General features: G+C 69.0%; 108 protein-coding genes, 3 pseudogenes and 2 riboswitches (1 of these 113 cut by a window edge). Of the genes and pseudogenes, 58 read left to right on the top strand and 53 right to left on the bottom strand.

The annotated features are described in order from the left end of the window. The 9 genes from rpsA to ABT061_RS26440 form a co-directional block, all read left to right on the top strand. Positions 1–937 carry the 3' portion of a 30S ribosomal protein S1 gene (gene rpsA / locus ABT061_RS26480; protein WP_350922732.1) on the top strand. 560 nt of this gene lie to the left of the window's left edge, so the window shows 937 of its 1,497 coding nt (coding positions 561–1,497); its start codon lies beyond the left edge, outside the window; the stop codon is at positions 935–937. 91 nt (positions 938–1,028) lie between these two features. Further along, positions 1,029–1,484, top strand: a complete 456-nt coding sequence (locus ABT061_RS26475) for a GNAT family N-acetyltransferase (protein ID WP_350922730.1) — start codon at positions 1,029–1,031, stop codon at positions 1,482–1,484. A 411-nt stretch (positions 1,485–1,895) separates the two neighbouring features. After that, the gene (gene coaE, locus ABT061_RS26470) at positions 1,896–2,495 is read left to right on the top strand and encodes a dephospho-CoA kinase (protein ID WP_350922728.1); all 600 of its coding nucleotides are present in this window, start codon (positions 1,896–1,898) and stop codon (positions 2,493–2,495) included. A gap of 264 nt (positions 2,496–2,759) precedes the next feature. After that, on the top strand, positions 2,760–4,334 hold the full coding sequence (locus ABT061_RS26465) for a metallopeptidase domain-containing protein (protein WP_350922725.1): 1,575 nt from the start codon (positions 2,760–2,762) through the stop codon (positions 4,332–4,334). Between the two features lie 831 nt (positions 4,335–5,165). Continuing rightward, positions 5,166–8,195 carry an AfsR/SARP family transcriptional regulator gene (locus ABT061_RS26460; RefSeq protein WP_350922723.1) on the top strand — a complete coding sequence of 1,010 codons (3,030 nt, stop codon included), beginning with the start codon at positions 5,166–5,168 and terminating at the stop codon, positions 8,193–8,195. Positions 8,196–8,475: 280 nt separating this feature from the next. Next, on the top strand, positions 8,476–13,212 hold the full coding sequence (locus tag ABT061_RS26455; RefSeq protein WP_350922721.1) for a LamG-like jellyroll fold domain-containing protein: 4,737 nt from the start codon (positions 8,476–8,478) through the stop codon (positions 13,210–13,212). 53 nt (positions 13,213–13,265) lie between these two features. Further along, positions 13,266–13,736, top strand: coding sequence for a hypothetical protein (locus ABT061_RS26450; RefSeq protein WP_350922718.1), 471 nt, complete (start codon positions 13,266–13,268; stop codon positions 13,734–13,736). 314 nt (positions 13,737–14,050) lie between these two features. After that, a complete protein-coding gene (locus tag ABT061_RS26445) occupies positions 14,051–14,617 on the top strand; it encodes a class I SAM-dependent methyltransferase (RefSeq protein WP_350922716.1) in 567 nt (188 codons plus the stop codon). Between the two features lie 511 nt (positions 14,618–15,128). Further along, complete coding sequence (locus tag ABT061_RS26440) at positions 15,129–15,842, top strand: hypothetical protein (RefSeq protein ID WP_350922714.1); 714 nt, start codon at positions 15,129–15,131, stop codon at positions 15,840–15,842. Here ABT061_RS26440 and ABT061_RS26435 read toward each other — a convergent pair. Then, the gene (locus ABT061_RS26435) at positions 15,807–16,064 is read right to left on the bottom strand and encodes a DUF6461 domain-containing protein (RefSeq protein WP_350922711.1); all 258 of its coding nucleotides are present in this window, start codon (positions 16,062–16,064) and stop codon (positions 15,807–15,809) included. The two genes, ABT061_RS26440 and ABT061_RS26435, sit on opposite strands and share 36 nt — an antisense overlap. A 116-nt stretch (positions 16,065–16,180) precedes the next feature. On the opposite strand from ABT061_RS26435, the gene ABT061_RS26430 reads away from it, so the two are divergent. Beyond that, complete coding sequence (locus ABT061_RS26430; RefSeq protein ID WP_350922709.1) at positions 16,181–16,753, top strand: hypothetical protein; 573 nt, start codon at positions 16,181–16,183, stop codon at positions 16,751–16,753. Positions 16,754–16,932: 179 nt separating this feature from the next. Here the strand turns inward: ABT061_RS26430 and ABT061_RS26425 are convergent, their stop codons facing one another. Beyond that, positions 16,933–17,235: a hypothetical protein gene (locus ABT061_RS26425; RefSeq protein ID WP_350922706.1), complete on the bottom strand. Its 303-nt coding sequence runs from the start codon at positions 17,233–17,235 to the stop codon at positions 16,933–16,935. A gap of 298 nt (positions 17,236–17,533) precedes the next feature. Next, positions 17,534–17,755 carry a DUF397 domain-containing protein gene (locus ABT061_RS26420; RefSeq protein WP_350922704.1) on the bottom strand — a complete coding sequence of 74 codons (222 nt, stop codon included), beginning with the start codon at positions 17,753–17,755 and terminating at the stop codon, positions 17,534–17,536. 63 nt (positions 17,756–17,818) lie between these two features. On the opposite strand from ABT061_RS26420, the gene ABT061_RS26415 reads away from it, so the two are divergent. Both ABT061_RS26415 and ABT061_RS26410 read left to right on the top strand, forming a co-directional pair. Next, positions 17,819–18,361 (top strand): hypothetical protein, encoded by a 543-nt coding sequence (locus tag ABT061_RS26415; RefSeq protein ID WP_350922702.1) that lies wholly within the window; start codon positions 17,819–17,821, stop codon positions 18,359–18,361. A 350-nt stretch (positions 18,362–18,711) separates the two neighbouring features. Beyond that, positions 18,712–19,371, top strand: coding sequence for a hypothetical protein (locus ABT061_RS26410; protein WP_350922699.1), 660 nt, complete (start codon positions 18,712–18,714; stop codon positions 19,369–19,371). 232 nt (positions 19,372–19,603) lie between these two features. On the opposite strand, the gene ABT061_RS26405 is transcribed toward ABT061_RS26410, so the two are convergent. Next, positions 19,604–19,825 carry a DUF397 domain-containing protein gene (locus ABT061_RS26405; protein ID WP_350922697.1) on the bottom strand — a complete coding sequence of 74 codons (222 nt, stop codon included), beginning with the start codon at positions 19,823–19,825 and terminating at the stop codon, positions 19,604–19,606. Next, positions 19,807–20,634, bottom strand: a complete 828-nt coding sequence (locus ABT061_RS26400) for a helix-turn-helix domain-containing protein (RefSeq protein ID WP_350922695.1) — start codon at positions 20,632–20,634, stop codon at positions 19,807–19,809. The genes ABT061_RS26405 and ABT061_RS26400 overlap by 19 nt, the downstream gene beginning before the upstream one ends. A gap of 252 nt (positions 20,635–20,886) precedes the next feature. Here ABT061_RS26400 and ABT061_RS26395 point away from each other — a divergent pair, with 252 nt between their 5' ends. Continuing rightward, positions 20,887–21,306, top strand: a complete 420-nt coding sequence (locus ABT061_RS26395) for an ATP-binding protein (RefSeq protein ID WP_350922692.1) — start codon at positions 20,887–20,889, stop codon at positions 21,304–21,306. Beyond that, positions 21,303–21,542 carry a hypothetical protein gene (locus tag ABT061_RS26390; RefSeq protein WP_350922690.1) on the top strand — a complete coding sequence of 80 codons (240 nt, stop codon included), beginning with the start codon at positions 21,303–21,305 and terminating at the stop codon, positions 21,540–21,542. Before ABT061_RS26395 ends, ABT061_RS26390 begins: the two co-directional genes overlap by 4 nt. Before the next feature lie 305 nt (positions 21,543–21,847). On the opposite strand, the gene ABT061_RS26385 is transcribed toward ABT061_RS26390, so the two are convergent. Beyond that, on the bottom strand, positions 21,848–22,075 hold the full coding sequence (locus ABT061_RS26385) for a dihydrofolate reductase family protein (protein ID WP_350922688.1): 228 nt from the start codon (positions 22,073–22,075) through the stop codon (positions 21,848–21,850). Continuing rightward, on the bottom strand, positions 22,072–23,121 hold the full coding sequence (locus ABT061_RS26380; protein WP_350922685.1) for a sigma-70 family RNA polymerase sigma factor: 1,050 nt from the start codon (positions 23,119–23,121) through the stop codon (positions 22,072–22,074). Before ABT061_RS26380 ends, ABT061_RS26385 begins: the two co-directional genes overlap by 4 nt. Positions 23,122–23,547: 426 nt before the next feature. Between ABT061_RS26380 and ABT061_RS26375 the strand changes: the two genes are divergently transcribed. Further along, the gene (locus ABT061_RS26375; RefSeq protein ID WP_350922683.1) at positions 23,548–24,285 is read left to right on the top strand and encodes a hypothetical protein; all 738 of its coding nucleotides are present in this window, start codon (positions 23,548–23,550) and stop codon (positions 24,283–24,285) included. 196 nt (positions 24,286–24,481) lie between these two features. On the opposite strand, the gene ABT061_RS26370 is transcribed toward ABT061_RS26375, so the two are convergent. The 13 genes and pseudogenes from ABT061_RS26370 to ABT061_RS26310 all read right to left on the bottom strand — a co-directional run bounded on the left by ABT061_RS26370 (position 24,482) and on the right by ABT061_RS26310 (position 34,830). Beyond that, positions 24,482–25,255 (bottom strand): sporulation protein, encoded by a 774-nt coding sequence (locus ABT061_RS26370; RefSeq protein WP_350922681.1) that lies wholly within the window; start codon positions 25,253–25,255, stop codon positions 24,482–24,484. A 17-nt stretch (positions 25,256–25,272) separates the two neighbouring features. Further along, positions 25,273–26,523, bottom strand: coding sequence for an SPFH domain-containing protein (locus ABT061_RS26365; protein WP_350922678.1), 1,251 nt, complete (start codon positions 26,521–26,523; stop codon positions 25,273–25,275). 48 nt (positions 26,524–26,571) lie between these two features. Next, positions 26,572–28,128, bottom strand: coding sequence for an SPFH domain-containing protein (locus tag ABT061_RS26360; protein WP_350922676.1), 1,557 nt, complete (start codon positions 28,126–28,128; stop codon positions 26,572–26,574). Between the two features lie 394 nt (positions 28,129–28,522). Further along, complete coding sequence (locus ABT061_RS26355; protein WP_350922673.1) at positions 28,523–29,293, bottom strand: hypothetical protein; 771 nt, start codon at positions 29,291–29,293, stop codon at positions 28,523–28,525. A 457-nt stretch (positions 29,294–29,750) separates the two neighbouring features. Then, positions 29,751–30,296 (bottom strand): GtrA family protein, encoded by a 546-nt coding sequence (locus ABT061_RS26350; protein ID WP_350922671.1) that lies wholly within the window; start codon positions 30,294–30,296, stop codon positions 29,751–29,753. 40 nt (positions 30,297–30,336) lie between these two features. Further along, a pseudogene (locus tag ABT061_RS26345) lies at positions 30,337–30,693 on the bottom strand (NUDIX hydrolase); the annotation flags it as partial. 144 nt (positions 30,694–30,837) lie between these two features. Beyond that, entirely contained in the window at positions 30,838–31,029 is a 192-nt protein-coding gene (locus ABT061_RS26340) for a helix-turn-helix domain-containing protein (RefSeq protein WP_350922895.1), read from the bottom strand. 81 nt (positions 31,030–31,110) lie between these two features. Further along, positions 31,111–31,182, bottom strand: a pseudogene (locus ABT061_RS26335) (recombinase family protein); the annotation flags it as partial. Between the two features lie 183 nt (positions 31,183–31,365). Then, entirely contained in the window at positions 31,366–31,938 is a 573-nt protein-coding gene (locus tag ABT061_RS26330; protein WP_350922669.1) for a dihydrofolate reductase family protein, read from the bottom strand. A 306-nt stretch (positions 31,939–32,244) separates the two neighbouring features. Beyond that, a complete protein-coding gene (locus tag ABT061_RS26325) occupies positions 32,245–32,478 on the bottom strand; it encodes a hypothetical protein (RefSeq protein ID WP_350922666.1) in 234 nt (77 codons plus the stop codon). A gap of 28 nt (positions 32,479–32,506) precedes the next feature. After that, positions 32,507–32,929, bottom strand: a complete 423-nt coding sequence (locus ABT061_RS26320; protein WP_350922663.1) for a DUF6069 family protein — start codon at positions 32,927–32,929, stop codon at positions 32,507–32,509. 655 nt (positions 32,930–33,584) lie between these two features. Further along, positions 33,585–34,145, bottom strand: coding sequence for an acyl-homoserine-lactone synthase (locus ABT061_RS26315; protein WP_350922660.1), 561 nt, complete (start codon positions 34,143–34,145; stop codon positions 33,585–33,587). Positions 34,146–34,515: 370 nt separating this feature from the next. After that, positions 34,516–34,830 (bottom strand): hypothetical protein, encoded by a 315-nt coding sequence (locus ABT061_RS26310; RefSeq protein WP_350922657.1) that lies wholly within the window; start codon positions 34,828–34,830, stop codon positions 34,516–34,518. 85 nt (positions 34,831–34,915) lie between these two features. Between ABT061_RS26310 and uvrB the strand changes: the two genes are divergently transcribed. The 3 genes from uvrB (at position 34,916) to ABT061_RS26295 (ending at position 37,758) form a co-directional block, all read left to right on the top strand. Beyond that, complete coding sequence (gene uvrB / locus ABT061_RS26305; protein WP_350922654.1) at positions 34,916–37,027, top strand: excinuclease ABC subunit UvrB; 2,112 nt, start codon at positions 34,916–34,918, stop codon at positions 37,025–37,027. A gap of 159 nt (positions 37,028–37,186) precedes the next feature. Then, the gene (locus tag ABT061_RS26300; RefSeq protein WP_350922652.1) at positions 37,187–37,570 is read left to right on the top strand and encodes a hypothetical protein; all 384 of its coding nucleotides are present in this window, start codon (positions 37,187–37,189) and stop codon (positions 37,568–37,570) included. Further along, on the top strand, positions 37,567–37,758 hold the full coding sequence (locus ABT061_RS26295; RefSeq protein ID WP_350922650.1) for a hypothetical protein: 192 nt from the start codon (positions 37,567–37,569) through the stop codon (positions 37,756–37,758). Before ABT061_RS26300 ends, ABT061_RS26295 begins: the two co-directional genes overlap by 4 nt. On the opposite strand, the gene ABT061_RS26290 is transcribed toward ABT061_RS26295, so the two are convergent. The 5 genes from ABT061_RS26290 to ABT061_RS26270 form a co-directional block, all read right to left on the bottom strand. Next, positions 37,736–38,326, bottom strand: a complete 591-nt coding sequence (locus ABT061_RS26290; protein WP_350922647.1) for a Uma2 family endonuclease — start codon at positions 38,324–38,326, stop codon at positions 37,736–37,738. The genes ABT061_RS26295 and ABT061_RS26290 overlap by 23 nt on opposite strands. Before the next feature lie 174 nt (positions 38,327–38,500). Continuing rightward, positions 38,501–39,115 carry a hypothetical protein gene (locus tag ABT061_RS26285; protein WP_350922645.1) on the bottom strand — a complete coding sequence of 205 codons (615 nt, stop codon included), beginning with the start codon at positions 39,113–39,115 and terminating at the stop codon, positions 38,501–38,503. Between the two features lie 220 nt (positions 39,116–39,335). Then, positions 39,336–39,935, bottom strand: coding sequence for a DUF4126 domain-containing protein (locus tag ABT061_RS26280; RefSeq protein ID WP_350922643.1), 600 nt, complete (start codon positions 39,933–39,935; stop codon positions 39,336–39,338). 261 nt (positions 39,936–40,196) lie between these two features. Further along, complete coding sequence (locus tag ABT061_RS26275; RefSeq protein WP_350922640.1) at positions 40,197–41,330, bottom strand: NAD(P)H-dependent flavin oxidoreductase; 1,134 nt, start codon at positions 41,328–41,330, stop codon at positions 40,197–40,199. A 92-nt stretch (positions 41,331–41,422) separates the two neighbouring features. Then, positions 41,423–42,202: an acyltransferase gene (locus ABT061_RS26270; RefSeq protein ID WP_350922638.1), complete on the bottom strand. Its 780-nt coding sequence runs from the start codon at positions 42,200–42,202 to the stop codon at positions 41,423–41,425. 156 nt (positions 42,203–42,358) lie between these two features. On the opposite strand from ABT061_RS26270, the gene pyrG reads away from it, so the two are divergent. The 15 genes from pyrG (at position 42,359) to ABT061_RS26195 (ending at position 56,751) form a co-directional block, all read left to right on the top strand. After that, positions 42,359–44,029 carry a CTP synthase gene (pyrG, locus tag ABT061_RS26265; RefSeq protein ID WP_350922636.1) on the top strand — a complete coding sequence of 557 codons (1,671 nt, stop codon included), beginning with the start codon at positions 42,359–42,361 and terminating at the stop codon, positions 44,027–44,029. Further along, entirely contained in the window at positions 44,026–44,673 is a 648-nt protein-coding gene (locus tag ABT061_RS26260) for an NUDIX domain-containing protein (protein ID WP_350922633.1), read from the top strand. The genes pyrG and ABT061_RS26260 overlap by 4 nt, the downstream gene beginning before the upstream one ends. A 12-nt stretch (positions 44,674–44,685) precedes the next feature. Next, positions 44,686–45,612, top strand: coding sequence for a tyrosine recombinase (locus ABT061_RS26255; protein WP_350922892.1), 927 nt, complete (start codon positions 44,686–44,688; stop codon positions 45,610–45,612). A 99-nt stretch (positions 45,613–45,711) separates the two neighbouring features. Beyond that, the gene (locus ABT061_RS26250) at positions 45,712–46,659 is read left to right on the top strand and encodes a ParA family protein (protein WP_326638505.1); all 948 of its coding nucleotides are present in this window, start codon (positions 45,712–45,714) and stop codon (positions 46,657–46,659) included. A gap of 30 nt (positions 46,660–46,689) precedes the next feature. Beyond that, positions 46,690–47,514, top strand: coding sequence for a segregation and condensation protein A (locus ABT061_RS26245; RefSeq protein ID WP_350922631.1), 825 nt, complete (start codon positions 46,690–46,692; stop codon positions 47,512–47,514). Further along, positions 47,507–48,067 (top strand): SMC-Scp complex subunit ScpB, encoded by a 561-nt coding sequence (gene scpB / locus ABT061_RS26240; RefSeq protein ID WP_350922628.1) that lies wholly within the window; start codon positions 47,507–47,509, stop codon positions 48,065–48,067. Before ABT061_RS26245 ends, scpB begins: the two co-directional genes overlap by 8 nt. Continuing rightward, the gene (locus ABT061_RS26235; RefSeq protein WP_350922626.1) at positions 48,064–50,034 is read left to right on the top strand and encodes a pseudouridine synthase; all 1,971 of its coding nucleotides are present in this window, start codon (positions 48,064–48,066) and stop codon (positions 50,032–50,034) included. The genes scpB and ABT061_RS26235 overlap by 4 nt, the downstream gene beginning before the upstream one ends. An 82-nt stretch (positions 50,035–50,116) precedes the next feature. Next, on the top strand, positions 50,117–50,476 hold the full coding sequence (aroH, locus tag ABT061_RS26230) for a chorismate mutase (protein ID WP_030919183.1): 360 nt from the start codon (positions 50,117–50,119) through the stop codon (positions 50,474–50,476). A gap of 34 nt (positions 50,477–50,510) precedes the next feature. Then, on the top strand, positions 50,511–51,584 hold the full coding sequence (locus ABT061_RS26225) for a prephenate dehydrogenase (RefSeq protein ID WP_350922624.1): 1,074 nt from the start codon (positions 50,511–50,513) through the stop codon (positions 51,582–51,584). 160 nt (positions 51,585–51,744) lie between these two features. Beyond that, on the top strand, positions 51,745–52,401 hold the full coding sequence (gene cmk, locus ABT061_RS26220; protein ID WP_350922621.1) for a (d)CMP kinase: 657 nt from the start codon (positions 51,745–51,747) through the stop codon (positions 52,399–52,401). Then, complete coding sequence (gene der, locus ABT061_RS26215) at positions 52,398–53,828, top strand: ribosome biogenesis GTPase Der (RefSeq protein WP_350922619.1); 1,431 nt, start codon at positions 52,398–52,400, stop codon at positions 53,826–53,828. Before cmk ends, der begins: the two co-directional genes overlap by 4 nt. A 326-nt stretch (positions 53,829–54,154) precedes the next feature. Then, positions 54,155–54,697, top strand: a complete 543-nt coding sequence (locus ABT061_RS26210; protein WP_350922617.1) for an RICIN domain-containing protein — start codon at positions 54,155–54,157, stop codon at positions 54,695–54,697. 140 nt (positions 54,698–54,837) lie between these two features. Beyond that, complete coding sequence (locus ABT061_RS26205; RefSeq protein WP_350922614.1) at positions 54,838–55,380, top strand: RICIN domain-containing protein; 543 nt, start codon at positions 54,838–54,840, stop codon at positions 55,378–55,380. Positions 55,381–55,521: 141 nt separating this feature from the next. Next, the gene (locus tag ABT061_RS26200) at positions 55,522–56,061 is read left to right on the top strand and encodes an RICIN domain-containing protein (RefSeq protein ID WP_350922612.1); all 540 of its coding nucleotides are present in this window, start codon (positions 55,522–55,524) and stop codon (positions 56,059–56,061) included. 141 nt (positions 56,062–56,202) lie between these two features. Then, positions 56,203–56,751, top strand: coding sequence for an RICIN domain-containing protein (locus ABT061_RS26195; RefSeq protein ID WP_350922610.1), 549 nt, complete (start codon positions 56,203–56,205; stop codon positions 56,749–56,751). Here the strand turns inward: ABT061_RS26195 and ABT061_RS26190 are convergent. Together ABT061_RS26190 and ABT061_RS26185 are read right to left on the bottom strand one after the other, a co-directional pair. Continuing rightward, positions 56,714–57,106: a DUF397 domain-containing protein gene (locus ABT061_RS26190; protein WP_350922890.1), complete on the bottom strand. Its 393-nt coding sequence runs from the start codon at positions 57,104–57,106 to the stop codon at positions 56,714–56,716. The genes ABT061_RS26195 and ABT061_RS26190 overlap by 38 nt on opposite strands. Positions 57,107–57,157: 51 nt before the next feature. Beyond that, positions 57,158–57,517: a DUF5753 domain-containing protein gene (locus ABT061_RS26185; protein WP_350922607.1), complete on the bottom strand. Its 360-nt coding sequence runs from the start codon at positions 57,515–57,517 to the stop codon at positions 57,158–57,160. Between the two features lie 205 nt (positions 57,518–57,722). Here ABT061_RS26185 and chrA point away from each other — a divergent pair, with 205 nt between their 5' ends. The 7 genes from chrA to ABT061_RS26150 all read left to right on the top strand — a co-directional run bounded on the left by chrA (position 57,723) and on the right by ABT061_RS26150 (position 65,119). Continuing rightward, entirely contained in the window at positions 57,723–58,904 is a 1,182-nt protein-coding gene (gene chrA / locus ABT061_RS26180) for a chromate efflux transporter (RefSeq protein WP_350922605.1), read from the top strand. Between the two features lie 66 nt (positions 58,905–58,970). Beyond that, on the top strand, positions 58,971–59,735 hold the full coding sequence (gene cobF, locus ABT061_RS26175; protein WP_350922603.1) for a precorrin-6A synthase (deacetylating): 765 nt from the start codon (positions 58,971–58,973) through the stop codon (positions 59,733–59,735). Positions 59,736–59,963: 228 nt separating this feature from the next. Continuing rightward, a riboswitch (adenosylcobalamin (AdoCbl) riboswitch) is annotated at positions 59,964–60,110 on the top strand. Positions 60,111–60,113: 3 nt separating this feature from the next. Then, the gene (locus ABT061_RS26170; RefSeq protein WP_326830249.1) at positions 60,114–60,302 is read left to right on the top strand and encodes a CbtB domain-containing protein; all 189 of its coding nucleotides are present in this window, start codon (positions 60,114–60,116) and stop codon (positions 60,300–60,302) included. 10 nt (positions 60,303–60,312) lie between these two features. Next, positions 60,313–61,038: a CbtA family protein gene (locus ABT061_RS26165; protein ID WP_350922600.1), complete on the top strand. Its 726-nt coding sequence runs from the start codon at positions 60,313–60,315 to the stop codon at positions 61,036–61,038. 49 nt (positions 61,039–61,087) lie between these two features. Next, the gene (locus ABT061_RS26160) at positions 61,088–63,181 is read left to right on the top strand and encodes a magnesium chelatase subunit D family protein (RefSeq protein ID WP_350922598.1); all 2,094 of its coding nucleotides are present in this window, start codon (positions 61,088–61,090) and stop codon (positions 63,179–63,181) included. A 1-nt stretch (position 63,182) separates the two neighbouring features. Next, positions 63,183–63,785, top strand: coding sequence for a cob(I)yrinic acid a,c-diamide adenosyltransferase (cobO, locus tag ABT061_RS26155; protein ID WP_350922595.1), 603 nt, complete (start codon positions 63,183–63,185; stop codon positions 63,783–63,785). Continuing rightward, positions 63,779–65,119 carry a cobyrinic acid a,c-diamide synthase CobB gene (locus ABT061_RS26150; protein ID WP_350922593.1) on the top strand — a complete coding sequence of 447 codons (1,341 nt, stop codon included), beginning with the start codon at positions 63,779–63,781 and terminating at the stop codon, positions 65,117–65,119. Before cobO ends, ABT061_RS26150 begins: the two co-directional genes overlap by 7 nt. Positions 65,120–65,279: 160 nt before the next feature. On the opposite strand, the gene cobN is transcribed toward ABT061_RS26150, so the two are convergent. Beyond that, entirely contained in the window at positions 65,280–68,936 is a 3,657-nt protein-coding gene (gene cobN / locus ABT061_RS26145) for a cobaltochelatase subunit CobN (RefSeq protein WP_350922591.1), read from the bottom strand. A 35-nt stretch (positions 68,937–68,971) separates the two neighbouring features. Further along, positions 68,972–69,173, bottom strand: a riboswitch (cobalamin riboswitch). A 14-nt stretch (positions 69,174–69,187) separates the two neighbouring features. Here cobN and ABT061_RS26140 point away from each other — a divergent pair. The 3 genes from ABT061_RS26140 (at position 69,188) to ABT061_RS26130 (ending at position 72,850) form a co-directional block, all read left to right on the top strand. Continuing rightward, positions 69,188–70,606: a ferredoxin-like domain-containing protein gene (locus ABT061_RS26140; protein WP_350922588.1), complete on the top strand. Its 1,419-nt coding sequence runs from the start codon at positions 69,188–69,190 to the stop codon at positions 70,604–70,606. Further along, positions 70,603–71,229, top strand: coding sequence for a precorrin-8X methylmutase (locus tag ABT061_RS26135; protein WP_350922586.1), 627 nt, complete (start codon positions 70,603–70,605; stop codon positions 71,227–71,229). The genes ABT061_RS26140 and ABT061_RS26135 overlap by 4 nt, the downstream gene beginning before the upstream one ends. 97 nt (positions 71,230–71,326) lie before the next feature. Next, the gene (locus ABT061_RS26130) at positions 71,327–72,850 is read left to right on the top strand and encodes a precorrin-2 C(20)-methyltransferase (protein ID WP_350922584.1); all 1,524 of its coding nucleotides are present in this window, start codon (positions 71,327–71,329) and stop codon (positions 72,848–72,850) included. Here the strand turns inward: ABT061_RS26130 and ABT061_RS26125 are convergent. The 22 genes and pseudogenes from ABT061_RS26125 to ABT061_RS26020 form a co-directional block, all read right to left on the bottom strand. Next, complete coding sequence (locus tag ABT061_RS26125; RefSeq protein ID WP_350922581.1) at positions 72,838–73,578, bottom strand: cobalt-precorrin-6A reductase; 741 nt, start codon at positions 73,576–73,578, stop codon at positions 72,838–72,840. The genes ABT061_RS26130 and ABT061_RS26125 overlap by 13 nt on opposite strands. After that, positions 73,575–74,342 carry a precorrin-4 C(11)-methyltransferase gene (cobM, locus tag ABT061_RS26120; RefSeq protein WP_350922579.1) on the bottom strand — a complete coding sequence of 256 codons (768 nt, stop codon included), beginning with the start codon at positions 74,340–74,342 and terminating at the stop codon, positions 73,575–73,577. Before cobM ends, ABT061_RS26125 begins: the two co-directional genes overlap by 4 nt. Next, a pseudogene (cbiT, locus tag ABT061_RS26115) lies at positions 74,339–74,929 on the bottom strand (precorrin-6Y C5,15-methyltransferase (decarboxylating) subunit CbiT); the annotation flags it as partial. The pseudogene cbiT and the gene cobM, both read right to left, overlap by 4 nt. After that, on the bottom strand, positions 74,928–75,344 hold the full coding sequence (locus ABT061_RS26110; protein ID WP_350922577.1) for a pyridoxamine 5'-phosphate oxidase family protein: 417 nt from the start codon (positions 75,342–75,344) through the stop codon (positions 74,928–74,930). The gene ABT061_RS26110 and the pseudogene cbiT, both read right to left, overlap by 2 nt. Before the next feature lie 210 nt (positions 75,345–75,554). Continuing rightward, positions 75,555–77,111: an MFS transporter gene (locus ABT061_RS26105; RefSeq protein WP_350922574.1), complete on the bottom strand. Its 1,557-nt coding sequence runs from the start codon at positions 77,109–77,111 to the stop codon at positions 75,555–75,557. After that, positions 77,111–77,791 carry an LppX_LprAFG lipoprotein gene (locus ABT061_RS26100; protein ID WP_350922572.1) on the bottom strand — a complete coding sequence of 227 codons (681 nt, stop codon included), beginning with the start codon at positions 77,789–77,791 and terminating at the stop codon, positions 77,111–77,113. Before ABT061_RS26100 ends, ABT061_RS26105 begins: the two co-directional genes overlap by 1 nt. A 59-nt stretch (positions 77,792–77,850) precedes the next feature. After that, positions 77,851–78,423 (bottom strand): MarR family winged helix-turn-helix transcriptional regulator, encoded by a 573-nt coding sequence (locus ABT061_RS26095; RefSeq protein WP_502991479.1) that lies wholly within the window; start codon positions 78,421–78,423, stop codon positions 77,851–77,853. Positions 78,424–78,504: 81 nt separating this feature from the next. Further along, positions 78,505–79,266 (bottom strand): hypothetical protein, encoded by a 762-nt coding sequence (locus ABT061_RS26090; RefSeq protein ID WP_350922570.1) that lies wholly within the window; start codon positions 79,264–79,266, stop codon positions 78,505–78,507. 4 nt (positions 79,267–79,270) lie between these two features. Further along, positions 79,271–80,614: an MCE family protein gene (locus tag ABT061_RS26085; protein WP_350922567.1), complete on the bottom strand. Its 1,344-nt coding sequence runs from the start codon at positions 80,612–80,614 to the stop codon at positions 79,271–79,273. Further along, positions 80,611–81,714 (bottom strand): MCE family protein, encoded by a 1,104-nt coding sequence (locus tag ABT061_RS26080; protein WP_350922565.1) that lies wholly within the window; start codon positions 81,712–81,714, stop codon positions 80,611–80,613. The genes ABT061_RS26085 and ABT061_RS26080 overlap by 4 nt, the downstream gene beginning before the upstream one ends. After that, positions 81,714–82,817: an MCE family protein gene (locus tag ABT061_RS26075; protein ID WP_350922563.1), complete on the bottom strand. Its 1,104-nt coding sequence runs from the start codon at positions 82,815–82,817 to the stop codon at positions 81,714–81,716. Before ABT061_RS26075 ends, ABT061_RS26080 begins: the two co-directional genes overlap by 1 nt. Further along, positions 82,814–83,839 (bottom strand): MlaD family protein, encoded by a 1,026-nt coding sequence (locus tag ABT061_RS26070; RefSeq protein ID WP_350922560.1) that lies wholly within the window; start codon positions 83,837–83,839, stop codon positions 82,814–82,816. Before ABT061_RS26070 ends, ABT061_RS26075 begins: the two co-directional genes overlap by 4 nt. After that, positions 83,839–84,897 carry an MCE family protein gene (locus tag ABT061_RS26065; RefSeq protein ID WP_350922558.1) on the bottom strand — a complete coding sequence of 353 codons (1,059 nt, stop codon included), beginning with the start codon at positions 84,895–84,897 and terminating at the stop codon, positions 83,839–83,841. Before ABT061_RS26065 ends, ABT061_RS26070 begins: the two co-directional genes overlap by 1 nt. A gap of 4 nt (positions 84,898–84,901) precedes the next feature. Then, positions 84,902–85,921: an MCE family protein gene (locus tag ABT061_RS26060; RefSeq protein WP_350922885.1), complete on the bottom strand. Its 1,020-nt coding sequence runs from the start codon at positions 85,919–85,921 to the stop codon at positions 84,902–84,904. A gap of 5 nt (positions 85,922–85,926) precedes the next feature. Beyond that, positions 85,927–86,793 carry an ABC transporter permease gene (locus ABT061_RS26055; protein ID WP_350922556.1) on the bottom strand — a complete coding sequence of 289 codons (867 nt, stop codon included), beginning with the start codon at positions 86,791–86,793 and terminating at the stop codon, positions 85,927–85,929. Next, positions 86,793–87,602, bottom strand: a complete 810-nt coding sequence (locus tag ABT061_RS26050) for an MlaE family ABC transporter permease (protein WP_350922553.1) — start codon at positions 87,600–87,602, stop codon at positions 86,793–86,795. Before ABT061_RS26050 ends, ABT061_RS26055 begins: the two co-directional genes overlap by 1 nt. 444 nt (positions 87,603–88,046) lie before the next feature. Next, positions 88,047–89,456 carry an aminopeptidase P family protein gene (locus tag ABT061_RS26045; protein WP_350922551.1) on the bottom strand — a complete coding sequence of 470 codons (1,410 nt, stop codon included), beginning with the start codon at positions 89,454–89,456 and terminating at the stop codon, positions 88,047–88,049. 105 nt (positions 89,457–89,561) lie between these two features. Then, positions 89,562–90,836 (bottom strand): ABC transporter substrate-binding protein, encoded by a 1,275-nt coding sequence (locus ABT061_RS26040; protein WP_350922549.1) that lies wholly within the window; start codon positions 90,834–90,836, stop codon positions 89,562–89,564. Between the two features lies 1 nt (position 90,837). Beyond that, a complete protein-coding gene (locus ABT061_RS26035) occupies positions 90,838–91,965 on the bottom strand; it encodes a branched-chain amino acid ABC transporter permease (protein ID WP_350922546.1) in 1,128 nt (375 codons plus the stop codon). Beyond that, positions 91,958–92,848, bottom strand: a complete 891-nt coding sequence (locus ABT061_RS26030; RefSeq protein WP_350922544.1) for a branched-chain amino acid ABC transporter permease — start codon at positions 92,846–92,848, stop codon at positions 91,958–91,960. The genes ABT061_RS26035 and ABT061_RS26030 overlap by 8 nt, the downstream gene beginning before the upstream one ends. Further along, a complete protein-coding gene (locus ABT061_RS26025) occupies positions 92,845–93,669 on the bottom strand; it encodes an ABC transporter ATP-binding protein (RefSeq protein ID WP_350922541.1) in 825 nt (274 codons plus the stop codon). The genes ABT061_RS26030 and ABT061_RS26025 overlap by 4 nt, the downstream gene beginning before the upstream one ends. Next, complete coding sequence (locus tag ABT061_RS26020; RefSeq protein WP_350922538.1) at positions 93,666–94,490, bottom strand: ABC transporter ATP-binding protein; 825 nt, start codon at positions 94,488–94,490, stop codon at positions 93,666–93,668. The genes ABT061_RS26025 and ABT061_RS26020 overlap by 4 nt, the downstream gene beginning before the upstream one ends. A gap of 184 nt (positions 94,491–94,674) precedes the next feature. On the opposite strand from ABT061_RS26020, the gene ABT061_RS26015 reads away from it, so the two are divergent. Together ABT061_RS26015 and ABT061_RS26010 are read left to right on the top strand one after the other, a co-directional pair. Continuing rightward, complete coding sequence (locus ABT061_RS26015; RefSeq protein WP_350922536.1) at positions 94,675–95,874, top strand: PucR family transcriptional regulator; 1,200 nt, start codon at positions 94,675–94,677, stop codon at positions 95,872–95,874. 94 nt (positions 95,875–95,968) lie between these two features. Beyond that, positions 95,969–96,397: a CBS domain-containing protein gene (locus ABT061_RS26010; protein ID WP_350922535.1), complete on the top strand. Its 429-nt coding sequence runs from the start codon at positions 95,969–95,971 to the stop codon at positions 96,395–96,397. A gap of 83 nt (positions 96,398–96,480) precedes the next feature. Here ABT061_RS26010 and ABT061_RS26005 read toward each other — a convergent pair whose 3' ends face one another. Further along, the gene (locus ABT061_RS26005; RefSeq protein ID WP_350922533.1) at positions 96,481–99,789 is read right to left on the bottom strand and encodes a S8 family serine peptidase; all 3,309 of its coding nucleotides are present in this window, start codon (positions 99,787–99,789) and stop codon (positions 96,481–96,483) included. Between the two features lie 404 nt (positions 99,790–100,193). Here ABT061_RS26005 and ABT061_RS26000 point away from each other — a divergent pair, with 404 nt between their 5' ends. The 12 genes from ABT061_RS26000 to ABT061_RS25945 all read left to right on the top strand — a co-directional run bounded on the left by ABT061_RS26000 (position 100,194) and on the right by ABT061_RS25945 (position 111,952). Further along, the gene (locus ABT061_RS26000; protein ID WP_030919034.1) at positions 100,194–100,448 is read left to right on the top strand and encodes a Smr/MutS family protein; all 255 of its coding nucleotides are present in this window, start codon (positions 100,194–100,196) and stop codon (positions 100,446–100,448) included. Positions 100,449–100,720: 272 nt separating this feature from the next. Next, positions 100,721–101,596 (top strand): LysR family transcriptional regulator, encoded by an 876-nt coding sequence (locus tag ABT061_RS25995; protein ID WP_350922530.1) that lies wholly within the window; start codon positions 100,721–100,723, stop codon positions 101,594–101,596. A 97-nt stretch (positions 101,597–101,693) separates the two neighbouring features. After that, positions 101,694–102,104, top strand: a complete 411-nt coding sequence (locus tag ABT061_RS25990) for a cupin domain-containing protein (RefSeq protein ID WP_350922528.1) — start codon at positions 101,694–101,696, stop codon at positions 102,102–102,104. A gap of 96 nt (positions 102,105–102,200) precedes the next feature. Next, positions 102,201–103,571: an MFS transporter gene (locus tag ABT061_RS25985; protein ID WP_350922526.1), complete on the top strand. Its 1,371-nt coding sequence runs from the start codon at positions 102,201–102,203 to the stop codon at positions 103,569–103,571. Positions 103,572–103,596: 25 nt separating this feature from the next. Further along, complete coding sequence (locus tag ABT061_RS25980) at positions 103,597–104,628, top strand: zinc-dependent alcohol dehydrogenase (RefSeq protein ID WP_350922523.1); 1,032 nt, start codon at positions 103,597–103,599, stop codon at positions 104,626–104,628. Beyond that, complete coding sequence (locus ABT061_RS25975) at positions 104,625–105,644, top strand: aspartate/glutamate racemase family protein (protein ID WP_350922521.1); 1,020 nt, start codon at positions 104,625–104,627, stop codon at positions 105,642–105,644. The genes ABT061_RS25980 and ABT061_RS25975 overlap by 4 nt, the downstream gene beginning before the upstream one ends. A 200-nt stretch (positions 105,645–105,844) precedes the next feature. After that, positions 105,845–107,173 carry a hypothetical protein gene (locus ABT061_RS25970; RefSeq protein WP_350922519.1) on the top strand — a complete coding sequence of 443 codons (1,329 nt, stop codon included), beginning with the start codon at positions 105,845–105,847 and terminating at the stop codon, positions 107,171–107,173. A 259-nt stretch (positions 107,174–107,432) separates the two neighbouring features. Continuing rightward, positions 107,433–107,795, top strand: a complete 363-nt coding sequence (locus ABT061_RS25965; protein WP_350922516.1) for a hypothetical protein — start codon at positions 107,433–107,435, stop codon at positions 107,793–107,795. Positions 107,796–108,014: 219 nt separating this feature from the next. Beyond that, positions 108,015–108,788 (top strand): cyclase family protein, encoded by a 774-nt coding sequence (locus ABT061_RS25960; protein WP_350922514.1) that lies wholly within the window; start codon positions 108,015–108,017, stop codon positions 108,786–108,788. Further along, entirely contained in the window at positions 108,785–110,443 is a 1,659-nt protein-coding gene (locus ABT061_RS25955) for a thiamine pyrophosphate-binding protein (RefSeq protein ID WP_350922511.1), read from the top strand. The genes ABT061_RS25960 and ABT061_RS25955 overlap by 4 nt, the downstream gene beginning before the upstream one ends. A gap of 48 nt (positions 110,444–110,491) precedes the next feature. After that, positions 110,492–111,244: a lysophospholipid acyltransferase family protein gene (locus ABT061_RS25950; RefSeq protein ID WP_350922509.1), complete on the top strand. Its 753-nt coding sequence runs from the start codon at positions 110,492–110,494 to the stop codon at positions 111,242–111,244. A 156-nt stretch (positions 111,245–111,400) separates the two neighbouring features. After that, complete coding sequence (locus tag ABT061_RS25945) at positions 111,401–111,952, top strand: hypothetical protein (RefSeq protein ID WP_350922507.1); 552 nt, start codon at positions 111,401–111,403, stop codon at positions 111,950–111,952. A gap of 37 nt (positions 111,953–111,989) precedes the next feature. Here the strand turns inward: ABT061_RS25945 and ABT061_RS25940 are convergent, their stop codons facing one another. Next, entirely contained in the window at positions 111,990–112,694 is a 705-nt protein-coding gene (locus ABT061_RS25940) for an SdpI family protein (RefSeq protein ID WP_350922505.1), read from the bottom strand. Then, on the bottom strand, positions 112,691–113,023 hold the full coding sequence (locus ABT061_RS25935; RefSeq protein WP_350922502.1) for an autorepressor SdpR family transcription factor: 333 nt from the start codon (positions 113,021–113,023) through the stop codon (positions 112,691–112,693). Before ABT061_RS25935 ends, ABT061_RS25940 begins: the two co-directional genes overlap by 4 nt. Before the next feature lie 396 nt (positions 113,024–113,419). Here ABT061_RS25935 and ABT061_RS25930 point away from each other — a divergent pair, with 396 nt between their 5' ends. Beyond that, positions 113,420–114,304 carry a S1 domain-containing protein gene (locus tag ABT061_RS25930; RefSeq protein WP_350922499.1) on the top strand — a complete coding sequence of 295 codons (885 nt, stop codon included), beginning with the start codon at positions 113,420–113,422 and terminating at the stop codon, positions 114,302–114,304. Positions 114,305–114,460 lie beyond the last annotated feature (156 nt).

Raw genomic sequence — 114,460 nt, 5'->3', positions numbered from 1 at the left:
TCTGTCCCGCCGTGCCTGGCTTGAGCAGACCCAGTCCGAGGTTCGCCAGACGTTCCTCAACACCCTGCAGAAGGGTCAGGTCCGCAAGGGCGTCGTCTCCTCGATCGTCAACTTCGGTGCGTTCGTCGATCTCGGCGGCGTCGACGGTCTGGTCCACGTCTCCGAGCTCTCCTGGAAGCACATCGACCACCCCTCCGAGGTCGTCGAGGTCGGCCAGGAGGTCACCGTCGAGGTGCTCGACGTCGACATGGAGCGCGAGCGCGTCTCCCTGTCGCTCAAGGCGACGCAGGAAGACCCCTGGCAGCAGTTCGCCCGTACCCACCAGATCGGTCAGGTCGTCCCGGGTCGCGTCACCAAGCTGGTGCCGTTCGGTGCGTTCGTCCGCGTCGAGGAGGGCATCGAGGGCCTGGTCCACATCTCCGAGCTGGCCGAGCGCCACGTCGAGATCCCCGAGCAGGTCGTCCAGGTCGGCGACGAGATCTTCGTGAAGATCATCGACATCGACCTGGAGCGCCGCCGGATCTCGCTCTCGCTCAAGCAGGCGAACGAGGGTGCGATCGGCGCCGACGTCGAGTTCGACCCCACGCTGTACGGCATGGCGGCGACCTACGACGAGTCGGGCAACTACATCTACCCCGAGGGTTTCGACTCCGAGACCGGCGAGTGGCTCGAGGGCTTCGACAAGCAGCGCGAGGAGTGGGAGCGGCAGTACGCCGAGGCTCAGACCCGCTTCGAGGCTCACAAGAAGCAGGTCGAGGAGGCCCGCAAGGCCGAGGCCGAGGCGGGCGAGGCTGCCCCCACGTCCTACTCCGGTGAGACCCCGTCCACTGGTGCCAGCAGCTCCAGCAGCGGCTCCTCCGCTCCGGCGGCGGGTGCCCTCGCCTCCGACGAGGCTCTCGCGGCCCTGCGCGAGAAGCTCGCGGGCGGCCAGAGCTGACCTGTGCGGTAGAAGTTCCAACGGAAGGGCCCCGCTCCGGCGGGGCCCTTCCCGCGTTTCCTGCCCCCTGCCCGCCCGCTAGGGTGGCGCCGTGGCCGTGATCGAGTGGGCGGAGCCCGAGGACGCGGGCGAGATCCTGACCGTGCAGCGCGCCGCCTACGTGGGCGAGGCCCAGCTCTACGGCGACCCGTTCATCGCGCCGCTGGTGGAGTCGGCCGGCCAGGTCCGCAGGGCGGTCGAGACGGCCATCGTGCTCGTCGCCCGCGACCGGGCGCGGATCGTGGGCGCGGTCCGGGGCCGGATGTCCGGCACGACCTGCCTGGTCGGCCGCCTGGTGGTCGCCCCCGACAGGCAGGGCGCGGGCATCGGTGGCGCGCTGCTGGCGGCACTGCACGACGAGGCCGCCGCGGCGCTGGCCTTCGACCTGTTCACCGGGCACCTGTCGGAGGGCAACCTGCGGCTCTACCGCCGCCACGGCTACCGCGAGACCCGCAGAGAGCGGATGAGCGACCACCTGACGCTGGTGCACATGCGCAGGGAGCTGTAGGGCACTCAGACGCCCTCCGGTGCGGCAGACGGCAATAAGGGCCGTACCCGCACGAAAGGGTGGCAGGCGCCACCTCCAGCGCCGCGAAGAGCGGCTCTGGTCCGTCTGTCGACGGGCTGGCAGGGATGTGCGAGACGGGGGAGACGCCGACCGCCCTGTTCCGGTGCGGCAGATGGTCTCCTGAGGCCGTACCCGTACGAAAGGGTGGCAGGCGCCACCTCCAGCGCCGCGAAGAGCGGCTCCGGTCTGTCCGTCGACGGGTTGGCAGGGATGTGCGAGACGGGGGAGACGCCGACCGCCTTGTGCGGCGGCGGAGGGCGAGGTGGCCTTCCGGGGCGGTCTCGGCCCGGCCCGCCATGATGCGAGGACCGCGCTGCCGGCGGGCGGCCCGTACCGCGTATGCTGCGGATCATGTTGAAGGTGGGTCTTACCGGCGGTATCGGGTCGGGCAAGAGTGAGGTCTCCCGGCGGCTGGCCTGCCGAGGCGCCGTGGTCATCGATGCCGACAAGATCGCCCGTGAGGTGGTCGAGCCGGGGACGCCGGGCCTGGCGCGCGTGGCCGGGGTCTTCGGCACCGAGATCCTGCGCGAGGACGGCTCGCTGAACCGGGAGAAGCTCGGCTCGATCGTCTTCGCCGACTCCGAGAAGCTGGCCGCGCTCAACGCCATCGTGCACCCGCTGGTCGGCGCGAGGGTCGCCGAGCTGCAGGACCAGGCGGCCCCCGGCAGCATCGTGATCTACGACGTCCCGCTGCTGGCGGAGAACCGGCTCGCCCCCATGTACGAGGTGGTGATCGTCGTGGACGCCGCCGACGAGGTGCGCGTGGCCCGGCTGGTCGAGCTGCGCGGCATGAGCGAGCAGGACGCCAGGGCCAGGCTCGCCGCCCAGGCGACCCGCGAGGAGCGCCTGGAGATCGCCGACATCGTGGTGCCGAACGAGGGCACCCTGGAGGAACTGGAGGCCAGGATGGACGGCCTCTGGAAGGACCTCACCACCCGCGCCGCCGCCTGAACGAGGTTCGGCCGGGCAGCGGCCCCCGTTGTCGCACGCTCGCCCCACGATGCCGGGTGGGCTTGTGAACCACTGGGAAGGAGACGGCTCGAGACGCGCGCTTCGGGGCACTCCAACGCCGTCCGAGACTGTGATTTGACGGTCGTTTCGTGGGCGACGGCAGGAGCCGGGAAGCAGTCGGCGGGGCTGCCATTCACGCGCAACTGAGCAACAAGCGGCGGTTGGGAGCCTGGCCTGGTTTCAGGCGTTTCCCAAGGAGGATCCGTGCGCTTACGAAGATCGTTCCTGACCGCCGCGATCGCGCTGCTCGCTCTGATCTGCGTGCCCGCCCTACCGGCCCAGGCGTACCCGGTACAGGGCGACCTGCCCTGGTCGGTGCTGCTGTGCAAGTTCGCCGACCGTCCGGAGGAGCCCAAACCTCCGCAGTTCTTCCGGGAGCTGTTCACCGACGCGGGCAAGGGCCTCGGCGGGTTCGCCGACTACCTGGCCGACCAGTCGGGCGGCCGGACGAGCGTGGCGGGATCGGTGGTGAAGGGCTGGTACACGATGCCCTTCACGCTGGAGCAGGCCAGGACCAAGGGCCGGTGGCAGAGAATCGAGGACTGCGTGCAGACGGCCGCCGCCGCCGGATACACCGTTCCGTCCAACCACTGGACCGCCGTCATGATCAACGCCCCGGTGGACTCCGGCAGCTGGGGAAAGCGGGTACTGCTGGACCCGCTCGCCTGGAACCTCGGCTTCACCACCCACGAGATGCTGCACGGCTACGACAGGGACCACTCCTTCTCCGACGACCCCACTTTCCGCCTGGTCGACTGGGCACAGATCGGCGAGTACGACGACCAGTGGGACATCATGAGCGCCATGCACATCCACAGGTACGAGACGGAGAGGTTTGGCACCAGCGCGGTCGGCCTCAACGGTCCCACCCGTGACGAGATGGGCTGGCTGGAGCCACACCGGATCGTCACGCTCGGCGCGGACGGTGTGGCGAGCCGGACCGTGCGCCTCGTACCGCTGGACCAACCCAGCAAGATCGGCACGCAGATGGTACGCGTCCCGTTCGACGTCGCCGACCCGTTCCACTACTACACGGTGGAGTTCCGCAAGAAGACCGGCCAGAGCGCCGGCATCCCCGCCGACATCGTGCTCCTGCACGAGGTCAAGAACGGCGTGTCGTACCTGCTGAAGGACCGGATAACGCGCAATCCCGTGACCTCGCTGAACACCAATGGGGTCAGCATCTCGATCGACTCCGTGGGGCAGGACGAGGCGGTCGTCACGGCGAGCACCGGCATCACGCAGAAGTGCCTGGATGGCTACGTCTACCGCAAGGCGACCTACGACGACCTGGTGTGCGTGACACCGGCCGTCTATGAGCAGACCCAGGCCGACACCGCGGACGCCTCCAATTGGGAGGAGAACGGCAAGTGCATCCCCTCGTACACGCGGCGACTGGCCACGCCGTCTGACAAGGTGTGCGTGCCCTCCAGCACGCGCCGTCAGGTGGTCTCCGACAACGCCACCGCCGCCTCGCGGATCAACCCGGCCAGGCTCGTCCTGGGGCCCAACGCCTGCAAACCGGGCTACGTCTGGCGGGGAGCCGACAGCTTCGACCAGGTCTGCGTCACCCAGGAGATCCGCGACCAGGTGATCGCCGACAACATGATGGGGGCCGGTCGCTGGACGGACCCGTACGGGTCGCGCACCTGCATCCAGGGCTACGTCTGGCGTGAGGCCTTCGCCGGCGACAACATCTGCGTGACACCCGACCGGCGCGAACGCGCCCTGCGTGACACGCACACCTCCTGGGAGCGGGTCCTGCGCCCAGCGGGTTAGCACGGCAAGCCGACCAGTCCGGCATCCAGCGGGTGGCCACAGGATGCCGCCGTCGTGAAGATGGGACGAGAGCGGCTCTCCGCTCCCGGCGGTGCTCTCTGTGTCAATCTCAAATGGGGCACCTGGGAATGAAGTTCTTAGAGGGCGTCCGATGCCCGGGCTCCTGCTGCGTTCGGCGCGTCAGGCGGTCGCACGGGTTCGATGAGCGGACGGGTCGCCGGGGTACGGCCGCTGCTCGGGCTTCGGCGTACCGCCCGGTGTGTCGGCCGCCCAGACCCGTTGGGGCATCCGGTGCCGAGGTCGGCGCGGAGGTACGGGTGCCGATGCTTACCTTCATGTTGACCGGCACCGTACTGGTCGTGGTGCGTGTGCCTGCCACCGGGGCGGCACTGCTACCCACCGCCTGAACCGTCAGGGCGGTCGATCGCCCACCCGGCTTTACTGAACCTGAAAGTTTGACGTGACACACGATCATGCCTCTGAACTGCAGCGACAGGAAGTCTCCAGGTAGCGCCCGCCTTTGATCGTGTCAGTACAGCGGCATCGGCGACTGGCTCATGTGATGGGACCCTGCTCGTGTACCGCATTCAGCGGTGTTCACCCGAATACCTTCCGATCCGTATAAAGCAGCGAAAACGATCCTCGTGAGGATCTGGAAGAGGTTTCGCCACCTCGTTTTTCGTAAATATCTTGATCTTGTATGGTTTGACGCGCCACATCAGCGTATTACGGCGACACGAAGACGGTGTGACTGTATGCGCATGCGTCGGAACAGTACGCCAAGATTGCCCTGCCTTTTGAGAGGCGTAGAGGGAATTCGGAAAGGGAGACATGGAGTTTCGCGTACTCGGACCGGTGGGGATCTGGCGTGACGAGCGATTCGTATCAATCGTCGGGCAGAAACAGCGGACCCTGCTGGCAGTCCTGGTGCTGAACGCGAACCGCGTGGTCTCACATGACCGACTGCTGGTCGCGCTGTGGGGAAGTGCCGTCCCCGCCTCCGGACGGCGGCTGCTCCACAACCATCTGTGGTCCCTGCGCCGTCTACTGGGTGATATCGCCGCTCTCGCGAGCTCACCCGCGGGGTACGCGTTACAGATCCCCGCCGGTTCCTCAGACCTTGACGTCTTCGACACCAAAGTGGAACAGGCTCGGACAGCCTTGTCCGCAGGTGATGCCGTACAGGCGGCGGAGCGGTTCCGCGAGGCCCTGTCGCTCTGGCGTGGTCCTGCGCTCGCCGGTACTCACCCCGAGTTCCAGCTGACCGAAGGTCCCGGATTGGAAGAACGGCGGATCGTCACTCTCACCGAGCGAATCGACGTCGATCTCGCCCTGGGCGGGAACTCGGAACTCATCGCCGAGCTAAGGCGATTCGTTGCCGAGAATCCACTGCATGAAAAATTTCGCGGCCAGTTGATGCTCGCCCTCTACCGTGCGGGGCGGGCAGCGGAAGCGTTGAAGGAATACAGGCTCGCGCACCGGTACTTCCGGAACGAGTTGGGGTTGGAGCCGGGAGAGGACTTGGCCGGCCTTCATCAGGCGATTCTCTCGGCTGATCCGTCACTCGATCCGGAGCCAAGGCATCTCGAAACGTCTGCCGCTCCACGCTTGCTGTCGATTCCCCGCCAGTTGCCCTCCGACATTGCCCGCTTCACCGGTAGGAAGGACGATCTGCGGCAACTGGACCTGATGCTGTCCACGGGTGAAGGCGGTATCCCGGCGATGGTGATCACCTCCATCGCCGGTACGGCGGGAATCGGGAAGACCGCGCTCGCGACACACTGGGGACACCGGGTGGCCGGACTGTTTCCCGATGGGCAGTTGTACGTGAATCTTCATGGCTATTCACAGGGGCAGCCCGTAGAGGCGGCACAGGCACTGCATCGCCTCCTGCGCGGACTGGGTGTGGCCGTGGAGGAAATTCCGAAGGAGGCAGATGAACGGGAGACCCTCTATCGGTCGCTCCTGGCCGACAGGCGGGTTCTCGTCGTGCTCGACAACGCGGCGAGTCCCGATCAGGTCCGCCCGCTGCTCCCCGGCTCGCCTTCGTGCAAGGTGGTCATCACCAGCCGGGATTCCTTGCGAGGGCTCTGGGTCACTCACGATGTTCGCGGTATGACTCTCGATGTCCTCTCGGCCGACGAGGCGCGGGATCTGCTCGTGGCCATCCTGGGAACCGAGCGGACCCGCGGAGAAGCCGAGGCGCTGTCCCAGCTGGCCGGTCTCTGTGGTCACCTGCCTCTGGCGCTGCGCCTGGCCGCGGCTCACCTCGCAGGCCAGCCGAGCCTGTCCATTGACGACATGGTGGCGAGGCTCCGGAATGAGAACCCGCTGGTCGCCCTGGAGATCGGAGAGGATCCGCATACCGGGGTTCGCGCCGCTTTCGAGCTTTCCTATCGAGCGTTACCCGAAACCGCTCGGCGGGTCTTTCGGCTGATGGGCTTCCATCCCGGACCCGACATCGGCGTCGACGCCGTTCTGGTCCTGGTGGGTCTGCCTTCCGGCGAGGGGCGATCGGCGATCGACAGGCTTGTCGCAGCCCACCTGATCCAGCGGGGGGATGGGGGACGGCTGGCGATGCACGATCTGGTACGTGTCTACGCGCGCGACCGCAGCGAACTTGACGATCGGGCGGTCGACCGGTGCGACGCGTTGTCACGTCTCTTCGACTGGTATTTGTACACGGCCGACGGGGCTATGAACCTCTTCGACCCAGGTCGGCTCAGCATGCTGACGGACATTCCAGCCGAACACAGTTGTAAGAAGGTGTTCGGCCGACCCGAGGCGGCTGCCTCCTGGTTGGACGAGGAATATCCGTCACTCGTTTCGATGATTTCCTACTGCGCTGTTCAAGGCTGGCGGGACCATGCCTGGAAGATTGCGCGAACCCTATCTCGTTTCTTCTATATGAACGATCGTATAGATGATTGGATCACTACTCATCGGATCAGCCTTGCCGCAACCCGGGAACTCGGTGACCTGCATGGCGAAGCCGAAGTGCTGGGCTCCCTGGGATACGCCTATATTTTTGTTGGAAAGTATGACGACTATCTGGAGCTTCAGCAGCGGGCTCTGTCCCTGCGGCGTGCGACAGAAGACCGCAGAGGTGAAGCAAAGGCATTACGTGACATCGGTTACGGTCTTATCCGTACAGGGCGGCCGGGCGAGGCGATTGAAATCTGCCGACAGTCTCTCGCGATCGAACGAGCACTCGGCGAACGTCCTGACGGGCAAGGCGCGCTGTACCATCTGGCGATAGCATACCTACAGGTAGGGCGGCTTGAGGAGGCTGTTGAGAGCCTGCAGGAGTGCCGTTCCTACGTGCGGAAGGAGGATAGTCGGCATAAAGATGCCTACATTCTCCTGTACCAAGGAGACGCCTATCTGCGGCTCGGCCGGATCGACGAGGCTTTGAAATGTCATACGGAAGCCCTTCGGATCGGACGAGAGATGAAGAATCCTCGCCTTGAAGCGGATGCCATCAATAACCTCGGCAGGGATCACGGACGGAACGGACTTCACGCCAAGGCGATCGAGTATCACGAGAAGGCTCTCGCTCAGGTAAGGGAGTTGCGTGACCGAGAGCTCGAATGTGAAATTCTTTGCGACCTGAGTCATACCCTCCTTGCCGACGGCAATCCGATCGAGGCCGTGAAGCACTCTCGGGCCGCCCTGCAGTTGGCCACGGATCTGAAGTACGTCTACTTCCAAGGGTACGCGCACAAGGGGATTGCCGAAGCCATGGAAGCCCTAGGTGAAAAGGAAGAGTTCAAGATTCACCTAGAGAAAGCCCTTGCCGTTTTCGCCCCGATGGGAATTCCCGAGGCGGATGCTGTCGCCGAACGGTTGGCGGCGCTCTGAATAAATGCTCGACAGGGCATTCCTGTATCGCGATCCCCGGGGCGGTGCTCCAAGTCCCAGGCGATCTCAAGGTTCATCCTGATCCGTTGGCCGATCGCCGCCTTGACCAGGGGCTCTCCCGCTGGGCGCGGATGCGTGATCCACGGGCGGAACGTTTGACGGTGCTCTGCGGCGGACGTCGACGCACATGCCCTCGCTGTTGGGCGGATGAAGCCTGAGCGCGACCAAGATCGCGACATTTTGCCAGACAAGATCAATAGCACTGTCCGGGATCCTTGCCGTGATCATCTTCGGCCGGGCTCTCTCGTTCCCCGCCCGGCCGTTCAATCTCCCTTTCACGATGGAGGAACCGGTGGGGTTTCCCTTACCGAACCGTCCTTTCGCGCCGCCCCCACGGCGCGGACCGAACAGACGGGTCACGACCACGGTCGTGACCGTCTCGGCCCTGGCCGCCTCGCTCCTGGTGTCGGGCGGCGCTCTGCCCGCCCAGGCCGACCCGACACCCACGCCGGCCCCTTCGGCGCCGGTCCAGACGCCGTTTCCCCGCCCGGAGGACCCCGACGCTCCGCTGCGCGCGGCGGTCGCGGAGGCCAGGAAGCAGAACAAGCCGGTCGAGGCCACAGGCGCGTTCACCGAGACCGCACGCACCTGGGCCTTCCCGGACGGCAGCCTGAAGACGGAGTCGTACTCCGGTCCCACCCAGGTCAAGCAGGACGACGGCACGTGGGCGTGGATCGACACCACGCTGGTGGAGAAGGACGGCGTCCTCAAGCCCAAGGTGGGCAAGGCCGACCTCGCCTTCTCCCTCGGCGGCGGTGACGTCCCGTTCGCGGTGATGAAGCGGGACGCGAAACAGAGCCTCAGCCTCTCCTGGGACGGGGAACTGCCCCGCCCGGTGGTGAAGGGCAACGTCGCCACCTACCCGGACGCCGCAGGACCCGGGGCCGACCTGGTCGTCACAGCGCTGCCCACCGGCTTCCGGCACGATGTGGTGCTGCGCGAGCGCCCCAAGGGGCCGTTGGAGATCCGCATCCCGGTGGAGTCGCCGGAGTTGACCCTCACCAAGTCCAAGCAGGGCGGCCTGCAGCTCACCGACGGCAAGGACAAGGTCATCGCCCAGGCGCCGCGACCGGTGATGTGGGACAGCGCGGGCGACGGCGCGGGCTCGCGGAGTGCCCCGATCGCCACCTCCGTCGTCGATGACGGCGGCAAACGGACGCTGGTCCTCAAACCTGACGCCGGCTGGCTGGCGGACCCCGCCACCACCTTCCCGGTCGTGGTGGACCCCACCTCCACCCTCACCGTCAAGACCGACACGCTGCTGTCCAGCGGCGCGGACTGCAACACCAACGACCAGCCGGGTGCCACGCTGCTGAAGGTCGGCGCGGCCTACCACGGCTGCAACGGGGTGGATGCGGTCAACTACTGGCGCTCGTACCTGAGGTTCGACGTCGCCGGCCTGGCGAACAAGCCCATCATCTCCTCCACCATGCAGCTGTGGCGCACCGAGTCACCCGCCTGCCATCTGCGCGGCGACGGCAAGGTCTACGCCGGCCAGGTCAACGCCAACTGGACCACGGGCAGGATGACCTGGTCCAACAAGCCCGGCACCGTCGACTTCGTGGCCACCCCCTGCCCGACCACGAACGTCCTCACCCCCGGCGTCATGACCTGGCCGATCACCAACTGGGTCAAGGCCTGGGCCGGAGGCCAGCCCAACTACGGCGTCGAGCTCAAGGGGCCCAGCGAGAGCGTCGACCGCTACAGCGGCTACTCGGCGGTCTTCCACTCCGCGGAGATGACCGGCACCGGCGCCACCCCACCCAAGCTGATCACCCAGTACATCCTGCCGCCGGAGATCCCCACGGTCACCGCCGAGTCGGTCGACTCCATGGACGGCGAGCATGCGATCGTGCGTGAGAGCTCGGCCAAGGTCGGCTACAAGAGCACCTCCGTCGACGGCAGGAACATCGACTACTACGTCTCCGTCGTCGACTCCACCGCCCCGCTCCCGACCTGGACCACGGGCGGCGGCGAGGTCGGCAAGTGGAGCTTCACCGAGGGGACCGGGGGCACCGATTCCAGCGGCAAGGGCAACACGCTGGTCTTCATCGCCAACCGCTACTCGTGGATCAACGGCAAGGACGGCAAGGCCCTGTTCCTCAACGGCACCGCCGGCAACCCGTCCACCGCCTCCACCGAAGCCCCGGTGCTGCGCACCGACAAGAGCTTCTCCGCGGCCGGTTGGGTACGCCTGGACGTCGGGACCAACACCATCCCGCTGATCAGCCAGAGCGGTACCGTCAACAGCGCCTTCACCGTCGGCTACACCACCACCGGTGGCAAGTGGAACATGCAGATGTACCACGACAACACCGCCGGCAGTGCGGTGACGGAGATCAAGTCCTCCGCGGCGGCGCAGATCGGCACCTGGACCCACCTGGCCGGCGTCTACGACGCCGCCGCCAAGAAGATCCGCCTGTACGTCAACGGCGTCCAGGCCGCGGAAGCCGACTACACCGCCACCCCCTGGCAGGCCGACCAGATCTTCGAACTCGGCAACGGCAAACACGCGGGAATCGGCTACTCCTCGGTCAAGGCCGCCTACGACGAGATCCGCGCCTACGACCGGGCCCTGAGCCCCACCGAAATCCAGTGGATGCTCAACCTCACCCCGCCCACCAACGCCAACCTGCCCTCCGGCCAGGCCGCGTCCATCACCTACGACGTCAGCAACGTCGACAGCTTCAAGATCTCCGTCCGAGCCTGCATCAACGGCGCCACCCCCCTCACCTGCAGCGAAAGCCCTTACTACCGAATCACCACCGACGCGCCTTACCTACCGATCCAACCTCAGACGCTGCTGACCGATCCATTACATCCCATTCTCTCTGCAGTGGTTTCTCGCCCTTCAGGCGGCCCTGTGACGGGTAAGTTCTACTTGTACGATGTGGCAGGTAATCCAGTTGGTGCCAGTCCCCTTGGGTACGGGACCGTTGATGGCGGCAAGCGTATTTCGATGAGGGTTCCGGACGACACCGTCAGGTCTGGGGCAACGTACAAGTGGCAGATCCAAGCATGTGTCGAGGATTTTTGCACGGCAAAAACGGAACCTGAGTTCTTCACGGTGCCAGGTGAAGTGCAGCTTCCCGACATCGGCTCCGTATTAAAGATCAACCTCCGACAGGATAATTTCGTCATCAGGAGCGGTAAAAGTGGCGCGGATGCGTGCGACGGCTTGCCGTGTTCTCTCGCGGTTTCCACTACCGTAGAAGCTGGAGGTACGAACGCCCAGAAAACCTTGTCCGTCCTGAAGGTTAGCTTGGCTGACGTTCCAGAAGGAGCCATCCCCGTAAAAGCGACGCTACGGTTAGGCGGTCCGTCCTGTGGAGCCGAGACATGTCCAGCGGGAACGACTGTCGAGATCTCTCCGATCTCCGGTGACGTGACCTCGGAGACGAAGGCGTCGGATGTCCGCTCGATGCTTAACAGCGAGGCTGACTACTCGCTTCCGGCCGGGTCGCCGAGCGCTGAGATCGGGGAAAACATTCTGAGCTGGATGGTCGTTGAGTCGGACAGCGCCATACCGCTCAGCTATGGAGGCGGTGGTCAGATGGAGCTTGAGCTGTCCTACCTGCCTCCGACTGCCCCGAGTGAAGTGCGTGACCTTATGGTCAGGCCAGGCGACAAGAGTGCGTTGCTCGCGTGGGGATTTCCTTCCAACCCGGGCTCCACGGCGCTGATCGAGACATATGACGTCAATGTGCTGGATGTTAATGGGCAACTCATCAAGCAGTTGTCCGTCGGTGACGTGCAGGCGGCAATATCAGGCCTATTGACCGGAGCTAGGTACACGTTTCAGGTTCGCCCCAAATCTCGGTTCGGAGTCGGCCCCTGGAGGTCTGTGGAAGCCACCATTCCGCAGCCACCCCCATGTGACCCACAGGTTTTTACGAACGCCATCCGAGGTTTCGAGGAATCAAAAAACAGTCTCCTCCAAAACGATGCCCAGAGCGTGGCGGAAGTGACGAATAATAAGACTTACGGAGGCTTGGTAAAAGCAATCCTCTATACAAATGAATCAAACCTAACATGGTGGGCGGACAAGGCTGCAGAGAGAGGAATAGAGCAGCAAAGCTCACAGGTTTCGCTTGCGGACGTCCTGACTTTCCCGGTTGACGACACCTCTGTCGAGGTTCAGGCAACGGTCTCTCAGGACTATGTGTACGCGGGTGGTGTCGACACCGCCGTTCAGGAGACTTCTGAGGACCACGCGAAGTCCGTCCTTCGCTACGTATTCTCCGTGGATGGATGCGGTAACGTCCAGCTGAAGAACTCCACGAGTTGGGGGAATGTCATTTCGGTGACCCCGGACGTGAACGCATACCCCTCTGGGCAGCCGGGTGAGATGCCCACGGAGGGCATGGAGTTGCCGGTAGATGACGACGGCTTTCCTATCTACGAAGCCGGGAGTCTCCAGAGATCGTCATCGTCTCACGGTAGTGTGGATCGCATACGAGCAGCAGCATGGGCGGTCGATCACTTCAACGACCCCATGGTGTTCAAAGACAATGACTGCGCCAACTTCATTTCGCAGGCTCTGCATCATGGTGGCAGGGCGCGCATGTACGCGGATGGGATGATCTTCCATCCGTCGAAGAGAGACGACAACAGCGAGTGGTGGCAGACTTGGCCGTACCGATACATGAGTACCTACTCATGGTCCGGCGCCGACAACTTCTTCAAGCACTTTATGGTCACGAAAGGTCGCGCAGAGTGGGTCACATCCTGGAACAACGTCAGGGTTGGGGACGTCCTGCTGTGGGACTGGAGTGGCGGTAGTCTCGACATCGGTCATGTAGCGATAGTGAGTAATATAAGAAGTGGAACATGGAAGGGTGTAGAATACGCCCAGCACTCTGGTCCGTATCAGTACAGGCCGTTCGCTGTCTCTTTTCCGTTGGCTAAGAAACAGTATCCGAATGCCAAGGTGTTCGCCATCCGCGTTCTAAAGTGAAATAGTGCGGCCGCGAGAACGATCGCGGCCGCACTTTTCAGAAAGTGAGGTTCGTGAACTTCTCTGATATGAGGTCAACAGCGTTGACCGTTTTTGTTATTTTGGTGTCGATCTTGACATCATCGTGTTCCGTTTGCGATACGGACAAGCTCAGAGACATACCCATTCCTGCTGCGGGCTCCTCCCCTGATCGTGTGGTCAGAGCCTATCTGGATGCGCTCTCTGCCCGTGATATTGACACTATGCGAGCTATCTCCTCCGCAAATTTCTTTGAGCGGCAAGCAGGGGGTCCGGACGCCGCAATTTGCAACTTGATAAGTCTTGAAAAAATCAGTATTGGAACCCCGCATTCCGATGTGTATGGGCCGGGCGGGTATCGGCAGGTGAGAACAGTCTTAGTGAGTTTTGTCATGGAACAGCACGAAGAGGTATCGATGGAGAACGGCTGGAATGCGTGGGGATATATCCTTGGCAGGAATTCGGTGCATGAGCCCTGGCTAATTATTGATGCGGGTGTCGGGTAGGGGAGGATTTTCGTGGTGGCACAGCCGGCGCGATCATGTAACCTTCCTGGCGACCAAGAAGAACGCGCACTTCATCCTGATGGTGAAGAAGAACAAGCCAAGCTTGTATGCCCGGCTCAAACGGTTGTTATGGAAACAGGTTCCGGTCGCCGACCGGCAGTTCGACCGGGGACACAGCCGCGAGGAACGCCGCACGCTGAAGGCGGTGACAGTGAGATCCGGGCTGGCCTTTCCCTGCGCGACCCAGTCCATCCAAATCAAACGCCAGGTCAGAGATTTGAAGAAAGGCACCTGGCGGACCGTGATGTCGGCGTATGACCTCGTGTGCCGACGGGTACCGGGTCGAGTTGATCGACGTCGTGCCGTTGCATGTGAAGCGGGCGGCGCGGCTGGCCGGGGTCACCGCGTGGCAGGGGGACGCCAGGGAGTTGCCGCTTCCCGATGAGAGCGTGGACGCGGTGTTGCTGCTGGGCCCGCTCTATCATCTGGCCGAGCGGGCCGACCGGGTCCGGACACTGGCCGAGGTGGTCCGGGTGGTGCGGCCCAGTGGGTTGGTGGCCGCCGCGACTATCAGTCGTTACTTGGCTGTGCATGACACGATCTATCTGAGGTCGTACCTGCTGGAAGAGCAGCGGAAGATGGCGGATTCGGCCGCGGTGGACGGGGTCATACTCTCCTCGAACTCTGGGTTCACCGCCTACTGTCACGATCCTGACGAGGTCCCGGTGGAGTTCGCCGACGCGAGCCTTCCAGAGGCCGCCCGCTACGGCTTGGAGGGACCTTTCTCCCTGTACGGCGATATCAACGACTGGCTTGACGATCCGGATCGCCGAGCTCTCATGCGCGATGCGCAGCGCCGCCTGGAATCGGTCCCCTCGTAGCTGGAAGGTGCGTTGGAGATTGCCGAATCACGGACTATAGGCATGACTTCGAAGCGATCCTGAACCTAAGTTTCAAGGGCAGTGAAGGCGATACCCTCCACAGAAGCGTTATCATCAGTCACGACTGCCTGATTCATCGCAAGCAAAGGGTTTCGCACACTGCAGAATATCGATGCCTGCAGCGCATAACCTCTTCCGGCGTCTCGAAAGAGAACCAATCTCTTCCTCCCGTTGAGGAGTAGACAGCAGAACTCGCTAGGTTAACGAATCCAAAGTGAGAATGTGCCCTTCTGTCTCCGGAAAGGGCGCACTCTCTTGAGTGGCTGGCACTAATAGCTTCCGTACATCGTAATCGCGGAGCGATATAATCATTCAATTAGGGGCTAAAATTAGAAAGTTTTCTATTATTGTTACGATGGTACTGTTATCGGCTGCTGTCGTAGGAATTTCCGCAAAGACAGGCCGATCAGACAGGCAATCGGCTCCTTGCGAGAGATTCAGGCTCGTTTACATGTCGAGCTTGGCGGCTGCCTATCCTGACTACAATGTCAGCTGGTCGGCTTATGACCATAATCACGTCTGCTTCGATGAAGAGTATGGGATAGAATTCCTTCCCTGGGTCGGAGTTTCACCGAGACTCGTCAGTGTCAATTCGCTACGCCCGATGTACACGGTAGACCTCGCTTCGAGCTCCATTACACCTGGTCTCGGGCCGTGGAGGATGACTGATGCGATCCAGTCGCTTGAGAACCCGCAGGCCTGGCCATCGAAAACCGAATTAATAGGAAATATTAAGGATCTGGGCGTCGAGGTTACGGTCAAGGTCGTCATTAGGCTGGCAAAGCCGTTGACCGAGGCCAAAGCGCGAGGGCTGGCCTCAAATCCGGAAGTGTTTCTATTTGCTCCTCGAGGCGACGACGTAAATCCGATTAGCTGGGATTTGAGTACTGTCAGTCATTCCTGTGCCGGCCGTCGCGGTTTCGACTTTTGCCAGGAAGCGCAGTCCGCTGTGGCGAGTTTTCAAAAGTGGGTGTCACTACTGCATCCTAGTGACAACTCGGCACTTGGGATCTTCGGCTTAAGTCTCTCTGAACTACAAGAGCAGGCAGCGGACGTGCGCATCCATGGAATCATCGTGCAGGATTCCCCAGAGGTAATACTAAGAATTCTAAAAGAACCCTCTGTTGCGTCAGCGAGCATTGTGGACATGGAAACCTATAAGTGAGGATTTTTTCATTCTGATGGCTGGACGGCAAGGCCAGCGGAGAACGGTGCCCCCGTGAAGCCCGCAGGAGCTTGCAGCAGAGTGATCCACTGGCTGCGGCCAACCCGGCGAGGGTCGCGGACAGTGGGTTTTGCTCATCGCTTCGGGAACGACTCCACAGAGGTAGGTGGACTTCTCCAGCAGCTGCGGTGTCAGCGTGATCCCGGTGAGATGCTCGGCCAAGAGGAGCGTCGGCCCTTCGTAGTGGAGCGGGCAGAGCCTGCTGCGGAGCTGGAGACCACTTCACAAGATCAGCGACAGAGCCGAACCTTCCTCACACCTGCCGGGTCAAAGCCGGCATGAACAAGATTCAGAAGCTTGCCCTCCTGTCCGTACTGCCCGTCGCCGCGGCTCTGATAGCGCTCCCCGCCCAGGCCGCGGAGCGCCCCGCCTGCCCGGTCCCGACCAAGGCGGAGGCGAAGCGGTCGTCCGGCACCAAGACCGACAAGCCGCCCAGGGGCGTCACCGCCATCAAGGGGGTCCGCGTCAACCGCATCCCGAAGGGCTTCACGTACGGCCAGGTCGTCGTCAACAAGCACGATGGCATCACCGAGTACGGCTACCAGTGGAGTGACGACCGTTCCGACACGGATCCCCGGCAGCGGTCGCTGTGGGTCAGGGTGGTGTGCTGGCCGAAGGCGAGCGAGCCGGCGCAGCTCAAGAACGCGCCGTTCGACATCGGGACGTTCTCCGGTGACACGAAGACCGTGAAGATCGGCGGCCGTCAGGTACTCACCCAGGTGGGTGACGGCGCGCTGGGCCACGGCCGGTATGCGGGCTGGGTCGAGCGCGAGGGCGTCGTCGTCACCGTGATGGCCAGCCGGCCCCTCGTACCCGAGCTGGCGAAGATTATCAAGGGCATCAAGCTCTGAGCCGGCCGACCTCGCCGTCCACGCGCAGCTGCGGGGTGCCGTCCAGCAGGGGGATCTGCGGCGCGTCCGCCCCGATGTGCCAGTCCTGCACCGGCACCAGGCCGAGCCCGATCAGCTCGAACCCCTCAAATCAGAGGGAAAGGGGCAGTGCCCGCTGATATCCGGCCTTCCGCCTTCTTTCAGTCTTCGCCGTGATAGGCGCGCAGTTCGCGGCGTACCTGATGACGGCTGCGGCGGCGCTCTTCGCGCCGGAAGTAGTACCACTCTCGGCCCCCGTCGCCATAGCTGAACAGGTGGTAGGCGTAGGCGGTGGCGCTCCAGTAACAGCCGCTCGTGCGCTGGCTCAGGGACGCGTTGTTGGCGGTGATCTCGTCCGGCAGCGTGCACGGCCCGAACCGATGATCATGTACGGGCAGGCAGGTCGCCATCGGCGCGTCGGCCATCCGCACCCACCAGGGCCGGGTCTTGTCGGTCTTGCTCATACGGTCACCTTTCGGCTCCATGACGCCCCGGGTTGGGGCTGTCATAAGACCGGATGCATCGTGACCACCTCCGACTTCGCGCACGATATATCGGGACCGAAAGCGACGTTGCCGCTCAGAGAAACTGATTTCGACGTTACTACAAGCGGCAGGAGCGCGCGTTACGCACTGCTGATGACACGGGCCCGAGTGGAGGGCCTACGGGAGGCTCAAAGACCGACACCCGACCGCTGGAACGATCGGGTGCGTCTGATCCTCGGAGAAAGACGAAGTCGAAAGCCTGGAGTGGTCCTGCAGGTCAGTCGAAGTGGCCCGACTTAACGGCACTGAGGAAGGTACGCCATTCGGTCGGGGTGAAGGTGAGGGCTGGGCCGGTGGGGTTCTTGCTGTCGCGGACGGCGATGGCTCCGGGGAGGTTGCCGGCGACTTCGACGCAGTTTCCACCGCTGTCGCCGCTGAGGGAACTCTTCTTCCAGGCGGCCTTGAAAAGGTCAAGGCCGGCTAGGGCTGTTGCTTCCATGATCACCTCGTATCGGTCATAATCAGGATCGAAAATTAAGTACCTGCGGTGTGTGGAGGGAACGTGAAAGACGCATCCTCTCATCGGGGAGAGCCAAAGTCTCCGTTCTGGCTGCGTTGGGTTCCTGAGGAAATCGCAGGGACCTATGCCTTGTCCGTGGTCTCCTTGGCTACGTTGACCTCGGAGGGGGTTCTGGGCGACCACCTTTACGGTTATCTCTTGATGGGGTTTATGGCACTCCCTTTCTTTATCGCCGAAGCTGCCACAGGTCTTGCGATGGAGAGCCTGACCCCTCAGGTTCTCACCAGTGGTGCCGCGGAGTGGGTGTCGTTGCTCTGGCCGGGGTTACTTCAGGCTCTGCTGCTGTGGTGGCTTCTGCGTCGGGGAAGGCATTCGGTGCGCAGCGAGCGCTGGGGGCGACTGCTCGCCACACTGACGACATTCCTGGTGATCGTCTCAGGAGTGGTCGTTATTTTCGATCAGTGGGCTCCTCGTCGGCCGGGAGGAATTCCGTTGCTTGTTCTGGGAGTTCTGCAGGCTTTCTTCGTGTTCAGGTACGTCTATAAACGCTCGTTCGCAGCGCCGCTGCCCAAAGTGGACTCTTGACCGGGAGTGGCCGAAATTCATTCGATAGATCATCGTCGCGGAACACGTTGGGAGTTGTCGAGGGCTGTGTGGTCTAGCCAGACGAACCTTAGAGGTTGGAGACACACCCACCACCCGGAACATCATTGGTTCGGTTCGCGGAAGCTGGCCAGAGCATGACTAATTTACGGCTCAATGTGATAATCGGCGTCACGCTTCTGATCCTTTCGGTGATCGGGATCGCTGTCTTTGATGTTCTGAGAGCTGAAATAGGTCCGTGGGGGCGATATTCTGAGGTGGACCGTGCTCGCCGTGTTCTGGTGCCCGCGTTCGCTGTGACACACCCGGGATACCATGTGGATTTCTTTGGGATGGACGACAACGACTTTGATATCCGTCCGGCAGGCGGGACGTTTTCCATGGTGCTCAGCGCTCGCTCGCCGTATCTCAAATCCACGCCGCAACGGAATGGTTTCCCGGTCACGATCAAGCTGGGATCGTCGATGTCCGTAGAGGAACCTCAACTGGACAGAACACTGATGGTCCAGCAGATAGGCGAGATCGGTGGCCAAGGTGGGGGCGCCAAGGACGGGACCCGAAACCTGTTGCGAAGCCTCGGGCCGTCCTTGCTGGCCACAGTGGTCATCGACCTTGCCGCTCCGGTGGACGAGAAGACCGTCAAGACGATCTGGACTGACAGGATCGACGCGGTCATTCTCGGATCTGCTGGGGGAGCAGCCAGAAGCCCGATCACTTGGGCCGGCGGCGCCTGTGGCGCGATGGGGTTCGACTGCGGTTCGGCCAGTGACTCGCGTTTGGGAGAGTTCCGACAGTGGGTCGCCGGACTCGAAGAAGACGATAATGCCGCGCTTCGAGCATTCGGACTGGATCTGTACGAGCTGCGTAAACGCGCTGATGACGGCCTGATTCATGGTCTCGTCGTTACGGCAAGTCCGGATGACCTCCAGAAAGTTCTCAAGGATTCGCGGGTGCGATGGATGCGCATGGCCGACGTGTTCATCGACAGGTGATTCCGGCAGAACTTTCCTTGATCAGCTATGGCAGGTCAGGATCTCACCTGCCAAGCCTGTGGGTTGGCGAGCTCCGTTTGCCTTCCGGGAACTGAACACCGTCACCGGGGAGCCGTGCCCCGCCTCAAAACGGCACCCGACCGTTGGGGCGGTCGGGTGCGTATGGTTTTGAGGCGAGAGCGGATCTCCGAGCAGGTATTCGAGATCCAGCCGCAAAGAGCGGTCTTGCCGGTCAGTCGAAGTGACCGGACTTTACGGCATTGAGGAAGGTACGCCATTCGGTCGGGGTGAAGGTGAGGGCTGGGCCGGTGGGGTTCTTGCTGTCGCGGACGGCGATGGCTCCGGGGAGGTTGCCGGCGACTTCGACGCAGTTTCCACCGCTCTCGCCGCTGAGGGAGCTCTTCTTCCAGGCGGCCTTGGAGAGGTCGAGGCCGGTCAGATCTGTTGCTTCCATTGGTCCCTCGCTTCTTTGATCATCTCTAGCGACTGGCTGGGACGAAGTGCCTCTGTTCGGATCCTGTCATATCTATCCCAGACGACACTTACCAGACTGTGCTCCGCTGAAACTTCGCCTTCCCCGGCTGACTCTACGGAGACGGCGGTCGGCGCATCCGAGAGTTCGGCGAGAACGAATCCGGACAGCAGCCCTGTCGTGCAGCAGGTGTCGTGGGGAACGATCTGCACCTTCACGTTCTGCCAGTCGGCGGCGGCGGCGAGATGGTCGAGTTGCTCGTACATGACCTCCGGACCTCCCATAGGGCGGCGAAGCACCCACTCGTCGAGAAGCGCCCACAGGATGGTCGGGGTCTCCCTTTTGAAGATCAGCTGTCGTCGGATGCGAGCGCTGACCTGGTTTTCGACCTCCTGTTCCGAGGCCGCCAGGCCGCCACGGACAACGGCCCGCGCGTAGTTCTCCGTCTGGAGCAGGCCGGGGACCAGGAGCGGGTCCCAGCAGCGCAGCACGCGGGCGCGGGGTTCGATCTCTTCGGACCATCTGAGGAACCAGCGCGGCCCGGTGGGGGCGGTGATGTTCCGGCAGAGGTGGGTGAAGTGGTCGTCCGTCTTGAAGAACTTGTCGCAGCGGGCCGCCAGGTCAAGGCTGGGGTTCCGGTTGCCGATCTCGATGTGGCCGATGAGCGACGACGAGACGCCCAGGTGAGTGCCGAGCCGGGTCTGTGACAGACCCGCCTCCCTGCGGGCCCGTGCCAGCTCGCGGCCGAAGCGCTGGGCCGGTGTCAGTCGCGGGTCGAGGTCGTTTCCCATGTCATCTCTCCAACGTTTTGACGACGTCGGCCGTCAAATAAATGACAAATGGCTACACCATATGTAGGGGGTCGTCGTTCATTTGTCGGTCGATTCTTTCTGTAATGGCAGCCTAACTCTGTGCACTCTATGGTGCCAAGCCTTTATCCGGACGATGTCAAGGAACTAAATGGACAATTCGCCCGGTTAACGGAGACATTGTGACAGGCGAATTCATGACGTCTGTGACCTCGCAGGAATAGCGGTGATCCAATGGGCGCTGAAGCGGTTCCCGCGCTCGGTCTGCTGGGCAGTGTCGAACTGCCCGGAGTGGCCGAGTCGGTCGGCACGGCCCGGCGATACGTCAGGGGCGTGCTGGAGAACTCGGGCCGGCGGGATACGTACGACGCCGAGCTTCTGGTCAGCGAGCTGGTGTCGAACGCGGTAAGACACTCGGAGTCGGGACGCGCCGGCGGGCTGGTGACGATCGTGGTCGCGAACTGCGGCGAGACCGTCCAGATAGCGGTGGCCGACAAGGGCTCCGCCACCTGCGCGCCCGAGATCCCGGCCGAGCCGGACCAGGACGCCGAGGGCGGCCGTGGGCTCTGGCTGGTCAGTGAGGTGGCCCTGTCCTGGGGCTGGCACGAGGGTGCGGCGGGCCGCGTCGTCTGGTTCCGGATAGCACGGAGATGAGCGGCGCATCGGACGAGGAGAAAGGCCCGGGGACGATCGCCGTGCTGATCGTCCGCTACGGCAGGCACTGGCTCGTCTCCGAGGCGGCCGGAGGCGGTTATTACGCCGTACGTCGGCACAGCCTGTCCGAGGAGTTTCTCGGCAGGAATGACCTGTCCAACGTGATATGCGCGGCGACCCTCGGTGAAATGGCGCGCCGCCTGGCGGCCGAGAGGAAGCGCGAGAATCGATTCTGAAATCAAGCGGGCGAATCACCGCCCTCAGCCCGATCGCCCGATCCCGTGCGGCACGTTGTCGCTCGCCCGGCGATTTAAGTCGACGACTGGCTCGACGACCCCGAGCGCCGCGCTCTCATGCTCGACGCCCGGTGTCGCCTGGAGTAGGTTTTCTCCCCGCTGGGTGTCGCCGACAGCGACATCCACATGCGGGTCGTCAACGACTCGCTCGGCTACCGGCCCACCCACAAAACCTTCCAGTACCAGCTGGACCTGTGAGGTTCCCGGTGGTGGCCGGGCGTCCCGCCGCCACCACCGGGAACGGCTCAGCCGACGACGCGGAACCGGATGCTCGTCGCGTGCGGCACCTCGGTCAGCTCGACGCGTTCGAGCTTGACGTCGGTCCCGCCCGGGTGGTCGAACAGCCGGACGCCGTCGCCCAGCATGACGGGCACGACGAACACAAGGCACTGCCGGGCGGTGTTGGCGCCGAGGATGTTGACGTACCTGTGTGGTTGACCCGTGCTGAGACGGCGGATCGCGCGAAAACTCATCGGTGTTCGGGAAACAGCGTCGTGGGCAGGGCGAACGCCGGGAACAGGCCGGGGTCGTGGAAGGCGGTGGCCTCCACGATCCGGTCGTCCTCGATCCGCATCACGGAGATCCCGAAGGCGCTGTAGGCGGGCTCGCCGGGGCGCCGTACGTAGGTCGCCAGGGCCGGCTGCCGGTTGGCCCGGGTGGGCACCATCCGGAACCGGCCCACGTAGTCGGGTGAGCCGGTGTCCCAGCTCGCCGCCAGCGCCGTCATGACCGCGTCGCGCCCCCGGAACCACATGGGCCACGGCGGCATCGCCGTCCGTACGTCCTCGGCCAGCAGGTCGGCGACCGCGGCGAGGTCGGCGCGTTCCATCGCGTCCATGTAGCGCCGCAGCACCGCCCGTTCCCGCTCGGTGGGCTCGGCCGACGGCGCCCAGTCCAGGCGGTGTTCCGGCAGGTGCTCCTTCAGCGTCGTCCTGGCTCGCTGCAACGCGCTGTTCACCGAGGCCACGCTGCCCTCCAGCAGCGTCGCGGTCTGCTTGGCGGGCCAGCCGAGCACGTCGCGCAGGATCAGCACTGCCCGCTGCCGGGGCGGCAGGTGCTGGATCGCGGCCAGGAACGCCAGCTCGATCGTCTCCCTGGTGACAGCCACAGAATCCGGCTCGGTATCGCTCGGCGCGACCGGCTCCCACAGCCGGTCAGGGAACGGCTGCATCCACGCGATGTCGGTACGGGGCGGCAGCGAGACGCTCGGATCCGACGGCCCGGACAGGTACTGGGGGAGTACCCGGTGCGCCCGGCCGTCGAGGACGTCGAGGCACGCGTTCGTCGCGATCCGGTACAGCCAGGCCCGGAACGTGGAGCGCCCCTCGAAACCGCCGAGGCTCTTCCACGCGCGCAGGAACGTCTCCTGCACCAGGTCCTCCGCCTCGTCGAACGAGCCCAGCATCCGGTAGCAGTGCACCCGCAGCTCACCCCGGTGACGCTCGACGAGCGCCGCGAACGCGGGCTCGTCGCCCGCCCGCGCGGCGTCCACCACCGCGTCGCCGTCACCCGTGCCCATCAGCCGCCCCTCGCCCCTACCCCGGCCGCCGGCCGAACTCTGGCAGAAACCCTACGACAGACTCGCCCGGCACCTGGAACCCGGCGGTGAGGGGCGACTGATCCTGTCGGGCCTGCCGAACGTCTCGCCCCGCTGACCCGTGCCGAGCCCCTGTTCGCCTTCGGAACAGCGATTCCGCAGGTGGATGACGAAGGATTTCGCGTTCTGAGTTCTCCGCCGCGCGTCTTCACGCCGTCCTGCGAAAACCGGGGCCGTGCTTGAGATCGCCCTGGTTTCGGTATCTCTCGGACGGTCCGGCGATAGGGTGCACACGTGCGTTGATCTTCCGGGCGGCGGCCAGGTGCCGCCGCGGACGGCGTGGGCGACCCCGGCAGACGGGGCCGCCCCGGCAGGCATACCCGCCACCATCCCACCGGAGATCACACGATGCCCGCTCAGCGGCCCCTCACCTACCACGCGTTCGTCGAACTCGCCGCCGCCGACCCCGCCGTCGTCGGCCTCGTCCTCAAGGGCTCCCACGCCCACGACGACATGACCACCGACCACTCCGACCACGACCTGTACGTGGTCCTCGCCGACAGCGCGACAACGGACCTCACCCGGTTCACCGGCCACCGCACTCCCAAGCTCGACCTCGTCATCATTTCCCTCGCCGAGTTCCGCGCGGCCGGAATGCCAGGCTTCGAGCGCTACGCCCTCGCCCGCGCCCGGGTCGTGCTCGACCGGCTCGACGGAGGCATCGCCCGGATCCTGGCCGCCAAGGCGCGGCTCGATGCCGATGAGGCGTTCCGGGGCTCCGGTGAATGGCTCGACGCCTATGCCAACTCCCTCTACCGCTCCGTCAAGAACGACCGTGACGGACACGCACTCGCCGCCCGTCTCGATGCCGCCGACAGCATCCGATTCTTGCTGGAGCTGCTCTTCGCGCTCGACCGTCGCCCATGTCCCTACAACAGGTATCTGGAATGGGAACTCGCCCGATACCCGCTACCCGGCTGGGACACCGGAATGCTGCTGGACGCCGCGGACCACATCTTGGGAACGGGCGACGTGCCCCTGCAGCGGCGCCTCTTCGCCCAGGTCGAGGCGGCGGCCCGCCGCGCCGGGCACGGCGCGGTGCTGGACGCATGGGGTGAGGACCTCGACCTGATGCGACCGCGATAGGGCATACCGCGAACGGCCCCCGCGGTGCCGCTCGCGCCGCTGGATGCGGCTTGCCTGTCCCAGAGGATCGAAAGCGGGCTGCCAGGCCGACGTACGAGTCGTGGTGTGAGGTGGTTCCCGTCTCCCGCCGGCCGGACAGGCCTCGGCCCGGCCACCGGGTGGTGGTGGCCGGGCCGGGGCCGTGACGCGAGAAAGGTCAGAACCAGCCGCGCTTCTGGGCCATGGCCTGGAGGCCGGCGCGCAGCGACTGCTCGACCTGGCCCGGGTGGTCGTTGTAGTGGACGGTGAAGCGGCTGTAGGTGTCGTGGCTGGAGGACAGGAAGCCGCCGCGCTTGTCGGCCTCCAGGACGACGTCCATCGCCTGGGGACCGGCGATGAAGGTCAGCTCCAGCTCGTTGAAGTGGCGGTGGTACTCGCCGCCCGCGTAGTACTCGATCTCCTGGAAGAACGGCATCCGTGAGCCGTGCAGGGTGCCCCGCTCCAGGTCGGCCTTCTTGAAGCGGAAGCCCATCCGGTCCAGCGCGCCGAGCAGGTGGTCCTGGGCGGGCAGCGGGTTGACGAACAGCGGGTCGAGGTCGCCCTTGTCGAGCGCGCCGGCCAGGGCCAGCTCGGTGGAGACGCCGAGCTGCATGCCGCGCAGCGGGTGGCCGCCGATGGCGCTGATCGGGGTCTCCCAGGGGACCTGGATCTGGAAGGGGGCGGACTGCGGGGCGCCCGCGGCCAGGTGGAACGGTCCGGTGATCTGCTGGCGCAGGAAGCTGTAGGTCGACTTGTACTCGTTGTCACCGCTCTCGACCTCGACCACGGCGGTGAAGTCGATGAAGATGCCCTCGACCTTGTAGTCGGAGCCGCCGCCGCGGAAGTTGACCTGCCCGCGCAGGACCTCGCCGGGCCGCACGTGCGAGTTCTGCAGGACCGTGTCGACCTCGACACCCGCCCCGAACGCGGCCATCAGCTTACGGAACACCATCTTGACTCCAGGTTTTCTCAGGGGATTTGGTTCGGCGGGGCGACCTGGCCGTTGCCGCCGCCCAACTGGGGCAGGAGCTGGGCCAGAAGCAGGGTGGACAGCGCGGAGGTGTCGCCGGAGGCGCCGGTGGTGCGGACGACGACGGGACGAGGTGCGTTCTCCGCGAGTTTGGCGCCCACGTCGAGCCTGCGGCGGGCCAGCTCGTACTGGAGCACGGCGCGGTTGTCGCGATAGGAGTCGGCCAGCCTGCGCAGCCCCTTCGCCTCGTTCTCGGCGGAGGTGAGCTCGGCCCGGCCCTTGGCCTCGATCTCCCAGCGCACCCGCTGCGCCTCGGTCTCGTGCTCCTCCAGCATGCGGGCGACGTCCTTACGCGCTGTGTTGGCGGCGGCTCGTACCTCGACGATACGCGCGTCCCGCGTCTTCTTGGAGCGTTCGATCTCCATCAGCAGGGTGTCGATCCTGCGCTTGCGGGTGAGCTCCCACTCGCGCTCGAAGGCCGACAGCTCCTTGGCGACCTTCTCCCGGGTGGCCAGGTGCTGCTGGTATTGGTCGGGCAGCTGCACGTCGGGGATGTTGGCGCCGGTGATCCGCACGCCGTACCGGCCGAGCTGGCGGGTGAGGAGTTCCTGCATGTCGCCGACGTCGGAGCCGCGCAGGTCGTAGGCGCGCTCGGTCCGCACCAGGCGGCTGCGCTGGCGGATGGCGTCCTGTACGGCGCTGCTGAGCACCAGGTCGAAGTTGCCGGCGCCGATCGTACGGACGAAGGCCACCGGGTCGACGATGCGGAACTTCAGGAAGAACTCGATCGACTTGAGCGGGACGTTCTCCGCGGTCGGGCAGGCCACGATCGGTGCGGAGTAGGGGATCTCGGTGGAGGTGTCCACCACCGCGTCCACCCGGTCCCACGGCAGCCACAGGTAGTGACGGCCGGGAGGCAGCGTGCCGACGATCGCGCCCCACCGGCTGCGCACGCCGGTGGTGCCCTCCTCGATCTCGATGATCGCCCGGCGCCAGAGCCAGATCAGCGCCACCACCAGGAAGAACACCGCGCCGACCGCGGCCAGCAGGGAGAACACCCCGTCGGCGAGCGCGGCCGTACCCGCCAGGTAGAGGGCGAAGAACAGCAGCGTCACCCAGGCGAAGCCGCGCCGGTCCTTGGGGATCACCACCGGGACCAGCTGGCCCGACTCGCCGCCGCGCAGCAGCTGGCGGATCTCCGACCAGGAGGCCAGGGATTCCTTGATCTTGGAGAATTCTCCGTTGCTCACTGGGTCCTCACCGCTCCTCGTTCGCCTCGTGGTCCGTTCCGGTGCACGTCAGTCCTCATCTCGTACGGGAGCGGCGACGTCGGCGGGCGGGTTGAGCAGGGCGGCGATCTCCGCCCCGCGCTCCTCGACGCGGCCGCCGATCTCGGCCATCCGCGCCCTGATCGCGGCCATGTCCGCCTCGGAGAACAGCTGCGCCTCGCGGCTGCCGACCAGCTGCCTGGCCAGCGCGAGCAGGTCGAGATCGACGTCCTCGCCGACCTGCACCAGGCGCGGCAGGTGCGAGGCGACGGACTCCAGCTTGTCGAGCAGGTCCTGCTGGAACCGGTAGTCGAGGATCTCCGGCGCCTCGGCGGCGCTCAGCGCGCGGATGTCCAGCGCCTGGGCCTCCAGCAGCGCCGCGTTGGCCTTGGCGGTGGACTCCGCCTCCACCAGCCGCTGGCCCGCCTGGGCCTTCGCCTGGTGCGAGGCGCGCTCCAGCGCGGTGTCCATCCGGGCCTGGTATCCGGCGATCTCGGCGTGGATGGCCGACAGCTGCTCCTGCAGGCCGGCCAGCTCCTTGATCAGGTCGCCCTCGTTCTGCTCCTTGCGGAGCTGGAGCTCGTACTCGTAGGTGTACGCCTCCTTGGCGACCCTGATCATCTCGGGGGCGGCCAGGTCCATCCGGTACTCCTGGCTGGACGGCTCGGCGTGCGTGATGTTGACGTCGGTGAGCCGCACGGCGGGCAGGAACTGCTGGTTGAGGTTGTCCAGCATGCCCATCGTGCTCTCGCCGACCAGGTCGTAGATCTCCTCGGCGCGCTGGGAGTAGATCAGCGAGCGGGTGACCTCGCTGATGGCGTTCTGCAGCTTGGCCTGGAAGCCGCTGACCGAGCCGAGTACGAAGATGAACTCGGCCGGGTCCTCGATCCGGAACTGCAGGAACAGATCGACGCTGGCCTTGACGCCCTGCTGGGTGGGAGCCTCGCGGATGGGCGCGTTGAAGGGGTACTCGCGGGTGGTGTTGACGATGTAGCTGACCCGCTTCCACGGGTTGAACAGCGTCACCCGGCCCGGCTCGGCGATCTGCACGAGCTTGCCGAACTTGGTGATCAGGGCCTTGCAGCCCTCGGGCACCATGACCACGCTCCTGCGCCACCACAGGAACACCGTGGCCAGCACCAGCACGGCCCAGTAGTGCGGGCCGAACAGCACCCGCGCCCCGTCCGGGAGGCCGGTGGCGACCAGCCCGACCAGGCCGAGGCCGGCCAGCACCACCAGCGGGATGATCACCTTGGCGGCGCCGCTCTTGGGGATGACCACGGGGGAGATGACGTGGACGGGCTCGCCGTGCTGGCCGTTGCCGCTGAAGCTCCGGTTGACGATCTCGCCGGCCTCGTTGAGCGGCGCGCTGCGGGCCTCGATGATCGTGCCCGGGGAGGCGCCCTGGTCACGGGCGGCGGCGAAGTCGGAGGGGTTGAGCGCGAAGCCCTCGCTCCCGGCGGCCCCGGGACTCCCGGCGGCCTGCCCGGTCACCTGCCCGGCGAACTGTCCGACGGCCTGCCCGACCACCTGGCGCATGTCGCCGCCCTGCCCTATCGTCTGGGCCGCGGCCCTCGCGTACTGCATGGCTTCTCTTGGCCGGGACATCACACCTCCGAGGTAGTCATATGTCGAAAGCTCGATATATCACGCTTTGTAAGCACGGGCACATCGGCCAGTAAAGGGGACCCCGCTTGCGGTTCACTTGCTTTGCGGTTAAGCCGGTCGCCCCGGCGGGAGACCGTACGGGGGGTGCCACCGGAATACGGCGGAAACGGGCCGCCGGAGGCCGACCTGACAGAGTCAATGCTCTCCAGTCCTGGACTGACCGACCTGCCGACAGGGCGACCGAAGCGCTCGGCCGGCATCCTCGGCCGGCCAAGCCCGGTCGCGCCCGCCGCGGCGTCGACGGCAGGCGGCCTAGCGCCGTCTGCCGTCCGGCCCTGACGGGTCTGCCGCTCCCCGGCTCGCCGTGTGTTCTTCAGGACGGGTGCGGCCCTGCCAAGAGCTCGCCGACCTGGACGACCGCGAACTCGACCTGGCTCTGGCCCTCCTCCCAGTTGGCGATCAGCGTGCAGCCCTCGTCGGCGAGCAGGTCGCCGCCCGACCGCTCGGTCCGCAGGTACATCAGCCCCTCCTCGCCTTCGGTGCAGAAGAAACTCAGATGGGCGAACAACTCGGGCGGCGTGAGGTCGGCCAGCGCCTCCTGCCACTCCTCGGCCGCCTCCGCCTCGAGGGGAAGGAGGCTTTCGGGGCCCGTGCCGAGCGCGGTGGCGACCCGCATCGCGTCGAAGAGCGTGCCGTCCGAGACCAGCCGCGGGTAACAGACGGTCCAGGTGTCGCGCAGATCGGACGCGGCGAGGTCGTACCGCGCCAGCAGGGGAGCCAGGTCGCCGCCCAGGACGAGCCGGCCCGCGAAGCACGCCGCCGCGAGATCCGCCTCGAACTCCGGCGGTAGCCCGGCCTTGTCGAACTCGAAGACCGACCGGCTCGCGTCGAACTCCAGCAGCGGCTCGTCCAGGTCGAAGATCGGGCAGTCCCAGACGACCGGCTCGGCGCCGCGGAGGGCGGCCGGGTTCACCCAGGCGGTGTCCCGCGCGAAGCCGAGCTCGTCGATGAGGTTGCCGCCGAAGAACGTCGCATAGATGGCGTCGGCGTCGAAACTCGCCAGCGGACGGCCGAGCAGGATCTCAAAGGCACCGGTCAGCTGTTCTCGCCACGGGCCCGAAATGTTCGCAGAAGCGGAGTTCATGCCGGGACCATATAGGCCGGGCCCATCATTCCAGACCGAGTTCGTCGGAAGCGGGCCAGCGCGTCGGCCACTGAGATGGAGCGCCTACGCCGCCGCACCGACGATTTCGGGAGTTGGGGTGCAGTTAACCAGCGTGTCATGGGCCGCCAAACCTGGAGATCGCAGCTCGATCACCAAGATGAGAGCGCACAGGCAAAAGGGCACCGGGTCGTTCGGCGACCCGGTGCTGTGCTGGCTGACGTGTAGGATCCGCGATTCCGTGAGCAAGTGCGGCTGATCGTGAGCACTGTCCAAGCAAGTCCGCGTGATCATGAGCTTTGGTAACGCTCCGTGATGTCGGACTTACGGGACTTTTGTTCGCTATCTGTTCGGCGGTCATCCGCGGGGCCGGGCTCGTGGGGCGCAGCAGCGGCATGAAGCAGTCCAACCGCCGAAACGGCTTCTGGATTCGCTGCCATCAAGCCGCCTCGTCCGTGGAATCGGGAGTGGGAGCCAGCCGCACGCTGCCGGACTGGACCTTCTCGTCGGGGAAGACCCACTTCCGGAGCGCCCAGAAGCGGAAGACCATGGCGATCAGCGTGCCGATGATCTGCGCGCTCATGAAGTCGGCGATCTCCTGGGTCACCAGGCTCACATCCGGGGTCTCCAGGCGAAATACGTACCGGGAGATCCATAGCGGCGCGGAGCTGAGCACTAGACCGACGCCACTGACCAGGAAGAACAGTGCCGCCTCGTGACGGCGCTCGTGGCCGCCCCTGGTCCGGAACGACCATTCGCGGTTCAACACGTAGGACACGATCGTCGCCACGAGCACCGCGATGATTTTCGCGGTCACCGGCTTCGGTTCCAAAATGGTCAGCTTCAGCCCGTAGAACACCGTGTTGTCCACTAAGAACGCTGTTCCGCCCACCACCGCGAACTTCAGCAGTTCGCGGTGCTTCAGCGCAAGTGCGTGCAGCGGTTCCGGTAATCTTGCGAGTACTGCGTTTGCTATTCGGAGCACCCCCGATCTTCTCACCGGTCGAACACCCTGGTAGCAAGATTTATGGACACGGCTTATCCGGCTGGAACCGTACCTGACGACGAATCCGTGTGATCATGAGCTTTTGATAACGCTCTGCGATGTCGGACTTACGGGACTGGTATCGGCGGAGTGCCTCCTGCCCGTCTGGAATGAACCGGTGCTGCCTCACGGCTTCGCTCAACTCGGCGCTCGTCAGCCAGCCCACCCAGCTCACCGCATTGGGATCGGGCGAGACGTCGCCGGTGATGACCGCTTCGTGCACCCCGAGCCAGTACGAGCCGATCTCGCCGTGGCACAGGAACTTGACCACTTCATGCACCGGTACGTCGACGCCTAATTCTTCCGTGATCTCGCGCGTGGCCGCTGCCTGGTAAGACTCCCCGACATCTCGTGCCCGGCCATGTCAATCCCGTGATCATCGTCTGCCTGGCCGGCGTTGTGCTTGGCGCGGTATTGGCGATCAGGGCCGCTCGCAAGAGCCCTAAAAGAAACCGCAGGAAGAGACGTTCTCGTGAACGAATCAGTGCCCGCTTTCCGCTTCTAGCTCGGCTCGCGCTGTTGGCTGTTCGACGGCAGGGCGGCCCATCGCGAGTTCGGACACGTACTTGTAGATCGTGGACCGGCTGACGTTCAGCAGCCGGGCGATCGAGGACACGGTGGCGTCGGGCTGGGTGAGCAAGGCGCGGGCGTGCCGGACCTGCTCGAGGGTCATCGCGGGCGGGCGGCCGAGTCGGACGCCACGAGCCTTCGCGGCGGTCAGACCCTCGTGGGTGCCTTCCACGATGAGTTCGCGGATGAACTCGGCGAGCGCGGCGAAGACGTGGAAGACGAGGCGGCCGCCGGGGGTGGTGGTGCCGAGGGCCACGACATCAAGGACGAGGACGTCGCCCGGCTCTCCCCGCTCAAGGACCGGCCCATCAACTTCCTGGGTCGCTATCTGTTCAGCATCAAGGCCAGCGGGCCCGGCCAGGGCCTGTGTCCGCTGTGCGACCCAGGCGCCGCCGCCGGGGAAGACCTGGACGACGGCGCCTAGATGACCGGAGCGCCCTCAGCGGAGGACGTCGAAGACCTGCTTCTGCAGGCCGTTGCTGTAAGCCTCGTGCTCGATGAGCTTGAGCTTCTGGGTGTCCTTGTCGGTGGCGGGGAACAGGCGCTTGCCGGCGCCGAGCAGCAGCGGGTAGACGAGGAGGTGGTAGCGGTCGATGAGGCCCGCGTCGGCGAGGCTGTTGTTCAGCGAGGCGCTGCCGTGGACGATGATCGGGCCGCCGTCGGTCTCCTTGAGGGCGGCGACCTCGTCCAGGGAGCGAAGGATGGTCGTCTCGCCCCAGTTGGAGACGAGCTTGTCGTCGGTGAGGGTGGTGGAGACGACGTACTTCGGCATCGTCTTGTAGTGCGCGAACTCCTCCATGTCCGGCCACACCGGGCTGAACGCCTCGTAGCTGACCCGGCCCATCAGGACCGCGGTGGCCTCCTGCTGCTCCCGCCCCTTGATCTCGAACGCCTCGGGGGCGAACTCGACCTCCTTGAAGGTCCATCCGGTGTTGCGGTAGCCGGGCTCGCCGCCCGGGCCCTCCACGACGCCGTCGAGTGAGATGAAGGCGGAGCTGATCAGAGTACGCATGGTGATTTCCTTCGGGTGTGTGGTGTTCTGTCTTGCTCACCGCCGCTTCGGGGGTGTCCGAGGGGCGGGGGCTCGGTGGGGTGTCCGGGGGGCAGCGGAGGAGGCCGGTCAGCCAGTGCTGCCAGGCGGCCTCTGCTCCGTGCGTGTCCGGCCCGAACAGGTGGTGGAACATCAGTGCGGTGCCGGGGCCGTGGTGGAAGGTGTGGATCGCGTCGGTGGTGCGGACCTCGATGCGCTCGTCGTCGGCCCAGACCACATCGCCGTTCAGCGGCGGCAGCCCCGCCGGCTCGGCATGTGCCCGGTCGCCTACGGCGGCCGGGGCCGGCAGCGACAGCCCACGGGTGAGTGTCGCCCGGGTCTCCTGCGCCGACACCTGCCCTGCGACGGCGCGAAGGCGAAGACGGGGACCGTCGTGCGTCCGGGGAAGTGGGCCAGGTACTCGCGCAGCGTGTGGAGGTGGAAGGGCCGGCCGCGGCGCAGGGCGTCGTACTCGTCCTGCCTGTCGTCACCGAGCAGGCCGCTGTGGACGACGCGGAGCACGGTGCTGCTTCCCAGGTGCGTGCGGCAGCTATCGCAGGCGGGAACGGAGCCCCGGAATGACGATGGCAGCGACCGCGATGTGGGTGAGGATCAGCGTCACCCGCGTAGCGGCGTCAGTATCGGGGACCAGGAAGTCGGGCAGAAGAGACACCGCCAACAGCGCGACGGCTGTTCGGACGAACGCCCGGGCGGGCCGATCTGACCACCTCCGGAAGGAGGCTGCCAGCGCGACGCCCACGACAGAGAACACAAATGCAAGCTGCGTGAAGCCCGGCAGTGGTATTCGCTCACCGCCGATCTCAAGCGACACGCCGAAGGTGTCCGCCGCAGCGGCGACCACCGTCGCGGCGACAGCACCTCCCGCGGCGAATGCGAGGCCCGGCAACCACAGCGCGCGACGGCTGGTCGTGATCGGCCCGTGGTCAGGGGTGATCGAGGTAGATCTGGACACGTCGGTCTCCTTGCCGAGGGGTGGATGGCCGTTTGCGTCTGTGGTCGGTTTTCGACCACGGCTGCGTCGGATACCACTTCAGTGTTCAACCGAAAGGAATAATTGTCAAGACAGGAAAAATTGTCGGTCCTGAGTGCCAGCTGACCGCACACGGCCGCTGCTGTGCGTGGTTCTCACAAATGACTGATTGTGCGAGGTCAGCGGCACCTTCGTTCGGCGAGACGTTCGCCCAGGTCGCCACTCGCAGGACTCCTCTCAGAACCGGAACGTTCTAAGAAATGGTTCTGAGACGCTCACGACCTGCGCGAACGCTCTACTTGGCGGCTGGTGACACGGACCCGAGTGGAGGGCCTGGAGGCGTGGATGGCCCAGCGCGTTCCGGCGGCCGGGGAGGTTGCGCTGTTCGTCAACGCCCGCGGCCGGCGCCTGACGACATCGAGACCGCCCGCCGATACACGCTGCCGTCGGAGGACGAGCGCCGCGCCGCCATCGAGAACTTGCCCACCGACGAATGACACCCCCGAAGGAGGCCGCCAGGCAAGGGCGACCGGGGCGCTCACCGAAAACAGCCCGAAAAAACCGGACAGAAAAATCACAGAAGACCCGCTGATTCTCGCCGCCCCGGCGCCCCCGTCCTCCGTGCTGGAGGCGGGGGCTAGGACTCGTCCTGGCAGGGAATCGTCGCCGCCGTCGGCGCGGCAGGCGCGTTCTCAAGGAAGGCCTGGGTTGAGACGGCATAGGCGGAACACAGAAGCCGGCCAAGGCGTGTCGCCCTGCCGTCACCGAAACGCCGGGTGGGAACACCCATGACATGCAGGCGCCGTTCCAAGGCCACGCCTGAGACCGCGACCACCGTGTCACCGTACCGATCAACCCAGCGAAACGCGTCCCGGAGCAGCGCAAGGGCAAGCGGGCCGAAACCCGCTGCCGTAGTGCGGGGCCAGGCCCGGCCAGTGGCCAGGCGGCTGAGCTCCCAGATGCTCGGATCGCGAGGAGCGGGGGCGCCGCGCAACGTCTCGGAGAAGACGTCGGGGATCATATAAGGACCGTCGGTGGGCAGGAGCCGACAGCACCCCGTGACCTCCCGGCAGACCTCCCCATGGCTGATCACATAGACCGGATCGCAGTCGTCGTAGGAGTCTCGCTCCATTCCGTGGAGGCTGTCGACGTCCCAGCGGAGGCGTTCGTAGAACACCTCGTAGCGGAGGCGGAACATGCCGGTGAGTAACCACGCCGGGAGGTCACCCGTGCGGCCGACGACAATCCGTTGTACGCACTCCATAGGGCTAGTCAATGAATGGTTACCGGCGTCGATGTCGTATCTCTCCAGTGATCGGGTCCCGCGCCACCCACTGGCTGGCGTTTGGCATGCGCTGCACCTCGTCGCGCCACTCGTCGACGAGCAGCCCGCCTACACCCCCAGCGTGACCACCTCACCGGCGAACCGGTAAGAAACCGTCCCGATCGGACCATACGCCCTAGACAGGGTGAGTCAAGCACTTTCTATGCCCTCACCAGGACAGGAGCACCCCGTGATTCTGCTGTGTGGTGCTGACTGCTCGTTCCTTCGTGTTGTTCTGTTCGCTCTAGTGGCTATCGGCCTCGGCCACCCCGCCCGCGCGAGGGGTCGCGGCGAGGCCTCGGCCGGGCGGCTCGCTCGGCCTGAGCGCGCTGGGCTTGGGCGCGTTCGGTGTGCTCCTGGGCGGCCCGCTCGACGGGCAGCGCGGCGCGAGGCCGATCTCCTCGGTGATCGTGGCCAGCACCTCGCCGCGAACCGGCGTGCGGACGCGGGCTTGGCCGCGAGGGGCTTGGGCGGACCAGGCCAGGCGATCGGCCAGCGCCGCGCCCCGCCCCAGGCGACGACCACTCCCCGTGACGACCACGAGCTCAACCACAGCCAAATAGGCGACAGTTGATTACGCGAGGTCGCCAGAGTGGCACCCCTACGGAGAAGGATTGTCGGTCACGCCGCCTACAGTGGAACAGGTGAGGCCGGTAACAGATTTGCAGCGCAAGGTGGCCCCCTTCGAGGTCGTCACCGACATGACCCCTTCGGGCGACCAGCCCACCGCGATCGCCGAGCTCGAACGGCGCGTCAAGGCGGGTGACAAGGACAACGTCCTGCTGGGCGCCACGGGTACGGGCAAGACCGCCACGGTCGCCTGGCTGATCGAGCGCCTCCAGCGGCCCACCCTGGTCATCCAGCCCAACAAGACGCTCGCCGCGCAGTTCGCCAACGAACTGCGCGAGATGATGCCCAACAACGCGGTCGAGTACTTCGTCTCCTACTACGACTACTACCAGCCCGAGGCATACGTCCCGCAGAGCGACACCTACATCGAGAAGGACTCCTCGATCAACGAGGAGGTCGAGCGGCTGCGCCACTCGGCGACCAACTCGCTGCTGACCCGCCGCGACACGATCGTGGTCGCCTCGGTCTCGTGCATCTACGGCCTGGGCACCCCGCAGGAGTACGTCGACCGCATGGTCAGGCTCAAGGTCGGCCAGGAGATCGAGCGCGACAGCCTGCTCCGCCGCCTCGTCGACATGCAGTACACCCGCAACGACATGGCCTTCACCCGGGGCACCTTCCGGGTGCGCGGCGACACCGTCGAGATCATCCCCAAGTACGAGGAGCTCGCCGTCCGCATCGAGATGTTCGGTGACGAGATCGAGAAGCTCTCGACCATGCACCCGCTGACCGGCGAGGTGATCACCGAGGACACCGAGCTCTACATCTTCCCGGCCTCCCACTACGTCGCGGGCGCCGAGCGGATGGAGAGCGCCGTCCGGGGCATCGAGGCCGAGCTGGCCGAGACACTGGAGACCATGGAGCGCCAGGGCAAGCTCCTTGAGGCCCAGCGGCTGCGCATGCGCACCACCTACGACCTGGAGATGATGCGCCAGATCGGCACCTGCTCCGGCATCGAGAACTACTCGCGCCACATGGACGGCCGCGAGCCGGGCAGCGCGCCCAACACCCTGCTCGACTACTTCCCCGAGGACTTCCTGCTGGTCCTGGACGAGTCCCACCAGACCGTCCCGCAGATCGGCGCGATGTACGAGGGAGACGCCTCCCGCAAGCGCACGCTCGTCGACCACGGCTTTCGCCTGCCGTCCGCGATGGACAACCGCCCGCTGAGGTGGGAGGAGTTCCTGGAGCGGATCGGCCAGACGGTCTACCTGTCGGCCACCCCGGGACCCTATGAGCTGGGCCGCTCCAAGGGCGACGTGGTCGAGCAGGTCATCCGGCCGACCGGCCTGATCGACCCCGAGGTGATCGTCAAGCCGACCAAGTCGCAGATCGACGACCTGATCCACGAGATCCGCACCCGCACCGAGAAGGACGAGCGGGTCCTGGTCACCACGCTGACCAAGAAGATGTCCGAGGACCTCACCGACTACCTGCTGGAGCTCGGCATCCGGGTCCGCTACCTGCACAGCGAGGTCGACACCCTGCGCCGCATCGAGCTCCTGCGCGAGCTGCGGATGGGCGAGTTCGACGTGCTGGTCGGCATCAACCTGCTCCGCGAGGGCCTCGACCTGCCCGAGGTGTCGCTGGTGGCCATCCTCGACGCCGACAAGGAGGGCTTCCTCCGTTCGGAGACCTCCCTGATCCAGACCATCGGCCGCGCGGCCAGAAACGTCTCCGGCCAGGTGCACATGTACGCCGACCGGATCACCCCCTCCATGGAGCGGGCGATCGACGAGACCAACCGCCGCCGGGCCAAGCAGATCGCCTACAACGAGGCCAACGGCATCGACCCGCAGCCGCTCCGCAAGAAGATCGCCGACATCCTCGACTCGCTCAACCGGGAGGATGCCGACACCGCCCAGCTGCTCGGCGGCAGCGGTCGCCAGCAGTCGCGCGGCAAGGCACCCGTCCCCGGTTTCGCGGTCAAGCAGGCGGGCCAGCATGCCAGGGCGATCGCCGGAGAGATGCCCAGGGCCCAGCTGGAGGCGCTGATGGAGTCGCTCACCGAGCAGATGCACCAGGCCGCCGCCGACCTGCAGTTCGAGGTCGCCGCCCGGCTCCGCGACGAGATCAAGGAGCTCAAACGAGAGGTCCGCGACATGCGCGAGGCCGGCGTCTCCTGACACAGGCGTGAACGTGTCCCTCGCCTTCGGAAGCCACCGGTGGCTCACCGCGAGGACGACCCGGGCCAGGAGAACGAGGCGAGGCGGGCGGCCGGGGCGGTGTGAGGCCGGTGTGAAAACGGCTCGCCCGTCGGCGATGCGGCCGGATACGGTTGCGGGATGCGACGATGTGCCGGCTGCGGCTGCTGGGAGTACGGCGGGGCGCCCGGCTGCGACCGGTGCGCGGCGCTGGTCGACCGGATCGTCGAGGACGGCTGGCGGGTGTTCCTCCGGGACCGGTTCGGTGTGGCCGGGCTACCTGCCGAAGAGGAGTCGGCGATCGCCGAGATGGTCGCCGACGAGCCTGACCGGCACGACTGGCGGGTCGTCGACGGCGCCCTCGACCGGCTACCTGCTCCGGCTGCGGGGCCCCGCTGGGCAGGGGGCCACGGGGCTGCCCGCCGTGCGACCTCGCCGACGGCTTCCGCTACTCGGCGATCGAGACCGACCGCCCGAACGTCCCACCCGGCAACGAGCACGCGATCAGGGTCGGCGTCTCGGTGATCCGCGCGGGCCACCGGCAGTCACCACGCGCCCTGCTCGGCTGGCGCCTCGGCCTGCCCGCGCTGCTCGACGGATTCCTCCCCACCACCGCCGAGGCCCAGGCCCTGCGCGCCCGCATCAACACCGGCGCCACATACGACGACCTCGCCGGTCTCTACGCCGACTTCACAAACTTTCCGAACCGATGAACCTACCGAGGTCGAGGTCGATGTCGACCTCGAAGCCGATGTCCGTCTTCAACCGCCTCCGGTGGATGCCCGTCGGGACGTACGCCTTGACGGAGGGTTCCAGTTCGAAGGTGTAGACGACGGGCCTGTCGTCCTCCTGCTCCACGCGCCAGAGATACCTGATCCCGGCGTCGGAGTATTTGATCGGCTTGGTGGTGCGGTCTCGTTCCAGTGACTCGGGGGACACCACCTCGACCACCAGGTGCACGTCCTCCGGCTTGAACGAGGTGGTTCTCAGACTCGTCAACGCCGAACTCGCCACCAGCATGATGTCGGGTTCCGGCCGCTGCCGGAGTCCCAGGGTCACGGTCATCTCCCGAACGACCATGAGGTCGCCTGGGGAGATGAGCGTCCGCTCGAAGAGCGCGATCATGAACATATGAAAGGCGGTCTGTGGCGGCCTCACGATCAGCGCCCCGTCGATCAGTTCGACATGCCGGGGCGAGTTCGGAGGGAGATGATCGAGCATGTCGGCGGTCCAGCCGCCGGTCGGTCCTGGACGGAACCGATCGGGGAAGAGGACTTTCACGCGGCGAACCTCGCCTTCGGCGATACTCCGGAACATGACTTTACGGAGTCATGCTGGCACCTTCGGTAGGCGGGCCGCAGGTCAACCGAGAGCACCGCAGGCGCCGATGGTTTGAGGGCGGTCAGTGCACATCGTCGGAGGCGGGTTTTCCTACCCGGAGGGCTCCGGGATCGGTCAGCGGAGGTCTTCGGGGAGGGAGCGGTTGATCGTGGTGCGTTTGTAGAGCTCGTCGATCTGGTCCAGCGGGTCGGGGGCACGGCGGCGGGCCTCGATCTCCAGGTCGGTGCGGTCCTGGATCTGGTCGATGCCCCCGGCCGAGTGCGCCATCTGGTCGTTGCGCAGGTCGGCCCTGATCCGGGCGCAGGACGTGGTCAGCTTGGCGTGGTGCTCGCGCAGGCGGCCCAGCGCCGTGTGATCGATGTAGGGCGAGACCCGCCGCTCCTGGGCGTAGTGGGCGAGCTGGGCGTCGAGCTGCTCGGCGTGCGCCGCGATCTCTCCCACCAGCTGGGGCAGATCGCCCAGTCCCCACCCGTCGCGCAGCGCGTGGTCCACCGCCTGGCGGGTCAGGGAGACCTCGCGCCGCAGGTCAAGACGCATCCGCTCGGTCTCCGCGGCGTCACCGGTGCCCATCGCGGCCATGTGGGAGGCGACCCGGGTGGAGACGCTCTTGGCCTTCTTCGTGGCCTTCTTGCCGACCTTGACCAGCAGATAGATCCCGACTGCTCCCAGGAGAAGGAAGAACAGCAGGATCACCAGCAGGATCATGAGGAATTCGCCGATCGGAACCACCTCCCCACGGGGGTTGTACGAGATGTTTAGAGCATAGTCCGCACTTTCCCCCCTGGGGGGGCGTCGGGTGGCGCGGGGCCGGCGGGGACGCGGGCGTGATCCGGATGCCGCGGCTTCGTCGCGGACTTGTCGTGTACGTGGGCGGGGGCGTGGTCCGACGGTGAGATCTCATCGGGGGCCTGGGCGGGGCCATCCGCCGTCGTATCCGGCTGATGAAGCCTCATCGCAGGCTCGGATCAACCGCTCGGCTCCGCCTCCGTCGCCGTATTCTGCGGGTCGTCCACCAGGCGAGCAGTGCCAGCCCCGCCACCACCAGGATGACCAGGACTGGCAGGAGGATCGCCACCAGGCTGATGCCCAGTGCCCCGGCGTCCTCGACGGCGCTGACCACGGGCGCGCCCATCCCGGCCGTGGTGGCGTTCACCACGGGCCTGGCGGTCGTCTTCATGATGTGCACGGCCAGCGCGATCCCGATGCCCAGCACCCAGCTGAGCCAGGGATTGTGGCTCATCCAGGTCGAGCCGTCCAGCCGGGCCGCGGCCTCGGTGGCGCTGAAGACGACGCCGCCGGAGGCCGGGCGGACAACGGTCTGGATCATGTCGTTGACGCTGTCGACCACCGGGACCTTGTCGAACACGAACTCCGCCAGGAGCAGCACGCCGATGATCCCGAGCACCCAGCCGTTGGAGAGCCAGGCGAACTCCTGCGGCAGCCGTATCTGGTCTGTGAAGTTGGCGAGCAGGCCGACCACCAGCAGCGGGATGTAGGCGTTGAGCCCGGCCGCGGTGGAGAGCCCAAGGCCCGTCAGTGCCGCGAGCATCGCACCTCCGTTGTCCTCTCTGCTTCCTCCAACGTTTCACGGCGGCTGAGCGATCCCGTTCGGTTCCCTCTCCCGGTATCGCTCCGGTCTCGGTGGCCGCTCCGGTGAGCCGGGAGGGGATACGGAAAGAGTCCATCGGGCGTCACCGAGGCCGAGAAACCCACCGAAACCGGGGCGTGCTGAAACAGCTGAAACAGAGGAGCCCGAGGAGGGGCTGAGGAGGGGAGAGCAGGGGAGAGCAGGGGAGGCTGGGGGAGCCGGTCAGGTGCCGGTGAGGCGGTCGAGGCGCTCGACGGCGGCGGCGAACTCCTCGATCATGTCGTGGACCACCCGGCGGGCCGGTCTGATCTGGTTCATCTGCCCGACGACCTGCCCGACGAAGTAGGTGGCGAGCTCCCCGGCGCCGGGGGAGCCGCTCTCGGCGGCCCTGCCGATCCTGGCCATCGCGCCCTCGGCGAGGAGCATCTGCAGCGGCATCGGCAGCGCGCCCGGACTCTCCGGGGCCCCGTCCCACTCGTCGGTCCAGGCGGATCTCAGCTGCCGGGCGGGCTTGCCGGTCCGCGACCGGGACCGCACGGTGTCGGAGGAGGTGGCGGCCAGCATCTTCTGCTTGACCAGGGGCAGGGTCTCGGCCTCCTCGGTGGTCAGCCAGACCGAACCGCACCACACCCCCTCGGCGCCCAGCGCGAGCGCGGCGGCCATCTGGCGGCCTCCCGCGATGCCGCCGGCCGCCAGCACCGGGACGTCCACCGCGTCCACGACCTGGGGGACGAGCACCATCGTGGAGATCTCGCCGGTGTGGCCACCCGCCTCGGAGCCTTGGGCCACGATCACGTCGGCTCCGGCGGCGACCTGGCGGCGGGCGTGCTCGACGGTACCGACCAGCGCCGCGACCGGCACCCCGGCCTGCCTGGCCTTGGCCGTCATCTCCGGCGGGGGCGGGCCGAGCGCGCTGGCGATGAGGCCGATCGGGTGCTTGAGCGCCACGTCGATCAGCCCGGTGGCGCCCTCACTGGTCACTCGGCGCCCCATCTCGTCGGCGCGGCCGACCATCGCGCCGCTGAGCGTCTCCGCCCCGCCCACCCCGTACTTGCCGAACAGGTGTGCCACGAAGTCCCGGTGCCGCTGGGGGATGTGGTCGGTGAGGCGGGTGCTCCGGTCGCCGGCCGAGGCGTCGATCCTGCCGGGCACGAGCACGTCCACCCCGTACGGGCGGCCGCCGACGCGCTCGTCGATCCAGCTCAGCTCGGTGTCGAGTTGCTCGGGGGAGTAGGCGACGGCGCCGAGCACGCCGAATCCGCCCGCGTTGGTCACCGCGGCGACCACGTCGCGGCAGTGGCTGAAGGCGAAGAGCGGGAACTCGACGCCGAATCTCTCACAGATCGTGGTCCGCATGATGTGACCGTAAGTCGCAGAACCTTGTTCGGTCCAGTGCCGTGATCGGGCGTGGAACCGGGTGGTCGCGATCTCCGTGGCGGAGGGGAGCGTCAGGCGGTGTGGACGGGGTCGGCGGGGGGAGGCGGCACGGCCGGTCCGGCCAGGGCGCCGGTCGGCTCTGCGGTCTCGTCCCCCAGGCCGCCGGAGGTCTCCGGGCCGCCAGGGGTCTCCGAGCCGGGGGCCTCCGCGCCGCCGAGGTGAGGTGGCAGCCAGCCTTCGCCGGGCACGTAGTGGCGTACCACCTTGGCGGGGATGCCCGCGATCACGCTGTGGTCGGGGAACTCCCCGCGCACCACGGCCCCGCCCGCCACCACGCACTGCCTGCCGATCCGGGTGCCCGGCAGGATGATCGCGCCGGTGCCCAGCCACGATCCCGACCCGATGGAGACGGGGTTGTTGCGCGGCCACTGACGGCCGATCGGCATCTCGGGGTCGTCGTAGACGTGGTTCTGGTCGGTGATGTAGACGTACGGGCCGGTGAAGACGTGGTCGCCGATGTCTATCGACTGGTGGCCCACGATGTGGCTGCCCCGGCCGATGGAGCAGCTTCCGCCGATCCGTACGATCGAGTTCGGGCCCAGGTCCACCCCGGGACCCATGCCCGCGGAGATGGAGACCCGCTCGCCGATCAGGGTGTGGTCGCCGATCTCGATCCAGGCCTCGCCGAAGACGGCCCCGACCGGGAACGACAGGCAGGCGCCCTCGCCGAGGCGCCGGAACCGGTATCCGGCAGGGCTGGCGGGGCTGACGGCGCCGGCCGCGCGGACCGCCGCCCAGAGTCGGTGGATCAGGCTGCCCACAGCACGCCGTACCACCCCACGAAGTGACATAACGGATCAAGTTACTGCTTGGTTAGGTTTGGTGGGAATGCGGGTGGGGGTTGTTCGGGCACTTCGCCGGTGCCGTTTGATATTCTGAGAGCCCGTGGACCTGTAGGCCATTCACAAGGGTGTGCCGACTGATCTTCAACGACCACGGGAGTCTTCTTGCGCAGCGCCGCACACACCAAACATCTGTTCGTCACAGGCGGCGTCGCCTCCAGTCTGGGTAAGGGACTGACGGCGTCAAGCCTCGGGCGTCTTCTCAAGCTGCGCGGCCTGCGGGTCACCATGCAGAAGCTCGACCCCTATCTCAATGTCGACCCCGGCACCATGAATCCGTTCCAGCACGGTGAGGTCTTCGTCACAGACGACGGCGCCGAGACCGACCTCGACGTCGGCCACTACGAGCGGTTCCTCGACACCGAACTGCACGGCTCGGCCAACGTGACCACCGGTCAGGTCTACTCCAACGTCATCGCCAAGGAGCGACGCGGCGAGTATCTCGGCGACACCGTGCAGGTCATCCCGCACATCACCAACGAGATCAAGGACCGTATCCGGTCGATGGCCGGCCCCGACGTGGACGTGGTCATCACCGAGGTCGGCGGCACCGTGGGCGACATCGAGTCGCTGCCCTTCCTGGAGGCCGTCCGCCAGGTCCGCCACGAGGTCGGCCGCGACAACGTGTTCTTCCTGCACGTCTCGCTGCTGCCGTACATCGGGCCGAGCGGAGAGCTGAAGACCAAGCCGACCCAGCACTCGGTCGCCGCGCTGCGCAGCATCGGCATCCAGCCCGACGCGATCGTCCTGCGCTCCGACCGCCCGGTCACGAACGCGATCAAGCGCAAGATCAGCCTCATGTGCGACGTCGACGAGGACGCGGTCGTCTCCGCCGCCGACGCCGCCAGCATCTACGACATCCCCAAGGTGCTGCACGCGGAAGGCCTGGACGCCTACGTGGTGCGCCGCCTCGGCCTGCCCTTCAGGGACGTCGACTGGAAGGAGTGGGAGCAGCTCCTGCGCCGGGTGCACCGCCCGGCCAACGAGGTCACGATCGCGCTCGTCGGCAAGTACATCGACCTGCCCGATGCCTACCTGTCGGTCACCGAGGCGCTGCGCGCGGGCGGTTTCGCCAACGACGCCCGCGTCAACATCCGCTGGGTGAAGAGCGACGACTGCGAGACCCCCGAGGGCGCGGCCCGCGAGCTCGACGGCGTCGACGGCGTCCTGGTCCCGGGCGGTTTCGGGGTGCGCGGCATCGAGGGCAAGGTCGGCGCGATCCGGCACGTCAGGGAGAACAAGATCCCGCTGCTCGGCATCTGCCTGGGCATGCAGTGCATGGTCATCGAGGCGGCCCGCAACCTCGCGGTCATCGAGGACGCCGGCAGCACCGAGTTCGACGAGGAGACCACCCACCCGGTCATCTCCACCATGGCCGACCAGCAGGACGTCGTCTCCGGCGAGCGCGACATGGGCGGCACCATGCGGCTGGGCCTCTACCCGGCCAGGCTCGGTGAGGGCACCCTCGCCCGCCAGCTGTACGGCATGGCGAAGGTCGACGAGCGCCACCGCCACCGCTACGAGGTCAACAACTCCTACCGCGAGCAGCTGGAGAAGGTCGGCATGGTCTTCTCGGGCCTCTCACCGGACGGCCGCCTGGTGGAGTACGCCGAGCTGCCCACCGATCTCCACCCCTTCTTCATCGGCACCCAGGCGCACCCGGAGTTCCGCTCCCGGCCGACCCGCGCGCATCCGCTGTTCAAGGGCCTGATCGGCGCCGCCCTGACGTACGCGGAAACCCGTGGCACCGTCGCCAGGGCCGGGCGGGGCAAGTGAGCGACACGCGAGGGGGGCGGAGCGAGGACGTCCTGGAGGTCCTGGACGTTCCCGAGGAGTGGAAGGTCACCTCCTCCACCGAGCACTTCCGCGCCCGGGTCATCACCGCCGTCACCGACGCGGTGGTCATGCCGGAGGGCGATGTCGTCAACCGTGACTACGTGGTCCACCCCGGCTCCGTGGCCGTCGTCGCCCTCGACGACCGGGAGCGGGTCCTGATGATCCGCCAGTACCGCCACCCCGTCAGGCGGCTGCTGTGGGAACTGCCCGCGGGGCTGCGCGACGTCCACGGAGAGTCCCTGCAGGCGGGGGCGGCCCGCGAGCTCGCCGAGGAGGCGGGCTACCGGGCGGGCACCTGGCACACCCTGGTCGACGCCTTCATCTCGCCGGGAATGACCGATGAGCGCACCCGGATCTTCCTCGCCAGGGACATCGCTCCCATTCCCGAGGGGGAGCTGGACTTCGTCCACCGGCATGAGGAGGCCGACATGCCGGTGGTCTGGATTCCCCTGTCCGACGCGGTTCGGCGTGCCATGGCGGGAATGATCCACAATTCCCAAGCCGTGGCCGGTATTCTCGCCGCATACGCCGCTTCGGCGGATGGATTCGCCTCGCTGCGGCCCGCCGACGCACCGGAGGCATGACAGGAGGACACCCTGAGCGAGACGGAGGCCGTCCTCTTGCGCTACCTCGCCCACCTGGCGGGGGAGCGGGGCCTGGCAGCCAACACACTGGCCTCCTACCGCCGTGACCTTCTGCGATACGTGGAGCACCTCAAGCACCGCGGCCGCGTCACTTTCGCCGAGGTCGCCGAGGGCGACGTCGCCGCCTTCGTGGCGGCACTCAGGGAGGGCGACGGGGAGCATCAGGCCCTCGTCGCCGCCTCGGCGGCGCGGGCCGTCTCCGCGGTGCGCGGGCTGCACCGCTTCGCGCTGAGCCAGGGCCTCTGCCGCCATGACCCCGCCCGCGAGGTGCGCCCGCCGCGCCAGCTCAGGCGGCTGCCCAGGGCGATCAGCGTCCGCGACGTGGAGCGACTGATCGCCGCCTCCGGGCCCGACGGCGCCCCTCTCACCCTGCGCAACCGGGCACTGCTCGAACTGCTGTACGGCACCGGCGCGCGTATCTCCGAGGCCGTCGGGCTCACCGTCGACGACGTCGAGTTGGGGGCGGAGGCCCAGCGGGTGCGGCTGCGGGGTAAGGGCGGGCGCACCCGGCTGGTGCCCCTGGGCGACTTCGCGGGGGAGGCGCTGGGCGCCTACCTCACCCGTGCCCGCCCCCGCATCGCCTCCCACGGCCGCGGCACCTCGGGGCTCTTTCTCAACGCCAGGGGTGGCCGGCTCACCCGGCAGGGGGCCTGGGAGGTCCTCCAGGGCGCCGCCGAGCGCGGCGGGCTCGAAGGAGTGTCGCCACATATGTTGCGACATTCGTTCGCAACCCACCTCCTTGACGGCGGTGTGGACGTTAGGGTGGTTCAGGAACTACTCGGCCACGCCTCGGTGACCACCACCCAGGTGTACACACAGGTCACGGTCGACAGGCTCCGGGAGGTCTATGCCGTGGCGCATCCGCGCACGCGGGATTGACCTTCCTTATGTCCGGGCGTGCCGCCTTGCCGCATACGTGTTGACGCCATAGTGTCCGTCCGGACGGTCCGGTTAGAGGCCGTCAGGGAGGTTCGACTGGTGACTGTGACCACCGACGGTTCTATCCGGGGAGCGGCCCCGGCAAACCCCGAGAATCCCTGGGGCGACACCAAGACCGCCGGGACCCCTCGCAGTGGGGGAGTCCTCGGCCCGACCGGGCGTCCCCGCCCCGTTTTCCCCGACCCGCCCCCTCGCACCGTGCACGGACCGGCGAGGGTCGTCGCCATGGTCAACCAGAAGGGCGGCGTCGGCAAGACGACCACCACGATCAACCTGGGCGCCGCGCTGGCGGAGGCCGGGCTCAAGGTTCTGCTGGTCGACTTCGACCCGCAGGGCGCCCTCTCGGTCGGCCTCGGGATCAACCCCCTCCAGCTCGACCTGACGGTCTACAACCTCCTCATGGAGCGGCAGATCACGGCCAGGGACGTGCTGCTGGAGACCGGCGTCGAGGGCATGGACCTGCTGCCCAGCAACATCGACCTGTCGGCCGCCGAGGTCCAGCTCGTCACGGAGGTCGCCCGCGAGCAGGTGCTCGGCCGGGTCATCAAGCCCCTCCTGCCCGAGTACGACGTCTGCCTGATCGACTGCCAGCCCTCCCTGGGACTGCTCACGATCAACGCGCTGGCCTGCGCGCACGGCGTCATGGTGCCGCTGGAGTGCGAGTTCTTCGCGCTGCGCGGTGTCGCGCTGCTCATGGACACCATCATCAAGGTCCAGGAGCGCATCAACGACGAGCTGGTCATCGAGGGCCTGCTCGCCACCATGTACGACGCGCGCACCCTGCACGGCCGCGAGGTGCTGGCCCGGGTCGTCGAGGCGTTCGACGACAAGGTCTACCACACAGTGATCAACCGGACGGTTCGCTTCCCCGACGCGACCGTGGCCGGTGAGCCCATCACCAGCTTCGACTCCTCCTCGCTCGGCGCCAGCGCGTACCGCGAGCTCGCCAGGGAAGTTCTTGCCAGGTGGGCCGCGCTGGAGCGATGATCCCACCTGCCGGTACGGGACAATGGAGGGATGACCGAGCAGCCGAAGACCACCGATGACACCTTCAAGGTGCATCTGGAGGTCTTCGAAGGCCCTTTCGACCTCCTGCTCGGTCTGATCTCCAAGCACAAGCTGGACATCACCGAGGTCTCGCTCAGCCAGGTCACCGACGAGTTCATCTCCTATATCCGGGCCAGGGGCCCGGAGTGGGATCTGGACCAGACGAGCCATTTCCTGCTCGTCGCGGCGACCCTGCTCGACCTCAAGGCGGCCAGGCTGTTGCCCGCCGGCGAGGTGGACGACGAGGAGGACCTGGCCCTTCTGGAGGCCCGCGACCTGCTCTTCGCCCGCCTCCTGCAGTACCGGGCCTACAAGGAGGTCGTCAAGGTCTTCTCCGCCAGGATGGCCGAGGAGGCGCTGCGCTTCCCGCGTACCGTGCCGATGGAGGCCGAGTTCGCGGGCCTGCTGCCCGAGCTGATCCTCGGCATCGGCCCCGACCGCCTCGCTGAGATCGCCCGGCGGGCCTTCGCCCCCAAGGTGCCCCCGTCGGTTTCCGTGGCCCACATCTACCAACCACTCGCCAATGTCCGCGATCAGGCGGTTATCCTTGTCGAGCGGCTGCGGCGGTTACGCCGGGCGACCTTCCGGGCACTCACCTCCGACTGCGCCGGCACCTTCGAGATCGTCGCCCGTTTCCTGGCGGTCCTGGAGCTCTACCGGGAGGCGGCCGTCTCCTTCGAGCAGATCGAGCCTCTCGGGGAGTTGCACGTGACCTGGACCGGCAGTGACGACGGTGACGTCGCCGTGGCCGACGACTACGACGAGACCCCGAAGAGAGAACCAGCCGATGACTGACGTGGCATCCGAGCCTGACCTGCGCGCCGGGCTGGAGGCCATCCTGCTGGTGGTCGACGAGCCCGTCGCCGAGGTGACCCTCGCCCAGGTGCTGGAGCGGCCCGTCCACGAGGTCGGCAGGGTGCTCCGGGAACTCTCGGCGGAATACACCGAAGCCGGGCGGGGTTTCGACCTGAGAGAGGTCGCGGGCGGCTGGCGTTTCTACACGCGGGCCGAGTGCGCCTCACTCGTGGAGCGGTTCGTCCGCGACGGCCAGCAGACGCGTCTGACCCAGGCCGCGCTGGAGACCCTGGCCGTGGTCGCCTACCGGCAGCCGGTGAGCCGGGCCCGGGTGGCGGCCATCCGCGGTGTCAACAGCGACGGTGTCATGCGCACGCTGGTGACGAGGGGGCTGGTCGAGGAGGCCGGCACCGAACCGGAGAGCCAAGCCGTGCTCTACCGGACAAGTTCGTATTTTCTCGAGAGGATTGGCCTGCGGGGGCTCGACGAGCTTCCAGAACTGGCGCCTTTCCTGCCCGACGACATGGAATCCCTAGAGGAGCAGAAGCAGTGAACAACAGCCGTAGTACCCCGTCCGGTGATGGACGCGGTCAAGGCCGTGGCGGAGCCCCGCGCGGTGGCAATCCCCGTGGGGGCTCGCAGTCCGGTGGATTCCGGGGCGGTTCCTCCCGAGGCGGATCCTCGTCGGGCGGCTCCCGTGGTGGTTCGCAGGGCGGTTACCGTGCCGATGGTCCGCGTCGGGATGATCGCGGTGGTTTCCGCGCCGAGCGTGATGGCTCGCGCAGCTCGTCCGGCAGGTCCTCGGGTGGTTTCCGGTCCGACGGCCCGCGTCGTGACGACCGTGGTGGTTCGCAGGGCGGTTTCCGCGCGGACGGTCCGCGCCGGAATGATCGCGGTGGTTCGCAGGGCGGTTACCGTGCCGATGGTCCGCGTCGTGACGACCGTGGTGGTTTCCGTGCCGATGGTCCGCGTCGTGACGACCGTGGTGGTTTCCGCGCCGAGCGTGATGGTTCGCGTAGTTCGTACGGGAGTAGGCCTTCGGGGGGTTCGCAGGGCGGTTACCGTTCGGACGGTCCGCGCCGCGATGACCGTGGTGGTTTCCGCGCCGATGGTCCGCGTCGTGATGACCGTGGTGGTTTCCGCGCCGAGCGTGATGGTTCGCGTAGTTCGTACGGGAGCAGGCCCTCGGGTGGTTCGCAGGGCGGTTACCGTTCGGACGGTCCGCGCCGCGATGACCGTGGTGGTTTCCGCGCCGATGGTCCGCGTCGGGATGATCGCGGCGGCTCGTCGTTCGGCGGGTCCCGCGACGGCTCGCGGAGCCGGTACGGCAGGTCCTCCGAGGGCTCCCAGGGCGGCTACCGCTCCGACGCTCCGCGCCGTGAGGACCGTGGCGGTCCGTCGTTCGGCGGGTCCCGCGACGGTTCGAGGAGCGATTTCCGGTCCGATGCCCCGCGCCGTGACGACCGTGGTGGTTCGCAGGGTGGTTTCCGCGCGGACCGGGACGGCTCGCGCGGCAGGCCCGGCGCAGACCGAGGGCGCGGCGGCGCGCCCGCCGGTGGTTCCCGTGCCCGCTTCGGCAGGACCGGCCGCCGGGACGACATCCAGACGATCGGCGGCGACCGCGCCGGGGCGTACGGCGAGCGTCGTGCCCCCGCCGGCCGCGCTCCGGAGGCGAAGGCCCCGCTGCGGCCCGGCACGATCGCGAACGACCGGTTCAAGACCGCCCGCCAGCCCAAGCGTGACTCCGACTTCTACGACCGTGACTACGTCGACGAGCGCGACACCACCGAGGTCCCTGACGGCGTCCGGCTGCAGAAGGTCCTCGCCCAGGCGGGCGTCGCCAGCCGCCGGGCCTGCGAGGACATGATCGGCGACGGCAGGGTGACCGTCGACGGCCAGGTGGTCCGCCGCTTCGGCGCCCGGGTCGACCCCGCCAAGCAGGTCATCCACGTCGACGGCAAGCGCCTGCCGACGATGCCCGACCTGGTCTACTTCGCGATCAACAAGCCGATCGGCGTCGTCAGCACCATGTCCGACCCGGACGGCCGCCCCTCGCTGGCCGACTTCGTGGCCGACCGCACCGAGCGCCTGTTCCACGTGGGCCGTCTCGACACCGAGACCGAGGGCCTGATCCTGCTCACCAACGACGGCGAGCTGGCCAACAGGCTCACCCACCCGAGCTACGGCGTGCAGAAGAAGTACTGGGCCAAGGTCCCCGGCCGGATCGAGCGTGATCTCGGCCGCCGGCTGAAGAAGGGCATCGAGCTGGAGGACGGCCTGGCCAAGGCCGACTCCTTCACCCTGGTCCAGGAGCACGGCCAGCAGGCCCTGGTCGAGATCGTCCTGCACGAGGGCCGCAAGCACATCGTCCGCCGCATGCTGGAGGAGGTCGGGCACCCGGTCATCGACCTGGCCCGTATCGAGTTCGGCCCGGTCAAGCTCGGCCGCCTCAAGCCGGGCACTCTCCGCGCGCTGACCCTCGCGGAGGTCGGGGAACTCTACGCCGCGGTCGGGTTGTAGCCTTCCCTGACACGCACGTTCAGGACGCGCCGGATCACCCCCTCGGGGGTGGTCCGGCGCGGGTGGATATGGAGGAACGACGATGGTGCGGGCGATCCGCGGTGCGATTCAGGTCGAGGCGAACGACCGGGACGCGATCCTGTCCGGAGTCACCGAACTGGTCACGGAGGTGATGGGACGCAACCGGCTCACCACCGAGGACGTGATCAGTGTGATCTTCACGGCCACGCCCGATCTCACCGCCGAGTTTCCCGCCTTGGCCGCCCGCAAGCTCGGTTTCCACGACGTCCCGTTGATCTGCGCTTCCGAGATCGACGTGCCGGGCGCCCTGCCCCGTGTGGTGCGGCTGATGGCCCATGTCGAGGTCGACCGGCCCCGCCAGGAGGTCCAGCACGTCTACCTGCGCGGCGCGGTCGCACTTCGGGTGGACATCGCGCAATGAGTCCTTTAGGCATCATGATCTCGGGGGAGTGGGTGTGAGCGGTCTGGAGAGCGTCCTGGTCGTCGGTACGGGGCTGATCGGCACCTCGATCGCCCTGGCGCTGCGCGAGCAGGGCGTCGCCGTCCACCTGGCCGACCGAGACGAGGGCTCCCTGCGGCTGGCACGCGAGCTGGGCGCCGGAGTGGAGTGGGCCGAGGGCGTGCGGGTGGACGTCGCGGTCATCGCGGTCCCGCCCCATGCGGTCGCGGGGCGGCTCGCCGCCCTCCAGAAGGCCGGCGTGGCCCGTTTCTACACGGACGTGGCCAGCGTCAAGGCCCTTCCGCTCCGGGAGGCCGCGAGCCTCGGCTGCGACCTGACGAGCTACGTCGCCGGGCACCCGCTCGCCGGCCGTGAGCGCTCCGGGCCCGCCGCGGCGCGGGCCGACATCTTCCTCGGGCGCCCGTGGGCGCTCTGCCCGACCGAGGAGACCTCGCCCGACGCGGTGGAGGCCATGTACGGCCTCGTCAAGCTCTGCGGCGGCGAGGCGGTCAGGGTCGGCGCCGAGGAGCATGACAGGGCCGTCGCGGTCGTCTCGCACGCCCCCCACGTGACCGCCTCCGCGGTGGCCGCCCGTCTCGCGGACGCGCCGGCCACCGCGCTCGGCCTGGCCGGGCCGGGGGTGCGCGACGTCACCCGCATCGCGGCGGGCGACCCGAGGCTGTGGACCGGGATCCTGTCGGGCAACGCGCTGCCGGTGGCCGAGGTGCTGGAGGCGGTGGCGGCCGACCTGGTCGCCGCGGCCGCCGCGCTCAGGGAGGCCGCCGATCCCGAGGCCATGGCCCGCGTCACCGAGCTGCTGTACCGGGGCGTCACGGGCACCGGCAGGATCCCCGGCAAGCACGGAGGTCCCGCGCGCGCCTACGCGACGGTCCAGGTCATCATCGGTGACCGCCCCGGCGAGCTGGCCCGGCTGTTCCAGGTGGCCAAGGAGGCGGGCGTCAACATCGAGGACGTCCGGCTTGAGCACGCCCCCGGCCTGCCGCTGGGCGCCGCCGATCTCTCGGTGCAGCCGGAGGCGGTGCCGAGGCTGTCCGAGGCCCTGCGCGCGCACGGCTGGCACCTGCCGTAGGCGCCTGCCGCACTCCGTGCCCGGACCGTCATGATCGTCTGGGACGGTCCGCCGCAGGGTCCACCCCCTGCGGCGGCCCGTTCGCTCGATGCGCGGTTCCTGCCCGGCTCCCGGTAGCCTCGTACGGACAACTGAAGCGGGCTGCAAGGGAGAAGGCGTCGTGACCGGACTGGTCGTCGCCATGGACGGTCCTTCGGGATCGGGCAAGTCGAGCGCGTCACGAGGGGTGGCGCGGGCGCTGGGGCTGCGTTATCTCGATACCGGGGCGATGTACCGGGCGATCACCTGGTGGATGCTCCAGCGGGGCGTCGACCTCGCCGACCCCGAGGCGATCGCGGCCGGGGCGATCGACCCGATCCTCACCCTGGGCACCGACCCCGACGCCCCCACGGTGGCGGTCGACGGCGTCGACGCCGCCGGGCCGATCCGCACCGCCGAGGTCACCGCGGCCGTCTCGGCGGTCAGCGCGGTGCCCGAGGTACGGCGCCGCCTGGTGGCCGAGCAGCGCGAGATCATCGGTTCCGGCGGCATCGTCGTCGAGGGCCGTGACATCGGCACGGTCGTGGCGCCCGACGCGGTGGTCAAGATCTACCTGACCGCGAGCGCGGACGCCAGGGCGCTGCGTCGTACGGCGGAGCTCACCGGCACCACGGTGGAGGCACAGCGGGCCGCGATGGCCCGCCGGGACACCCTTGACTCGACCAGGAAGGCAGACCCGCTGGCGAAGGCGGCCGACGCCGTCGAACTCGACACCACGGCGCTGAACCTCGAAGAGGTCATCGCCGAAATACTGCGTGTGATTAAGGAAAAGGCGTGACCGGGGAATACGACGACGACAACGGCTGGATCGACGCGGAGCTCGCCGATTCAGGGACCGATTACAGCTCTCAGGAGGCGGGGCCGGACACCGCCCCGCAGCCGGTCGTGGCCGTGGTGGGCCGCCCCAACGTGGGCAAGTCCACACTGGTCAACCGGATCATCGGCCGCCGCGAGGCGGTCGTGGAGGACGTGCCGGGGGTGACCCGCGACCGGGTCACCTACGACGCCACCTGGCGCGGGCGCCGGTTCACGGTGGTCGACACCGGCGGGTGGGACCCCGACGCGACCGGGATGGCGCTGAAGATCGCCGAGCAGGCCCAGGTGGCGGCCGAGCTGGCCGATGTGATCCTGTTCGTGGTCGACGCCGTGGTGGGCGTGACCGACGCGGACGAGATCGTCGGCCATGTGCTGCGCGGGTCGGGCAAGCCGGTCATCCTCGCCGCCAACAAGGTCGACAACCAGCAGATGGAGCTGGAGGCGGCCGGGCTCTGGTCTCTCGGCCTGGGTGAGCCGCAGCCGGTCTCCGCGCTGCACGGCCGCTCCAGCGGTGACCTGCTGGACGTGATCCTCGAAAAGCTGCCGGACACGCCCGAGCAGCGGTTCGGCGCCGAGCGCGGGCCGCGCCGGGTCGCCCTGGTCGGCAAGCCCAACGTGGGCAAGTCCTCGCTGCTGAACCAGCTCGCCGGCCAGGAGCGGGTGCTCGTCGACCCGATGGCGGGCACCACCCGCGACCCGGTGGACGAACTGGTCGAACTCGGCGGTAAGACCTGGCGCTTCGTCGACACCGCCGGCATCCGGCGGCGTGACCGCGAGCTCAAGGGCGCCGACTTCTACGCGAGCATGCGTACCAGGGCCGCGCTGGAGCGCTCGGAGATCGCGGTGGTGCTCATCGACGCCAGCGAGGTGCTGACCGAGCAGGACCTGCGGATCATCTCGCTGGTGATCGAGTCCGGCCGGTGCATGGTCGTGGCGTTCAACAAGTGGGACCTGCTGGACGAGGACCGCCGCTACTACCTGGAAAAGGAGATCGACCGCCAGCTCGTTCGCGTGCCGTGGGCACTGCGGGCCAACATCTCCGCCAAGACCGGCTGGCACGTCGACCGGCTCGTCCCGGCGATCGAGAAGGCGCTCGACTCCTGGTCGACCCGGGTGCCCACCGCCCGCCTCAACGCCTTCCTGACCGACCTGGTCGCGGCCACCCCGCCGCCGGTCCGCAGCGGCAAGCAGCCCAAGATCCTCTTCGCCACCCAGGCGTCGACGGAGCCGCCGAAGTTCGTGCTGTTCACCTCGGGCTTCCTGGAGGAGACCTACCGCCGCTTCATCGAGCGCCGGATCCGCGAGGAGTTCGGCTTCGCCGGATCGCCCATCGAGGTCACCATGAAGATCCGCGAGAAGCGGCAGGGGCAGGGGCAGAAGAAGAAGTAAGGGACCCCATCACGAACGGCCCGGCCCGCGCCGGGCCGTTCGTTGTTTCCGGGCCCTGCCGGGAGGCCTTTTCCCGCCCGGCACTCGCCGAGCCTCGCCCCCACCCTGTTTTCGCTCTTGAACCGGAAGCTGTTCCGCGCTCGTGGACAGACTCCCGACGCCTCTGCCGGCCGTTACGTGTCGTCCGGAGACGACTGCCCCGCCATCGCCGGCGAGACGCCGCCGGGGGCGACACGAGTTGATTGCTCAGCGTAGTTGGTCGCTACGTTGGGTGATTCGTGTTATCAAGGGTTTGTTGATCTTTAGGGAGTGTCTCGGGAGGTTCGATGGGATTCGTTGGCGCCGGTCAGGTCCTGGTTCTGGCCGCGACCCTGCTTGCCGTCCCGATCGGAGGCGTGTCGGCGGCGGATGTCGTGGCCGCCGGTGCGGCGGAGCGGGGTGGGGGCAGGTTCACGGCCAACCTGGTGGCCCGGCACAGCGGTAAGTGCCTGGATGTGCAGAACGGCGAGATGGAGGACGGGGCCAATGTCCAGCAGTGGACCTGTGAGGACAAGGAAAACCAGGAGTGGAGTCTGACGGCGACGGGTGGTGGCTACTACACCCTTAAAGCCGCGCACAGTGGTAAGTGCCTGGACGTGTTGGGCGGCAGCGTGAGCATCGGGGCCGGCGTCCGGCAGTGGACCTGCCTGGTCGGGGCCCGCAACCAGGAGTGGGGGCTCAGTCAGAGGAGCGACGGTTACTTCGTCCTGGTGGCCCGGCACAGCGGCAAGTGTCTGCAGGTGATGGACAGTGACATACGTGACGGCGCTCGCGTCCGGCAGTGGACCTGTGTCAGGGGACGGGCGAGCCAGGAGTGGCGGCTGGCGTGAGCCGACGGCGTGGACTCGCCTGGGCTTGAGGGTTCCAGGGGCGCGACACGAGTTGATTGCCTGACATAGCCGACCACCACGGTGGGTGATTCGTGTTATCGAGGGTTTGTTGATCTTTGGGGAGTGTCTCGGGAGGTTCGATGGGGCTCGTTGGCGCCGGTCAGGTCCTGGCTCTCGCTGCGTCCCTGCTTGTCGCCCCGGTCGCCGGTGTGCCGGCGGCGGATGTCGTGGCCGCCGGTGCGCCGGGGCGGGCCGGGGGTGTGCTCACGGCCCCCCTGGTGGCCCGGCACAGTGGCAAGTGTCTGGATGTGGCGGCCGACGGGAAGGGGGGCGGAGTCAGTGTCCAGCAGTGGACCTGCGACGGGAGGAAAAGTCAGGAGTGGAGTCTGAAGAAGACGGACAACGGCTACTACACCGTTCAGGCCACGCACGGCGGCCAGTGCCTGGACGTGGTGAACGGTGACAGGCGCAGTGGGGCCCACGTCCAGCAGTGGACCTGCATGCCCGGAGCCCGCAACCAGGAGTGGTGGCTCGGTCGGAGGGCCAACGGTTACTTCGTGCTGGTGGCCCGGCATAGTGGCAAGTGCCTGGACGTGCAGGGCGCTGGAACGGAGAACGGGGTCGGCGTTCGGCAGTGGGCCTGTGTCAGGGGGCGGGCGAGTCAGGAGTGGCGGCTTGCCTGAGTGGGGTTTCCGCCGGTGGTGATGGTCGGTCATTCGGGGGCGCGACACGGTATTGATTACTTGGTGTAGCTGTTCGCTACGTTGGGTGATTCGTGTTATCAAGGGTTTGTTGATCTTTAGGGAGTGCCTCGGGGAGGCTCGATGAGACTTTTTCACGCCGGCCAGGTGTTCGTTCTGGCGGCGGCCCTGCTCGCGGCCCCGTCGGCCGCGCGGGCGTCGGCCGACGGGGCCGCCGGTGTGCGAGAGGGGCTCCGGGCCAAGTTCACCGCGATCCTGGTGGCCCGGCACAGTGGCAAGTGCCTGGATGTGCTGAACTCCGCGATGGGGGACGGAGCCGACGTCCAGCAGCGGACCTGTGATGGTGGCGCCAATCAGGAGTGGAACCTGACGACCACCAACGGTGGTTACTACACCATTCAGGCCATGCACAGTGGCAAGTGCCTGCATGTGATGGACGGTGACCTGCGCAGTGGGGCCAACATCCGGCAGTGGACCTGCGTGAGCGGGCGCTACAGCGAGGAGTGGCGGCTCAGTCAGCGGGCCAACGGTTACTTCGTGCTGGTGGCCCGGCACAGTGGCAAGTGCCTGGACATGCAGGGGGGCGGGACGGGGGATGGGACCAATGCCCTGCAGTGGACCTGTGTCAGGGGGCGGGCGAGTCAGGAGTGGCGGCTTGCCTGAGCGAGGTTTCCGCCGGTGGTGATGGCCGGTCATTCGGGGGCGCGACACGATATTGATTACTTGGTGTAGTTGGTCGCTACGTTGGGTGATTCGTGTTATCAAGGGTTTGTTGATCTTTAGGGAGTGCCTCGGGGAGGCTCGATGAGACTTTTTCACGCCGGCCAGGTGTTCGTTCTGGCGGCGGCCCTGCTCGCGGCCCCGTCGGCCGCGCGGGCGTCGGCCGACGGGGCCGCCGGTGTGCGAGAGGGGCTCCGGGCCAAGTTCACCGCGATCCTGGTGACCCGGCACAGCGACAAGTGCCTGGACGTGTTCACCCTGAGTGATGAGCTGAAGTTGGGGACCGATGTCCAGCAGTGGCCCTGCAGCGCCGACCATGAGGGCCAGGTGTGGAACCTGACGGCGACCAGTGACGGTTACTACAACTTCAGGGACGTGAGCAGCGGCCTGTGCATGGAGGTGGTGCCGACCGACAGGCACAGCGGCGCCGGCCTCCAGTTGTGGACCTGCATCCCCGGACATGGCAACCAGGAGTGGAAGCTCGCCCAGAGGGACAACGGTTACTTCGCGGTCGTGGTCCGGCACACCGGTATGTGCCTGGAGGTGCAGAACGGTCTGATCCTGGACGGGGCCAACGTCAAGCAGGTGGGGTGTGTCAGGGGGCGGAAGAACCAGGAGTGGCGGCTCGCCTGAGGCGCCCCACCTGGTCGCGGGTCAGGCGTTGGCCGGGGTGTCGAGCAGCCGGGAAAGGGGGACTCGCCGCCGTGGGTCGCTCCGTCGAGGGTGTCGTTGTCCTGCACGGTGATGTGTTCGCCGTCGAAGCCGATGAGCAGGCGGTCCGCGAGGGGGTGGGGGAGTTCGGTTTCCGGGGGGTGAGATTGCCTGCTTGGACCTGGTCGAGGAGGGTGGGCCAGGTCTTCGGGGTGATGGCGATGGCGGGGCCTTGGGGGGAGGGGTTGTTGGAGTTGTGTAGCCAGATGGTGGTGCCGTCGAAACGGGCTTCGACGTAGTTGCTCTGGGCGCCGCTGCGCGTGCTCTTACGCCAGATTCCGCAGGAATGCCGATCGCCTGAGCGTCCTTCCCGGATAAATCACGCTAATTAGAGCGTAACGGCTATTTCCCTGAGAAAGGAATCTGATTTGTCAGGGCTCAGAGCAAGGTCGCAGAGGTGATCGAAAGCCCGGAGATACCGTTCGACGCTGTGTTCGTCTTCGAGGTAGGCGTCGGTGTTCATCGTCTCGACATGCGCGATGTCCAAGCTGGGAAGACGCAGGATGGTGAAGGCGCCTGACATTCCAGGATGAGGTCGGCCGGTGAACGGAAGAATCTGCGGTGTGACGTCGGACCACGCCGCGCACTCGATCTGATCACGGAAGATCTCGGGGCCGCCGATGGGGTGGCGGAGGGCGGCCGGGATCTCGCCCTGGTCGACACGCCGGCGGTCCGCTGGGGTTTCCACCGATCGCCCGGGAGCACGAGGCTCTGGTTCCAGCTCGCCAAGCCCGCTCCCGGTCAGCCAGGAGACGGCTGAATCACTCGGGGTCGTTCCCGGAGGCGTCAAACGTTCACGGCCGTGGTCCCGGTGTTCGGCCGCCGTCGGCCTGGTGTTCAACGTGGTCGTGAACAATGCACGACTTGGTACACCCCCCGGATGGAAGGCCACGATGAACGCTTCGCACGATGACACCGGTGGCGGATCCGGCGGACGGCCGGCACACGCGCTGGGCGAGGTCATCGGGGTCTTCCTGAAACTCGGCGTGATCGGATTCGGCGGCCCGGCCGCGCACACCGCGATGATGCGTGACGAGCTGGTGCGCCGGCGCGGCTGGGTCTCCGATGAGCGCTTCGTCGACCTGATAGGCGCCGTCAACCTCATCCCCGGCCCCAACTCCACCGAGCTGGCCATCCACCTGGGCTATGACCGGGCTCGCTGGAAGGGGCTGATCGCCGCCGGGGTGTGCTTCATCCTGCCCGCCTTCGCCATCGTCCTCGCCCTGGCCTGGTCCTATGTCCGCTACGGCCGGACCCCTGCCGTCGAGGGGTTGCTGTACGGGATCAAACCGGTGGTGGTGGCCATCGTGGTGTGGGCCCTGGCCGGACTGCTCAGGACCGCGATCAAGGGCCGGCTGACCGCGCTCGTCGCCACGGTGGCACTGGCGCTGTACCTGCTCGGCGTCAACGAGCTGCTCGTACTGGCCGTCGGCGGGCTGGTGGTGATGGCGGCCGGCACCAGGCACCTCTGGCTGCCGAGTCGCGGTTCTCCAGGTCTGGTGCTGGTGCCGCTGCTGGCCGGGCCGCGCTTTCCCGACCCCACCGGCGGCCGGCTCACCGAGCTGTTCCTGACGTTCCTGAAGATCGGCTCGGTGCTGTACGGCAGCGGCTACGTCCTGCTGGCCTTCCTGGAGGGCGACTTCGTACGGCGGCTCGGCTGGATCACCCGCGACCAGTTGCTGGACGCGATCTCCATCGGCCAGCTCACCCCCGGGCCGGTGTTCACCACCGCCACCTTCATCGGTTACGTCATCGCCGCCCTGCCGGGGGCGGTGCTGGCCACCGTCGCCATCTTCACCCCGTCGTTCGTGCTGGTCGGCCTGCTGACCCGGCTCGTCGACCGGATCCGCGGCCGGGCCTGGTCGTCGGCGTTCCTGGACGGGGTCAACGCCACCGCGCTGGCCCTGATGGCCGGTGTCACCCTGCAACTGGCCGGTGACGCGTTCGTCGACCCGCTCACCGTGGCACTGGCCATGCTCGCGCTGCTGCTGCAGTGGCGCACCAGGCTCAACACCGCCTGGTTCATCGCCGTGGCCGCCGCCATCGGCCTGGCCCGCACGCTGCTCGTCGGTTGACCGGCAGGCGTCGCCGGGGCGGCCCCCCGTGCCGAATCTCGAAACGGTACGGGCAGACTCTGTCGAGTGAAGCGAATCCTCATCATCGGCATCGGTGCCGGTGATCCCGACCATCTCACCCTCCAGGCGGTCAAGGCCATCGCCCGTACCGACGTGTTCTTCGTCCTGGACAAGGGCGAGGTCAAACACGACCTTGTCCAGCTGCGGCACGACCTCGTCGACGCGCACGCCCGCCCGCCGTACCGGATCGTCGAGGCCGGCGATCCCGAACGTGACCGGACCACTCCCGACTACGCGCCCGCGGTCGAGGACTGGCGCTCGCGCCGCGCCGACATCTGCGAGCGGTTCATCCGTGACGAGCTCGCCGAGGGGCAGACGGGTGCCTTCCTGGTGTGGGGCGATCCGGGCCTGTACGACAGCACCCTGGCCATCGTCGAGGAGATTCACCAGCGGGGCTCGGTCCGGTTCGAGCACGAGGTGATTCCCGGTGTCAGCAGCGTGTCCGCACTCACCGCCCGGCATCGGGTCAGCCTGACCCGGGTCGCCCGGCCGGTGCACATCACCACCGGCCGGCGTCTCGCCGAGGAGGGGCCCTCGGCCGACGACGTCGTCGTCATGCTGGACGCCCACTGCGCCTTCGCCGATCTGGGCGCCGATCTGGGCGCCGACTTCGACATCTACTGGGGTGCCTACCTCGGCACTCCCGACGAGATCCTGGTCGCCGGACCGGTGCCCGAGGTCGCCGACCGCATCCGCGAGCTGCGTGCCGAGGCACGGGCACGCAAGGGCTGGATCATGGACACCTACCTGCTCCGCAGGGTGTCTCGCTGAGCACCTGTCGCGGCGGCCTGCGGAGGCCGCCGCGCGTCCGGCCGGTATCCCCGCGCCGGGTGCACACCGGCTTCCTCGTTCCGCTGTCGCCGTCCCGGTCGGACGGCTCGCGAAGAAGCAGGCCCCATTCATCCAGGGCCGGGGAGCGGGGCGTGGCGGCCGGATCGATGGGCGGCCACGCCGCGACGAATCACCTTGTGTTGACGGCCCGCCACGAAAAGAGTTACATTGCGGACGATTTCGCGGTGGTCCGAGGGAAGTCCGGTGAGAAGCCGGTGCGGTCGCGCCACTGTATCCGGAACGTGAGTTCCGGGAGCCAGGTTACTTGGCCGCCGCGTCCTCATCTGTCGGGACGCGTCATCCCCAAGGAGGCTACTCATGCGTGAGCTGTCCGTTTCTCAGCCCGTTCCCCTCTCCCACCTGGCCCGCTGGCTCGTGGCGGTTCCGCTGCTCCTGCTGGTGGCCTACCTGGTCACCTTCGACCAGGGGGTGGTGTCGCAGGCGGGCGACTATCTGCACGAACTCATGCACGACGGGCGCCACCTGCTCGGCGTTCCCTGCCACTAGACCGCGCGCCGTGATCCGTACCCTGTTGCTCCGCGGCCTGCTCGTCGGGCTGGTCGCCGGGCTGATCGCCGCCGTGTTCGCCTACCTGCTGGGCGAGCCGAACATCGACCAGGCCATCGCGCTCGAAGAGGCCGCCGCCCACGCCCAGACCGAGGTCGGGCACTCCCACGGGGAGGAGGCACTGGTCAGCCGGTCCGGCCAGCAGGCCGGGCTCTTCCTCGCCCTGGCCCTGTACGGCATGTCCGTGGGGGGTATCTTCTCCCTCGTCTTCGCCGGGCTGCGCGGCCGGATCGGTCCCCGCTCCGACGTGGTGCTGGCCGCGACGATGGCCGCCACGGCGTTCGTCGCGATCGTGCTGGTGCCGTTCGTCAAGTACCCGGCCAACCCGCCCGCCGTCGGTGACCCGGACACCATCGGCAGCCGGACCACGCTGTACCTGGTCCTGGTCGCCATCGGCCTGCTGTCCGTGGCGGTGGGAGTGGCCTGCGCCCGTAAGGTGCCGGCCAGGCCCTGGCTCGCCGGCGCGGCCGGCTTCCTGGTCCCCGTCATCGTCACCCTGTTCGTGCTGCCGGCGGTCAACGAGGTGCCCGACGGCTTCCCCGCCCAGCTGCTGTGGGACTTCCGGCTGTCCTCCCTCGGCACGCAACTCGTGCTCTGGTCGGCCATCGGTGTCCTGTACGGCATCGCCGTCCAGCGCGCGGTCCGCCGCGACGCGCTCACGGCGGCCCCGAACTGAACGTTCGGCGGGTCGGACACGTCAGCAGGATCTCGCAGAAAGAAACCTCGTGATCGGTGCCTATCCGTTCAGTGCCGTCGTCGGTCTCGACGACCTCAAGCTCGCGCTGATACTCAACGCGGTCTCCCCACGGGTGGGCGGTGTGCTGGTCCGGGGGGAGAAGGGGACCGCCAAGTCCACGATCGTCCGCGCGCTCGCCGCACAACTCCCCGCGGTCAAGGTGATCGCCGCCTGCCGCTTCTCCTGCGACCCGGCCGAGCCGGATCCGGGCTGCCCCGACGGCCCGCACGACGCGGGCGAGAGCGGGCAGGAACGTCCGGCCGCGCTGGTGGAGCTGCCCGTCGGCGCGTCGGAGGACCGGCTGGTCGGCGCGCTCGACATCGAGCGCGCGCTCACCGAGGGGGTCAGGGCGTTCGAGCCGGGCCTGCTCGCCGCCGCGCATCGAGGTGTCCTCTACGTCGACGAGGTCAACCTGCTCCACGACCATCTCGTGGACCTGCTGCTCGACGCCGCCGCGCTCGGCACCTGCTTCGTCGAGCGAGAGTCGGTCTCGGTACGGCACGCGGCGCGGTTCCTGCTGGTCGGCACGATGAACCCGGAGGAGGGCGAGCTACGGCCACAGCTCCTGGACCGTTTCGGGCTGACCGTCGAGGTGCGGGCGTCCAGGAATCCGGACGAGCGGGCCGAGGTGGTACGGCGCCGGCTGGCCTTCGACGCCGATCCCGCCTCCTTCGCCGCCGGGTGGGCGGGACAGGAGGCGGCCCTGGCGCGGCGGATCGCCGAGGCCAGGGAGCGGGTCAGGCAGGTCGTGCTGCCGGACGCCCGGCTGCGCCAGATCGCGGGGGTGTGCGCCGCCTTCGAGGTGGACGGGCTCCGGGCCGATCTGGTCACGGCCAACGCGGCCATCGCGCACGCGGCCTGGCGCGGCGGCGCCGAGGTCACGGCCGAGGACGTGCGCGAGGCGGCCCGTCTCTCGCTGCCGCACCGCCGCCGCCGAGACCCGTTCGACGCGCCGGGTCTTGACGAGTCACGCCTCGACGACCTCCTGGCGGAGCACGGCGGCGACGAGCCGGACGACCCGGATGGAGGGCCGAGCACCTCCGGCGGTCCGGGCGATTCGGGTGGTTCGGACGGCCCCGTGAACTCCGGGGACGGTCCCGAGACCGGCTCTGCGGAAAGTCCCGCGGGTGATGGCTCCGGTGCGGGCCCGCACGGCGGCGCGCACGACGGTGGTTCGCACGACGGTGGTTCCGGGACCGGCGCCGCCGATGTCCCGGGTGCCTCCGACGGGACCGGCGCCTCGCCGGACCGTCCCTTCGCCGAGCGGGTGGTCGCCGCCGCCGAACCGTACCGGGTGCGCCCCTTCCAGGTCCCCGGGCTGGGCGACGGCGCCTCGGGGCGGCGGTCGCGGGCCCGTACCCCCAACGGGCGGACCACCGGATCGCGGGTTCCCGCCGGGCGGCTCCAGCGGCCGCACCTGTCGGCGACGCTCCGCGCCGCCGCGCCGTACCAGCGTGAGCGCGGCCGTAGCGGCCCCGGCCTGCTGGTACGTGACACCGACCTGCGCGAGGCCGTCCGCGAGGGCAAGGAGGGCAACCTCGTGCTCTTCGTGGTGGACGCGAGCGGTTCCATGGCGGCCCGGCAGCGCATGCGCGAGGTCAAGGCGGCCGTGCTCAGCCTGCTGCTCGACGCCTACCAGCGGCGGGACAAGGTCGGGCTGATCACCTTCAGGGGATCCACGGCGGACCTGGTGCTTCCCCCGACCTCCTCGGTCGAGGTCGGCGCGGCGCGGCTGCGGGAGCTGCCGACCGGCGGTCGCACCCCGCTGGCGGCCGGGCTGCGCCGGGCCGCCGAGGTGCTCAGGGTGGAGCGGCTGCGCGACCCCGCCAGAAGGCCGCTGCTCGTGGTGGTCACCGACGGCCGGGCCACCTCGGGGTCCGACGTGGCGGCCCCCGCCGCGCTGCTCGCCGGTACGGCGGGGGTCGTGGTCGACTGCGAGAGCGGTCCGGTGCGGCTCGGCCTGGCCCTCGACCTCGCGGCCAGGCTGGGCGCGCCCGCGGTACGGCTCGACGCGCTCGCGGCAGGCGGCGGGCTCGGCGGGCTCGTCCGTGACTACCGTACCGACTACCGGAAGGCGGTCTGAGATGCCGCAGGGCAAGCCGGACACGGTGCCCGAGGACGGGCTCACCACGCGCCAGCGCCGCAACCGGCCGCTGTTGATCGTGCACACCGGGCCGGGCAAGGGGAAGTCCACCGCCGCCTTCGGGATGGCGCTGCGCGCGTGGAACCAGGGCTGGCCGGTCGGGGTGTTCCAGTTCGTGAAGTCGGCCAAGTGGCGCATCGGCGAGGAACGGGCGCTCGTGGTGCTCGGCGAGTCCGCCGAGGGCGGCAGCGTGACCTGGCACAAGATGGGCGAGGGCTGGTCGTGGATCCAGCGGCCGGGCAGCGAGGAGGACCACGCCGCCGACGCCCGCGAGGGCTGGGAGCAGATCAGGCGTGACCTGGCCGCGGAGACCTACCGCTTCTACGTCCTCGACGAGTTCACCTACCCCCTGAAATGGGGCTGGCTGGACGTGGACGACGTGGTCGCCACTCTGGTCGCGCGGCCGGGCAACCAGCATGTCGTGATCACCGGCAGGGACGCCGACCCGAGGCTGGTCGAGGTCGCCGACCTGGTGACCGAGATGGGGAAGGTCAGGCACCCGATGGACGCCGGGCAGAAGGGCCAGAGGGGCATCGAATGGTAGTGCCGCGACTGGTGATCGCCGCGCCGTCCTCGGGCAGCGGGAAGACCACCGTCGCGACCGGTCTGATGGCGGCGCTGCGCGCGCGGGGTCTGCGGGTCTCCCCGCACAAGGTGGGACCCGACTACATCGACCCCGGCTACCACGCGCTCGCCACCGGGCGCCCCGGCCGCAACCTCGACCCCTGGCTGACCGGTGAGGACCGGGTCGCGCCGCTCTTCCTGCACGGTGCGCGGGACGCGGACATCGCCGTGGTCGAGGGGGTCATGGGCCTGTACGACGGTGCCGGGAGCGGGGACTTCGCCTCCACCGCGCACGTCGCCCGGCTGATCGGCGCGCCGGTGGTGCTCGTGGTGGACGCCGCGCGGCAGGGCAGGTCCGTGGCCGCGCTCGTACAGGGCTTCGCCTCCTTCGACACCCGGGTCCGGCTGGCCGGGGTGATCCTCAACCGGGTCGGCTCGCCGCGGCACGAGGAGATCTGCCGCGCCGCGCTGGACGAGAGCGGCATCTCCGTACTGGGCGTGATCCCGCGGGTGGACGGGGTGGCGACCCCTTCCCGCCATCTCGGGCTGATCCCGGCGGCCGAGCGCAGCGGGGACGCGGTGGCGGCGGTGGAGCGGATGGGCGCCCTGGTCGCCGACTCCTGCGACCTCGAAGGGCTGGTGGCCCTGGCGCGCTCGGCGCCGCCGCTGCCCGCGCATCCCTGGACTCCGGCCCTGCCCCCGTCCCCGTCTGTGACCGCGTCCGCGTCCGGTGGACGGCCGGTCGTGGCCGTGGCGGGCGGGGCGGCGTTCACCTTCGGGTACGCCGAGCAGGTCGAGCTGCTCGCGGCGACGGGGGCCGAGGTGGCGAACTTCGACCCGCTCAGGGACGAGTGCCTCCCCGAGAACGCCGGGGCGGTCGTCATCGGCGGCGGCTTCCCCGAGATGTACGCGGCGGAGCTGTCCGCCAACGAGCCGCTCCGCCGCCGGGTGGCCGCCTTCGACGGCCCGATCGTCGCCGAGTGCGCCGGGCTGCTCTACCTGGCGCGCGAGCTGGACGGCCATCCCATGTGCGGAAGGCTCGACATCACCGCGACGATGACCGGCAGGCTCACGCTGGGCTACCGTGACGCCGTGGCGACCGCCAAGTCCGTGCTCACCCGCGAGGGCGAGCGCTACCGGGGCCACGAGTTCCACCGCACGGCCACCGATCCCGGGCATGCGACGCCGCCGCTGTTCCGCTGGAGGGGCGCGGCCGACGGCTTCGCCGAGCCCCTGCTGACCGCCTCCTACCTGCACCTGCACTGGGCAGGCAGCCCCGAGCTGGCCGAACGCCTGGTCGCGGCCATCGGCTGAACCACCCTCACCTCAGGGCCCCGCACCGGTCCGATGACTTCGACTCCGGAGGCATCCTGCACAGAGGTGGTTACATCACGTGCGTACATCTCCGCCCGCGCGGGTCCGATGACTTCGACTCCGGCGGCATCGGTTGAACCACACTCACCTCGGGGGCGGGTCAGCGGTCCTCCAGGTCGCCCTCGATGGTGAGGTACGCCTCCCGCAGGGCCGTCATGATCTCGGGGTCGGGGTGCTCCCACATCTTCCGGTCGGCCGCCTCAAGGAGCCGTTCGGCGATGCCGTGCAGCGCCCATGGGTTCGACGCGGCCATGAACGCCCGGTTCTCCGGGTCCAGGACGTAGGTGGCGGCCAGCCTGTCGTACATCCAGTCGGCCATCACACCCGTCGTGGCGTCGTAGCCGAACAGGTAGTCCACGGTGGCGGCCAGCTCGAACGCGCCCTTGTACCCGTGCCTGCGCATCGCCGCCAGCCAGTTGGGGTTGACCACCCGGGCGCGGAAGATCCGCGCGGTCTCCTCGTGCAGGGTCCTGGTCCGCACCGCGTCCGGACGGGTGCTGTCGCCCACGTACGCGGCGGGCGCCCGGCCGGTGAGCGCCCGCACGGTGGCGATCATCCCGCCGTGGTACTGGAAGTAGTCGTCGGAGTCGGCGATGTCGTGCTCGCGGGTGTCGACGTTCTTCGCGGCCACCGCGATCCGCCGGTAGGCGCTCTCCATGTCCTGCCGCGCCGGTGTTCCGTCGAGGTCGCGACCGTAGGCGAAGCCGCCCCAGACCGCGTACACCTCGGCCAGGTCGGCGTCGTCGCGCCAGTTCCCGCTCTCCATCAGCGGCAGCAGGCCCGCGCCGTAGGCGCCCGGACGGGAGCCGAAGATCCGCAGGGTGGCCCGCCGCTCGTCGCCGTGCGCGGCCAGGTCGGCGTCGGCGTGCGCCCGCACGTAGTTCTCTCCGGCGGCCTCCGCGAGGCCCGCCACCAGCCGTACGGCGTCGTCCAGCATGGTGACGACGTGCGGGAAGGCGTCCCTGAAGAACCCGCTGATCCGGACGGTCACGTCGATTCTGGGCCGGCCGAGTTCGGCGAGCGGGATCGGTTCGAGGCCGCTGACCCGCCGGGACGCCTCGTCCCAGACCGGCCGCACGCCGAGCAGCGCGAGCACCTCCGCCACGTCGTCGCCCGCCGTGCGCATGGCACTGGTGCCCCAGACCGACAGCCCGACGGAGCGCGGCCACTCACCGGTGTCGGAGCGGTACCGCTCCAGCAGGGAGTCGGCCATGGCCTGCCCGGTCTCCCACGCCAGCCTGCTGGGCACCGCCCGGGGATCGACGGAGTAGAAGTTCCGCCCGGTCGGCAGCACGTTGATCAGCCCGCGCAGCGGCGACCCGCTCGGCCCGGCGGGGACGTAACCGCCGTCGAGCGCGTGCAGCACCGCGCCGATCTCGTCCGTGGTCCTGGCGAGCCGGGGCACGATCTCCCCGGCCGCGAACCCGAGCACCTTCTCCACGGCGGCCAGGACTCCGGAGTCGCGGTCACTTCCGCCGGCGAGGACGGACGCGGTGACGGGGGAGACGGCGAACGGGTCCCAGCCGTGCTCCTCCATGCCCTCGACGAGGGCGCGGGCCGTCGACTCGGCCTCGTCCACGCTCACCCTCGCGGCGCCGCCGTCCTCGGCCAGGCCGAGGGCCTCACGCAGACCGGGGAGTGCCTCCTGGCCCGCCCAGATCTGGCGGGCGCGGAGCATGGCCAGCACGAGGTCGACGCGGGCCTTCCCCTCGGGGGCGCTGCCGAGCACGTGCAGGCCGTCGCGGATCTGGACGTCCTTGACCTCGCAGAGCCATCCGTCGACGTGCAGCAGGAAGTCGTCGAACCCGCTGTCCTGCGGCCGGTCGTCGACGCCCAGGTCGTGGTCGAGCCTGGCGGCCTGGATCAGCGTCCAGATCTGCGCCCGGATGGCGGGCAGCTTGGCCGGGTCCATGGCCGCGATCGAGGCGTGCTCGTCCAGCAGCTGCTCCAGCCGGGCGATGTCGCCGTAGGTCTCCGCGCGGGCCATCGGCGGCACCAGATGATCGACCAGTACGGCGTGCGCCCGCCGCTTGGCCTGCGTGCCCTCACCGGGGTCGTTCACCAGGAACGGGTAGACCAGCGGCAGGTCGCCGAGCGCCGCGTCGGGGCCGCAGGAGGCCGACATCCCCGCCGACTTGCCGGGCAGCCACTCCAGGTTGCCGTGCTTGCCGACGTGCACGATCGCGTGCGCGCCGAAGTCGTCGGCCAGCCACCGGTAGGCGGCCAGATAGTGGTGGCTCGGCGGCAGGTCGGGGTCGTGGTAGATGGCGACCGGGTTATCCCCGAAGCCGCGCGGCGGCTGGACCATCACCACGAGGTTGCCCGCGCGCAGCGCGGCCAGCACGATCTCACCGTCGGGATCGCGGCTCCGGTCGACGAACAATTCGCCCGGCGGCGGCCCCCAGTGCGCCTCGATGCCGTGCCGCAGGTCCTCGGGCAGCGTCTCGAACCACGCCCGGTAGCGCGCGGCCGGGATCCGTACCGGGTTCGCGGCCAGTTGCTCCTCGGTGAGCCAGTTCCGGTCCTGGCCGCCCGCCGCGATCAGCGCGTGGATCAGCGCGTCGCCGTCCCGCTCCGCCACGCCGGGGAAACCGTCTCCGAGGTCGTACCCGGCCTCCGTCATGGCCGTGAGCAGCCTGACCACGCTGGCGGGGGTGTCCAGGCCGACCGCGTTGCCGATCCTGGAGTGCTTGGTCGGGTACGCCGACAGCATCACCGCGATCCGCCGTTCCGGTGCTCGGACGTGCCGGAGCAGGCCGTGCCGTACCGCGATGCCGGCCACCCGCGAGGCCCGCTCGGGATCGGCCACGTACACGGTCAGGCCCTCGTCGTCGACCTCCTTGAAGGAGAACGGCACGGTGATGATCCGCCCGTCGAACTCGGGGATCGCCACCTGGGAGGCCGCGTCGAGCGGGGACAGGCCGTCGTCGTTCTCCCGCCAGGCGTCCCTTCCCGTGGTCAGGCAGAGGCCCTGCAGGATCGGCACGTCCAGCTCGGCGAGCGCGCCGACGTCCCACGCGGAGTCGTCCCCGCCCGCAGAGGCGGTCGCCGGGCGGGTGCCCCCGGCGGCGAGCACGGTGACCACCAGGGCGTCCGCGGCCCGGAGCGTGTCGAACAGGTCGGGCTCGGCGCTGCGCAGGGAACCGCAGTAGACGGGCAGGGCCTGGCCGCCCGCCTCCTCGATGGCCAGGCAGAGCGTCTCGACGAAGGCGGTGTTGCCCGCGACGTGGTGCGCGCGGTAGTAGAGCACGCCGATGACAGGGCCCTCGGTGCGTCGCGCGACACGTTCGAGGGGGCCCCAGCTCGGGGTGGGCGCGGGCGGTGCGAAGCCGTACCCGGTGAGCAGCACCGTGTCGGAGAGGAAGGCGTGCAGCTGGGCCAGGTTCGCCGGACCGCCGTGCGCGAGGTAGGCGTGCGCCTCGGCGCAGACCCCGCCGGGCACCGTGGACAGCTCCATCAGCTCGGCGTCGGGGGCCTGCTCGCCACCGAGGATCACGACGGGCCGCCGGTCGGCGAGCAGCGCGTCCAGCCCGTCCTGCCATGCCCTGCGCCCGCCGAGCAGTCGCACGACCACGAGGTCCGTGCCCTCGGTCAGCGCGGGCAGGTCCTCGGCGGACAGCCGCGCCGGGTTGCCGAGCCGGTAGTTCGCGCCGCTCGTCCGCGCGCTGAGCAGGTCGGTGTCGGAGGTCGACAGCAGCAGGACGGCAGGCGGCGCGGGTGGCACGGCCGATCGCGGGGTGGGCGGCACGGAACGCATGCAGAAGTCCTCCCTCGGGGTCCTCGCCCCGGGTCGTCGTCATCGCGACGGCAGGAGTCTCCTGGCTCCCGGATCAACGCTCACCCCGGCCTTCCCGTCCGTTGCCGGACCGTGGCCTTCGGTGGGGTTCGCTCCCCGGTTACAGTGGCGGGACCGCGCCGGTTTCACACCGGCTTCCTCCCTGCGCCGTCGCCTAGGTCACACTATGCCAGGCGGACATCCGTAAAGAAATGGGAGCTACCATCCACTGCGTGTCAATAACCGACCCTCCCGGAAGAACCCGGGCCGACGCGTGTCCCGGAGCGCTCCAGGTGCACGCCGCGGCCGACGGCGGCCTGGCGCGGATCCGGGTTCCCGGCGGGGCGCTCACGGCGCGTCAGCTCCGCGTGGTCGCCGCCGCCGCCCGGGAGCTCGGATCCGGCGTGATCGAGCTGACCTCCCGGGCGAACCTCCAGGTACGCGGCCTCCCGCCGCAGGACGGCGAGTCCCTTCCCGTCGTGCACCCGGCACGCGACGACACGCGCGTTCCGGACGACGACCGGCGGCTTTCCCCGGCATCCGACTTCGCCGTGCGGCTGGCCGCCGCCGGGCTGCTGCCGTCGGCCACGCATGAGCGGGTACGCAACATCGTGGCCTCACCCCTGGCCGGGCGGGCACCCGCGAGCCTGCTCGACGTCCGTCCGCTCGTGTCCGAGCTGGACGGGGAACTCCGCGCCCGGCCCGCGCTCGCCGACCTGCCCGGCCGGTTCCTCTTCGCGCTCGACGACGGCTCGGGCGACATGGCGGCTCTCGGCGCGGACGTCACGCTGCTGCCGGTCGATCCGCTGGACGCCTCGGCGGACGTCTCCGAGGTGGCGCTGCTGCTCGCCGGTGCCGACCTGGGGCTGCGCGCCCCCGTCTCCTCCGCCGTCACCGGCATGCTCGCGGTCGCCGAGGCGTTCCTGGCCGAGCGCGCCGAGCAGGGGTCGGGCGCGTGGCGGCTCGCCGAGCTGACCGACGGTCCGGGGCGGGTCTCGGCCCGTGTGCTCAGGGCGGAGCCGGCCCTTCGCCGGGCCGCCCCCGTGGTACGGCGGGAGCGGACGATGGACGGCGGCGCGGCCGGGGTCGTCATGCAGCGTGACGGAAGGTCGGCCCTCATCGTTCTCGCCGCGCTCGGACGGCTGTCGGCGGCCCAGCTGGAGGCGCTCGCCCAGGCGGCCGAGCACGGCGGGGGAGAGGTCCGGGTGACGCCGTGGCGGACGATCGTCGTCCCCGACCTGCCGGCGCCGGAGGTCGATGGCCGGCGGGCGGCGCTCACGGCCGCGGGCCTGGTCAGCGACCCGGCGTCGCCGTGGCTGGGCCTGACCGCCTGCGCAGGCCGGCCCGGATGCGCCAAGGCCCTCGCCGACGTGCACGCCGACGTCCACGCGGGTGCGCGGGCGAACGACGGCACCGGTTCCGAGTTCGATGCGGACGGTCCTGACGACGTCCACCCCTCGCGGGGCCGCACCCGTGCGCTCCCCGTGCACTGGTCGGGCTGCGAGCGGCGGTGCGGACGCCCGCGCGGCCGGGTCGTGGACGTGGTCGCGACCGGAGACGGATACCGCGTCGAGGCGGACGGCGTGAGCCGTACGTTCGCCGACGCCGAGCAGACGAGCGCCGCGGTGGCGGCGACCAGAGAGGGAAAGTGATCGACTACATCAGGGACGGGGCGGAGATCTACCGCCGCTCCTTCGCCACCATCCGCGCGGAGACGGACCTCGGCGGCATGCCGCCGGGCGTCGCCCAGGTCGCGGTTCGCATGGTGCACGCCTGCGGCATGGTCGACCTCGTCGACGACCTCGCGTGGTCGCCGGGAGTCGTCACGGCGGCGCGCGAGGCGCTGCGCGACGGCGCGCCCGTGCTGTGCGACGCCATGATGGTCGCCTCCGGCGTCACCAGGCGACGGCTGCCGAAGGCGAACGAGGTGATCTGCACACTCGGCGACCCGCGGGTCCCGGAGCTGGCGCTGCGGCTGGGCACCACCCGCAGCGCCGCGGCGCTGGAGTTGTGGCGCGACCGGCTCGACGGCGCGGTGGTCGCGATCGGCAACGCGCCGACCGCGCTGTTCCGCCTGCTCGAACTGGTCGAGGAGGGTGCCGGACGCCCGGCCGCGGTGCTGGGCGTGCCGGTCGGCTTCATCGGGGCCGCGGAGTCGAAGCTGGCCCTGGCCGAGCACCCGGCCGGACTCGACCACCTGGTGGTGCACGGACGCAGGGGCGGCAGCGCGATGGCGGCGGCCGCCGTCAACGCGATCGCGAGCGAGGAGGAGTGAGCGGGTTGAGCGGGGATCTCGGGTGCCTGTACGGGGTCGGGCTCGCGGTGGCGGCGGTTGCCGTCAATGCGATCGCGGGTGAGGAGGAGTGAGCGGGTTGAGCGGGGATCTCGGGTGCCTGTACGGGGTCGGGCTGGGGCCGGGAGACCCGGAGCTGGTGACGGTGAAGGCGGCCAGGCTGCTCGGCGCGGCCGACGTGATCGCCTACCACAGCGCCCGGCACGGGCGGAGCATCGCCAGGTCGGTGGCCCTGCCCTACCTGCGGGGAGACCAGGTCGAGGAGGCGCTGATCTATCCGGTGACCACCGAGACCACCGACCACCCCGGCGGATACCAGGGCGCGCTCGACGACTTCTACGCCGACTGTGCCGTGCGGCTGGCCGCGCACCTGGACGCCGGGCGCGACGTGGTGGTGCTCTGCGAGGGCGACCCGCTCTTCTACGGCTCCTACATGCACATGCACAAGCGGCTCGCGCACCGGTACCCGACCGAGGTGGTGCCGGGGGTGACCTCGATCAGCGGGGCCGCCGCGGTGCTCGGCCGCCCGCTGGTCGAGCGGGACGAGACGCTGACCGTGCTGCCCGGCACGCTCCCGGCGGACGTGCTGGCCGAGCGGCTGGCCGCCGCCGACTCGGCCGCGGTGCTGAAACTCGGCAGGACCTTCGAGAAGGTCCGCGCCGCCTTCGCCGAGGCCGGTCGCCTCGACGACGCCTGGTACATCGAGCGGGCCACCACCGGTAAACAGCGCATCGAGCCGCTGGCGGACGTCGACCCCGAGTCGGTCCCCTACTTCTCCCTCGCGCTGCTGCCCAGCCCGCTCACGCCGTTCTCCGCGAAGGCCGTGGCCGACCGCGAGGAGCAGGCCGGAGACGAGCGGCGCGGCGAAGTCGTCGTGGTGGGGCTCGGCCCCGCGGGGCGACCGTGGCTGACCCCCGAGGTGCAGGACGCCCTCGCCCGGGCCGACGAACTGATCGGCTACGGCCCCTACCTCGACCGGGTGCCGCCCAACCCGCGCCAGCGCCGCCACCCCACGGACAACCGGGTCGAGGCCGAGCGCGCCGCGCACGCGCTGGAGCTGGCCGCCGCCGGATCACGGGTGGCCGTGGTCTCCTCGGGCGATCCGGGGGTGTTCGCCATGGCCAGCGCGGTGCTCGAGGTCGCGTCCGAGCCGAGGTTCGCCGACGTCGAGGTACGCGTGCTGCCCGGCCTGACCGCCGCCCAGGCGGTGGCCAGTCGCGCCGGGGCTCCGCTGGGCCACGACTTCTGCGTGCTGTCGCTGTCCGACCTGCTCAAACCGTGGGAGGTCATCGCGGACCGGATCACCGCCGCGGCACGGGCCGACCTGGTGCTGGCGATCTACAATCCGGCCTCGCGGAGCCGGACCTGGCAGGTGGCCGCCATGCGCGACCTGCTGCTCGAACACCGTTCCCCGCACACGCCCGTCGTCATCGGGCGGGATGTCGGCGGCCCGGCGGAGAGCGTGCGCGTCGTGGAGCTGGCCGACCTCGACCCCGCCGAGATCGACATGCGCTGCCTGCTGATCGTGGGCTCGTCCACCACCCGGCTCACCGAACGCGGCGGACGGCCCGTCGTCTACACCCCGCGCCGCTATCTGGCCTGAGCCTCCACCCAGGCCGCGGCGGCCTCGGCGGTGTCCACCAGCGGGACACCGCCGGGGAGCGGCGGCCGCCGTACGATGACCACCGGAATCCCCAGCTCCCGCGCGGCGGCCAGCTTGGCGGTGGTCATCTCGCCGCCGCTGTCCTTGGTCACCAGCACCTCGACGCGGTGCTCGCGCATCAGCTCCAGCTCTCTGCGCAGGGTGTACGGCCCCCGGGAGAGCACGACCACCGTCCGGCCGGGCAGCGGCGGGGTGGGCGGATCGACGGACCTGGCCAGGAACCACAGGTCAAGGCCGGTGAACGCGGCCAGGCTGCGGCGGCCGGTGGTGAGGAAGACCCGCCTCCCCAGCTCGGGCAGCAGGTGGGCGGCGGCCTCAAGCGTGGGCACCCAGCGCCAGTCGTCGTCCGGACCCTGGCGCCAGCCGGGACGGCGCAGCACCAGCAGCGGCACCCCGGTGCCGGCGGAGGCCGCGACGGCCGAGGCGGTCATCCGCCGGGCGAACGGGTGGGTGGCGTCGACGACCAGGTCGATCGCGTGCTCCCGCAGCCAGTCGGCGAGCCCCTCGGGGCCGCCGAATCCACCCTCGCGCACCTCGCCGACCGGGAGCCTGGGGTTGGCGACCCGTCCCGCCAGTGAGGACACCACGTGCAGGTCCGCCCGCCCGTCCAGCCGGGCGGCCAGTGCCCTGGCCTCCGCGGTCCCTCCCAGGATCAGCAGGCGTCTCATCTCGCTCCCGCCGGTCGATCCCGGCACCTGTCCGCCGAGTAGAGGTGGCTGTCGGGGAACGCCGAGGCCGTCAGCACCCGCCCGACCACGATCACCGCCGTCCGCAGCACCCCGGCGGCCCTGACCCGCTCGGCGATGTCGGCCAGGGTGCCCCGCAGGATCACCTCGTCGTCCCTGCTCGCCCGGGCCACCACCGCGACCGGGCAGTCGGCGCCGTAGGCGGGGAGCAGTTCCGTGACGACCGCCTCGATCCGCTGCACGGCCAGGTGCAGCACCATGGTCGCCCGGCTCGCGCCGAGCGTGGCCAGGTCCTCGCCCTCCGGCATCGGCGTGGCACGCGCGGACGTACGGGTGAGGATGATGGACTGCCCGACTCCCGGCACGGTGAGCTCCCGCTTCAGCGAGGCCGCCGCGGCGGCGAAGGCCGGGACGCCCGGCACCACGTCATACGGGATGCCGAGCGCGTCCAGCCGCCGCATCTGCTCGGCCATCGCGCTGAAGACGGAGGGGTCGCCCGAGTGCAGCCGGGCGACGTTCAGCCCGGCCGCGTGCGCGCCGGCCATCTCGGCGACGATCTCATCGAGGGTGAGCCCGGCGGTGTCCACCAGCCGTGCCCCGGGCGGGCAGTCGTCCAGCAGCTCGCGCGGCACCAGCGACCCGGCGTACAGGCACACCGGGGACGAGGCGATCACCCGCAGGCCGCGCACCGTGACGAGGTCGGCGGCTCCGGGGCCCGCTCCGACGAAACACACCCTGGCCGTCAAGACTCCTCCTCCTTGACCGATGACCAGACGGTCACCGGCATCATCGTCCGCCAGCCGGTGAAGCCGCCGACCGGGGCGGCGCGGCCGACCGCGAGGCGCACCAGGTCTCCGCCGTGCCTGCCGTACCAGTCGGCCACGACCGCCTCGGACTCCAGGGTCACCGCGTTGACCACCAGCCTGCCGCCCGGCCTGAGCGCCGCCCAGCAGGTGCTCAGCACGCCGGGAACCGTCGCGCCGCCGCCGACGAAGACGGCGTCGGGCACGGCCAGTCCGGCGAGCGCGCCGGGGGCCGCGCCGACGACGACCTCCAGTTCGGGCACCCCCAGCGCGGCCGCGTTGCGCGCGGCCCGCTCCGCCCGGTCCCGGCGGCTCTCCACCGCGACGGCCCGGCACGCGGGATGGCAGCGCATCCACTCGATCGCGATGCTCCCCGCACCCGCGCCGACGTCCCACAGCAGCTCGCCGGGGACGGGTGCGAGGCGGGACATGGTGACCGCCCGCACCTCGCGCTTGGTCAGCTGCCCGTCGTGCTCGAACGCCTCGTCCGGCAGCCCGGGGACGCGGGGGAGCGGGAGGTGTCCCGGGTCAGACATTGCCGAGCACCCGGGTCACCTGGATCTCGATCACGACACGGTCGGGGTTCACCCGGGGGGCGCGGTAACGCAGCGCGTACCGGCGCTCGGCGTCGGCGACCTCCTCGGGGGTGTCCCGGAGCACCGCACGCCCCTCCAGGGTGGACCAGCGCCGCCCGTCGACCTGGCAGACGGCGGCCGGCGCGCCCGCCGGACCCGCGGCGGCCACCAGTCGGCCCTTGTACGACCCGCGCGAGGTGATGACCCGGGCGATCGCCGTGCCGACGTCGAGCGTCACCCCGACGGGCACCACGTGCGGCGTCCCGTCGGACCGGACGGTGGTCAGCGTGCACAGGTGCCGCTCATGCCAGAACGCGTCGAATCCCTCGCCCAGCCCGGCCAGGTCCGGCCGTGTGGCCCCCACAAGCATCACGTCACCCCAATGGTCGTCGGTACGTTCACCCGATGACGAACCCCCGTGGCGTACCGTCGCGGGGTGCCGCCCTCTCCCGGTGCCGGGCAGGGCGCGCCGCATGTCACCCGTGGCGGGGCCAGAGTGTACTCGGAGACGGGGGTGGCGGCCGAGGCCAGGGTCCTTCACACCGGGCCGGGCACGGCGTGGGTGAAGCCACCGCCCGGGTCAGACCGGGTCAGACGACCCGGACCCGCTCGGCAGCAGCAGCGCGACCAGTACGCCCACCCCGCACAGGGCGGCGGTGATCAGGAAGATCTCGCTGTACTCGGTGTGCAGCGCCGCCCTGACCTTCTCCTCGTACTCGGCCAGCCGGGTGGCGTACACGGCCGGGTCCACGCCGAAGGGCAGCGGGGTGTCCAGGTCCGCAGTGAGGGACTGGAAGCGGTGGAAGCCCCAGGCGGACAGTGCGGCGACGCCGAGCAGCATGCCCATCATCCGGGCCACGACCACCGCCGCCGAGGCCACCCCGTGCTGGACGGCGGGGACGGCACGCAGCACCGCGGAGGAGACCGGTGCGATCACCAGCCCCAGACCGAGACCGGCGACGATCAGGTCGGCGTCCATCCGGTACCCGGCCGAGGCGAGGTCCAGTGGCCACTGGCCGATGCGCACGTAGCCGACGCCTGCCAGCGCCAGCCCGATCACCGTCACCACGCGCTCACCGTACCGGCGGGACGCCAGGCCGCCCACCAGAGCGGCCACGGAGAGCGCGACCAGGAAGCGCGACAGCACCAGGGCGCCGTCCAGGGTGTCCAGGCGCAGCAGGGTCTGGGCCGACAACTGCACGTCGACCAGGGTGACCAGCAGCGCGGCGCCGGTCAGGAAGCTCACCCCGAGGGTGGCGAAGAACGGGCCGCGCAGCACCCCCGCCATGTCGATCAACCGGGTTCTGGCGCGCATCTCCCACACGACGAACACGGCGCCGGACACGACCCCGCCGACGATCGCCGGCAGGCCCCACGGCGGGAGGACCGCCCCGCTCGGGTCGGGGTTGTAGAGACCGGCCACGAGCAGGCCGAGCGCGAGCGCCAGCAGCAGCCCGCCGACCACGTCGACGCGGCTGCCGCCGGTGCCGGTCCGGTCACGGCCGGGTGGCGGCACCGACCGCTGTACGGCGACCGCGGCCAGGGCCACCAGCGGGATGTTCAGCCAGAAGATCGACCGCCAGCCGCCGAGTTGCACGCCGCCGAGCTGGAGGGTGGACGGGACCAGGGCGGCGAGGGCCGCGCCGTACAGGGGGCCCAGCACGCTGCCGAGTTCCTGGGCCGACCCCACGGCGCCGAGCGCCACCGGACGCTCGTCCTCATCCCACAGATCCCCGATCAGAGCCATGGTGATGGGCAGCAGCGCGCCGCCCGCGACCCCCTGCAGGGCCCGTCCGGCGACCAGCCAGGGCACCGTCTCACCCAGCGCGGTGATCACCGAGCCCGCCGCGAAGCCCGCCAGGCAGAGCTGGATGAGCGGGCGCCTGCCGTACCGGTCGGAGAGCTGGCCGAGCAGCGGCATGGCCGCGATGTAGCCGAGCAGGAAGCCGGTGACGATCGGGGTGGCCCGCTCCATGTGGTTGAGCGGGACGTCGACGTCCTTGGCGATGTCGATGAGGACCGTGACCACGACGTACGCGTCCAGCGCCGCCAGCAGTACCGCGGTGCCGCCGACGCCGAGAGCGGCCCGTCGCCGGGCCAGCCGGCCGCCGTCCTCCGGGACGGCGCGGGTCACCATCACTGGGCCGGAGCGGTGACCTGGACCGGCACGTCGTAGTCGCTGAAGACCACGATCACCTTGCCGCCGGTCAGTGGCAGATCCGCCTTGAGCAGGCGGCTGGTGGCCTTGTCGATCCAGAGCGTGCCGTCGACGCTCTGTGCGAGGCCGGGCACCATCGTGGCGAGCACCTGCTGGGAGAGCGTCGCCGAGACCCGGTAGGAGTCGACGCCGTTCACCTTCTCGGCCGCCTGGGTCTTCGGGTCCAGCGCGTTGCTCAGCAGCTGTACGACGCCCTTCTCCGGGTTGAGGATGGCGGACGGGTCGTAGATCGCCGCCAGCTGGCTCCGCGACATCTTCTGGAAGCCTCCGGTCACCCCTTTGAAGTGGACGGTCTCCCCGATCAGCACGAAGCTGATCTCCTGAAGACTGCCCGCCACGTCGATCTGGATGGTGCCGTCCGCGTCGCCGGTTCCGCTGAGGCGGCCGGAGGCCTTCTTGACCGGCACCGCGGGAGCGCCCTCGGTCTCCATGGAGAAGGTCGCCGACTTCACGGCACGTGTCGCCTCCGCGGACTTCTTGACCAGTTCGGCTCCGCTGGGAAGGGCTGCCGTGGCGTCGGAGGCGTCGCCGCCGCTGCAGGCGGTGACCAGGGAGCACACGGTGAGCACCGCGGCGATGAAGATCCGGCGAGCAGACATGGGCGGATCGTAACGACAGCGCGGTCTACTAAGGGAGTACGGGCGGTATCGGTTTCGCGTCAGCGAATGTTTTTGAGGTGCTCCACCACCGGAGCGTAGGCGATTTCCAGCTCGATCAGCTGATCGTCGGTGAGCAGGTCGATGAAGTGCCGGCGCACGCCGGCCACGTGGTGCGGCGCGACCCTGTTGATGGTGTCCCAGCCGTGCGCGGTGAGGACGGCGAAGGTGCCGCGCCGGTCGTCGGCGCAGGTCTCCCTGGCGACCAGGCCGGCCTTCTCCATCCGGGAGATCTGGTGCGACAGCCGGCTGCGGGACTGGATCGTGGCGTCCGCCAGGTCGCTCATCCGCATGCGGTGACCGGGGGTCTCCGACAGGTTCACCAGGATCTCGTAGTCGTTCATCGAGAGCCCGTAGGGCTGGAGTTCGCGGTCGAGGCGGTGTTCGAGGAGTTTGTGCGCGGCGAGGTGGGCACGCCACGCCCGCTGCTCGACTGACGACAGCCAGCGAGGCGTCTCGTCGTTCACCGATCGCTCACCACTCTCGTGCCCCGCGCCGGTGGCTCCGGTGACTTCGGCGGGTCCGCCTCCCGACCGACCACTCCGTTCGCCGGGCGAGGCCTGCTGCAGGGTCATGGATCAGAACCTACCTCAGAAGGCACCGATCACTCGTGGTAGGCGGTGTCAGCGCGCCCGGAGGGGGTTACCTCTCCGTCGTCATTTGCCCTTCTTGGTCGGCGACGGTGCCGGGGATGATGTCGGGGACGGCTCGACGGTCTCGCCGTTCGGGTCGGTGACCAGTTCCTCGGCGGCGCCCATGACCGTGGCCGCGTTCACCTTCCACCGGCCTCCCGTCTTGATCAGGCTCAGCTCCATGTACGTGCCGAGCATGCGCCGGGTCCCCGCCGTGCTCGTGACCTGGGAGTCGACCACCGTGATCGCCTTCGCCCTGCCCTCGCCGACCGCTGAGACGTAGACGCCGCGGATCGAGGCCGAAGAGCTCGCCCGCATCGTGGTGATCACGCCTTCGAGCGGGCTGAACGCCTCGTTGTAGGTCTTCTCGAAGTCCTCGCCGGAGATGGCGAAGACCCGGTCGCGGTAGGCCTGCAGGTCGGTGTGGTCGTAGGTCTGCAGGGCCACGGCGAACTCGCCCGCCCGGGTGGACACCGCTGCGCGGTCGGCCTTCTCCTGCGCCAGCCGGTCGGCGGCCATCCACTGGAGCACCGCGGTGGTCGCGGTCGCCGCGAACAGCATGGCCGCGACGGCACCGGCCAGCCTGCCCCGCCACGTGCTGAATCCGCTCTTCCCGCTACCCGCGGCCCTGTGCTCCCGCTCGGTATCCGTGCTCGCCCCGGCGGGCGGCCCGGCCTCAGGTTCCTTACCGGCCTCCTGATTCTGATCCTGGTCCGGAGCCGGGGGCGGGGCGTCCTCGGCGGGGTCGCGCCGGTGCTGTTCCGACGTGCGGGGGGTGGGGGTCAAGGGCTTACTCCTGTTCACGGCGGCGGGAGGCTCGGCCGACGGCGATCCAGCCGAGCACACCGCCGGAGACGGCGACCGCGGCGAAGATCGCAACAATGAGGGGGGTCATGTCCTGGGAGGACTCCGAGGTCCGGCCGGTGTCCGCGGCCGGTACCGGCTCCCGGCTCTCCTCAGGCGCCGGTGTCGCGTCGCCGGGTTCGGCGGTCGCCCCGTCCGCGGACTCGTCGTCGGCGTCTCCGCCGGCGTTCTCGTCGCCGGGAGCCTCCTCGTCCTTTCCGGCCGCCACCTTGCTCGCGGGTCCCTTCGGGCAGGTGCGGAGCTTGGGGACCGTCGGGGGAGCCAGCGGATTGCGATACTCCCGCGCGGCCTTGGGGCCGCCGGGGACGCTGAAGATGAAGGCGGTCCTGCCGTACAGGCCGTCGGCCTGCCTGTCGCTCACGTCGGCGATCAGCGCCTGCGCGGTGGGTACGTTGCGGAGCAGGTGGTTGACGTTGTCGGGAGTACGGCCGCCGAACACCTTGCCGGGCTTGACGCCTCCAGCGGTCAGCAGGCAGGACAGGCCGGGGCGTGCGGTGGTGAGCAGGGTGTCGACCTGCCGGAAGAAGCTCGGCCCGTGGTCGAGGGCGGCGTTCAGCTGCCTGCGGGACTCGCGGATCGCCCGGGTCACCGCGGCCAGGTCGTCCACCCCCTCGGACAGTTTCTCGCGCCTGTCCGCCAGGGTCCCGGTGAGCCGGGTGAGCTGCACCGACAACTCGTCCAGCACGTCGGTGTTCTCGGCGAGGGTCGCGGTGAGGTCGTGCGCGTTGTCGACGATCTCCCGGATCGAGGTCGTCCGCCCGTCCAGGCCGGTCGCCAGCTCCCCCACGATGGTCCGGGCGTCCTCGGCCGGCACCGCGTCGAGCAGCTTGCCGACACCGTCGAACAGCTTCCGGTAGTCGAGCGGTACCGAGGTGCCGGCCAGCGGGATGGTGGCGCCCGCGGCCAGGACGGCGCCCTCACCGCCGGTTCCGCTCCTGGGCGGGGAGATCTCCACGTACGGCTCGCCGATGGCGGACTTGCGGCGCACCTCGGCGGTGACGTCCCGGGGCAGACGCACCCCGCGATCGATGCTCAGCGCGACAACGATCTTGCCGGGTGCCAGCTCCACGCCGCTGATCCGGCCGATCCGCACGCCGAGGTAGGCCACGTCGAAGCCCTCCACCAGGCCGGGGGAGGAGAGGAACTCGGCGTTGATCCGGTACGGCCGCTCGACGAGGTCCAGCTTGATGATGGTGGTGAACGCCCACACGGTCATCACGACGCCGAGCGCCGCGAAGAAGCCGAGGTTGATCCAGATGCGGTTCCTCATCGCGGCGGCCCCAGCAGCAGGCGGAAGTCGTCCACCGAGTTGGGCAGGCGGGGCCTGTCGCTCTTCTTCGGCTCGGGCAGCAGCAGCCCCTTGAGCCACACGGAGATCAGCAACTGGCCGTTCACCACGAGTGGTGGCTGGTCGAGGAAGCTCTGCACCCGGCTCACCAGCACCTTCAGGTCCTCCTTGCCGCGTACCGCCGAGGTGGAGACCGCGTCGAGCTCGCGCAGCAGGGTGCGCAGCCGGGCCTCGTGCCTGGGATAGATCGTGTCGTTGACCTCACGGGCCAGCGCGGTGAGCTCCCTGAGGGTCTTCTTGATGTGCCTGCGGCCGTGGTTCAGGCGGGCGGTGGCGTCGGCGAGCGTGCCGGGCAGCCGGTCCAGCTCCGCGGTGCCCTTGGCGAGTTCGTCGCCGAGCCTGGCCAGGCCGTCGATGGTACGGGCCAGGTCCTCGCGGGACTCCGCGTAGGCGGTGGTGACCTCGGTGGTCTGCCGCAGGAGCCGGTTGAGGTCCTTGCCCTTGCCGCCGATCCCGGTCGCCGCCGCGTCCAGGACGGCGTTCACATCCTGGGCGCCGAGCGCGTCGACGAGCGGCCCGGCCCGCTCGGTGACCTGCTCGATGTCGGGTTTGACGGAGGTCACGGCGATGGTCGAGCCGCTTCGCATGAACGGCCCCGTCGTCATGTCCCGCCCTTCGGGAAGATCCAGCTCGATGTAGTTCTCGCCGAGGATCGAGGTCTTGGCGACGATGGCGCTCGTCCCCTCGGGCACCTGGTTGCCGTCCTCGATGGACATGGTGACCTTCGCCCGGTAGCCCTCCAGCCGGATGTCGGTCACGCTGCCCACCCGTACGTCGGACACCTGAACGCTGTGTCCGGCCACCAGGCTCTGCACGTCGTCGAAGGTCGCGGTCAGGGTGAGCTCGCCGGTCGGCGCGCCCAGGGTCTGCAGGCTGCACGCCGCGCTCAGCCAGAGCACGGCCAGCCCGGCGACCGGGCGGGTCCACCGCCACCGGCCCGCGATCTTTTGGCCCGCGCCCGCCGGTGTCCCCGGTCGTGTCCCCGAGGGCGTCTCCGTCCGCTCCCGTACTCCCGTGCCCATCAGCGGCCCTTCCCGCTTCCCTGCCAGGGGCAGTTGCTCAGCTCTCCCGGCAGGCAGGGCACCTTGCCCAGGCCCATGGCCTCGAAGAGCGGGGTCAGCCAGACCCGCGTCAGCGCGTTGAGCACCACACGGATCTTGAGCACGTGGTTCTTCCTGTCCCACGACAGGATCATGTTGTCCAGGAACTTCCTGGTGCCCTCGATGCCTTCGGCCACCGACTCGCTGTTGACCTTGAGGGTCAGCACCAGCTCGGCGAGGTTGGCCACCCCCTTGGGCAGCCGCTCCTGGTACGCCTCGATCAGCACGTCACCGCGCTGCACGAACTCCGCCAGGCCGGTGATGAAGCGTTTCATCCGCTGCCGCTCGTCGGCGAGGGTGGCGCCGGCCTCGGCGAAGGCGTCGATGGTGGTCTTCACCTGCTTCTCGCGCCGGTTGAGGTTGGTGGCGATCCGGTTGAGGCCCCTGGCCAGCTCGATCAGCTGCTCGTCCTGCCCGGCGAGGGTACGGGTCAGCGAGGCGGCGTCGGCGAGCGCGCCGTTGATCTGCTTGCCCCGGCCTCTGACGGTGTCGGCCAGGTTGCCGGCCACATCGCCCATCTTGTCGGTGTCGAGGGCGTCGGTGAGCTTGGTGAACGCCTCCAGGGCGTCGTCGATCTCCACCGGCAGGTCGGTCCGCTCCAGCGGGATCACCGCATCGGGTGCGATCTTCGGCTTGCCGGGCGTCCAGGGCGGGTGGAGCACCACGTTCCGCTCGCCCAGCGTGTTCTGCGCGGCCACGATGGCGTTGACATCGGCGGGCAGCGGTATCCCCCCGTCGATCAGCAGATCCGCCCGGACCCTGTCGCCCTCGACCGTGAGCTTCTCCACGGTCCCCGCGTCCAGGCCCAGCACCTTGACCTTCGCCTGCTCGTACAGCGAGGGGGCCGCGCTGAAGTAGGCGGTCAGCCGGTAGGGGCCGGCCCCGCCCGGCAGCAGCGAACACCCCCCGGTGGAGGCCAGCAGCACTCCCGCGAGCAGCGCCGCGATCACCCTGCGCGCCGGGGACCGCGCCGCGGTGCGGGCGCGGTGCGGGCGGCTCGCTCCTTGCTGTCCCTGTGCTGTCAACGGCTGTTCCTGTCCTTGCGGATGGCAGCCAGCACCTCGGGGTTGATCGGCCCCAGCCCGGTGGCGACGGCTTCTATCCACGGCCCGTGGCCGCCGGTCGTGGCGAGCCCGGAGAAGGTGGGGCCGACCCAGGCGAGCACCGAGTTGAGGTTTCTGCCGCTGGTGGAGTCGAGACGGTTGCCGATGGCGGTCACGTCGTCGAGCACCGTGATCAGGTCCTTCTCGTGCCGGGTGACCAGGGTGGTGATGCTGTTGACCAGGTCGCTGCCGTCGCCGAGCAGCGACTTCAGCTCGTCGCGGCGGAGCCGCAGCTCGTTGAGCATGATCTCGATCGAGTCGATCAGGCGGCCGATCTGCGCGTCCTTCTTCTCCAGCACGTCCATGATCTTGTTGCCGTTGTCCAGCAGCCGCCGCAACTGAGGCTCGCTCTCGCTGATGATCTCCGACAGCTCGCCGATGTTGTCCAGCAGCTTGCTGACCCTGCCCTGGCGGGCGGGCTTGAGCTCCGCCAGCTCGGCCAGGAGCCTGTCGACGGAGTCGGTGTCGAGCCGCTGCACCAGCCGGGTGGCGTCCTTGAGCGCGTCGGTGACCAGCACGGGGGTGCTCGTCCGGGACATGGGGATCCGCCGCTGCTCCTCGGGCAACTCGTCCATGTACGGGCGGGTGACCGGCCCGGTGAGCCTGACGTAGCGCCCGCCCAGCAGGTTGGACAGGGCGATCTCGGCCCGGGTCTGCGGGCCGAGTCTGATCCCGTCGTCCACCCTCCAGGTCACCACGACGTGCCCCTGGGAGTAGTCGGCGCGGACCTCGGTGACCTTGCCGACCGTCACCCCCGCCACCCGGACGTCGTTGCCGGAACGCAGCCCGGCCGAGTCGGGCAGCACCGCCGACATCGGGTATCCCCCCTCCAGCAGCCCCAGGTTGCCGATGAGGAAGGTGACGACCAGCACGACGGTGAGGACCGTCATCGACACCAGGCCGACGACGGTCCTGTTGCGGTCGCGAAACGACTTGAGCGCCATCAGGACCCCACCAGAACCCGGCGCAGGTCACCGGTGTCGGACAGCTTGAAGGAGCCGCGCAGCGGCGGAGGGCTCTTCATCGGGTACGGGCAGGGCAGCGGGCCGAGCGCGAAGCAGGGCACGTACGCGGTGACGAAGTTGCCCTGGCCGGTCACCTGGAACGAGCGCCGCAGCGGCGGGGTGAGCGTGCCGAGGAGCCTTTCCACGCTGCCGATGTTGCGCCGGATGCCGCCGGTGAGCCGGGTCAGGTGGTCCACCACCCGGCCGAACTCCTGGGAGTTCGCGCCGAGCACCCGGTCGTTGACCCTGACCGTGGTGGACAGCTCCACCAGGGCGTCGTCGACCAGCTCGCGGTTGCGGGCGAACGCGCCGGTCAGCGTGACCAGGTTGTCGACCAGCTGGGCTATCTGCCGGTCCCTGCGGGCGACGACGTCGGTCACCGTGGCGTAGTCCTCCAGCAGCCCCTGGATGACCTTCCTGCGTTCGGCGATCGTGCCGGTCAGGTCGTCGAGGTTGTCGACCAGTTCGGGGATGTTCTCCTGGTTGCCGTCCAGCGCCTCGCCCGCCGCGGTGAGCAACTGGTTGATCTGCTCGGGGTCGAGGCTGCGGGTGAGCGGGCCCAGGTCGCTCACGAGCTCGCCGATGTCGACCACCGAACTCGTCCGCTCCACGCGGGCGCCGTCGCCGAGCATCTCCCCGGCGGTGCCCGGCTCCAGATAGACCACTCGCTGCCCGATCGTGTTGCGCCAGCGGATCGCGGCCGAGCTGTCGGAGGGAACCCGTACATCCGTCCGTACGCTGAGCGTGACCTCGGCCCGGCCCGCGACCACCTCGATCGTGTCGACCTGCCCGACGGGCGCACCCGCGATCTTCACCTGGTCTCCCTCGTGCAGCCCGGAGACGTCGTCGAAGGTGGCGACGAGACTGTAGGAGTCGCCCACGTCGACCCTGGCGATCTGGCCGCCGATCAGGACGATCAGCGTGCCCGTCACCAGGAGGAAGAGCACGAACTTGCCCAGCGTCCAGCGGCGCCGAACCTGCTCCGCGGATCCGGCCACGCGCTCACCCGCCCTTCGTGGAGCCGCACGCGCCGACGAAGAGCTCGCACACGTCCGTCGAGATGAAGGTCTCCATCTTGATCTGGGCGGTGCCGTTCGGGCCCTGCCCCGAGGCCAGGTCGTTGAGTACGGCGAGCATCCGGTTCAGCCCTCGCACACCGTCTCCGGCGATGCCGAGCTGCGCGTACAGCAGGGAGGCGACGCGTTCCCCGGAGTTGACCGCGGCCTTGAGGTCGCGGCGGTGCTCGCGCAGGCCGTGCGCGGTCAGGCGGGAGACGTCGTCGAGTTCCTTGAGCAGGGCGCGTACCTTGTCGGCCCGCTTCAGCAGGTCGGGAGTGATCACATTGGCGTCCGCGGAGATGGCCACCAGCTCGTCGCCCTTGTCGGCCAGGGCCGCGCTGAGGTCCCCGGCGTCGCCGATGAACCGCTGGAAGTCGGCGCGGTGCCGGTGGGCCACCTCGATGACCCTTCCGGCGTCGCCGATGATCGCCCGCAGCTGCGAGCCCTTGCCGTCCAGACCCCGGCCCAGGGTGTGCACGATGGTCGTGACGTCCTGCGGGTCGATCGCCTTCAGCCCCTCGTACGCGTCGGTGAGGGAGTCCGACAGGTCGGAGGGGGCCTCGGTCCTGGTGATGACCGCGCCGCTGAGCAGGTAGGGGCCGGAGGTCTCGCCGGAGCCGGGGACGAGGTTGACGAACTTGGGGCCGAAGACCGAGCTCGGCTCGATCGTGGCGGTGACGCTCTGGGGCACCCTGACTCCGGGATCCACGTATATGGCGACCACGGCCCGGCCCTGCCGGTCCAGGGTGACCGAACCGACCCCGCCCACCGTGATGCCGCGGATCTTGACGGGGGAGTTGGGGTCCAGGCCCTGGCCCGAACGGGTGAACACCGCGGTCAGCCGGGTGCCGCTCACCTCGGAGGCACCACGCACCACCGCGGCGACGGACACGGCCAGGACCAGCAGCACGACGATCGAGATCGCCAGCCTGATCGGCAGCGCCACCTCGCCCCTGGCCGCCATCCGGCTCACCCCGTCAGCTTCAGGCTGCTGCCGCCACCCCAGAACAGGTAGGACAGCAGCAGGTTGAGGAGGATGACCGTGACGATCGACTGCCGGATCGCCCGCCCGGCCGCGATGCCCACGCCGACCGGGCCGCCGGTGGCGTTGAACCCGTAGTAGCAGTGGATGCTGACCACGGCGAACGCGAAGACGATCACTTTGATCACGCTGTAGACGATGTCGATCACCGGCAGGCCGAGGTAGAAGTAGTAGTCGTAGACGCCCGGCGACATGCCGAACAGGACGGTGCACATCAGCCGGGTGGCGAAGAAGCTGGCGAACAGCGCGATCAGGTAGACCGGGATCAGCGCGATCAGCGCGGCCACCACGCGGGTGCAGATGAGGTAGGTGAACGCGTTGATGGCCATCACCTCCAGCGCGTCGATCTCCTCGGAGATCCGCATGGCACCGAGTTCGGCGGTGAAGGACGAGCCGACCTGGGCCGCGAGCGCGACCGCCGCGATGATCGGGGTGATCTCCCGCACGTTGGCGAAGCTGCCCACCAGCCCGATGAAGGACTCGGCCCCGATCGACTGCAGGCCCTGGTAGCCCTGGAGGCCGACGGTGGCACCGACCGCGAAGGCCATGGTGAACACCACGAAGACCATGCCGCCGCCGATGACCGTCGCACCGACGCCCACCACCACGTCGCTGACCTGGCGCAGGACGACCTTGGAGAACTTCAGCCGCAGGACGATGTCCCTGACCGAGTAGAAGACGACCTTCCACAGGAAGAGCGGCCAGTCCGACAGCGAGGCCAGCCGGTCCGCGCCGTCGCGGATCAGCCCGTACGCGCGAACCCCCGCGGTGCGCGCCTCCGGTACGACGGCCATCACATCGCCCTCGGCGGATAGGCGAGAAAGTAGATCATGGTGATCACGTAGTTGACCGCGAAGACCAGCATGAACGTGACGACCGTCGACTGGTTCACCGCGCGGCCCACGCCGACCGGGCTGGTCTGGCAGGTCATGCCGAAGTAGCACGACATGACGGCCGCGATGAAGCCGAAGATCCAGGCTTTGAGCAGCGTCACCAGCAGGTCGCTGGTGACCAGCAGCGAGACCGCGCCGTCGAAGTACGCGCCGGGCGTGACGCCCTGGACGATGACGTTGAAGAAGTAGCCGCCACTCGCCCCGGCCACGATGACCAGCGGTACCAGCAGCACCGCCACCGTACTCGCCGCCCAGAGCCGGGGGGTGACCAGGCGGTGGATCGGGTTGACCGCCATCACCTCCATGGCGGCCAGCTCGTCGCGGATGTTGCGGGCGCCGATGTCGGAGGTCATGGCCGAGCCCCCGGCTCCGGCGATCAGCAGGGCGGAGGCCATCGGGGCGACCTCGCGGACCAGGCCGACGACCACCGCGCCGCCGGTGGCGGAGGAGGCGCCCAGTTGCCAGGCCAGCTGGCCCACCTGCAGGGCGACGGTCGCGCCCAGCGGGAGCGAGACCAGCAGCACGGGCAGGCTGGTGACGCGGGCCAGGAACCAGCACTGCTGGACGAACTCCCAGAACCAGGTCCTGACGTCCCAGGTGCGGCGGAAGCCCTCAAGGGCGATCACTGACATGTCGCCGATCCGGTCCAGCACGCCCGTCGTCCGGCGGACCAGGTAACCGGCGACCCTCGTCCGCCCGCCGATCGCCATCAACCCGCCGTCCGTTGAGCCATGACCACCTCGGAACTAGCGACTCCGACCATGGACCAGCCACGCTACTGACGGGTATTCCAGTAAGTCGATGCTTCTCAAGTAATTTGATGAAAAGGTATGACCCCCACCTTTCAACTTGTCAGCCCCTCACATTTTCCTCCCGCCTTCCCATGCGGACGCGCCCCTACGCGCCCCACGGAAACCGCTTCACCTACGGACCTCACAAGGCCGCTCACCTACGGGCTCCCGTGAGGCCGCGCCGGCGACTGGACTGAGGAGAGCGGGGCCGTGAGGCCGCGCCGGCAACTCGTGAGGAACGAGCGACCTCCCTCGACGAGGGAAGGAGCCGGATAAGAGCGGCCTCACCGCGACGCGCAGCGTCGCCATCAATAGGTGGCCGAACCGCGACGCGTTAGCGTCGCAATCGGCACAGCGTCGCAATCAACACCCCATCCACTTCTCGATCTCGTCCGGGTGGCGGGGCAGACCGCCTGACATGAGGCGGGCGCCGTCGGCCGTGATGACGAGGTCGTCCTCGATGCGCACCCCGATGCCGCGCAGCTCCGGCGGCAGCGTCAGGTCGTCAGGCTGCAGGTAGAGGCCGGGTTCGACGGTCAGCACCTGGCCCTCCTCCAGCACACCGTCCAGATAGACCTCCGCGCGGGCCCTGGCGCAGTCGTGCACGTCCATGCCGAGCATGTGGCCGCTGCTGCACAGCGTGTAGCGGCGGTACAGGCCGCTGTCCGGCTCCATCGCCTCGTCCGCGCTGATCTTCAGCACGCCCCAGTCGCGCAGTCCCTCCACGATGACCCGCATGGCCGCACGGTGGAAGTCACGGAAGCTCGCACCGGGCCGCAGGACGGCGATCGCCGCCTCCTGGGCCTCGTACACCAGCTCGTAGACCTGGCGCTGGACCGGGTCGAAGCGCCCGGAGAGCGGCAGGGTCCTGGTGATGTCGGCGGTGTAGAGGTGGTCGGTCTCCACGCCCGCGTCGAGGAGGAGCAACTCGCTCTCGTTCAGCCGCCCGTCGTTGCGGATCCAGTGCAGCACGCACGCGTTCGCGCCGGAGGCCACGATGCTGTCGTAGCCGACCGCGTTGCCCTCCAGCCGGGAGCGGAGGCCGAAGACCCCCTCCAGGTAGCGCTCGCCGCGCCGGTGTCCCAGGGCGGCGGGCAGGGCCCGCACCACGTCCTCGAACCCGCGCGTGGTCGCGTCCACCGCGAACTGCAGCTCCGCGATCTCCCAGTCGTCCTTGATCAGCCGCATCTCGGACAGGAACGCCTCCAGCTCCTCGTCCCCGTCGCCGGGCGCGACTCGCCCGTCCACCGACGCGTCCACCCCGCGCAGCACCCGCGCGGGCCCGCCGAGCACGTCGTCGAGCCTGTCGATCGGCGCGCAGGCGATCTGGTACAGCGCCTCCGCCTCGGCCAGGTCGGGGCGGCGGCCGACCCAGAACTCGCCGTAGCGGCGGTCGCGGTAGAACTCCTGCCCGGCCTGTCCCGGCGCCGACCGCACCGAGCGGGGGCGCAGGAACAGGACGGCCTCCCCGGAGGGCTCGACGACCAGCACGTCGTCGGGTTCCTGGTCACCGGTGAGGTAGGCGAACGCGCTGTGCGTCCGGAACCGGTAGTCGCTGTCGTTGCTACGCGCCTTGAGCGTGCCGGACGGGACGACCAGCCGTTCACCGGGGAAGCGGGCGGCGAGCGCGGCGCGCCGCTTGGCGGTGTAGGCGGCCTGTGGCAGCGCGGCCAGGTCGTCGCGGTGGGTGTCGGCCCAGCCGGTGTTCATGAACTCGGCGAGGGCGTCGGAGACCGGCAGGTCGTGGCTGCCGGTGTTGAGCTTCTGGGTCATTGTGTTCCCGGATGCGAAGGTCTGCGGTCCCTCCCACGCTAGCCCGGAGCGACGGGCCCCGCACCTTCGTCGCCGGGGGTGCGGGGTGCCGCCGTGAACCGCGGATCAGCCCACCGGGACCTGGTAGGTCCTGGCCAGGTCGGAGGTGGCGGCCTCCTTGAAGATCACCGCGCCGCCCAGGGCGTCCTTGTCCGGCTTGGCGACGTACGACAGCAGTGAGGCGGGCTTGTCGAACGTGGTGAAGTCCATGACGGCACCGAACTCCGCGCCCCAGGCCGACTGGCCGCGGTGCGCGGCGACCACGGCGGCCCGGGTCAGGTCCTTGCCCTCGCAGGCCTTCTTGAGCGCGTCGACGACGATCGCCGCCGCCGAGTAGCCGGCGGAGACACCGCTGTCGATGGCCGCGTCCGGATACTTCGCCGCGTAGTCGGCGGCCAGCTTCTTCATGGCCGGCTGGTCGGCGCTGATCGGGGTGCCGGCGGTGATGTAGTAGAAGTCCTTCAGCAGCGCGGGACCCGCCGGGGTGGGCAGCAGCTGCGGGGAGTAGGCCGAGTTGCTGCCGACGAACGGCACGTCCATGCCCTTGGCGAGCGAGACGCCGACGAGCGAGGCGGTCTGCCTGGGGCCGACGGAGACCAGGACGGCCTTGACGCCCTCGGCCTTGAAGGCGGCGACCTGGGCGCTCATGTCCTGGTCGGTGGCCTTGATCTTCTGCTCCACGAGCTTGAGGCCGAGCTTCTCCGCCGCGTACTTGGAGCCGTTCAGCGCGCTCTCGCCGTAGTCGCCCTCGAAGTACAGGTGGCCGATCTTGTCGCCGGACTTGATGCCCTTCTCCTTGGCGAGGAAGTCCACCCCGTTGATCATGTCGATGTCGTAGGTCGTCCCGGTGACCTGGATGGGCCTGCTGCCGAGCAGCCCGGTCGCCCACGCCTGCGGGATGGTGAGCATGTCGTCGGCCTCGATGCGCTGCTTGACCGCGTTGACCATGGGCGAGCCGACGACGTGGGCGAGGGCCACCACCTTCGGGGAGATCTCGGTGTAGGCCGCGACCGCCTTCTGCACGTCGTAGCCGTGGTCACGGACCAGAGCCTCCAGCTGCCGCCCGCACACGCCCCCCGCCGCGTTCGCCTGCTCGAAGTAGAGCTGCTGTGCCTGGGTCAGGCTCTTGCCGAAGGAGGCGTACGGGCCGGTGAGGTCGGTCATCAGGCCGATTGTGATCTTGTCGGCGGTGACGCCGGGGCCGGTCTTCACGCCGTCCCCCCCGACGGCGGAGGGGGCGGCCGCACCCCCGGTGGCCTTCTCGCTGGCGCACGCGGTGACGGCCAGGGCCAGGAGGGCGAGTACCGCGATTCGTCGGACCGGGGTTCTTGGGATTCCCATGTCAGTTCCTTGTGTCGGGGGAGGGGGCGGAGGTGGGGGAGAGCGGGGTCTTCCTCGTCGCGGGGACCGGGGCGGGCCGCCGGGTCACGGCGAGGCGCAGGCGCCTGGCGAGGCCGAGCAGCCCGCCGGGCAGGAAGAGGACGATGACGACGACGGCGGCGCCGTACAGGATGCGGGACGCCTCGGCGGGTGAGACCCCGGCTGAGCCGGGCTCGGCCACCAGCGGCAGGGCGTCGCTGTAGCGGCTGAGCAGCTGGGGGAGCAGGGAGATGAAGAACGCGCCGATCACCGCGCCCGCGACGGAGCCGAGGCCGCCGATGATGATCATCGCCAGGTAGTCGAGGGAGAGCAGCAGGCCGAAGTAGTCGGGTACGGTGCGCTGGAAGACCAGCGCGATCAGGACTCCGGCCAGCCCTCCGTACATCGACGACAGCACGAACACCCCGGCGCGGTAGCGGGCCACCGGCACGCCCATCACCCCGGCCGCGATCTCGTGGTCGCGGATGGTGTTCATGGCCCGGCCCGGCCGGCCGCGTAGCACCCCGCGGGCGAACAGCGCCGCGCAGGTCAGCACGGCCAGCCCGAGGAACCACAGGCGCTCCAGCGACCCGAACGGCACCTGGGCGATCACCAGTTCGGGGGAGTCGGCGAACACGAATCCGAACAGTTCCATCGGCGGCACCGCCCGCCCGTTGTAGCCGCCCGTCACGGGTTCGGCGTTGAACAGCACGTGCTGGCCGACGAAGATCAGCGCGAGGGTGGCGATGCCGAGGTACGCGCCCTTCAGGCGTCCCGCGATGGGGCTGAACACCCCGCCCGCGACACCCGCGGTGAGCACCGCGAGCAGTGCCGCGACCGGCGTGGGCAGGCCGAGGCCGCCGAGGGCGTGCGCGCCGCCCTCCGGTTCGGCGGCGAAGTAGACGTAGGCGTACGCGCCGACCGCGAGGAAGAACGCGTGGCCCATGGAGAGCTGGCCGGTGGCACCGGTCAGCAGGTTGAGGCCGATCGCCCCGATCGCCGCCGACATCGCGAAGAGCCCGGCCTGCAGCCAGAAGCCCTCCAGGTAGAACGGTACGGCGACCGCCGCCGCGACCAGCACGACGCAGGAGAGGATGACCTTCTTAGACACGTGCCAGCTCCCTCGTCCCGAACAGCCCCGCGGGGCGGATGAGCAGGACCACGATCATCACGAGGAACGGCGCGACGTCGCCGATACCCCGGCCGAGGAAGACCAGGTCGTTCTGGTAGCCGCTCATCATCGCCTCGGTGACACCGATGATCAGCCCGCCGGCCAGTGCCCCGGTGGTGGAGTCGAGGCCGCCGAGGATCGCCGCGGGGAACGCCTTCATCGCCGCGAAGGTGGTGCTGCGATCCAGACCCGGGGTGGGGAAGACACACAGGAAGAGCGCGGCGACGGCGGCGAGCGCTCCGGCGACCGCCCAGGCCCCCATCGAGACCCGCCCGCGCCGCACGCCCATCAGCGCGGCGGTCTCGGTGTCCTCCGCGGTGGCGCGCATGGCGATGCCCCAGTTCGTGTACTTGAACGCCAGCAGGAAGGCGGAGATCAGGACCGCGGCGACGGCCAGCGCGACGAGCCGGGTCTCGGCGATGCTGACGCCTCCCAGGTGCAGCACCCGGTCGCGCCACGGGTCGCCCAGGGCGAGCACGTCGGTGCCGATCTGCCTGGTGAGCTCGGTGGTCAGCACGATGTCGACACCGATCGTCACGATCGCGAGGACGCTGTGCGAGATGACATTCGCCCTGCGGATGATCAGGAATTCGATCAGGGCGCCCACGACCGCCGCGCCGGCGATGCCCAGCAGCAGCGCGGTCCAGAAGCCGATCAGCGGGTGCAGCCTCGCGACCACGAATCCGCCGACCAGCAGCAGCGAGGCGTGGGCGAAGTTCACCACCTCGGTCGCCTTGAAGATGATCACGAAGCCCAGGGCGATCAGCGCGTACACCGCTCCGACGGAGATGCCGTTCACCAGGAGTTCGAGAAAGGTGATCATGAGGTGACCTCCTCGGTCCCGCTCGCGGTCGTGCCCTCGGCCGCCGCGCCCAGGTAGGCGCGGACGACCTCGGGATCGTTCTGCACCTCGCCGGGCGGGCCGTCCGCGATGCGCCTGCCGAAGTCCAGGACCGTCACCGCGTCGGCGAGCCGCATGACCATCCCCATGTCGTGCTCGACCAGCAGGATCGAGATGCCGAGGCTCTCCCGTACCGCGACGATCAGTTCGGCCATGTCGCGGCGCTCGCCGCCGTTCATGCCGGCGACCGGCTCGTCCAGCAGCAGCAGCCGCGGTTCCATGCACAGTGCCCGTGCCAGTTCCACGCGCTTCTGCACGCCGTATGACAGAAGTCCGACGGGCGTGGCCAGGTGCTCGAAGAGCCCGACGAACGCGGCGATCTCGGTCACCCGCCCGCCGTGCGCGGCGGCCTCGCGCCGGGCCGACGGCAGCCGCAGCCCGGCGGAGAGGAACCCGGCGCGGGTCAGCCGGTGGCGGCCGAGCATCAGGTTGTCCCGCACCGACAGCATCGGCGACAGCGCGATGTTCTGGAAGGTGCGCGCCACGCCCAGGGCGGCGATGCGGTGCGGGGCCAGGGCGGTCAGTTCCGCGTCGCCGAACCGCACGCTGCCCGAGGTGGCCCGGTAGACGCCCGACAGGACGTTGAAGCAGGTCGACTTGCCCGCCCCGTTGGGCCCGATCACAGCGTGCACACTGCCGGGCTCGACGGTGAAGCCGACCGCGTCCAGCGCGGTGAGCCCGGCGAAGCGCACCGTCACCTCGCGCACGTCGAGCCGGGGAACGGAGGTGTCCTTACCGCTCACGCGGACCACCTCGCCAGCACGGGACGGGCGTCGGCCGCGTCCGCGGGCGCGTCCGCGGGGGTGTCCTCGATGCCCAGGTAGCGGCGGCGCACCTCGTCGCTCGCGGCGAGTTCGGCGGCCGGTCCCGACAGGACCACCTCTCCGACCTCCAGCACGTAGGCGTGCGAGGCCAGGGACAGGGCCATGGCGGCGTTCTGCTCCACCAGGAGCACCGTGGTCCCCCCGGCGTTGATCTCGCGAACGGTGTCGGCGATCCGGGCGGCCATCATCGGCGCCAGGCCGAGGGTGGGCTCGTCGAGCAGAAGCATCCTCGGTCTGGCCATCAGCGCGCGGCCGATGGCGAGCATCTGCTGCTCGCCCCCGGACAGCAGTCCCGCGCGCTGCCCGGCGCGCTCGGCGAGCACGGGGAAGAGCGTGAGCACCTTCTCTCTCGCCTCGGCAGCCGACCGCCGGTCGGGCGCGCCGAGTGCACCGGCCCGCAGGTTCTCCGCCACGGTCATCCGCGCGAAGACCCGGCGGCCCTCGGGTACCTGGACGACGCCGCCGGCCACGACGGCCGAGGTGGTGGCGCCGGAGAGCCGCGTCCCGCCGAAGGTGACCTCGCCCGCGGTGATCCCGCCCCGATGGAACCGGAGGGTGCCCGATATGGCGCGCAGCAGGGTGGACTTCCCCGCGCCGTTGCCGCCGAGCACCGCGACGACCGAACCGCGCGGGACGTCCAGCGAGACACCCCGCAGGGCCAGGACCGGGCCGTAGCTCACCGCCAGATCCCTGACGACCAGCCCGGAGTCTCCGGGCGGGCGAGGGGCGTGCACGTCCATGTGTTCCTCCTGTACAGCCGATGAACGCACCCAACCGAGGTGGTTCACCGGCGTCCAGAGGGCCAGGTGAAGTCGGGGCGGGCGCCCATGCCGGACGGGGCGCGGTTGTGCGCGAGTACAACCCCGGATCACGAAACAGAACAGAACCTTGTTCCATTACCTGACTTGCTGACACGATTCCCAGATGGGGACCCGGCCGGTTACGGATGACGAAGTACGCAGGATCATGCGCCTGGCCGCCCGACGGCTGCTGCTGAGACTTCCCGAGCTCACCGACGAGCTCGTCGCGAGGATCCGCGACACCGACGAGGCGTACCGCAGGATGGTGCCCACCGACGACCACTGGCAGAGCGTCTACGAGGCGATGCGGGACGGCATCGGCGCCATCCTGCTGCCCCGCCCCGAGCGGCGCGACCTGCCACAGGCCGAGAAGACCGCCCGGCGCAGGGCGGAGCAGGGCCTGCCCATGGACTCCCTGCTGCGCAGCTACCGGCTCTCCGCACAGGTGATGTGGGACGGCCTCATCGACGTGGTCACCGAGGAGGAGTCCGACAGCCTGCCGGTCCTGATCCGCAGCGCCACGAAGGTGTGGCACGCCATCGACAGGCAGGCGATCGCCGCCGCCGAGGCCTACCGAAGACGGGAGGCCGAGATGTTCGGCCGCACAGCCGAGAGGGTCCAGGCCCTGCTCGACGCGCTCCTGGAGGACCGGGCGGACGCCGCCCTGGTCCGCAGTGCCGCCGCCGCGCTGGACCTGCCCGAGCTGGGCCGGTACGCCGTCGTCATCACCAGGTTGCCGGGCCGCCACGACCACGGGGACGACGCCCCACGGCCGACCGCCCTGGGTGCGATGCGGTTGCTGTGGCGGATGCGCCCCGACTACGAGGTGTCGGTGGTGCTGCTGCACGAGGCGGACATGGAGCACCTGGCCGAGGAGTTGCGCCCGCACGTCACCGGCTGCGCCGGGATCAGCCCGATCGTCGAGGGACTGGCCGAGCTGGGCCGCGCCAGGCGGCTCGCCGAGCTCGCTCTGCGGACGTGCGTGGGCGACGGCCCGGAGATCGCCAGACTGGAGGACAGGCTGCCCGCCGCCCTGGTGGTCAGCCAGCCCGAGCTCGCGGGCCACCTCAGCGGAGCTGTGCTGCGGCCCATCCTCGCCCTCGACCAGGCGGACCGGGACGTGCTCCTCGGCACCCTGCAGGCGTGGCTGCGCTGCGAGGGCTCGGCCATGCGCGCCGCGGGGCAGCTGTACTGCCACCGCAACACGGTCTTCAACCGCATCCGCCGCATCGAGCAGCTCACCGGCCGTTCCCTGGCGCGCCCGCTCGACATCGTCGAGCTCACCCTGGCCCTCGACGCGGTCCGGCTGCTGCCCGTTACGTGACAGTCACACGCTTTGCCGTCTCGGTGGCTTAGCGTGAGGCCCGATTGGGCAGAGGAAAGGGATACCTGCGCCAGGCTGAACCGAGGTGGTGTCAATGCTGATCGGTACGATTCTGCAAGGCAAGGGAACAGAGGTGGCGACCGTACGCCCAGGTGCGACGGTCACCGAACTCCTGGCCATCCTGGCCGAGAAGAACATCGGCGCCGTGGTGGTGTCCGAGAACGGCTCCTCCATCGAGGGCATCGTCTCCGAGCGCGACGTGGTACGGCGGCTGCACGACCGGGGCGCGCGCGTGCTGGACGACACGGTGTCGTCCATCATGACGACCGAGGTCCGCACCTGCCCCCCGGACACCGACGTCGACGACCTCCGCCAGACCATGACCACGCATCGCATCCGGCACGTGCCGGTCGTGGACGCCGGCCGGCTGGCCGGGATCGTGAGCATCGGCGACGTGGTCAAGAGCTCCATCGAGGCGCTGGAGACGGAGAAGGCCTACCTGGTCGACTACCTCCACCGCTGAGCGCCCGTTCCCCGAAGTTCCCGGTGAAGACCCGATGGGCCCGGCGCGACGCGCCGGGCCCATCGGTCCGATATCCCCTCCCGCTACTGGACGACTATCTTGTCCACCTCGATGGTCACGCCCTTGACCTGCGGTGTCGACGTTCCCGTCGTCACCTTCCCGGTCCCGGCGCTGACACCCTTGATCTTCATCGTGTAGTTCAGGCTGCCACCCGGGGCGCCGGGCGTGCTGGTCACCCGGAGGTCCTCGGTCGGCGGGCCGGTGATCTGGCCGCCCGCGGTGCCGTCACCGTTCTCCGCTCCCACGGTCAGGCCGTAGCCCGCCGGGGGGGCGCCGGGCAGGTTGCCCGGGTCGTAGGTGTAGGTGATGTCCTCGGTCCCGTTCAGCCCGATCCACTGCTGGAACACCTTGGTGGCGGTGGTGCCGTAGAGGTTGACCCGCCACTCGATGACGAGCCAGTCGCTGACGCCGTCGGTCAGCGTCCCGGCGTAGATGCCCGGCGCGCCGGTGCCGTCCAGGTCGGTCCAGTAGGGGGCGAGCACGTTGTTCGGGGTCGAGGAGTCGGGCAGGGTCTGCGGTTCGAACGAGATGTCCGTCGACCCCGAGCTTCCTCCGGCGATCGTGTAGCCGTTGGAGACGATGCCGATCCTGGTGTAGGTCTTGCCCGCGTACTGGAACGCGGGGACCGTGAAGTTGATCGCCTGCTCGTCGCCGATCGGTACCGGTGCGATGCCGAAGGCGTCAAGCGGCAGGTACGGGGCCGGCCCGATGCCCGGGGCGATGCCCGGCCTGTCCGGCTGCCTGGCCGCGAGGGTGGTCTTCGCCGTCGCGATCTGGGAACCGACCTTGGTGGCGCCGGTCACCGAGTTCAGGCGCAGCTTGCTGTCCAGCGTGCTGACCGCGGTGACCTCGGCGTCCTGGAGCGTGTCGTTCCGCACGGTGACGGTGCAGGTGGACTCGCCGGTGTTACGCGGGATGGTGGCCGGGGCACAGGTCTGCTCCACCGGGACGGCGCCCTGCTTGCGGACGAACGCGACCGGCAGGTGCAGCTCGCGCGAGCCGTTCACCTGCTTGAGGTTCACCTGGCCGAAGTACTGACCCTCGGGCAGGTCGGGTGCGGTGATCACCACGCTGAACTTGGCGGTCTTGCCCGCCTTCACGGTGAGCAGCGGCGGCAGCACCGAGATGTTCGCGCCGGCCACGGTCGTGCCCGTGGCGGTGAAGACGAGCGTCTTGTCCGTGACGTTGGTGACCGTCCGCTTGGCGGTGATGAGACCCGGCATGATCGGGGCGTTCACCGACGGCAGGTTCAGGTCGATGCGGTTCAGCGGGTCGTCGGCCGCGGCCAGGAAGTTCGCGCCCGTCTCGTCCAGGGTCAGGCCGGGGTCACCGGCCTTGGTCAGGTCGATGCGCCCGCCGCCGGTGTCGAACGGGTCGGCCGGGGTGACGCCGTCCTGCTTGGTGACCGAGGTCTTGGCCGTCGTCTCCAGTGCGGACTTCACCTGGCCGGGGGTCCAGTCCGGGTGCAGCGCGAACACCAGGGCCGCGGAGCCCGCGACGTGCGGCGACGACATCGACGTGCCCGCGATGACCTGGTACAGGTTGTTCGGCGGGCCACCGGCCGGATCCTCCAGCACCGGCGTCTGTCCGGCCACGATGTGCAGGCCGGGGGCGGTGACGTCAGGCTTGAGGAAGTCGCCGCCGGGGCCGCGCGAGGAGAACGTGGTGATCCTGTCGCTCTGCCAGGTGGCCTTGGTGCCCTGGGTGAACGAGGCGGTCGCGCCGGGGTTGGCCGACAGGAACGTCAGCAGCGCGTCCGTATCGGGCTTGTCGATGTGAACCGTGGGGAGCCAGTGGTTGTCGGTCATCACGTCGAGCGGGCTGGAGTTGTACAGGACCATGCCGGCTGCGCCGCCCTGCTTGACGTTGAAGCTCTTCAGGACCCGGTTGGGACCGCGCTCACAGGCGACGATCTTCCCGACGAACAGGCCCGGGGGCGCGGGCGTGGTGCACAGAGCGTTGGAGTACGGCGGCGCCGAGGCCCGCACCACCGGCAGCGCGGAGGGCACGCCCCCCGTGATGGAGGCGCCCTTCAGCGTGGCCGTCGCGCCGCCGGAACCGGACAGCGTGATCGTCGACTGGAAGGTCCTGGGCTGGGTGGAGGCCGCCACCGTGGTCACCCACGGGGCGACGTGGTTGACCGTCGCCGCGCCGGGACCCGCGTTGCCCGCCGAGGCCGAGACGAGCACGCCGGCCGCGTAGGCGTCGAGGAAGGCCAGCTCCACCGGGTCGCTGTAGGGGGAGGTGCCGCCCGAGATCGAGAAGTTGATCACGCGGACGCCGTCGAGGATGGCCCGGCCGACCGCCTGGGCGGAGTCGGAGGGGAAGCAGCCCTCGACGCCGCAGACCTTGTAGATCGACACGTGCGCCGCCGGGGCGATGCCGTGGATCGGGCCGCGGCTGATGCCGAGCGGGTTGGCGTCGGCGACCGGACCGCCGGCCGAGGTGGTCGCGGTGTGGGTGCCGTGACCGTTGGAGTCACGGGCGCTGGTCGGGAAGTACTCGCCGGGGTAGACCGCGTTGTAGGTGTCGAGGAACGGGGCACCGCCGATGAGCTTCCGGTTGCAGACGAACGGGTCGGCCGCCGGGGTCAGCGGGTTGTCGCCGAAGTTGCAGACGCGCGGGGTGCCGTCCTTGGTCGCCGGTACGGCGGGCAGCGTACCCGGGTCGGCGAACTGGGGGTGCTCGGGCCAGACACCGGAGTCGAGGATGCCGACGACGACGCCCTTACCGGAGGAGGAGCTGCCGCCCAGCTTGTTGTAGATCGCGGGCGCCCCGATGAACTCGGGGCTGGAGTCGGTCAGCAGCTGCTCGGGCTTGTCCTCCTGGACGGCGGCCACCCCGGGCAGCTTCAGCACCGCGGCCGCCTTGTTGGCGGGGATGCGCAGCGCGATGCCGCCGTAGACGGTCCGCAGCTTCTGGCCCGCCGTGGCGCCCGGCACGCTTCTGGCCAGTTCGGCGAGGAAGGTGTTCTCGACGTCCTCGATGTGCTTCTGGTATTTCTTCGCGTCGCCGCTCTTTATGTCAAGAGCCTTCCCGGTCTTGGCCGGGCTCGTCGCGGGAAGTCCCTCGAGGCCGCCCTGATAGGCGGCGAAGGAGTCGTAGTCGAGCTTGACCATCACGTTGACCGTGGCGCCCGAGGTTGACTTCAGCAGCCCCTCGTCACTGCGGGCGAGCTTGCCGGTGGGGGACTTCGCGCCCTGGACCGGCTCACCCCCGGTCAGGGGGGTCGCCGTCCACTTGGCGGACGGCGCGGGGGTGGGGGTGGGATCCGCACTCGCGGGCGGCGCCATCGCCGCGACGAGCCCGAGGCCGGCGGCGAGTACCGCCACGCGTCTGGTCCTCGGTAAGTAGGGCTTCCTGGTCAACGAGACCTCCCTTTCGACACGCATGAACAGCTCACGTGGCGGGGAGGGGGGCCGTCCGTGTGCCCGGGGCAGGGCATGCCGGGGGAGGCCGTGACCCTCCCCGTCGGGTGACACGCGATCGGCCACCCGGTAAAGGCGGCCGATCATGACTGGCAGCCTAACTAGAGACCATTTATTTGCCTAGATCATGAAATTGACACAATCATCATTGGAATTGGTCAAATTTCATTGCAGACTGCACCGGGTGTTCTGGTTACCGCGGAGCCGCGGCTCGGCCGCTCTCCAGGCCCGAGGCACTTGTGGCCGGCGGACGGGCACGACGGTCCACCGTGCGTAGACTGACCCCAGATGACACGCGGGAGGCCCGGTTGAAGCTCAAGCTTGATCTACACCCCATCTACAACCGGGGTGGGGAGATCGACAAGGCACTGCGGGGCATCATCGACGAGGCCATCAGGAAGAAGGCCACCGAGGTCGAGATCATCCCCGGCAAGGGCTCGGGCCAGCTCAAGAAGAAGGTCCTGCGCTTCCTGGAGCAGAAGGAGATCAAGGCCCTCTACCACCGCATCGACAAGGACGCCAAGAACCACGGCCGTCTCTTCGTCTACTTCCGCTACAAGTAGGAACCGGGGCGGTGATCGGGCGCAGCGGCGGATGGCCGATCCCGCCTGAAGGCCGGCACCTGCCTCTCGGTGTCGTCGTCGCCACAGATCGCGATCCTGAATGCCGTCCCGCGCCGGCGGGCCATCGCTTAAAGGGGCACCGTAACGCGGAATTCCCGGCATTCCCATATCGGCTACCGTCGGACCCGACATGGTTGACATAACGGCCAGAGTGGACAGAAGCGGTCGGATGACAGCCGAGTGTGACAGCGAGGAAACGATGGACGGTGGCGATGAGACTACGGCAGCTGGAGTACTTCGTCGCGGTGGCCGATCGCGGGTCGATCCGCAAGGCGGCGGAGGCTCTGTTCGTGGCCCAGCCATCGCTCTCGACCCAGATAGCGGCGCTTGAGAGGGAGGTCGGCGGGGCGCTGCTGAACCGGCAGCCGCGGGGGGTGACCCTGACGCCGGCAGGCCGGGTCTTCCTCCGTGAGGCGCGTAGCACGCTGGCGGCGGCCGAGCGGGCGAAGCGGTTCGCGATCCTGGCCCTGGGGGGCGAGCAGGGCGAGCTGAGATTCGCCACGGTCCTGTCGATCGCCGCGGGGCTTGTGCCCGACGCTCTTCTCGCATGGCGGTCCGGACGGCCGGGAGTCCCTGCCTACCTGCACGAATACCGTAGCTCGGCCGAGTTGGAGCGTTCCACTCGGCAGGGGTTGCACGACTTCGCCGTCGGCCCCAAACCCTCCGCGGCGTTCGAGGTGATGGAGTCCATCGGTACCGAGGAGTTCGTCGTGGTCCTTCCCCAGGGAGACCCCCTGCTGGACTCGCGGGCGGTCGACATCTCCGCCCTCGGCGACCGGCCGTGGGTGCTGTTCTCGCGCGACCACGGCCTGTCGGACATCCTCGACGAGGTGTTCGCCGCCGCGGGAATCGCACCGGAGGGGGCCGTCTCGACCAGCCAGACCGACGTGGCCGTCCGCCTCGCGACCGTCGGGCTCGGGCCGACCCTCGTCCCGGGTAACGTCGTCCCCCGGCCGCTGCGGCGCTACGCCCGATCGCTGGCGGTGCCGTTGCTGCGCGAGCTCTACGTGTACTCGACGACCGCGCTGCCGAGCCTGGCCCAGCCGTTCCTCAACGAGTTGAAGACGGTCACCGCGACTCAAAAGTGATAGCCGCAAACTATCGCTCCGGTAGCGAAATAGGGACTATTCGCTATTTCTTGCTGCTCCTAACGTATGGGACCACCGAGAAAGTGAGGACCCTTACGTGACCGCGAAGACAAGCCATACCGATGAGTTTCCGCTGGCCGGAGACCTGATCGCCGCCGGGTTCGACAGTTGGAGTGAGGAGTTGAGGCAGGAGTTCAGGGAGAACGCCTACAACCTGGTCATCGGATCCAAGGTGCTGTCCGAGGACGACCGGGTCAGGGTCTGGCACATCGAGGTGCCGCCCGGTCAGCGGTTGCCGGCGCACCGCCACACGCTCGACTACTTCTGGACCGCCCTGCGCGACGGCGTGTCCATCCAGCACACCGACGACGGCACCACTCGCCGAGTCGTCTACAGAAAGGGCGACACTCGCCACTTCGTCTTCCGGAACGGGAGTTACCTGCTGCACGACCTGGTCAACGACAGCGACACCATCCTGGAGTTCATCACCGTCGAGCACCTCGCCTAGAACCTTCGAGGTGGCTCGCCGGGCTCGCATCGGTGACCACCGGGTCTCCCGAGCCCTCTCATCCCTTTCTCTTTTCGCAATGCCGAAGGTTAGCCAATGTCGAACTCCGCTTCGCAGCTGTCCGCCAGTCCACCCCCCAACGCCTCCTCCCACCGGCGGGTCCTGACCGCGACCACGGTCGGTACCACCCTGGAGTGGTTCGACTTCGCCCTGTACGGCGCCCTCGCCGGCGTGGTCTTCCCGCATGTCTTCTTCCCCACGTCGACCCCGGCGGTGGCCGTCATCCAATCCTTCGCCACCTTCGGCGTCGGATTCCTGGCACGCCCGCTGGGCGCCGCAGCCTTCACCCGGATAGCCGATCGGGCCGGCAGGAAGAAGGCCATGGTCGTCTCGCTGACGATGATGGGCGCCGTCTCACTGGCCATCGGGCTCCTGCCGGGATACGACTCCATTGGCGCGGCGGCACCCGCCGGCCTGGTGCTCCTCCGTTTCCTGCAGGGCTTCTGCCTCGGCGGGGAGGCGAGTTCCGCCCAGGTCATGGCCCTTGAGTACGCCCCCGACAACCGCCGCGGCATCTACGGGGCCATGGTGAACTTCGGCAACCCGCTGGGCCAGGTGATCGTGGCGGTGTTCATGCTCGGCGCGGGAGCGGCCATGAGCGAGACCGTCCTCAACAGCTGGGGCTGGCGCATACCTTTCGTGCTGGGGTCCGTGATCGCCGTCATCGGCTACTTCATCCGCCGCCACGTGGAGGAGTCACCGGTCTTTCTGGAGGCGAGTCAGCTGGGAGCACAGACGCGCCGCCCCCTTCTTGAGGTGTTCCGGACGCAACGGTCCAGCGTCGTGCGGCTCATCCTGGTGTGGCTGCCCAACACCGCGCTGAGCTACCTGGTCAGCACGTACTCTCTGGCGTACATCGTCAACGACCTGGGCATGTCCAGCTCCGTCACCTTCGGGCTCGTCCTCGCGCTGAACCTCTGCGGGCTCGCACTGGTCCCGCTGGGCGGGGCGCTGTCCGACCGTTTCGGCCGCAAGCGGGTGCTGACCCTCACGATGGCGACCTCGCTCTGCGGGTCGGTGGCGCTGTTCCCGCTGCTCGACACCAAGAGCATCCCGGTGATGCTGCTGGCCATGCTCATCGGGCAGGGCTCACAGTTCATGTCCGCCGGGGTCATGGCGGCGTTCTTCGCCGAGCCGTTCCCGACCGCGGTCCGGTACTCCGGCCACGCCACCGTCTACACGATGAACAATCTCATCGCCGGATCGACCGCGCCGTTCGCGGCGGCCCTGCTGTTGTCGAGCACCGGCACCACGTGGAGCATCGTCGGTGTCCTGGTGGCGCTGTACGCCGTCGGCATCGTCTCGCTGATAACGCTGCCGGAGACGCGCTGGCAGCCGTTCGCGAACAACCACCGGGTCGACGAGCGCGGCGGCGTGGAGCCGGCCGCTCCGGCCGCGGTCAACTGACCGAACCCCCGAATCGGAGGAACACATGATGGAAGCGGTAATCAAGACCGGCCCCCAGCCGGGCATCGAGGTGGCCGACGTGCCCGAGCCGACGGCGGCGGCGGGGGAGGTTCTGATCGAGGTGGAGTCGGCATCGGTCTGCGGAACCGACTACACCCTCGCGGACTGGACCCCCGGTGCGGCGGCGTGGGGCAGCGCCTTTCCCCTGATCATGGGGCACGAGTACTGCGGCCGCGTGGTCGCGCTGGGCGAGGGCGTGACGACGATCGGAGTCGGCCAGCGGATCGCGGGTGAGTCGCACGTGTGGTGCGGCAGCTGCCCGGCCTGCCGGCGCGACGCGCGGCACAACTGCCTCAACATCACGATTCCGGGTGTGAACCGTGACGGCGCGTTCACCTCCCTGCTCGCGGTACCGGTGTCCGCGTGCTTCCCGCTGGCCGACCAGGTCGGTCCCGAAGCGGTCCTTTTCGAGTCCGCGGGCGTCGCGATGCACGCGATCCAGCAGGCGGGCGAGGTTCAGGACCGGACCGTCGTCATCACCGGCGCGGGCCCGGTGGGGCTCTTCCTCGTCGCCGAGCTGAGAGCGCTGGGAGCCGGTGAGGTGATCGTCCTGGAACCGAACCAGGCGCGGCGTGACCGCGCGGCCGCACTGGGCGCGGTCACGTTCGGCGCCGACCAGGTCACCGACTTCGTGGAGCACAGCCGGCGCAGCGGCCCCCTGGGCGGTGCGGAGATCGGATTCGAGGTCTCCGGTGCCCCGTCCGCCTACGAGGCGATGTTCTCCGCCCTCGGCCTGGAATCCACCCTGGTCTCCGTCGGGCACTCGTCCTCGCTGGTCGGTGTCAACATCTCCCGGGACGTCAATCTGCGCGTCATCAACTGGAAGGGCGTGTACGGACGCCGTATCTGGTCCAGTTGGGAACAGCTGCAGGACCTCGTGCTCTCGGGCCGGGTCGACCTCGGATCGTTCATCGAAGGCGAGATCAAGGTGAACGAGCTGCCTGACCAGCTGGGTGCGATCCGGCAACTGCCGGGCAAGGTGATCGTGCGGCCATGACGTCAGACGCCCACCTCGCGGCAGAACCGGACACCCGCTCGGGGCCGACCGTCGCGTTCATCCATACCGTGCCCACACTGGTGACGGTGTTCGAGCACCTCGCGAAGTCCGGCATCGAGGGCGTGACCACCCGTCACATCGTCGACGAGGTGCTGTTCGGATCGGCGACGGCCGAGCCGGGCCTGGCCTTCGACCGGACGGTGACGGCACTGCAGCACCACGTGGACTCGGCCCTGGCGGGTGGCGCCGACGCGGTGATCGTCACCTGCTCGACGCTGGGGCCGGCCACCGATGTCGTCGCGGCGACACGGAAGAGACCGGTGATCCGGATCGACCGGCCGATGGCGCGGCACGCGATCGGCTACCGCAGGATCGGCGTCATCGCCACCCTGGAGTCCAACCGCGCCGCGAGCCGCGCCATCATCGAGCGGACCGCCGCGCACGAGGGCAGGACCGTCGAGGTCGTCGACCGGCTGTGTGAGGGGGCGTTCGACCACCTGCAGGCCGGTCACCCCGACCGGCACGACGAGGCCGTCCGCCGAACGGTGGCGGACCTCGCCGCCGAGGTGGACGTCATCGTGCTGGCGCAGGCGACCATGGCGAGCGCCCTCGACGGGGCCGATGTCCGTGTCCCCGTGCTCACCAGCCCCGGGTCCGCCGTGAGCGAGGTGTCCTCGCTCGCTCGCCGGCCCGTCGTCTCCGAGCCGGAGCCGCGTCCGCGCGGCGAGGTCACGCAGCTTCGGATCTACCGGATCAGGGAGGGGCTGATGGCCGACTGGCTGCCGTTCTTCCACAAGACCATCGTCCCCCTGCACCACCTGGTCGGCGTCCAGGTGCCCGCGGCATGGGTCAATGTGGAGGACCCGGACGAGTTCGTATGGATCAGGGAGTTCGACTCGGTGGAATCCGTCACGCACCAGGAGAACGAATTCTTCTCCACCGCGGCTCGCGTGGCACTCGGCGACGTGCGGGGACGCTACGTGGAGTCGGCACAGGTTCGAATGCTGAGAGCCTGAACCCATCGAGCCGGGTCTGATCCGAACGCGTTGAAACGAGGAACGGGGCCGCGCCGGTCGTGGCGGCCCCGACCGCAAGGCGCTTTTCCTGGAACTTTATGTTTTCTTTATCCGTCATTTACGGAAAGGGGGCTCGTCGGGCCGGGTAGGAGGGGGTAACGATCGACACGAGGCCATCACTTACCGGGGGAGGGTGCGAGTTGTCGATCGACCAGGATTCTCTGGTCGTCGACGTTTCCGGCCGATACCGTGTGCGGCTGCCGCTCGGCGGCAAGGAGCGCGCGACGAGGCTCGTCCTGTACGGCCGCCCCTCCGGGAACAGGATCGTCTACGGTCTCGCGGTCCTGGACGAGGGCGGGAGGGTCATGCTCGACTCCCCGGGGTTCAGGTCCCGCCACCAGGTGCAGACGTTCGCCGCCGCTGCCGGGCTGGCCTCCGAGTACCGGCGGTACGCCACGGAGCAGGAGGCGTATGCCGCGTTCGGGAACCGGGCGCGGCAGTGGTACACCACGGCGCACGAAGGACTCCCCGCCAACCTCGCCGAGGAGGCGCCGACCGAGCTTCTGCCGTATGGCGGGGCGCTGGACGGCGCGCCCGCTCCGGCGACCAGCCTCACCTGGGACGACCGGACACTGGTCGCGACGGATTCGATCTCCGGGCGTTCGATGCGGCTCGCGCCCGCGGCCCTGTACCACTACCGCTACGAGCGCGCCGTCTTCGTCTCGGGCAAGAACTCGGGCAAGAAGGAGTCGCGTTTCCTCACCGGTCTCGCCGCGCTCGACGCCGACGGGCTGGTGCTCGCCGACCTGCCCGGCGAGTGGACGCCACCGGACGTGGCCATCTTCGCGGCGGGGAGGGGAGTGCCCGTACTCGACGCCCTGATCGCACCGCCCCGGGCGGTGCGTGCCACCCTGGGCAGGCGAGCTCCCGGCTGGACGCGTCTCACCGGGCAGGCGCTCTCCAGAGCGTCCAGGGCGAGGACGGTCGCCACGGTCTGTGCCGGGGTGGCGGGCCTGTTGGCGATGGCCTACATCGTCTCGGCGAGCGGCTGGTTCGCGTGGCGGGGGCTGTCCGCACTGGGAAGGGCGCTGCTGGACATCCTGGACGCCAAGTGGCTGGCGGTCTTCTTCGCTCCCCTGCTCGTCGTCCTGAACCCCGCGCGCCAGGCGTGGCACGGCCGGCGGATCCGGCGCGGCAGCGCGCTCGGGCCACCCGGCGGACCGTACCTCTCCGTCTGGCGCAAGAGTACGTTGCGCGTCTGGCTCGGCCCGCGGATGGTTCCCGACGACATCGCGATCGGGCCGGACGCGGGATGCGCGGCCGGTCTGATGACCTACCGCCATGGGAACCTGGCCGGACTCTTCGTGATGGGCGGCAGCGGCCGGATCCTCCGTCACCTGCCCGGACCCTGGTCACCGGAGGACGCGCACCGCTTCGCCACGCGGCACGGCCTCGGCTTCGAGGCCCGGACGCTGAGCCGCGAGGAGTATCTCGGCCTCACCGCCGACGCCTACGACGCCGTCCCCTGACGCGTTTTCCGAGAACGGCTCCGTCTTGGGGTTTTGGACTGTTAAAAGCCCATATTGATGGATCGACGGCGAGCGGGTGGGTGCGGCACCATTATGTGACGCATGACAGCAATGTCCTCTCCGGCGATCGGTGGAGCCTTCGGCAGGGCGCGGATCGCGGCGGGAGTGCCCGAGCGGGGGCCCGATTCCGGCTTGAACGATGTTCCGACGAGTTCAGTGCTGTCATCCGCGTACCCTCACCTTCTTCGAAAGGCCCCTCATGAGCGATATCAAGGCACTTCTCGCCCAGCGTGCCGAGCTGGACCGTCTGATCGAGGAACTCCAGTCCGGCGATCTGAAGGAGCGCGAGAACACCCTCGGTGACATCCTCGCGGCCGTCGCCAAGTGGGCGACCGCGCAGGGCCACGAGGCACTCAGGAGGGACCTCAAGAACTGGGAGTACGTCACCTTCGCCGGCATCGAGGTCGGCGTCGGCCACGACGGCGGCGAGCGCTGGGGCCTGCCGCCCAACTCGGTCACCGTGATGGACTCCGTCAGCGGGACCGACGTGGAGTTCGGGACCACGCCCCCGCCGATCCAGGCGGTCATCGGCCTCCTGGAGGGTCTGCTGGCCACGCGCTAGTCCCGCTTCGCGCGTGCCCGTACGGACGGTGCCTCGCGCGGAGCCCGGTCGCACGGCTTACCGGGACCCTCACGGAGTCCAGGTAAGCCGTGTGACCGGGCGTGGTTTCTCCCGAGGGCGTCCCGCGGCGGGCCGCGGCGAGGTCACGCGCCGGAGGAGGTGGCGGGCGGTGGCGCTGTAGGAGGATCTGCCCAGATCTCATCCCGTGTTGGAGGCGTCATGTCGGTGTTGCGAAACCTGGTGGAGAGCATCCGGAACGGCGGGATCGAGGTGATCGACCTGACGGCGCCGCTGTCGTCGGAGACGCCGATCCTGCGGCTGCCGGAGCCGTTCGGCAACACCGTCCCGTTCACGCTCAAGGAGATCAGCCGCTACGACGACCGCGGCCCCGCCTGGTACTGGAACGACATCGTGACGGGAGAGCACACCGGCACCCATTTCGACGCCCCCGTGCACTGGGTCACCGGAAAGGACGGCGAGGACGTCTCGCGGGTTCCGGTCGACCGGCTGATCGCCCCGGCAGTGGTCCTCGACTTCGCCGCGGAGGCGGCCGGAGACGCGGACTTCCTGCTGGAGATCGCGCACGTCAAGGCGTGGGAGGAGGCCAACGGGCCGTTGCCCGAGGGCGGATGGCTGCTCTACCGAACGGGCTGGGACGCCCGCTCCCACGACCAGGAGCGCTTCCTGAACGCGAACGAGACGGGCCCGCACACGCCCGGAGTATCGGTCGAGTGCGCCCGCTGGCTGGCCGAGGAGACCTCGATCGCCGGGCTGGGCGTGGAGACCGTGGGCACGGACGCCGGCGCCGCGCACGGCTTCGACCCGGCCTTCCCGTGCCACTCCTTCCTGCTGGGCGCGGGAAAGTACGGGCTGACCCAGCTGCGCAACCTCGACCGGCTCCCGGTGACCGGCGCGGTGGTCGTCGCGTCGCCGCTGCCCATCGTGGGAGGCTCCGGCAGCCCGCTGCGGGTGCTGGCACTGGTCGAGAGGTGAACGTCGCCGAGGCCGTGGGCCACATCCTCGCCTCGCTCGGTGTGGACACCGCCTTCGGGGTGGTGGGCAGCGGCAACTTCCACGTGACCAACGCCCTGGTCGCGCACGGCGCGCGTTACGTCGCCGCGCGCCACGAGGGCGGCGCGGCGACCATGGCCGACGCCTACGCGCGTCTCAGCGGCAGGGTCGGCGTGCTCAGCGTCCACCAGGGGCCGGGGCTCACCAACGCGATGACCGGCATCGCCGAGGCCGCCAAGAGCCGTACCCCGCTCATCGTGCTGGCGGGAGAGGCGACGGAGCCCCGCTCCAACTTCTTCGTCGACCAGGCCGCGCTGGCGGAGGCGGTGGGTGCCGTCCCGCTGCGGATCTCCTCGGCGGAGACCGCCGCCGCCGACACCGCCGAGGCGTTCCGCGTCGCCGGCGAAGGCCGCCGCACGGTCCTGCTCAACCTTCCGCTGGAGGTCCAGGGGCGACAGGTCCCGGACGTGCCGGGAGCCTTGGTCGCGGGGGCCTCGGGTACGGGGGCCTCGGGCGGGAACGGTCCGAGGGGCGTACCGGAGGCCGGGGAGGCCGCCCGGCTGGCGGAGATCCTCGCGGCGGCACGCCGCCCCGTCTTCGTGGCCGGGCGTGGTGCCCGTGAGGCGCGGCACGAACTCGAGGAGCTCGCCGAGCGGGCCGGAGCGCTGCTGGCCACCTCCGCCGTGGCCAGGGGACTCTTCCGGGGCAGCCGGTGGGACCTGGACGTCAGCGGTGGTTTCGCCTCGCCGCTCACCGCCGAGCTCATCCGTGACGCCGACGTGCTCGTGGGCTGGGGGTGCGCGCTCAACATGTGGACGATGCGCCACGGCACGCTGATCGGCCGCGACACCACGGTCGTCCAGGTCGACCTGGAGGCCGCCGCGCTCGGCACCCACCGCCCGGTCCACCTCGGCGTGACGGGTGACGTCGCCCGCACCGCGCGGGAGGTCACCCGGCTGCTCGGCGACGACACGAGAACCGGTTACCGCTCGGCGGCACTGGCCGCCAGGATCGCCGGGGAGAACCGCTGGCGGGACGTGCCCTACACCGACGAGAGCGGTGACGGCCGCATCGACCCCAGGACGCTGACCATCGAACTGGACGACCTGCTCCCCGCGGAACGCGTCCTCTCCATCGACTCCGGAAATTTCATGGGATATCCATCGATGTTCCTCGACGTTCCCGACGAGCGGGGTTTCTGCTTCACGCAGGCGTTCCAGTCGGTCGGTCTCGGCCTGGCCACCGCGATCGGTGCCGCCCTGGCCCAGCCGGACAGGCTCCCGGTGGCCGCGCTGGGCGACGGCGGCGCGCTGATGGGCGTCGCCGAACTGGAGACCGTCGTGCGGCTCGGTCTCCCGATGGTGATCGTCGTGTACGACGACGACGGCTACGGCGCCGAGGTGCACCACTTCGGCCCGGACGGCCACCCTCTGGACACGGTGACCTTCCCGCCCACGGACATCGCCGCCATCGCCCGCGGCTTCGGCTGCGAGGCTGTCACGGTAAGGGACAGGTCCGATCTCGCCGAGGTGGCCCGCTGGCTGGACGGAGCCAGGGAACGGCCCCTGCTGATCCACGCCCACGTCAGCCGTGCGCGGGGCTCGTGGTGGCTGGAGGAGGCGTTCCGGGGACACTGAGCCTTTCGCGGGTGTGGGAGGGGGGAGCGGCTGAGGTACGGTTCAGCCATGGCTGAGATCGTGTACCCCCCGGTCATCGGGGCGGCGTTGACCCTGTTCCGCGCGCTGGACGTCAAGATCCGCATCGAGGGGGCCGAGCGCATCCCGCGGACCGGCGGAGCCGTGCTGGTCAGCAACCACATCAGCTATCTCGACTTCATCTTCGCCGGCCTGGCCGCGCGCCCCTCAAAGCGCCTGGTGCGCTTCATGGCGAAGAAGGAGGTCTTCGACCACAAGATCTCCGGCCCGCTGATGCGCGGCATGCACCACATCCCGGTCGACCGCGCGGCGGGCGCCGCCGCGTTCGGCGCGGCGCTGAAGGCGCTCAGGGGCGGAGAGGTCGTCGGAGTGTTCGCCGAGGCCACGATCAGCCGGTCCTTCACGGTCAAGGAGATCAAGAACGGCGCGGTCCGGATGGCCGTCGGTGCCAAGGTGCCGATGATTCCGGTCTCCCTGTGGGGCACCCAGCGGCTGTGGACCAAGGGCCACCCCAAGAAGCTGTTGCAGCGGCACGTGCCGATCACGATCGTGGTCGGCGAGCCCATGCACCCCCAGCGCGGCGACGACTACGACGCCGTCACCGCCGACCTGCGCGGGCGGATGAGCGAGATGCTCGACCAGGCGCAGCGGGGCTACCCGGAGATCCCGAAGGGCGTCTGGTGGCAGCCCCGTCACCTCGGCGGTACCGCCCCCACTCCCGAGGAGGCGGACAAGCTCGACGCCGAGGAGGCGGAGGAGAGGGCGGCCCGGCGCGAGTCATGAGGGCGATGGCGCACACGCGCAGGTAACGGGGGCGGGTTCACGGCCCCGGATGCCGCGCCGAGGCCATCGCTCCCCGGGACGAAGTGCGCGAATCATGAGCATCCTCTACAAGTCATGAGCAGGTAATTCGCAAGTGGCATGCGCCAACCTGTTCGCATGAGCAACGCATTCGACGATGTGGTGAACGCCTTCCAGCCGGTGCCGACCCCCGGTCCCGGCCGCACGCCGGGGCGGGTCGGCATGGCGTTCCTGCTCCTCCTCTGGGTGGGGCTGGGAGTGTCGCCCTTCGTGTTCGCGGTCTCCGGCCTCAAGCTCGCGACCGGCTCCATCGGCACCCCCGGCACTCTCACGGTCATCTCGTGCGAGGAGTTGGGCAAGGGCCGCTACGACTGCAAGGGCAGCTTCGCGCCCGACGGCGGTGGCGCCGCGATCCCGGTCGACGCCTCGCCCGACTCCACAGCCGGTGACGTCAGGCGGGCACAGCTCACTCCCGAGGGCGACCGTGCCGTCGCGACCGGTACCTCGGGCATCCTGGCCGCGCTGACCATGCCGTTCCTCGGTGTCGGAGTGCTCGCCTTCCTGCCGTACGTGCTCCTCTACGTCGCCAAGGCGCGGCGTGGCAGGCGTGCCGCGGTCGTCTTCGGCTCCGTGCTCACCGCGCTCTCGCTCGCCGGTGTCGTCGTCGGCATGGTCGCCGCCTACTCCTGACCGGCCCCTGCCGTCCCCGCCGGTGCGCGGGGCGCCCCTACCCTCCGGTGTCCGCCGATCCACCCTGCTCGGCACGCCAGATCCACCATGAGTAGACCAGCGGGACGAGGCCCGTGACGACCACCCCGGCGAGCACGATCGGGAACAGCGCGGGAACCGGGAGCAGGAACGCGACGATGAGCAGGAGCAGGCCGAAGCCGGCGAACAGCCGTCCGGTCAGCCGGTGGGTACGCCGCCAGGAGCGCTCGCTCTCCATCGTCCAGGGAGTGCGCACCCCCACGGCCCAGTTGCCGCGGGTCTTGGGCAGGTAGTTGCCCAGCACCAGGAAGAGCGCCCCCACCCCGGCGATGCCGAACCGGACGACGGGGAGTTCGCCACCCGTGGCGTTGACGGTGCTGACCGTGTGGACGCCGGCGATCAGGGCGAGCGAGCCGATCCAGGCCGCGGTGTAGGCATGGGCCGAATCCGCCATGTTCCTCCGGCGGGGGAACAGACGCGGCAGCACGACGAACAGCACGCAAAGCCCCAGCATGATCAGCGGGGGCAGGCTCAGAGCCTCCGCCTTGCCCGCGAACCGGTCGGCCTCACCGGACGGGCCCCAGTGCACCGGCAGCAGCGCGTCGTCGGGAATCTGGATCCAGCCCCAGATCGAGACGCCCGCCGAGACGAGCAGCGCGACGGCGCTGCCGATCAGCCCGGGACGCGGGTTCACGGTCCTGGCGTCGGTGGTGTTCTCGGTCAACGATGTCCCTCTCGTTCGTGGTCGTGGCGGGGGGGCGATGAGGGCTGGGCGGGATCGGGTGGCCTGGCGTCTCCAATCTTGAACAGATCGAGCAGCGCGCCCAGGGACTCCTCCAGCAGGGACACGTGCAGGTGGTAGATGATCGAGGTTCCTCTGCGCTCGCCGTAGACCAGACCGGCCTCGCGGAGCAGGCGGAGGTGGCCGGACAGGGTGGGTTTGGAGATGTCGAAGTGGTCGGCGATCTCGCCCGCGGACCGGTCGCACTGCCGGAGCAGCGCGAGAATCTGGCGGCGAGTCGGATGCGCGAGTGCCTCGTAGACCCGATTCACAGCTTGTTTCCTTATTAGCTAATAACCGAAATATACCCTACGTGGGGAAAGCTGGCGCGTCTCCGTGCTCCGTCTGCGCCCGGGGGGCCGGGGGAGAGTCCTGATTTGGGGTGGTATGTGAGGATTCCCCGGCGAGGGCCTCGGCGACGCCTTCCGGCGAGGCGCGGCCGCGGCCGATTTGTTTGATCCGCGAAATGCCGTGGTGACCTGGTGGAATATCCGGATTCGGGCGTTGAGTGACTGTTTTGTCGGCATGGGTGGGATAGAAGCGGGCAGTCTTCCCCGCGCCCATCGACGGAGGATCACGGCCGGGCAGTGGTCCTCGGTCTCGGCGGCAGGCGGAAGCACCCCTTGGACGCCGCCGCTGGTTCCGGATCAAGCCAGATGGAGGACAAGGTGACGCTGACAAACCCTGACAGGCCCAACGGGGCCCTGTCGAGCGGAGCGGGCGGACCACACCGGCGCGTTTCGCGTCCACTGGTCTTCGCCACCGCCGTCGTGCTGGCGGCCTCGGGTGGCGTCGGTGTGTCCGCGGCGTCGGCGGGACCGCCGCCGCCCGCCCCGACGGAGTCCCCGACAGAGTCCCCGACGGGATCGCCGACGGGATCGCCGACGGAGTCCCCGACGAGCTCACCGACAGGGGCGGAGACGCCGGCTCCCGGCGAGACGGTCACCCCGACTCCCACGCCCACCGCCACCACGGCGCCGCAGGTGCCCCTGATCGCATTCCCCGGCGCGCTGCACGGCGAGTTCGTCCTGCCCGCGGAGGACGGCTGCGGCTTCACGGTGTTCGCCCAGACGGGGGCGGCGATCGCCCTGACGGAGGACTCGATCACGGTGAGAAGCCAGGACGGCTTCGAGCGGGCGTACGCGATCGACGACTCCACCCGGACCCTCGCGGGCCGGCGGGGCAACGTGGTCAGGCAGGGCGACTGGGTATCGGTGACCGCCACGACCCAGGGCGAGACGGCGACCGCCGCCTACGTCTTCGACCTGTCGCGGCCCAGCAAGAGGTTCTGGCGCGCTGACGGCTGGTGGCTCCCCAGGCAGTGGCGGCCGGATGGCAGGTGGCGCACCCCCACCCCCACCCCCTGCCCCACCCCGCCCGTCGAGACTCCCACCGCTCCGCCACTCCCGACGCCCACGGACGCCCCGACGGTGCCGACGGACGCTCCGACGGTGCCCACGGAGACCCCGGCCGTGCCCACGCCCGAGCCGACTCCCACGGTGACGGACACCGTGCCCCCCGATGCGACCCCCACACCCACCCTGACCCCCTGAGTAAGCGCTGCTCATCGCCTGGCCGCGTCCTGGATCCCAGGAGGCCGGCACAGGCGGCTCGGGAGGGCGAGCCCGGGGCAGGGGAAGCAGTGCCGGGCGAGGCCGGCTGCCGCGGGGCACGGGTAGGAGCCCGGCGGGGGGGGGGTGGGGGCCTTA

Origin of the sequence: Streptosporangium sp. NPDC002544, assembly GCF_040295965.1 — a bacterium.
Taxonomy (GTDB): Bacteria; Actinomycetota; Actinomycetes; order Streptosporangiales; family Streptosporangiaceae; genus Streptosporangium.
Note: the sequence above shows the minus strand (reverse complement) of the source record. Positions and strands in the feature narration are given on the sequence as shown.

What these genes read in the sequence shown, in the direction of transcription:
- ABT061_RS26085 (WP_350922567.1), bottom strand. Translation starts at nt 80,614, where the DNA reads ATGAGGAACCGCATCTGGATCAACCTCGGCTTCTTCGCGGCGCTCGGC.
- ABT061_RS26150 (WP_350922593.1), top strand. Translation starts at nt 63,779, where the DNA reads ATGGTAGTGCCGCGACTGGTGATCGCCGCGCCGTCCTCGGGCAGCGGG.
- ABT061_RS25995 (WP_350922530.1), top strand. Translation starts at nt 100,721, where the DNA reads ATGAGACTACGGCAGCTGGAGTACTTCGTCGCGGTGGCCGATCGCGGG.
- ABT061_RS26105 (WP_350922574.1), bottom strand. Translation starts at nt 77,111, where the DNA reads ATGGTGACCCGCGCCGTCCCGGAGGACGGCGGCCGGCTGGCCCGGCGA.
- ABT061_RS26020 (WP_350922538.1), bottom strand. Translation starts at nt 94,490, where the DNA reads ATGGACGTGCACGCCCCTCGCCCGCCCGGAGACTCCGGGCTGGTCGTC.
- ABT061_RS26385 (WP_350922688.1), bottom strand. Translation starts at nt 22,075, where the DNA reads ATGAGTTTTCGCGCGATCCGCCGTCTCAGCACGGGTCAACCACACAGG.
- ABT061_RS26095 (WP_502991479.1), bottom strand. Translation starts at nt 78,423, where the DNA reads ATGACCCTGCAGCAGGCCTCGCCCGGCGAACGGAGTGGTCGGTCGGGA.
- ABT061_RS26060 (WP_350922885.1), bottom strand. Translation starts at nt 85,921, where the DNA reads ATGGCGGCCAGGGGCGAGGTGGCGCTGCCGATCAGGCTGGCGATCTCG.
- ABT061_RS26405 (WP_350922697.1), bottom strand. Translation starts at nt 19,825, where the DNA reads ATGGAAGCAACAGATCTGACCGGCCTCGACCTCTCCAAGGCCGCCTGG.
- ABT061_RS26170 (WP_326830249.1), top strand. Translation starts at nt 60,114, where the DNA reads ATGCGTGAGCTGTCCGTTTCTCAGCCCGTTCCCCTCTCCCACCTGGCC.
- ABT061_RS26200 (WP_350922612.1), top strand. Translation starts at nt 55,522, where the DNA reads ATGAGACTTTTTCACGCCGGCCAGGTGTTCGTTCTGGCGGCGGCCCTG.
- ABT061_RS25975 (WP_350922521.1), top strand. Translation starts at nt 104,625, where the DNA reads ATGACGTCAGACGCCCACCTCGCGGCAGAACCGGACACCCGCTCGGGG.
- ABT061_RS26280 (WP_350922643.1), bottom strand. Translation starts at nt 39,935, where the DNA reads ATGCTCGCGGCACTGACGGGCCTTGGGCTCTCCACCGCGGCCGGGCTC.
- ABT061_RS26355 (WP_350922673.1), bottom strand. Translation starts at nt 29,293, where the DNA reads ATGAACTCCGCTTCTGCGAACATTTCGGGCCCGTGGCGAGAACAGCTG.
- ABT061_RS25950 (WP_350922509.1), top strand. Translation starts at nt 110,492, where the DNA reads ATGGCTGAGATCGTGTACCCCCCGGTCATCGGGGCGGCGTTGACCCTG.
- ABT061_RS26300 (WP_350922652.1), top strand. Translation starts at nt 37,187, where the DNA reads ATGCGACGATGTGCCGGCTGCGGCTGCTGGGAGTACGGCGGGGCGCCC.
- ABT061_RS25980 (WP_350922523.1), top strand. Translation starts at nt 103,597, where the DNA reads ATGATGGAAGCGGTAATCAAGACCGGCCCCCAGCCGGGCATCGAGGTG.
- ABT061_RS26315 (WP_350922660.1), bottom strand. Translation starts at nt 34,145, where the DNA reads ATGTTCCGCCTCCGCTACGAGGTGTTCTACGAACGCCTCCGCTGGGAC.
- ABT061_RS26195 (WP_350922610.1), top strand. Translation starts at nt 56,203, where the DNA reads ATGAGACTTTTTCACGCCGGCCAGGTGTTCGTTCTGGCGGCGGCCCTG.
- ABT061_RS26070 (WP_350922560.1), bottom strand. Translation starts at nt 83,839, where the DNA reads ATGGCGCTCAAGTCGTTTCGCGACCGCAACAGGACCGTCGTCGGCCTG.
- ABT061_RS26010 (WP_350922535.1), top strand. Translation starts at nt 95,969, where the DNA reads ATGCTGATCGGTACGATTCTGCAAGGCAAGGGAACAGAGGTGGCGACC.
- ABT061_RS26375 (WP_350922683.1), top strand. Translation starts at nt 23,548, where the DNA reads ATGCCCGCTCAGCGGCCCCTCACCTACCACGCGTTCGTCGAACTCGCC.
- ABT061_RS26425 (WP_350922706.1), bottom strand. Translation starts at nt 17,235, where the DNA reads ATGAGCAAGACCGACAAGACCCGGCCCTGGTGGGTGCGGATGGCCGAC.
- ABT061_RS26390 (WP_350922690.1), top strand. Translation starts at nt 21,303, where the DNA reads ATGAGCGGCGCATCGGACGAGGAGAAAGGCCCGGGGACGATCGCCGTG.
- ABT061_RS26080 (WP_350922565.1), bottom strand. Translation starts at nt 81,714, where the DNA reads ATGGGCACGGGAGTACGGGAGCGGACGGAGACGCCCTCGGGGACACGA.
- aroH (WP_030919183.1), top strand. Translation starts at nt 50,117, where the DNA reads ATGGTGCGGGCGATCCGCGGTGCGATTCAGGTCGAGGCGAACGACCGG.
- ABT061_RS26050 (WP_350922553.1), bottom strand. Translation starts at nt 87,602, where the DNA reads ATGGCGATCGGCGGGCGGACGAGGGTCGCCGGTTACCTGGTCCGCCGG.
- ABT061_RS26040 (WP_350922549.1), bottom strand. Translation starts at nt 90,836, where the DNA reads ATGGGAATCCCAAGAACCCCGGTCCGACGAATCGCGGTACTCGCCCTC.
- ABT061_RS26030 (WP_350922544.1), bottom strand. Translation starts at nt 92,848, where the DNA reads ATGATCACCTTTCTCGAACTCCTGGTGAACGGCATCTCCGTCGGAGCG.
- ABT061_RS26275 (WP_350922640.1), bottom strand. Translation starts at nt 41,330, where the DNA reads ATGCGGACCACGATCTGTGAGAGATTCGGCGTCGAGTTCCCGCTCTTC.
- ABT061_RS26100 (WP_350922572.1), bottom strand. Translation starts at nt 77,791, where the DNA reads ATGTCTGCTCGCCGGATCTTCATCGCCGCGGTGCTCACCGTGTGCTCC.
- ABT061_RS26205 (WP_350922614.1), top strand. Translation starts at nt 54,838, where the DNA reads ATGGGGCTCGTTGGCGCCGGTCAGGTCCTGGCTCTCGCTGCGTCCCTG.
- ABT061_RS26330 (WP_350922669.1), bottom strand. Translation starts at nt 31,938, where the DNA reads ATGCGTACTCTGATCAGCTCCGCCTTCATCTCACTCGACGGCGTCGTG.
- ABT061_RS26400 (WP_350922695.1), bottom strand. Translation starts at nt 20,634, where the DNA reads ATGGGAAACGACCTCGACCCGCGACTGACACCGGCCCAGCGCTTCGGC.
- ABT061_RS26045 (WP_350922551.1), bottom strand. Translation starts at nt 89,456, where the DNA reads ATGACCCAGAAGCTCAACACCGGCAGCCACGACCTGCCGGTCTCCGAC.
- ABT061_RS26245 (WP_350922631.1), top strand. Translation starts at nt 46,690, where the DNA reads ATGACCGAGCAGCCGAAGACCACCGATGACACCTTCAAGGTGCATCTG.
- cobN (WP_350922591.1), bottom strand. Translation starts at nt 68,936, where the DNA reads ATGCGTTCCGTGCCGCCCACCCCGCGATCGGCCGTGCCACCCGCGCCG.
- ABT061_RS26055 (WP_350922556.1), bottom strand. Translation starts at nt 86,793, where the DNA reads ATGGCCGTCGTACCGGAGGCGCGCACCGCGGGGGTTCGCGCGTACGGG.
- ABT061_RS26360 (WP_350922676.1), bottom strand. Translation starts at nt 28,128, where the DNA reads ATGCAGTACGCGAGGGCCGCGGCCCAGACGATAGGGCAGGGCGGCGAC.
- ABT061_RS25965 (WP_350922516.1), top strand. Translation starts at nt 107,433, where the DNA reads ATGAGCGATATCAAGGCACTTCTCGCCCAGCGTGCCGAGCTGGACCGT.
- ABT061_RS26210 (WP_350922617.1), top strand. Translation starts at nt 54,155, where the DNA reads ATGGGATTCGTTGGCGCCGGTCAGGTCCTGGTTCTGGCCGCGACCCTG.
- ABT061_RS25960 (WP_350922514.1), top strand. Translation starts at nt 108,015, where the DNA reads ATGTCGGTGTTGCGAAACCTGGTGGAGAGCATCCGGAACGGCGGGATC.
- ABT061_RS26410 (WP_350922699.1), top strand. Translation starts at nt 18,712, where the DNA reads ATGGACGACAACGACTTTGATATCCGTCCGGCAGGCGGGACGTTTTCC.
- ABT061_RS26380 (WP_350922685.1), bottom strand. Translation starts at nt 23,121, where the DNA reads ATGGGCACGGGTGACGGCGACGCGGTGGTGGACGCCGCGCGGGCGGGC.
- ABT061_RS25945 (WP_350922507.1), top strand. Translation starts at nt 111,401, where the DNA reads ATGAGCAACGCATTCGACGATGTGGTGAACGCCTTCCAGCCGGTGCCG.
- ABT061_RS25985 (WP_350922526.1), top strand. Translation starts at nt 102,201, where the DNA reads ATGTCGAACTCCGCTTCGCAGCTGTCCGCCAGTCCACCCCCCAACGCC.
- chrA (WP_350922605.1), top strand. Translation starts at nt 57,723, where the DNA reads ATGAACGCTTCGCACGATGACACCGGTGGCGGATCCGGCGGACGGCCG.
- coaE (WP_350922728.1), top strand. Translation starts at nt 1,896, where the DNA reads ATGTTGAAGGTGGGTCTTACCGGCGGTATCGGGTCGGGCAAGAGTGAG.
- scpB (WP_350922628.1), top strand. Translation starts at nt 47,507, where the DNA reads ATGACTGACGTGGCATCCGAGCCTGACCTGCGCGCCGGGCTGGAGGCC.
- ABT061_RS26340 (WP_350922895.1), bottom strand. Translation starts at nt 31,029, where the DNA reads ATGACCCTCGAGCAGGTCCGGCACGCCCGCGCCTTGCTCACCCAGCCC.
- cobO (WP_350922595.1), top strand. Translation starts at nt 63,183, where the DNA reads ATGCCGCAGGGCAAGCCGGACACGGTGCCCGAGGACGGGCTCACCACG.
- ABT061_RS26430 (WP_350922709.1), top strand. Translation starts at nt 16,181, where the DNA reads ATGAACAAGATTCAGAAGCTTGCCCTCCTGTCCGTACTGCCCGTCGCC.
- ABT061_RS26440 (WP_350922714.1), top strand. Translation starts at nt 15,129, where the DNA reads ATGTCGAGCTTGGCGGCTGCCTATCCTGACTACAATGTCAGCTGGTCG.
- ABT061_RS26370 (WP_350922681.1), bottom strand. Translation starts at nt 25,255, where the DNA reads ATGGTGTTCCGTAAGCTGATGGCCGCGTTCGGGGCGGGTGTCGAGGTC.
- ABT061_RS26445 (WP_350922716.1), top strand. Translation starts at nt 14,051, where the DNA reads ATGACCTCGTGTGCCGACGGGTACCGGGTCGAGTTGATCGACGTCGTG.
- ABT061_RS26110 (WP_350922577.1), bottom strand. Translation starts at nt 75,344, where the DNA reads ATGCTTGTGGGGGCCACACGGCCGGACCTGGCCGGGCTGGGCGAGGGA.
- ABT061_RS26420 (WP_350922704.1), bottom strand. Translation starts at nt 17,755, where the DNA reads ATGGAAGCAACAGCCCTAGCCGGCCTTGACCTTTTCAAGGCCGCCTGG.
- ABT061_RS26015 (WP_350922536.1), top strand. Translation starts at nt 94,675, where the DNA reads ATGGGGACCCGGCCGGTTACGGATGACGAAGTACGCAGGATCATGCGC.
- ABT061_RS26395 (WP_350922692.1), top strand. Translation starts at nt 20,887, where the DNA reads ATGGGCGCTGAAGCGGTTCCCGCGCTCGGTCTGCTGGGCAGTGTCGAA.
- ABT061_RS26125 (WP_350922581.1), bottom strand. Translation starts at nt 73,578, where the DNA reads ATGAGACGCCTGCTGATCCTGGGAGGGACCGCGGAGGCCAGGGCACTG.
- ABT061_RS26270 (WP_350922638.1), bottom strand. Translation starts at nt 42,202, where the DNA reads ATGTCACTTCGTGGGGTGGTACGGCGTGCTGTGGGCAGCCTGATCCAC.
- ABT061_RS26460 (WP_350922723.1), top strand. Translation starts at nt 5,166, where the DNA reads ATGGAGTTTCGCGTACTCGGACCGGTGGGGATCTGGCGTGACGAGCGA.